At 60.3% G+C, this 115,343-nt stretch carries 98 protein-coding genes and 4 pseudogenes (2 of these 102 running past the window's edge); 47 read left to right on the top strand and 55 right to left on the bottom strand.

Going from position 1 to position 115,343, the window contains the following annotated elements:
* The 14 genes from O3300_RS05755 to O3300_RS05690 form a co-directional block, all read right to left on the bottom strand.
* Positions 1-341: the 5' portion of a prepilin-type N-terminal cleavage/methylation domain-containing protein gene (locus tag O3300_RS05755; RefSeq protein ID WP_289897521.1), read on the bottom strand. The gene continues 232 nt to the left of window position 1, outside the view; the window shows 341 of its 573 coding nt (coding positions 1-341); the start codon lies at positions 339-341; the stop codon falls past the left edge of the window.
* A 77-nt stretch (positions 342-418) separates the two neighbouring features.
* Positions 419-1,141, bottom strand: coding sequence for a hypothetical protein (locus tag O3300_RS05750; RefSeq protein WP_305052363.1), 723 nt, complete (start codon positions 1,139-1,141; stop codon positions 419-421).
* Entirely contained in the window at positions 1,141-1,914 is a 774-nt protein-coding gene (locus O3300_RS05745) for an ABC transporter permease subunit (RefSeq protein ID WP_180278756.1), read from the bottom strand. The genes O3300_RS05750 and O3300_RS05745 overlap by 1 nt, the downstream gene beginning before the upstream one ends.
* A complete protein-coding gene (locus tag O3300_RS05740) occupies positions 1,914-2,630 on the bottom strand; it encodes a type II secretion system protein (protein WP_305052362.1) in 717 nt (238 codons plus the stop codon). The genes O3300_RS05745 and O3300_RS05740 overlap by 1 nt, the downstream gene beginning before the upstream one ends.
* Positions 2,627-3,361: a hypothetical protein gene (locus O3300_RS05735; RefSeq protein WP_305052361.1), complete on the bottom strand. Its 735-nt coding sequence runs from the start codon at positions 3,359-3,361 to the stop codon at positions 2,627-2,629. The genes O3300_RS05740 and O3300_RS05735 overlap by 4 nt, the downstream gene beginning before the upstream one ends.
* Complete coding sequence (locus tag O3300_RS05730) at positions 3,358-3,783, bottom strand: hypothetical protein (protein WP_305052360.1); 426 nt, start codon at positions 3,781-3,783, stop codon at positions 3,358-3,360. Before O3300_RS05730 ends, O3300_RS05735 begins: the two co-directional genes overlap by 4 nt.
* Positions 3,780-4,451, bottom strand: coding sequence for a hypothetical protein (locus tag O3300_RS05725; protein WP_305052359.1), 672 nt, complete (start codon positions 4,449-4,451; stop codon positions 3,780-3,782). The genes O3300_RS05730 and O3300_RS05725 overlap by 4 nt, the downstream gene beginning before the upstream one ends.
* On the bottom strand, positions 4,448-6,004 hold the full coding sequence (locus tag O3300_RS05720) for a hypothetical protein (protein WP_305052358.1): 1,557 nt from the start codon (positions 6,002-6,004) through the stop codon (positions 4,448-4,450). Before O3300_RS05720 ends, O3300_RS05725 begins: the two co-directional genes overlap by 4 nt.
* A gap of 7 nt (positions 6,005-6,011) precedes the next feature.
* Positions 6,012-7,217, bottom strand: coding sequence for a type II secretion system F family protein (locus O3300_RS05715; protein WP_251348303.1), 1,206 nt, complete (start codon positions 7,215-7,217; stop codon positions 6,012-6,014).
* The gene (locus O3300_RS05710) at positions 7,217-8,920 is read right to left on the bottom strand and encodes a GspE/PulE family protein (RefSeq protein ID WP_305052357.1); all 1,704 of its coding nucleotides are present in this window, start codon (positions 8,918-8,920) and stop codon (positions 7,217-7,219) included. The genes O3300_RS05715 and O3300_RS05710 overlap by 1 nt, the downstream gene beginning before the upstream one ends.
* 7 nt (positions 8,921-8,927) lie before the next feature.
* Complete coding sequence (locus tag O3300_RS05705) at positions 8,928-10,343, bottom strand: tetratricopeptide repeat protein (RefSeq protein WP_305052356.1); 1,416 nt, start codon at positions 10,341-10,343, stop codon at positions 8,928-8,930.
* Entirely contained in the window at positions 10,340-12,298 is a 1,959-nt protein-coding gene (gene mshL, locus O3300_RS05700) for a pilus (MSHA type) biogenesis protein MshL (protein ID WP_305052355.1), read from the bottom strand. The genes O3300_RS05705 and mshL (O3300_RS05700) overlap by 4 nt, the downstream gene beginning before the upstream one ends.
* Before the next feature lie 107 nt (positions 12,299-12,405).
* Positions 12,406-13,929, bottom strand: coding sequence for an ExeA family protein (locus O3300_RS05695; RefSeq protein ID WP_305052354.1), 1,524 nt, complete (start codon positions 13,927-13,929; stop codon positions 12,406-12,408).
* Positions 13,926-14,654 carry an ABC transporter ATP-binding protein gene (locus O3300_RS05690; RefSeq protein ID WP_305052353.1) on the bottom strand — a complete coding sequence of 243 codons (729 nt, stop codon included), beginning with the start codon at positions 14,652-14,654 and terminating at the stop codon, positions 13,926-13,928. Before O3300_RS05690 ends, O3300_RS05695 begins: the two co-directional genes overlap by 4 nt.
* 208 nt (positions 14,655-14,862) lie before the next feature.
* Here O3300_RS05690 and O3300_RS05685 point away from each other — a divergent pair, with 208 nt between their 5' ends.
* From O3300_RS05685 to O3300_RS05610, 16 genes are all read left to right on the top strand, one after another.
* Positions 14,863-16,566, top strand: coding sequence for a GspE/PulE family protein (locus O3300_RS05685; protein ID WP_034781098.1), 1,704 nt, complete (start codon positions 14,863-14,865; stop codon positions 16,564-16,566).
* Position 16,567: 1 nt separating this feature from the next.
* The gene (locus O3300_RS05680; RefSeq protein ID WP_305052352.1) at positions 16,568-17,803 is read left to right on the top strand and encodes a type II secretion system F family protein; all 1,236 of its coding nucleotides are present in this window, start codon (positions 16,568-16,570) and stop codon (positions 17,801-17,803) included.
* Positions 17,803-18,309: a type II secretion system protein gene (locus O3300_RS05675; RefSeq protein ID WP_369812262.1), complete on the top strand. Its 507-nt coding sequence runs from the start codon at positions 17,803-17,805 to the stop codon at positions 18,307-18,309. Before O3300_RS05680 ends, O3300_RS05675 begins: the two co-directional genes overlap by 1 nt.
* A complete protein-coding gene (locus tag O3300_RS05670; protein WP_305052350.1) occupies positions 18,279-18,854 on the top strand; it encodes a type II secretion system protein in 576 nt (191 codons plus the stop codon). Before O3300_RS05675 ends, O3300_RS05670 begins: the two co-directional genes overlap by 31 nt.
* A 105-nt stretch (positions 18,855-18,959) precedes the next feature.
* The gene (locus O3300_RS05665) at positions 18,960-19,553 is read left to right on the top strand and encodes a Tfp pilus assembly protein FimT/FimU (protein ID WP_369812285.1); all 594 of its coding nucleotides are present in this window, start codon (positions 18,960-18,962) and stop codon (positions 19,551-19,553) included.
* Complete coding sequence (locus O3300_RS05660; protein WP_305052348.1) at positions 19,543-20,100, top strand: type II secretion system protein; 558 nt, start codon at positions 19,543-19,545, stop codon at positions 20,098-20,100. The genes O3300_RS05665 and O3300_RS05660 overlap by 11 nt, the downstream gene beginning before the upstream one ends.
* 7 nt (positions 20,101-20,107) lie before the next feature.
* Positions 20,108-21,001, top strand: a complete 894-nt coding sequence (locus O3300_RS05655; protein WP_305052347.1) for a prepilin-type N-terminal cleavage/methylation domain-containing protein — start codon at positions 20,108-20,110, stop codon at positions 20,999-21,001.
* Positions 20,998-21,456, top strand: coding sequence for an agglutinin biogenesis protein MshP (locus O3300_RS05650; protein WP_099667525.1), 459 nt, complete (start codon positions 20,998-21,000; stop codon positions 21,454-21,456). Before O3300_RS05655 ends, O3300_RS05650 begins: the two co-directional genes overlap by 4 nt.
* 131 nt (positions 21,457-21,587) lie before the next feature.
* A complete protein-coding gene (locus tag O3300_RS05645) occupies positions 21,588-22,547 on the top strand; it encodes an agglutinin biogenesis protein MshI (protein WP_305052346.1) in 960 nt (319 codons plus the stop codon).
* On the top strand, positions 22,544-23,224 hold the full coding sequence (locus O3300_RS05640; protein ID WP_305052345.1) for an MSHA biogenesis protein MshA: 681 nt from the start codon (positions 22,544-22,546) through the stop codon (positions 23,222-23,224). The genes O3300_RS05645 and O3300_RS05640 overlap by 4 nt, the downstream gene beginning before the upstream one ends.
* Positions 23,224-23,907, top strand: coding sequence for a type II secretion system protein GspM (gspM, locus tag O3300_RS05635; RefSeq protein WP_251348317.1), 684 nt, complete (start codon positions 23,224-23,226; stop codon positions 23,905-23,907). Before O3300_RS05640 ends, gspM begins: the two co-directional genes overlap by 1 nt.
* Positions 23,892-24,293, top strand: a complete 402-nt coding sequence (locus O3300_RS05630) for an MSHA biogenesis protein MshK (protein WP_305052344.1) — start codon at positions 23,892-23,894, stop codon at positions 24,291-24,293. The genes gspM and O3300_RS05630 overlap by 16 nt, the downstream gene beginning before the upstream one ends.
* Before the next feature lie 38 nt (positions 24,294-24,331).
* Entirely contained in the window at positions 24,332-26,119 is a 1,788-nt protein-coding gene (mshL, locus tag O3300_RS05625) for a pilus (MSHA type) biogenesis protein MshL (protein WP_099668476.1), read from the top strand.
* Entirely contained in the window at positions 26,120-27,025 is a 906-nt protein-coding gene (locus O3300_RS05620) for an ExeA family protein (RefSeq protein WP_305052343.1), read from the top strand. It begins immediately after the preceding gene.
* 17 nt (positions 27,026-27,042) lie between these two features.
* Positions 27,043-28,098 carry a tetratricopeptide repeat protein gene (locus O3300_RS05615; RefSeq protein WP_305052342.1) on the top strand — a complete coding sequence of 352 codons (1,056 nt, stop codon included), beginning with the start codon at positions 27,043-27,045 and terminating at the stop codon, positions 28,096-28,098.
* Positions 28,099-28,123: 25 nt separating this feature from the next.
* The gene (locus tag O3300_RS05610; protein ID WP_305052341.1) at positions 28,124-29,026 is read left to right on the top strand and encodes an alpha/beta hydrolase; all 903 of its coding nucleotides are present in this window, start codon (positions 28,124-28,126) and stop codon (positions 29,024-29,026) included.
* A gap of 7 nt (positions 29,027-29,033) precedes the next feature.
* Here O3300_RS05610 and O3300_RS05605 read toward each other — a convergent pair whose 3' ends face one another.
* The gene (locus O3300_RS05605) at positions 29,034-30,068 is read right to left on the bottom strand and encodes a serine hydrolase (RefSeq protein ID WP_289910473.1); all 1,035 of its coding nucleotides are present in this window, start codon (positions 30,066-30,068) and stop codon (positions 29,034-29,036) included.
* A 29-nt stretch (positions 30,069-30,097) separates the two neighbouring features.
* On the bottom strand, positions 30,098-30,949 hold the full coding sequence (locus O3300_RS05600) for a helix-turn-helix transcriptional regulator (RefSeq protein WP_099667531.1): 852 nt from the start codon (positions 30,947-30,949) through the stop codon (positions 30,098-30,100).
* Positions 30,950-31,268: 319 nt separating this feature from the next.
* On the opposite strand from O3300_RS05600, the gene O3300_RS05595 reads away from it, so the two are divergent.
* Positions 31,269-31,931 (top strand): DUF2625 family protein, encoded by a 663-nt coding sequence (locus O3300_RS05595; RefSeq protein WP_305052340.1) that lies wholly within the window; start codon positions 31,269-31,271, stop codon positions 31,929-31,931.
* Between the two features lie 229 nt (positions 31,932-32,160).
* On the top strand, positions 32,161-32,619 hold the full coding sequence (locus O3300_RS05590) for a nuclear transport factor 2 family protein (protein ID WP_305052339.1): 459 nt from the start codon (positions 32,161-32,163) through the stop codon (positions 32,617-32,619).
* Positions 32,620-32,657: 38 nt separating this feature from the next.
* Here the strand turns inward: O3300_RS05590 and O3300_RS05585 are convergent, their stop codons facing one another.
* Both O3300_RS05585 and O3300_RS05580 read right to left on the bottom strand, forming a co-directional pair.
* Positions 32,658-33,761, bottom strand: a complete 1,104-nt coding sequence (locus O3300_RS05585) for an HD-GYP domain-containing protein (RefSeq protein ID WP_099667534.1) — start codon at positions 33,759-33,761, stop codon at positions 32,658-32,660.
* A 46-nt stretch (positions 33,762-33,807) separates the two neighbouring features.
* Positions 33,808-34,248 (bottom strand): annotated as a pseudogene (locus O3300_RS05580) (aminotransferase class I/II-fold pyridoxal phosphate-dependent enzyme); the annotation flags it as partial.
* A 188-nt stretch (positions 34,249-34,436) separates the two neighbouring features.
* Between O3300_RS05580 and O3300_RS05575 the strand changes: the two are divergent.
* Positions 34,437-35,612 (top strand): pyridoxal phosphate-dependent aminotransferase, encoded by a 1,176-nt coding sequence (locus tag O3300_RS05575; protein ID WP_305052337.1) that lies wholly within the window; start codon positions 34,437-34,439, stop codon positions 35,610-35,612.
* 2 nt (positions 35,613-35,614) lie between these two features.
* Here O3300_RS05575 and O3300_RS05570 read toward each other — a convergent pair whose 3' ends face one another.
* From O3300_RS05570 to O3300_RS05555, 5 genes are all read right to left on the bottom strand, one after another.
* Complete coding sequence (locus O3300_RS05570; RefSeq protein ID WP_305052336.1) at positions 35,615-35,902, bottom strand: hypothetical protein; 288 nt, start codon at positions 35,900-35,902, stop codon at positions 35,615-35,617.
* Positions 35,823-36,137: an amidohydrolase family protein gene (locus tag O3300_RS28410; protein WP_369812284.1), complete on the bottom strand. Its 315-nt coding sequence runs from the start codon at positions 36,135-36,137 to the stop codon at positions 35,823-35,825. Before O3300_RS28410 ends, O3300_RS05570 begins: the two co-directional genes overlap by 80 nt.
* A gap of 240 nt (positions 36,138-36,377) precedes the next feature.
* The gene (locus tag O3300_RS05565) at positions 36,378-38,042 is read right to left on the bottom strand and encodes an ATP-dependent helicase (protein WP_305052335.1); all 1,665 of its coding nucleotides are present in this window, start codon (positions 38,040-38,042) and stop codon (positions 36,378-36,380) included.
* Entirely contained in the window at positions 38,039-39,985 is a 1,947-nt protein-coding gene (locus tag O3300_RS05560) for an ATP-dependent endonuclease (RefSeq protein WP_305052334.1), read from the bottom strand. Before O3300_RS05560 ends, O3300_RS05565 begins: the two co-directional genes overlap by 4 nt.
* A 342-nt stretch (positions 39,986-40,327) precedes the next feature.
* Positions 40,328-41,461, bottom strand: a complete 1,134-nt coding sequence (locus O3300_RS05555; RefSeq protein WP_305052333.1) for a hypothetical protein — start codon at positions 41,459-41,461, stop codon at positions 40,328-40,330.
* A gap of 572 nt (positions 41,462-42,033) precedes the next feature.
* Here O3300_RS05555 and O3300_RS05550 point away from each other — a divergent pair.
* The 4 genes from O3300_RS05550 to O3300_RS05535 are packed head-to-tail and all read left to right on the top strand — an operon-like array spanning position 42,034 to position 44,148.
* Positions 42,034-42,660: a divalent metal cation transporter gene (locus tag O3300_RS05550; RefSeq protein WP_305052332.1), complete on the top strand. Its 627-nt coding sequence runs from the start codon at positions 42,034-42,036 to the stop codon at positions 42,658-42,660.
* The gene (locus tag O3300_RS05545) at positions 42,626-43,102 is read left to right on the top strand and encodes a helix-turn-helix transcriptional regulator (protein ID WP_305052331.1); all 477 of its coding nucleotides are present in this window, start codon (positions 42,626-42,628) and stop codon (positions 43,100-43,102) included. Before O3300_RS05550 ends, O3300_RS05545 begins: the two co-directional genes overlap by 35 nt.
* The gene (locus tag O3300_RS05540; RefSeq protein ID WP_305052330.1) at positions 43,084-43,812 is read left to right on the top strand and encodes a nucleotidyl transferase AbiEii/AbiGii toxin family protein; all 729 of its coding nucleotides are present in this window, start codon (positions 43,084-43,086) and stop codon (positions 43,810-43,812) included. Before O3300_RS05545 ends, O3300_RS05540 begins: the two co-directional genes overlap by 19 nt.
* 21 nt (positions 43,813-43,833) lie before the next feature.
* A complete protein-coding gene (locus O3300_RS05535) occupies positions 43,834-44,148 on the top strand; it encodes a hypothetical protein (RefSeq protein ID WP_305052329.1) in 315 nt (104 codons plus the stop codon).
* Between the two features lie 36 nt (positions 44,149-44,184).
* On the opposite strand, the gene O3300_RS05530 is transcribed toward O3300_RS05535, so the two are convergent.
* The 3 genes from O3300_RS05530 to O3300_RS05520 form a co-directional block, all read right to left on the bottom strand.
* Positions 44,185-46,131, bottom strand: a complete 1,947-nt coding sequence (locus tag O3300_RS05530) for a UvrD-helicase domain-containing protein (RefSeq protein WP_305052328.1) — start codon at positions 46,129-46,131, stop codon at positions 44,185-44,187.
* Entirely contained in the window at positions 46,053-48,350 is a 2,298-nt protein-coding gene (locus O3300_RS05525; protein ID WP_305052327.1) for an AAA family ATPase, read from the bottom strand. The genes O3300_RS05530 and O3300_RS05525 overlap by 79 nt, the downstream gene beginning before the upstream one ends.
* A gap of 277 nt (positions 48,351-48,627) precedes the next feature.
* Positions 48,628-49,482 (bottom strand): hypothetical protein, encoded by an 855-nt coding sequence (locus O3300_RS05520; protein WP_305052326.1) that lies wholly within the window; start codon positions 49,480-49,482, stop codon positions 48,628-48,630.
* A 421-nt stretch (positions 49,483-49,903) separates the two neighbouring features.
* Here O3300_RS05520 and O3300_RS05515 point away from each other — a divergent pair.
* A pseudogene (locus O3300_RS05515) lies at positions 49,904-50,181 on the top strand (transposase); the annotation flags it as partial.
* 507 nt (positions 50,182-50,688) lie between these two features.
* On the opposite strand, the gene O3300_RS05510 reads toward O3300_RS05515, so the two are convergent.
* Positions 50,689-50,934 carry a helix-turn-helix domain-containing protein gene (locus tag O3300_RS05510; protein ID WP_305053132.1) on the bottom strand — a complete coding sequence of 82 codons (246 nt, stop codon included), beginning with the start codon at positions 50,932-50,934 and terminating at the stop codon, positions 50,689-50,691.
* A gap of 794 nt (positions 50,935-51,728) precedes the next feature.
* Here O3300_RS05510 and O3300_RS05505 point away from each other — a divergent pair.
* Positions 51,729-52,439, top strand: coding sequence for a hypothetical protein (locus tag O3300_RS05505; protein ID WP_305052325.1), 711 nt, complete (start codon positions 51,729-51,731; stop codon positions 52,437-52,439).
* A 484-nt stretch (positions 52,440-52,923) separates the two neighbouring features.
* On the opposite strand, the gene O3300_RS05500 is transcribed toward O3300_RS05505, so the two are convergent.
* From O3300_RS05500 to O3300_RS05485, 4 genes are read right to left on the bottom strand one after another with little or no spacing between them, the layout of a single operon-like run.
* Positions 52,924-53,412, bottom strand: a complete 489-nt coding sequence (locus tag O3300_RS05500; protein WP_305052324.1) for a hypothetical protein — start codon at positions 53,410-53,412, stop codon at positions 52,924-52,926.
* Positions 53,387-55,441, bottom strand: a complete 2,055-nt coding sequence (locus O3300_RS05495) for a hypothetical protein (RefSeq protein ID WP_305052323.1) — start codon at positions 55,439-55,441, stop codon at positions 53,387-53,389. Before O3300_RS05495 ends, O3300_RS05500 begins: the two co-directional genes overlap by 26 nt.
* A gap of 1 nt (position 55,442) precedes the next feature.
* Positions 55,443-57,164: a site-specific integrase gene (locus O3300_RS05490; protein WP_305052322.1), complete on the bottom strand. Its 1,722-nt coding sequence runs from the start codon at positions 57,162-57,164 to the stop codon at positions 55,443-55,445.
* Positions 57,157-58,452, bottom strand: a complete 1,296-nt coding sequence (locus O3300_RS05485) for a site-specific integrase (RefSeq protein ID WP_305052321.1) — start codon at positions 58,450-58,452, stop codon at positions 57,157-57,159. Before O3300_RS05485 ends, O3300_RS05490 begins: the two co-directional genes overlap by 8 nt.
* A 551-nt stretch (positions 58,453-59,003) precedes the next feature.
* Between O3300_RS05485 and O3300_RS05480 the strand changes: the two genes are divergently transcribed.
* On the top strand, positions 59,004-59,564 hold the full coding sequence (locus O3300_RS05480) for a hypothetical protein (protein WP_305052320.1): 561 nt from the start codon (positions 59,004-59,006) through the stop codon (positions 59,562-59,564).
* A gap of 114 nt (positions 59,565-59,678) precedes the next feature.
* On the top strand, positions 59,679-61,670 hold the full coding sequence (locus O3300_RS05475) for a tetratricopeptide repeat protein (RefSeq protein WP_305052319.1): 1,992 nt from the start codon (positions 59,679-59,681) through the stop codon (positions 61,668-61,670).
* A 312-nt stretch (positions 61,671-61,982) separates the two neighbouring features.
* On the opposite strand, the gene O3300_RS05470 is transcribed toward O3300_RS05475, so the two are convergent.
* The 3 genes from O3300_RS05470 to O3300_RS05460 are packed head-to-tail and all read right to left on the bottom strand — an operon-like array spanning position 61,983 to position 65,574.
* Positions 61,983-63,848 carry a DUF3732 domain-containing protein gene (locus O3300_RS05470; RefSeq protein WP_305052318.1) on the bottom strand — a complete coding sequence of 622 codons (1,866 nt, stop codon included), beginning with the start codon at positions 63,846-63,848 and terminating at the stop codon, positions 61,983-61,985.
* A complete protein-coding gene (locus tag O3300_RS05465) occupies positions 63,845-64,327 on the bottom strand; it encodes a three component ABC system middle component (RefSeq protein ID WP_305052317.1) in 483 nt (160 codons plus the stop codon). The genes O3300_RS05470 and O3300_RS05465 overlap by 4 nt, the downstream gene beginning before the upstream one ends.
* Entirely contained in the window at positions 64,324-65,574 is a 1,251-nt protein-coding gene (locus tag O3300_RS05460; RefSeq protein ID WP_305052316.1) for a hypothetical protein, read from the bottom strand. Before O3300_RS05460 ends, O3300_RS05465 begins: the two co-directional genes overlap by 4 nt.
* A 711-nt stretch (positions 65,575-66,285) precedes the next feature.
* Between O3300_RS05460 and O3300_RS05455 the strand changes: the two genes are divergently transcribed.
* Positions 66,286-66,696, top strand: coding sequence for a GNAT family N-acetyltransferase (locus tag O3300_RS05455; RefSeq protein WP_305052315.1), 411 nt, complete (start codon positions 66,286-66,288; stop codon positions 66,694-66,696).
* 155 nt (positions 66,697-66,851) lie between these two features.
* Positions 66,852-68,090: a Shedu immune nuclease family protein gene (locus O3300_RS05450; RefSeq protein ID WP_305052314.1), complete on the top strand. Its 1,239-nt coding sequence runs from the start codon at positions 66,852-66,854 to the stop codon at positions 68,088-68,090.
* 116 nt (positions 68,091-68,206) lie between these two features.
* On the opposite strand, the pseudogene O3300_RS05445 reads toward O3300_RS05450, so the two are convergent.
* The 3 genes and pseudogenes from O3300_RS05445 to O3300_RS05435 all read right to left on the bottom strand — a co-directional run.
* Positions 68,207-68,616 (bottom strand): annotated as a pseudogene (locus O3300_RS05445) (transposase); the annotation flags it as partial.
* Between the two features lie 664 nt (positions 68,617-69,280).
* A pseudogene (locus O3300_RS05440) lies at positions 69,281-70,027 on the bottom strand (aminotransferase class I/II-fold pyridoxal phosphate-dependent enzyme); the annotation flags it as partial.
* An 82-nt stretch (positions 70,028-70,109) separates the two neighbouring features.
* Positions 70,110-70,544 carry a putative toxin-antitoxin system toxin component, PIN family gene (locus O3300_RS05435; RefSeq protein ID WP_305052313.1) on the bottom strand — a complete coding sequence of 145 codons (435 nt, stop codon included), beginning with the start codon at positions 70,542-70,544 and terminating at the stop codon, positions 70,110-70,112.
* A gap of 30 nt (positions 70,545-70,574) precedes the next feature.
* On the opposite strand from O3300_RS05435, the gene yaaA reads away from it, so the two are divergent.
* Positions 70,575-71,345: a peroxide stress protein YaaA gene (yaaA, locus tag O3300_RS05430; protein ID WP_251348327.1), complete on the top strand. Its 771-nt coding sequence runs from the start codon at positions 70,575-70,577 to the stop codon at positions 71,343-71,345.
* A 35-nt stretch (positions 71,346-71,380) separates the two neighbouring features.
* Here the strand turns inward: yaaA and O3300_RS05425 are convergent, their stop codons facing one another.
* Complete coding sequence (locus O3300_RS05425; RefSeq protein WP_077405789.1) at positions 71,381-72,184, bottom strand: outer membrane protein assembly factor BamD; 804 nt, start codon at positions 72,182-72,184, stop codon at positions 71,381-71,383.
* 89 nt (positions 72,185-72,273) lie between these two features.
* On the opposite strand from O3300_RS05425, the gene O3300_RS05420 reads away from it, so the two are divergent.
* Positions 72,274-73,299, top strand: coding sequence for an RluA family pseudouridine synthase (locus tag O3300_RS05420; protein ID WP_099667537.1), 1,026 nt, complete (start codon positions 72,274-72,276; stop codon positions 73,297-73,299).
* On the top strand, positions 73,299-74,084 hold the full coding sequence (gene pgeF / locus O3300_RS05415; protein ID WP_305052312.1) for a peptidoglycan editing factor PgeF: 786 nt from the start codon (positions 73,299-73,301) through the stop codon (positions 74,082-74,084). The genes O3300_RS05420 and pgeF overlap by 1 nt, the downstream gene beginning before the upstream one ends.
* Before the next feature lie 16 nt (positions 74,085-74,100).
* On the opposite strand, the gene O3300_RS05410 is transcribed toward pgeF, so the two are convergent.
* Positions 74,101-74,325, bottom strand: a complete 225-nt coding sequence (locus O3300_RS05410; protein ID WP_305052311.1) for a hypothetical protein — start codon at positions 74,323-74,325, stop codon at positions 74,101-74,103.
* 91 nt (positions 74,326-74,416) lie between these two features.
* Here O3300_RS05410 and phaC point away from each other — a divergent pair, with 91 nt between their 5' ends.
* Together phaC and phaR are read left to right on the top strand one after the other, a co-directional pair.
* Entirely contained in the window at positions 74,417-76,162 is a 1,746-nt protein-coding gene (gene phaC, locus O3300_RS05405; RefSeq protein ID WP_305052310.1) for a class I poly(R)-hydroxyalkanoic acid synthase, read from the top strand.
* 225 nt (positions 76,163-76,387) lie between these two features.
* Complete coding sequence (gene phaR / locus O3300_RS05400) at positions 76,388-76,951, top strand: polyhydroxyalkanoate synthesis repressor PhaR (protein ID WP_010399000.1); 564 nt, start codon at positions 76,388-76,390, stop codon at positions 76,949-76,951.
* Between the two features lie 91 nt (positions 76,952-77,042).
* On the opposite strand, the gene O3300_RS05395 is transcribed toward phaR, so the two are convergent.
* Entirely contained in the window at positions 77,043-78,638 is a 1,596-nt protein-coding gene (locus O3300_RS05395) for a hypothetical protein (RefSeq protein WP_305052309.1), read from the bottom strand.
* Between the two features lie 307 nt (positions 78,639-78,945).
* Here O3300_RS05395 and rimO point away from each other — a divergent pair, with 307 nt between their 5' ends.
* Together rimO and O3300_RS05385 are read left to right on the top strand one after the other, a co-directional pair.
* Positions 78,946-80,301, top strand: a complete 1,356-nt coding sequence (gene rimO / locus O3300_RS05390) for a 30S ribosomal protein S12 methylthiotransferase RimO (protein ID WP_251349207.1) — start codon at positions 78,946-78,948, stop codon at positions 80,299-80,301.
* Between the two features lie 209 nt (positions 80,302-80,510).
* Positions 80,511-81,677, top strand: coding sequence for a cystathionine beta-lyase (locus tag O3300_RS05385; protein ID WP_305052308.1), 1,167 nt, complete (start codon positions 80,511-80,513; stop codon positions 81,675-81,677).
* Positions 81,678-81,716: 39 nt separating this feature from the next.
* Here the strand turns inward: O3300_RS05385 and O3300_RS05380 are convergent, their stop codons facing one another.
* Positions 81,717-82,079 (bottom strand): hypothetical protein, encoded by a 363-nt coding sequence (locus tag O3300_RS05380; RefSeq protein ID WP_289897546.1) that lies wholly within the window; start codon positions 82,077-82,079, stop codon positions 81,717-81,719.
* Positions 82,080-82,165: 86 nt separating this feature from the next.
* On the opposite strand from O3300_RS05380, the gene O3300_RS05375 reads away from it, so the two are divergent.
* The gene (locus O3300_RS05375; protein ID WP_305052307.1) at positions 82,166-84,055 is read left to right on the top strand and encodes a serine hydrolase; all 1,890 of its coding nucleotides are present in this window, start codon (positions 82,166-82,168) and stop codon (positions 84,053-84,055) included.
* 7 nt (positions 84,056-84,062) lie between these two features.
* Here O3300_RS05375 and O3300_RS05370 read toward each other — a convergent pair whose 3' ends face one another.
* The 7 genes from O3300_RS05370 to O3300_RS05340 all read right to left on the bottom strand — a co-directional run bounded on the left by O3300_RS05370 (position 84,063) and on the right by O3300_RS05340 (position 92,290).
* Positions 84,063-84,329, bottom strand: coding sequence for a hypothetical protein (locus tag O3300_RS05370; RefSeq protein WP_305052306.1), 267 nt, complete (start codon positions 84,327-84,329; stop codon positions 84,063-84,065).
* The gene (locus O3300_RS05365; RefSeq protein WP_305052305.1) at positions 84,326-85,180 is read right to left on the bottom strand and encodes a DUF692 family multinuclear iron-containing protein; all 855 of its coding nucleotides are present in this window, start codon (positions 85,178-85,180) and stop codon (positions 84,326-84,328) included. Before O3300_RS05365 ends, O3300_RS05370 begins: the two co-directional genes overlap by 4 nt.
* Entirely contained in the window at positions 85,170-86,093 is a 924-nt protein-coding gene (locus O3300_RS05360) for a TIGR04222 domain-containing membrane protein (protein ID WP_305052304.1), read from the bottom strand. Before O3300_RS05360 ends, O3300_RS05365 begins: the two co-directional genes overlap by 11 nt.
* On the bottom strand, positions 86,090-86,818 hold the full coding sequence (locus tag O3300_RS05355) for a hypothetical protein (protein ID WP_305052303.1): 729 nt from the start codon (positions 86,816-86,818) through the stop codon (positions 86,090-86,092). Before O3300_RS05355 ends, O3300_RS05360 begins: the two co-directional genes overlap by 4 nt.
* A 98-nt stretch (positions 86,819-86,916) precedes the next feature.
* Positions 86,917-87,759: a phosphoserine phosphatase SerB gene (gene serB, locus O3300_RS05350; protein ID WP_289911456.1), complete on the bottom strand. Its 843-nt coding sequence runs from the start codon at positions 87,757-87,759 to the stop codon at positions 86,917-86,919.
* 55 nt (positions 87,760-87,814) lie between these two features.
* A complete protein-coding gene (mfd, locus tag O3300_RS05345) occupies positions 87,815-91,258 on the bottom strand; it encodes a transcription-repair coupling factor (protein ID WP_305052302.1) in 3,444 nt (1,147 codons plus the stop codon).
* Between the two features lie 87 nt (positions 91,259-91,345).
* Complete coding sequence (locus O3300_RS05340) at positions 91,346-92,290, bottom strand: 5'-nucleotidase (RefSeq protein WP_305052301.1); 945 nt, start codon at positions 92,288-92,290, stop codon at positions 91,346-91,348.
* 339 nt (positions 92,291-92,629) lie between these two features.
* Here O3300_RS05340 and O3300_RS05335 point away from each other — a divergent pair, with 339 nt between their 5' ends.
* The 4 genes from O3300_RS05335 to O3300_RS05320 all read left to right on the top strand — a co-directional run bounded on the left by O3300_RS05335 (position 92,630) and on the right by O3300_RS05320 (position 100,094).
* Positions 92,630-94,405 carry a methyl-accepting chemotaxis protein gene (locus O3300_RS05335; protein WP_305052300.1) on the top strand — a complete coding sequence of 592 codons (1,776 nt, stop codon included), beginning with the start codon at positions 92,630-92,632 and terminating at the stop codon, positions 94,403-94,405.
* A gap of 344 nt (positions 94,406-94,749) precedes the next feature.
* Positions 94,750-96,348, top strand: a complete 1,599-nt coding sequence (locus tag O3300_RS05330) for a methyl-accepting chemotaxis protein (protein WP_305052299.1) — start codon at positions 94,750-94,752, stop codon at positions 96,346-96,348.
* On the top strand, positions 96,348-97,265 hold the full coding sequence (locus tag O3300_RS05325; RefSeq protein WP_289914343.1) for an EAL domain-containing protein: 918 nt from the start codon (positions 96,348-96,350) through the stop codon (positions 97,263-97,265). The genes O3300_RS05330 and O3300_RS05325 overlap by 1 nt, the downstream gene beginning before the upstream one ends.
* Positions 97,266-97,364: 99 nt before the next feature.
* A complete protein-coding gene (locus O3300_RS05320) occupies positions 97,365-100,094 on the top strand; it encodes a winged helix-turn-helix domain-containing protein (protein WP_305052298.1) in 2,730 nt (909 codons plus the stop codon).
* A gap of 3 nt (positions 100,095-100,097) precedes the next feature.
* Here O3300_RS05320 and O3300_RS05315 read toward each other — a convergent pair whose 3' ends face one another.
* Positions 100,098-101,009: a lipase secretion chaperone gene (locus O3300_RS05315; protein WP_305052297.1), complete on the bottom strand. Its 912-nt coding sequence runs from the start codon at positions 101,007-101,009 to the stop codon at positions 100,098-100,100.
* Between the two features lie 10 nt (positions 101,010-101,019).
* Positions 101,020-101,934 (bottom strand): triacylglycerol lipase, encoded by a 915-nt coding sequence (locus O3300_RS05310; RefSeq protein ID WP_305052296.1) that lies wholly within the window; start codon positions 101,932-101,934, stop codon positions 101,020-101,022.
* Positions 101,935-102,309: 375 nt separating this feature from the next.
* Here O3300_RS05310 and O3300_RS05305 point away from each other — a divergent pair, with 375 nt between their 5' ends.
* The gene (locus O3300_RS05305; RefSeq protein WP_052140174.1) at positions 102,310-102,966 is read left to right on the top strand and encodes a TetR/AcrR family transcriptional regulator; all 657 of its coding nucleotides are present in this window, start codon (positions 102,310-102,312) and stop codon (positions 102,964-102,966) included.
* Between the two features lie 45 nt (positions 102,967-103,011).
* Here O3300_RS05305 and O3300_RS05300 read toward each other — a convergent pair whose 3' ends face one another.
* Positions 103,012-105,336, bottom strand: coding sequence for a penicillin-binding protein 1A (locus tag O3300_RS05300; protein WP_305052295.1), 2,325 nt, complete (start codon positions 105,334-105,336; stop codon positions 103,012-103,014).
* 211 nt (positions 105,337-105,547) lie between these two features.
* Here O3300_RS05300 and O3300_RS05295 point away from each other — a divergent pair, with 211 nt between their 5' ends.
* Positions 105,548-107,815 carry an OPT family oligopeptide transporter gene (locus O3300_RS05295; RefSeq protein WP_251348345.1) on the top strand — a complete coding sequence of 756 codons (2,268 nt, stop codon included), beginning with the start codon at positions 105,548-105,550 and terminating at the stop codon, positions 107,813-107,815.
* 50 nt (positions 107,816-107,865) lie between these two features.
* Here the strand turns inward: O3300_RS05295 and O3300_RS05290 are convergent, their stop codons facing one another.
* Together O3300_RS05290 and O3300_RS05285 are read right to left on the bottom strand one after the other, a co-directional pair.
* The gene (locus O3300_RS05290; protein ID WP_305052294.1) at positions 107,866-108,813 is read right to left on the bottom strand and encodes an AAC(3) family N-acetyltransferase; all 948 of its coding nucleotides are present in this window, start codon (positions 108,811-108,813) and stop codon (positions 107,866-107,868) included.
* The gene (locus O3300_RS05285; protein ID WP_305052293.1) at positions 108,806-110,011 is read right to left on the bottom strand and encodes a hypothetical protein; all 1,206 of its coding nucleotides are present in this window, start codon (positions 110,009-110,011) and stop codon (positions 108,806-108,808) included. The genes O3300_RS05290 and O3300_RS05285 overlap by 8 nt, the downstream gene beginning before the upstream one ends.
* 173 nt (positions 110,012-110,184) lie before the next feature.
* Here O3300_RS05285 and O3300_RS05280 point away from each other — a divergent pair, with 173 nt between their 5' ends.
* The 4 genes from O3300_RS05280 (at position 110,185) to O3300_RS05265 (ending at position 114,731) form a co-directional block, all read left to right on the top strand.
* Complete coding sequence (locus O3300_RS05280; RefSeq protein ID WP_077405728.1) at positions 110,185-110,412, top strand: hypothetical protein; 228 nt, start codon at positions 110,185-110,187, stop codon at positions 110,410-110,412.
* A 213-nt stretch (positions 110,413-110,625) separates the two neighbouring features.
* Positions 110,626-111,147 carry a sigma-70 family RNA polymerase sigma factor gene (locus tag O3300_RS05275; protein WP_305052292.1) on the top strand — a complete coding sequence of 174 codons (522 nt, stop codon included), beginning with the start codon at positions 110,626-110,628 and terminating at the stop codon, positions 111,145-111,147.
* Entirely contained in the window at positions 111,140-112,141 is a 1,002-nt protein-coding gene (locus O3300_RS05270) for a FecR domain-containing protein (protein WP_305052291.1), read from the top strand. Before O3300_RS05275 ends, O3300_RS05270 begins: the two co-directional genes overlap by 8 nt.
* A gap of 100 nt (positions 112,142-112,241) precedes the next feature.
* A complete protein-coding gene (locus O3300_RS05265; RefSeq protein WP_305052290.1) occupies positions 112,242-114,731 on the top strand; it encodes a TonB-dependent siderophore receptor in 2,490 nt (829 codons plus the stop codon).
* 9 nt (positions 114,732-114,740) lie between these two features.
* On the opposite strand, the gene O3300_RS05260 is transcribed toward O3300_RS05265, so the two are convergent.
* Together O3300_RS05260 and O3300_RS05255 are read right to left on the bottom strand one after the other, a co-directional pair.
* Complete coding sequence (locus O3300_RS05260) at positions 114,741-115,121, bottom strand: hypothetical protein (protein WP_305052289.1); 381 nt, start codon at positions 115,119-115,121, stop codon at positions 114,741-114,743.
* Between the two features lie 14 nt (positions 115,122-115,135).
* On the bottom strand, positions 115,136-115,343 hold the 3' portion of the coding sequence (locus O3300_RS05255; protein WP_305052288.1) for a hypothetical protein. 1,487 nt of this gene lie beyond the right edge of the window; the window shows 208 of its 1,695 coding nt (coding positions 1,488-1,695); the start codon falls outside the window, past its right edge — the gene reads right to left on this strand; it ends in the stop codon at positions 115,136-115,138.

Raw genomic sequence — 115,343 nt, 5'->3', positions numbered from 1 at the left:
TTGAACGAGCCGGTGATGAAGCCGCCCAGCGCCAGGTGCTGCGGCGCCAGGGTGAATTCGCGCGGCTGGCCGTCGCCGATCTGGCCGTCGCCATTGCCGTTGCCGGCCGAATTGGGCACGTGCAGGGTGCCCTGCAGGTCGTCGCCGGGCAGGGCGCGGAACTTGTCCTGGTAGGCGTTGACGGCGGCCGTCAGCGCATTCGATTGCTGGATGATGTTTTTCACCTTGGCGCTGTCGATCAAGCCTTGTCCCTTGAGCACGCCGCCGAGCAGCAAGCCGATGATGACCAGGACGATGGCGATTTCTACGAGCGTAAAGCCGTGCTGGCGGCGTGGGAGCATGGGATTTCCTTGGAAAAAAAGTGCGACAGCTTGGGTTGGCAGTTTACTGCATTTGGTGCCGGGCGCGCAGGGCAGGGTCATGGCGTGGCCTTTGCTTTCTTCTTGGCAAGTTCGTCGAGCCGGCGCGCGAGGAAGGCCAGTTCGTGGGGATCGCTGATCTGGCCGCTGGCGAGCAGGCCGCCGATAACCAGGCGGGCGCTGTCGAGCTGGTCCATGTCTTCCAGGATGAACGCTTCCATCTCGCGCACCCAGGATGGCACTTGCGGCCCCGTCGCCAGCCGCCGCAGTTCACGCGCATACGACAGGGCCAGCGGCAGGTCGCGCAGCTGGTGCTTCGCCACCAGCGCCGCCTGCGCCATGGCGGGCCAGCGGCGCTGCGGGTCGGCCGCGAAGCTGGCGGCGACAAAGGCCAGCATGCGCCGCACGCGCTGCGGGTCGGCCACGCCCGCGTACACTTCGCTGGCGGCCACCAGCGCATACTGGCTGCGCGGATCGAGCGTTTGCGCCGTCTCCAGCCAGCCGGCCAGGCGCTCATAGTCGAGTTCGCGCCACGGCAGGCTGACGCCGGCCTGGTCTTCGAACGACTGCAGGTACAGCAGCATGGCTTTCGACATGGCCAGCGGCTCGCCCAGGCTGGCCAGGCGCGCCACGCCCGCCGGCGGCGCGGCGGGCAGGGGCCGCGCCTGCGCCGGCGCTTGCTGCTGCGCCAGGCGCCAGCCCAGCTGCAGCAGCAGGCATGCCGCCAGCAGCCAGCACAGGGGACGCGGCACGCTGCTCCAGGGGCGCAGGGCGGCGGCCATCAGATGTTCCTGCGGTAAAAGTCGCACAGCGCGCAACTGGCCAGCAAGGCCACGTAGATGCCGGTTTGCGCCGCCACATTGGCCAGGGCTGGCCAGTCGCCGGTGGCGTACAGCAGCCATTCCGTGCGCGCAAAGGCGTCCAGGCGGGGCAGCAACAGGGCCAGCACGTCGATGGCGCCGGCCGTGGCCCGCTGCGCCAGCGAGTCGCCCGCCTGCGGGCCGTGCGCCAGCAGTTGCAGGCTGCCCAGCATGCGCGCCAGCACGTAGAAACCGCTGGTGGCGGCCAGCGCCGGCAGGGCCTGCTGCAGGCTGGCCGCGCACAGCAGGCTGAAGGCGGCGACGATCCACAATTCCCCCAGCAGCGACAGCGCCCACAGCGCGCTTTGCGCGGGCGCGGCGAACAGGGCCATCAACAGGCCGAACAGCACGGCGGGCACGGCCGCCAGGGCCCCGTAGCCCAGCAGTTTGCCCAGCAGGTAGGCGGCGCGCGGCATGGGCAGCGCCAGCAGCAGTTCCAGGCCCCGGTCGGCCGCTTCGCGCGCCATGCTGGTGATGATGAAGGTGGCCAGCAGGAAGACGCCAGCCAGGCGTAAGGCGGCCGCCAGCAGCGCCGCCTGCACGGCGCCGCTTTCCGTCAGCGCCAGTTGCTGCAGGAAGCCGGCCAGGGCGGCGGCGCCGCAGGCGGCCAGCAGGAACAGCCACGGCAGGCGGCTGCGCAGCGCTTCGAGCAAGGTGTAGCGGGCGATGGTGGCGGCGGGCGAGAGCATGGGCATCAGCGGGGCAGCCTTTGCGCCGCCACCATGCGGTTGAACAGGATGTTCGGCGACAGCCAGGCGACGATATCGTCGAACTCGCCGCCGGGCTGCTGCGGGCCGCTGGCGGCGCGGCTGATGACGGTGGTGGCGTTCGTAGCATTGTTGCGCTCGTCGACATTGTTGCCGAAAGGCACAGCTTGGCGCTGGCCCTGCACGCTCGTGGCGCCGAAACCGTTCTTGCCGTGCGACATGATCATGGCGGGGATGTCGTTCAAGGCCGTCGCCTGCAGCAGCGCGCCGCCATTGCGCGTGACGATGCTGATGTCGCGCGGCGTCGACAGGCTGAAAAGCTGGCCGCTGTCGCTGAAGGCCGGCGTCACGCTGTAGCGGAACAGATTGTTCCAGCTGTCGCCCTGACGCAGCCCCAGAGTGGCCCAGGGCAGGAAACCGGCGCGCTTTTCGCCCGTGCAGCGGGTGCCGCGCCGGTCTTCCAGGCCGCTCATGGCGGAGACGGCGGGACAGGGCAGGTAGCCGTAGCGCAGCGCGTAGCCCGTCAGCGCTTCCTTCGCTTCATTCAGCGCCTGTTGCGTCTCGGCCACCTTGCGCTGTTCCAGCTGCACCGTCAAGGGCGTGACCAGGCCGCCTATCATCAGGCCCACGATGACGAGCACGATGGCGATCTCGATCAGGGAAAAGCCGCCCTGGCGGCGCGATGGATGCGGGCGGGGGCTCATGGCAGGTTGCGCGCGGCGCGCATGCGTTGGTACAGGGTAGGCAAGGTAATCCAGGTGAGCATGTCGTCGAAGGCGCCGCCGGGCAGTGCGGCATTGTCGGTGGCGGGGCGGGCGATGAAACTGCGGCTGGCGCGGTCGTTGGCGGCTTCGTCGACATTGCCGCGTGCCGTATTGATCTGCGTCACGCCGCTGGCGGCCGTGCCGTAGTGGTCCTTGCCTTGCGAGAACAGCACGACGGGCAGGCATTCGACGCTGACGTCGCACAGTGCCTGGCCCGCGACGAAGGCGAATTCGCCGCGCGCGTCGCGCTCGAGCACGACCCGGTTGGCGACGGCGGAAAACGAGACGATGGGTGCGCGCGCCATTTCCGGCGTGACGCTGTAGCGCAGCAGCTTGCCCCAGGCGTCGCTGCCCGCCACGCCCAGCGCCACCCATGGCAGGAAGCCGCTGCAGGCGGCATCGTCGGCGCAGTCGGCGGCACGTTCGCGCCCGTCGAGGGCGGAGGCGGCCGGACGGGGCAGGCGGCCATTGACCGCCGCAAAGCCCAGCAAGGCTTCGCGCGCCTGCGCCAGGGTGTCCAGCGTGCGCTGCTGGCGTTCGGCCTCGCCCGTCGTGCGGCCAAAGGCGCTGATCAGCAGGCTGGCCGCGCCCAGGCCCAGCACGGCCACCAGCAGCAACAGGGCGGCGCCGCGCTGGCGACGAGGCTGCCGATGAGCTTGCCGTGGCGTCATGGCGGCGTCTCCTGCGCCTCGGTGACCGTGCCGCTGGCCGGATCGTAGCGCTGGCCAGGTTTCAGCAGCACCGCCTGGCCATTCGACAGGCGCAGGGTCAGGGTGCCGGGCTTGTCGCGGGCAAGGCGGTTGTGCGGCTCGTTTTGCGCTTCCTGGTTCAGCCAGACGGTGGAGCGGCCGCTGCTGCGCTGCACCATGCCATTCAATTCCACGGGCGGCGCGGGCGGCGGCGGCGGTGGCGGTGGCGTGGGGGCAGCCAGGGCGGGATCGGGTGGCGGCGGCCCGTAGCGCTGCGCGTCGAGCTGGGCGCGCTGATGGGGCGACAGGAACAAACGTCCCAGCGGCTGCGCCTGCGCCGTGAGCGCGGCGCCGGCCAGCAGCGCGCACAGGATGCGGGTGCGCAGGACGAGGGCGGACCTCATGGCCGCCCCGGCACGGGCACGCTGTTGACGGTTAGCCACAGCAGTTCGCATTCGGCGCCCAGGGTCGGCACCGCCTCGCCGCCGGCCGCGCCGTGGCGCTTGAGCGTGCAATCCTGCACGGCGAAATAGCCGGCCTGGCGCAAATCGTCAAACAGGTTCAGCAAGTCCATCTCGTGCAGCAAATCCATCTGCAGGCGCATGCGGCTGCCGCGCAGGTGATATTGCCCCATCACCATGGGCAACGGCACGGGCAGCGCTTGCTGCGGGCTGATGTCATAGCTGATCGGCAGCAGCTTGCGCTGTTCCTGGCTGCGGCGGATGGCGTCGATCCAGGCCAGGCGGTTTTCCTCGCCGATCAGGCCGCGCTGGCGCAGGGCCAAAAATTGCGGTTCGTAGGCGCGGATTTCCTGCTTTTCCGCTTCCGCGTGGTTGAACAGGGTGGCCGCCGCCGTGCGCGTGTGCTGGGCCAGGTACAGCTGTTGCGCTTCGCGCATGCGATAGGCGGCGGTTAGGCTCAGCAGCAGCAGGCTGGCCAGCAAGGTCAGCGCAAAGCACAGCAGGGCGGCGCGTACCAGGTGCAGTTCGCCCAGCCAGGCGGGCAGGGTGCGCGTGGGCGTGCCTGCCCGCTGCATGCCGGGCAGGGGCGGCTGCTTCACGGGGCCGCTCATGGCTGCCACTCCAGCAAGAGGGTAAAGCGGGCCTGGCTGTCCTGCGCCGGTGCGGCGCTCTTGCCGGACAGGGCCGCGCTGGGACGCAGGTCGAGCGGCGTTTCCTCGATCGTCACCTGCATGCGCGGCTGGCGCGCCAGCGTTTGCGCGAAGGCCGTGATGGCGGCCAGCGCGGCGCGGTAGTCATTGTTCGGCATGGCTACGTCCGCTTCCAGGCGCAGCGCCTGCGGCGGCGCGACAGGGATGCCGGCCAGGGCGCTGCGGGGCGGCGCAGTCTGCTGCGGCGGCGGCTGGCCGGCGGCCGTGCGCGCGGGCGCCTGGCCCGCGTGCCAGTGCAGCTGGCCCAGCGCGACCTGCGGCGCCTGGTCCAGCGCGGCGCTCAGCATGCCCAGCAGGCGGCCCGGCTCCGGCGCCTGGCTGGCGATCATCTGGCCCAGGGTGACGGCCACTTTCATGTTCTGCGTCTTGGCCGGCGCCGGCGGCTGCGTCGACATGACGCTGCGGTAGCGTTCCTGGTAGGACGCCGTTTCCTGCGCCAGCCGCTGCGTGCTGGCCCCGTCGGCGATGCCTCCAAGCAAATTGATCACGCACCACAGGGCGGCCGACGCGCCGATCAGGGCGCTGGCGCCGTACAGCGTCTTGCGCGCGCGCTGGAAGTGGTAATAGCGGGCCAGCGCGCCGGGCGGATAGTGGCTGGACGGCGGATGCTTGCCCAGCAAGGTCAGCAGCAATTCGTCGGCCAGCGCCGGCGTCTGGCGCAAGCCCACCCGTTCGCCGGCCAGCTGCAGGTCGATGAAGTGGTAAGCCACTTCGACGCCGTTATCGCACAGCAGCTCGAGCTTGGCGATCTGCGCGGCCGGCGCCAGGATGACGGTATTCAAGACGTCGCCGCGCGCCAGCATGCGCGTGCTGGTGAGAAATTGCCGTGTCTTTTCCGTTTCCAGCGCGATATTCACGGCCACGCCGTCGAGCGCGATGGTCGCCGTCTGGCGCGAAAAGCGCAGCTGGCCCTTTTCATAGTAACTTTGCCGCAAGCCGCCCGATTGCTGCGTCACCAGCAGCAAGTGTTCATGCGCGATCGACAACTTTTTGACCAGCGCGATACTGAGCAGGCTGGTCGAATAGATGCCGGCCACGGGCACGCGCAAGTGTTCGAGCGCCTCCGTCCACGGTTGCAGCAAGGTGGGATTGGTGAGGGCGAAAAACAGTACCTGGTCGTCGTGGCGTCCCGTGCTTTCGCGCCCCAGCAGGGTGCTGCCCCGGTAGGGCGTGTCGCGGTGTAACTGCTGCTTGCGCCGCTCCAGCAGGGCGCGGCCCGCCTTGCCGCGCACGTGGGGCACGAGTTGATGCTGGAAATCTTCCTCGATCAAGTCCGTCAGCAGGTAGGCGGGCACGTCGAGCCTGCGCTCCTGCGGGTCTTCCAGCCACGCGGCGAAGCCGTCCAGCCCGGCCGCGCTGGCGGGGAAGGCCTGGCCGGGGCCCAGCACGCCGTGGTTCCAGTCGTAGGCGCACAGGGCGTCGCTGGTGAGGTAGAGTAATTGTTTGCGGAACACGGCGGCCTCAGGTTTTGATGGTGCTGATGGTGTCGTAGATCGGCCCCAGCACCGACAGCATGATCCAGCCCAGCAGCAAGCCCAGGATGACCGTCATGGCCGGCTCGATCATGGCTTGCACTTTCTCAATCAACTCCTTCACTTCCCGGTTGTAAAAGTAACTGACATTGCGCAAGGCCGTGTCCAGCGAACCCGTGGACTCGCCCACCTTCAGCATGCGGATCACCAGCGGCGGGAAGATGCCCGTGTGCTGGAAGGCGGCGGTGACGCCGTAACCTTCGCTGATCAGCTGGGCGGCGCGGCGCAGGCCGGCCGCCACCACCTGGTTGCCGGCGATGCCCTCGGACAGGCGGATGCATTCGAGGATGGTGATGCCGGAGGCATACATCAGGGCAAAAAACGTGGCGAAGCGGGCCAGGATGATCTTGTGCAGCACGGGACCGACCAGCCATAGCCGCAGTTTCAAGCCATCCCAGGCGTAGCGGGCCGCCCCGCTGCGGCGGATGAGCGCGCGCAAGCCGAAAAACAGCAGTACGGGCAAGGCCAGCAGCAGATACCAGTAATCGATGAAGACATTCGATACGGCAATGAGCACGCGCGTGTGCAGCGGCAGCTCGCCGCCCATGTTGCGGATGAACGCCGTCAGCTGGGGTACCAGGTAGATCATCAGGAAAAACGTCACGGCCGCCACGACGATGGCGACGACGACGGGGTACATGACGATCTTGCGCGTCTGCGAGGCCAGCTCATCCTGCCATTTCAGGCTTTCCGACAGGTTCTTGAAGACGTCGGCGATCCGGCCGCTCTGTTCTCCCGCCAGTATCAGGCTGGTGAACGTGGCGTCGAAGATGTCGCCATGCTGGGCCAGGGCGCCCGAGAGGGGCAGGCCGCCCTCGATGCTTTCGATCAGGTCCGTGACGACTTCGCGCAGGCGCGGGTGGTCCGTGCTTTCGCGCAAGTCGTTCAAGCCTTCCAGGATGGGCACGCCCGCGCCCGTCAACTGTTCCATGTGGAAACAGAAATTGATCAGGTCGCGGCGGTGGATGATGCGCTTGCCCAGCAGTACCAGGTACTGGCCCGTGATCTTGCAGTCGATCAAGTCGAGCTGCATGCGGTGCAGGCGCGCTTCCAGGTCCGGCACGTTGGCCGCCTCCATGCTGCCGGGAATCAGGGCGCCGGCCGCATCCATGGCGCGGTAGACATATTGCGCCATCAGGCCAGCCTTTCCGTCAGGTCGACCACGCGGCCCACTTCTTCCAGGGTGGTGACGCCTTCCAGCACGCGGCGCATGCCGTCCTCGACGATACCCTTGAAGCCGGCCGCGCGCGCCGCGGCCTTGAGCTCGCGCAAACTGGCGCGGCGCGCCGTCAATTCATCGAGTTCGGCCGTCATCTTGAGGATTTCCATGATGGCCAGGCGGCCCTTGTAGCCCTGGTGCGCGCAGCGTTCGCAGCCGGCGGCGCGGCAGATGCTGACGGCGGGCGCTTCGGACGCAAGGCCCAGCAGGCGGCGCTCGATGGTATCGGCGATGACGGTTTCCTTGCAATGCGGACACAAACGCCGCACCAGGCGCTGCGCCACGATGCCGATGATGTTGCCGGCCATGATGTCGGGCAAGATGCCGATGTCGAGCAGGCGCGCCACGGAACCGATGGCCGAGCTCGTATGCAGGGTGGAATACACCTGGTGGCCCGTCATGGCGGCGGCAAACGCCATTTCCGCCGTTTCGCGGTCGCGGATCTCGCCCACGAGGATGATGTCGGGGTCTTGCCGCATCATCGAGCGGATGCCGTCGGCAAAGCCCAGCTTGACGGATTCGTTGACGGAGGTCTGGCGTATCATGTTCATCGGATACTCGACCGGGTCCTCCAGGGTCATGATGTTGACGCTTTCCGTATTGATATGGTTGAGTATCGAATACAGCGTGGTGGTCTTGCCGCTGCCCGTCGGACCCGTCACGAGGATCACGCCGTCGGGGCGCGCGATCATGAGTTTCAACAAGTTCAATTCCGCCTCGGCCAGGCCCAGGGCGTCCAGCGGCACGATGCCTTTTTGCCGGTCCAGCACGCGCAGCACGACGTTTTCGCCATGCGTGGTGGGCTGCGCCGACGCGCGGAAGTCGATTTGCCGCCCGGAAAACTTGATGCTGATGCGCCCATCCTGCGGCGCGCGCGCCTCGGCGATATTCATGTTCGACATCACCTTCAGGCGCACGGCCATGGCCGGCCAGTACGATTTGTGCAGGCTGCGGATTTGCCGCAGGATGCCGTCGATGCGGTAGCGGATGCGCAGGAACGACTGTTCCGGCTCGAAATGGATGTCCGAGGCGCCGTTTTGCACGGCGTCGGCCAGCAGCGCATCGATCAGGCGTACCATGGGCTGGCTGTATTCGTCCGACGGCGAGGCCATGCTCTGATAGCTGACTTCGCCCGTCTCGATTTCGTGCAGGATGCCGTCGATCGACAGTTCGAAGCCATAGTACTGGTCGATGGCGCGCGAAATGTCCGATTCGTTGACGAGCACGGTGGAAATCGTGATGCCCTTGACCAGCATGGCGCTGATTTGATCGAGCGCAACGATGTTGCTCGTGTCGGCCATGGCCAGGATCAGGTTATCCGCCTGCCGCTCGTAGACGATGGGAAAGACGCGGTAGCGCTTGGCCACGTCCTTCGGTATCAGCTTTAATGCGATGGCGTCGACCACCAGGCTGGACAGGTCCGCGCTGACCTGTTTCAGGTTTTCGCTGAGCGCCTCGCGCACGGTGGCTTCCGTGACAAAACCCAAGGTGATCAGCAGCTTGCCCAGCGGTTCGCTGCTGCGCCGCTGTTCGATCAGGGCGATGCGCAGCTGGTCTTCGCTGATCACGCCTTTCTGGATCAGCAGCTTGCCGAGGGGAAGTTTTGCCTGTTCTGCCATGTGATGCTTATTCCTGACGGGGGGGGATGACGGCCGGCTCGGCCGGGGCCGCAGGGGCCGCCAGTTCGTGCAAGCGCGTTTGCACGACGGCCTGGTCGAAGGCGGCGGGCGTCGTCTGCGCCAGGGTCAAGGCGCGCTGGTAATACGTGGCGGCCAGCCGGGGCTGGTTCAGCCGGTCCAGGCCCACGGCCAGGTTGAAGGCATAGTCGGGGTTGCCCGGCGCGGCGCCGTAGGCGCGGAAGAATTGCTGCTGCGCTTCGTTCCAGCGGCGCTGCTTGGCGTACACATTGCCCAGTGCAAACAGCACGGGGGCGCTGTCGGGGTTGCGCGCCAGGATGGCTTTCAATTTTGCCTCGCTCTGCGCCACGTCGCCCTGGCGCAGCCCGATCAGGCCGGCCAGCGCCTCGCCATCGTCGGGATTGATTTCCAGCAAACGCACGTACAGGGCCGCCGCCTGCGCGCCCTGGTTTTCGCGCAGGGCCACGGCCGCCAGGCCCAGCAGCGCGTCGCGGTTGGTGGCATCCTGCCGCAGCACCGTTTCATATTGCTGACGAGCAAGACCCAACTGGCCCCCGTTGAAGGCTTGATAGGCTTGCTGCACGTCGGGGTTGATTTGCGGCGCGGCCACGCTGCGCTGCACTTGGATCTGGCTGTTGTCGGGCGCGGCCACCGGTGGCAGGCTGGGCGCTGCGGGCGGCGCCATGTGCGCCAGCTGCGCCGCTACGGCGGCCTGGGCCGCCGCCTGTATCATCGCCTGCTGGTCCTGTGCTGACTCTGGCTGGCGCGCGTCGCGCGGGGTGTCGGGCGGCAGCGCCGCGGGCGTCATGGCGTCCGGCGGCGCGGCACCCGTCGCCGGCACCACCACGACGGGGCCGGCAACGCCGGCCGTGCCAGGGGCATCCGTCAGCGGCATGGGCACGCCGGGCAAGTTGGCGCCCGCGCCGGGGCTGGTGCTGGCGCGCCAGTACCAGTACGCCATGGAGCCGACCACCAGCAGCAGGATCGCCAGCAGCACGGCCAGGCGCACGGTGACCGGGTCGACGCTGATGGGGCCCGTGGGGCCTTTCGGCGGCGGATTGCTGCGGCTGGCGCGCGGCCGGGCGGGCGGCGGTTCCGGACGGGCGCGCGGCGGCTCGGGGGGCGGGCCTGACTGCGCGCCTTGCTGCGACCCTGGCTGTGGCTCCGGCTGGGCGCCGCTGGATGCGGGCGGCGGCGCGGGCGCGTCCGCCAGCGGCTCCAGACGCAAGGTGCTTGCCGGCTGCACGGGCGCTGGTGCCGGTGCGGGACGGGGCGGCAGGGCGTCGGCCGGCGCCAGCTCCAGCACCTGGTCGTAGGCTTCGGACGGCTTTTCCAGTTCTTCGTCGGAAAGGCTGTTCTGTTTGGCGCGCTCGGCTTTCTTGAGCGCCTGCATCAGCAAGCTCATGGGAAGTCTCCCTGCAAGCGCGCCTGCGGCCGGACGGGCGCTGCTGGCGGGCCATCCGTGTAGGGCTGGGTGTTGAGCGGCGCCTGGCCGGGCAGCAGGTAGCGGTAATCGCGGTAATCGCCCTCGACGCTGGCATCCTTGACGACGACGGGGCGCATGAAGATAACCAGCTCCGTCTTGCTGCTTGCCTCATTGCGGTAGGTAAACAGATTGCCCACCAAGGGCAGGCTGGACAGGCCCGGCACGCCATCCTTGGCATTGTCGATGGAGTCTTGCATCAGGCCGCCCATCACGGCGATCTGGCCATTGCCCACCTTCATGATCGATTCCAGCTCGCGCGCCTGGATCACGGGCACGCGGCTTTGCACGTTGGCCGTGGCCAGGGCCGGATTCGGGTCTTGCACGTAGCCGACGATGCGCGTGATGGTGGGGCGCACGTTGAGGGTCACTTCATCGCTGTCGGAAATCTGCGGCGTGACGCTCATGACGAAGCCGACGGGCACCGTTTCCAGTTTCGATTCATAGGTGGCCGGCGTGGTGATGGTGCCCGTCGAGCTGATCACGGCGGGCGTCACCTTGATGGTAAAGAAGACATTGTTGTCGACCACCTTCAGCATGGCCGTCTGGTTGTTCAGCACGCTGATCTTCGGACTGGACAGCACTTTCACCTTGCCGAACGATTCGAGCAGCTGGATGGTGGTGGAAAAGCTGTCTTTCAAATAATTGAGCAGGAAGATGCCGGGCGTGGCGTTCGGCGTGACGCCGCTGGACAGGCCTGCCGTGCCCACTTGTCCCTGGCGCAATTGCAGGCTGCCCGTCAGGCGCGACCAGTTGATGCCTTGCTGGTATTCATTGCTCAGGCGCACTTCGATGATGGTCGCCTCGATCAGCACTTGCCGCTTGGCACTGTGCAATACCGCGTCGAGGAATTCGGCGATCTTTTCATGCTGGCGCCCCGTGGCGCGCACGGCGATCAGGCCGCCCTCGACGTTGACGACGACGGACGAGGGGCTGCCCTTGTTGGCCAGTTTGAGCAGCGGCATGCCGTTCGCGTCCAGCGGCTGGCCGGGAGCCGCGTTCTGGCCGGGCGCCTGCTGTCCCGGCGCATTCTGGCTCCCGTTCGGGTTGCCATACGGCATCGGCGGCTGGGCGCCGTACTGGCCAGCCGCACCGGCGGCAGGGTAGGCGCCGGCCTGGTTCTGCTGCTGGCCTTGCTGTCCCTGCTGGCCGGGCATGCTCGTCAATTGCTGGTTCAGCTGCGCCAGCGGGTCCACCTGCACGTCGTTGAGCGTGGTCTCGCGCAGCAGGTCGCGGATATTCTTTTCCAGGCTGTACCAGAAATTATTTTCCGAACGATTCACGACGAGGGTGGTCGAATTGTTATTGCCGTTGCCGCCGCTGCCTTGCGTGCTGCCCACGGGGTTGCTGGCGTTGTTCGACCCGCCGCCCGCCGTGGAGATTTGCGTGGCGATATTCACGCTGCTGTTGGTGCTGCGCGCCATGTTGACGTAATCGACCTTGTAAGTGCGCCAGACGGGCGCGTCGGGCAGCACCGTCAGGTTCTTGCCATCGATTTCGTAGCGCATATCGACTTGCTTGCCGATACGCGCCAGCAGTTGCGGCAGGGTCTGGTTCAGCGCATTCAGGGTGACGCTGCCTTCGATCTGCGGGTGGATGTCGATATTCATGCCCGCGTCGCGCGCCAGCGCAAACAGCAGCGATTGCACGGGCACCTTGTGCACGGTGACGCTGTAGGTTTCCACCTTGGGCGCGGGCAGGGGCGCGGCCAGCGCGCTGCTTTGCTGCACCGGTTCGGGAATGACGCCGGCGGCGACGGGCGCGGCATTGAGGTGGGCCGGCGACAGCGGGGTTTGATGCGTGGCGCAGCCGGCCAGCATGGTGCTGCAGGCGAGGGCGACCCAAGAGGTCAGCACAGGAATAGGGTGTTGAGTCATGAAAAGTTCGCCCTTGAAGTCGTGTTGTGCTTTTGTAATTTTACCCAGCATGATCGCTTAAAAGCAATCGGCTGTGCAGGCTTGGGAGGCAATATGCTGAAATAAAGTCAGGGGGCGCCACGCCCCGGTTTTTCCGGTGTCAGGGCTTTTATTTCTGTGCGGATACTGTCTATGTCGCTCAGCAATATTTTCTGCGGCGACGCCGGGGCCAGCCTGGCCCACACGGCTTCGGCGCTGGCCTGGTCGGCAAAGCTGCCATAGACGATGAGCAGGCGCGCGGTGGAGGTCGCGGGCGGCGTATTTGCGGGCGCGGACGCGGTTGCGGGCATGGTGCCAGGCAGGCGAAACACGTGGAGGTCGTGCAGGCCGGTGGCTTGCTGTGCCTGCCGCAGGAAAGTTTCCGCCGCAACTGTCTCGGTGGCGGGCAAGCTGGCGATGTGCAGCACCAGTTGCTTCGGCCCTTGTCGCGCCAGCCAGTCGCGCGATTCGGCCAGTTTGCTGTCGAGCAGCGTTGACGGGGCGGGCTGCGGTGCGCGCACAAGCGCTGCCTTGAGCGTGCCTGGGGCCGCGTCGGCGGGCGCGGCGGAGCGTGCCTGGGATGCGTGGGATGCCTGGCTTGCCGGCGTCGCCATGCTGGCTGTCGCCGCTGTCCGATCCTCGCTGCCTGCCCGCCATTGCCACAGCAGAGCAAAGGCCAGCAACAGCATCAGCGCGCTCAAGACGCCTGCCAGCAACTTGCCCGCATGCCAGGGCGGGCGGTAAAAGGGGCTGTCGGCGATGGCCAGGCGCACGTGGCGCGCGCTGATTTCCTGCGCATCGTCCGCAAACGCGGCCAGCAAGGCCTTGTCGGCCAGGATATTGATCCTGCGCACGATGCCCTGCGCCGCGCGCGCCAGCCGGCGCCGCGCGGCCGGCGTAAAAACGAGCGGCGCCGGGCGGCCGGCGGCGGCCAGGCGGCATGCCAGATAGTCGTCCAGCAAGGCTGGCGGCAGGCGCGGCACGCTGAAACTGTGGGTGATGCGTTCCTTCAACTGGCGGAACTGGGGCAAGTCCAGGGTGTGTTGCAATTCCGGCTGGCCGAACAGGACGATCTGCAGCAGCTTGTGGCTGGCCGTTTCCAGGTTCGTCAACAGGCGCAGCGCTTCCAGGGTGGCGCCCGGCATGGCTTGCGCTTCTTCGGCCAGCAACACTACCTGGCGTCCCGCCGCATGCCTGGCGATCAGCTCGCCGTGCAGGGCGCGCAGGACGGCATCGGCGCGGCAGCCATCCAGTTCCAGGCCCAGTTCGGCGGCGATGGCGTGCAGGACTTCGTCCGGTTCCAGGCGGGGATTGAGCAGGTACAGCACGTCGACTTGGGGCGGCAGGCGTTCGGCCAGCATGCGGCACAGCATGGTCTTGCCGCTGCCCACTTCGCCCGTCAGCTTGATGATGCCTTCGCCTTGCATGACGGCATACAGCAGCGCAGCGAGCAGCTCGCCCCGCGTATTGCCCGTATAAAAGAAGGCCGGGTCCGGCGTGATGCCGAACGGCGCCGTGCGCAAGCCGAAATGGCGCAGATACATGCCGTGCGGCGAGGGCGCATACGGCCGTCCGGGCGGCGTGGAGGGCGGGACGTGCGGGTCGGCGTTCATGCCGCGATGCAATTGAGGAAAGCCTGTTCCAGGCTGGCGTCTTGCGCCCCGCCGTGACGCGCGCGGCATTCGGCGGGCGTGCCCGTAAACACGATGCGGCCCCCATGCAGGATGGCCATGCGGTCGCACAATTCTTCCACGTCGGCCAGCGCATGCGAGGTGAGCAGGGCGCCGCGGCCTTGCGCGCGCGCTTGCCGCAAGACTTGCTTGAATTGCGCGCGCGCCTTCGGGTCGAGTCCGCTCATCGGTTCGTCGAGCAGCAGTTGCGGCTTGCCCGACAGCAAGCATGCGGCCAGCCCCAGTTTCTGCATCATGCCTTTCGAATACTCGCGCGCGGGGCGCAGCAGGGCGTCCGGCGCCAGGTCCAGCGCGTCCAGGGTTTGCTGCAGCGCTTGCGCATCGGGGCGCACCTTGTGCAGGCGCGCCAGGTAGCGCAGGAAGTCGCCGCCCGTCAGGTAATACGGCGCCTGGAAGCGTTCCGGCAGAAACGACAGGGGCTGGCGCGCCGCGCCATGCCGGTGCGGCTGGCCGAAGATGGCGATCTCGCCCCGTTCCGGCGTACAGAAGTCCAGCAGGCATTTCAGCAGGGAAGTCTTGCCCGCGCCATTCACTCCAACCAGGCCGAACAGTTCTCCCGCGTGCACCTGCAGGTCGACGCCGCGCAGCACGGCGCTGCCCGCCAGCTGCAGATGCACGTTGTGGAACTCGATGGCGCAGGCGTTCATAGTGGCAATGGTCGGCAGGCAAGACGGGGTACGACCGCCATTATTGCCATGGGTGCCGGCGGGCGGCAAGTGTTTACTTGCTGAGTGTTGAAATGCGCAAAAATCAAATGATGGAATGTATTTTCTTTAAGAAACAACAGGTTCTGGAATAAAATACCCCCGCGCGCCGCTGGCGTGCATCGTCTGATGAATCTGTCGAGGAGCAAGCATGGCAAGGCCAGAGAAAGTCCGGCTCGGTGAAATTTTGGTGCAGCAGAAATTGCTGACGGAAGAACAGTTGGGCCAGGCCTTGACGGAACAGAAGCGTTCGGGACGCAAGCTGGGCCGCGTTTTTGTCGAGCACGGCTTCGTCACGGAAGAGCAGATTTCGGGCGCCCTGGCGCGCCAGCTCGACATTCCCTATATCAATCTGAAGTTTTTCAACATCAACCCCGAACTGGTGCGGCTGCTGCCGGAAACCCAGGCGCGGCGCTTCCGCGCGCTGGTGCTGGAAGACCGCCGCGAGGGCTTGCTGGTCGGCATGTCCGATCCCACGGACCTGTTTGCGTACGATGAAATCTCGCGCCTGGTCAAGCGCCATATCGAGCTGGCCGTCGTCAATGAGACGGAAGTGCTGGCCGCCATCGACCGCATCTACCGCCGCACGGAAGACATTTCCACCCTGACGCGCGAGCTGGAGCAGGACCTGGGCGACGTTTCCGTCGACTTCGGCGCGCTGGCCGCCAATCCGGGCCTGGAAGAGGCGCCCATCGTCAAGCTGCTGCAATCCGTGTTCGAGGATGCCACCCAGGTGCGCGCCTCGGATATCCACATCGAGCCGCAGGAAGGCCGGCTGCAGATCCGTTTCCGCATCGACGGCGTGCTGCACCTGCAGACGGAAGCGGACAGCAAGATCGCCAGTTCGCTGGCGCTGCGCCTGAAACTGATGTCGGACCTCGATATTTCCGAGAAGCGCCTGCCGCAGGATGGCCGCTTCGCCATCCGCGTGAAAAACCAGCGTATCGACGTGCGTATTTCCACCATGCCGACGCAGTATGGCGAATCGGTGGTGATGCGCTTGCTGAACCAGGGCGGCACGACCTTGCGCCTGGACGCCATCGGCATGCCGCCCGCGCTGGTGGCGCAATTTCGCGCCATCGTCAGCCGCCCGAACGGCCTCGTGCTGGTGACGGGGCCGACCGGCAGCGGCAAGACGACAACTCTGTACTGCGCCTTGTCCGAACTCAATTCCGTGGAAAAAAAGCTCATCACGGTGGAAGACCCCGTCGAGTACCGCTTGCCGGGCATTAACCAGGTGCAAGTCAACGACAAGATCGAGCTGAATTTCGCCAGGGTGCTGCGCTCGGCCCTGCGGCAAGATCCCGACATCGTGCTGGTGGGCGAGATGCGCGACCAGGAAACGGCGCAAATCGGCTTGCGCGCCGCCATGACGGGTCACTTGGTGCTGTCGACCCTGCATACGAACGACGCCATCAGCACGCCGCTGCGCCTGATGGACATGGGCGTGCCCCGCTACATGGTGGGCAGCTCGCTGCAAGCCGTGCTGGCGCAGCGCCTGGTGCGCGTGATCTGCGAAAGCTGCAGCACGCCGTACGCGCCCACGCCGAACGAATACGAATGGCTGCGCCTGGAACTGGGCGAGCTGGTCGAACGCAACCAGTATTTCCACGGCAAGGGCTGTTCGCATTGCAACGGCATGGGTTACCGGGGCCGCACGGGCGTGTACGAATTGCTGGAAATCACGCGTGCCGTGGCCGATGCCGCCAACCATGCCGATCCTTCCCACTTCATGAAGGTGGCGACGGCGCAGATGGCGGGCGAAACCCTGCGCCGCCACGCCGTGCAGCTGGTGGTCCAGGGCCGCACGACGGTGATGGAAGCGATGCGCATCAGCAACCAGAGCGAGGATTGAGGTGCCGTTTTTCTCCTACAAGGCGCGCAGCGCCAGCGGCGAACTGTTGACCGGCGTCATGGAAGGCGCCGACAGCGGCGCCGTGGCCGATCAATTGATGGCGGGCGGCAGCACGCCCGTCGATATCAGCGCCACGAAACAGACGGTGACGAAGGCGGGCGCCAACCAACTGGGCTGGTGGGACAAGCTGACCGAGAAAAAGGTCACGCCCATGGACGTGCAACTGTTCAGCCGCCAGCTGTACACGCTGCTCAAGGCGGGCGTGCCCATCATGCGCGGCCTGGCCGGCTTGCAGGAGTCGGCCATCAGCCCCGCATTCGGGCGCATCATCAAGGATGTGCGCGAATCGCTCGACGCGGGCCGCGAACTGTCGGCCGCCATGGCGCGCCATCCCGCCATCTTCACGCCGTTCTACCTGTCGATGGTCCGCGTGGGCGAAATGACGGGGCGCCTCGATGAAGTGTTTTTGCGCCTGTTCGACCACCTGGAATTCGACCGCGACATGCGCGCGCGCGTGAAAACGGCGACGCGCTACCCGACCTTCGTCGTCTTCGCTATGCTGGCCGCCATGGTGGTGGTGAACATCTTCGTCATTCCCCAGTTCGAGAAGGTGTTTGCCAGTTTCCATGCGGAACTGCCCTTGATGACGCGCATCCTGATCGGCACTTCGCGCTTTACGGTGACGTACTGGCCCATCCTGCTGATGCTGGGCGTGGGCGGCTTTTTCGGCTGGCGCGCCTGGCTGCGCACGAAAGAGGGTTTATATAAGTGGGACCGCGCCAAGCTGCGCCTGCCGATCGCCGGCAAGATCATCCTGAAAGGCACGATGGCCCGCTTCGCGCGCAGTTTTGCCCTGTCGAGCACGAGCGGCGTGCCCATCGTGCAGGCGCTGACGGTGGTGTCGCAAACGGTCGACAACACGTATCTGAGCGCGCGCGTGGAACAGATGCGCGACGGCGTCGAGCGGGGCGAGAGCATCTTGCGCACCTCGGTGGCGGCCGGCGTGTTCACGCCCGTGGTGCTGCAGATGATCGCCGTGGGCGAGGAATCCGGTTCGCTCGACGACCTGATGGACGAGATCGCGGACATGTACGAGCGCGAAGTCGATTACGAGCTGAAAACCCTGTCGGCGCAGATCGAGCCGATCTTGATCGTCTTCCTCGGCGCCATGGTGCTGGTGCTGGCGCTGGGCATCTTTCTGCCGATCTGGGACCTGGGCCGGGCGGCCCTGCACTGATGGCAAAACCGGTCCGCCAGCGCGGTTTCACCCTGTTCGAGCTGGCGGTGGTGGCGGGCGTGTTCGCCATCCTGACGGCCGTGTTCCTGAACCGGGTCAGCTATTACCAGCAGCAGGCGCAGCAGGTGGCTGTGGCGCAGATGCTGGGCGTGCTGCGCACCAGCTTGCGGGTGCAGGTGCTGCATTTATATCTGGCGGACCGGCGCGACCGGTTGCCGGCGCTGGCGCGGCAAAACCCGTTCGACTGGCTGGCCGACAAGCCAGCCAACTATCTGGGCGAGTTCGCGCAGCCGGAGCTTGAAAAATTGCCAGCGGGGAATTGGCTGTACGATAAAAAAGAACAAAAAATCATCTATTTGTTTAGTAATGGCAATATTTTTCCCAGTAAAAGGGTTGATTTAGTGAAATTTAAGGTAACCTTGCCACGTGCGGATGCCGATCTTGACAAGCTCGCCCAGGAACCCGATATCGTGGTGTGGAAATCGCCGGACCCGGCGGCAAACTGACGCGCTTCCTGGTCCGGTGCAGCGACAGTTTCATGGCGTTGGTTTTGAAGTTTTTTTATTTGATTTTGGAGAAAGCAAGAATGAACAAGTCTTTACGTAGTATGAAAAGCGGCGCCCAGGCAGGTTTTACCCTGATCGAATTGATCGTCGTCATCGTGATCCTCGGCATCCTGGCCGCCACGGCGATTCCTAAATTCATCGACATGTCGACCGATGCGCGCGTGGCCAAGATGCACGCGGCCGCTGGCGCCGTCAAGGCGGGCGCTGCCCTGTACCATGCGCAGTGGCTGGTCAATGCTGACGCGACCAAGACCGTAACAATGGAAGGCCAGCCGATTACGGGGGCCAATGGTTACCCTACGGCCGATGCCGCCGGGATTGGACTTGCCGCAGGCATCGCCACACCTGACTATGTGATCTCCGCTACCGGTTTCTCCGTGTCCCCTGATGCATCGCGCTCGGGCTGCTCGGTGACGTATACCGCTGCCACCGCTACCGCCGGCCCAGGCATCAAGGATCTGGCAGACCCGAGTACGTGTAAGTAATCTTTGAGCACACTGCAAGGAAAGTCAGGCAACATCCGGCCTTCCTTGCGCACCACCAGCCCAACCTCAGGCGCCAGCCCGTTGGGCTTTTTTACGGGCCATCCATTGCAGCAGCCACCAACAGTCTTTCCGCATCGCCAAGCAGGGCCGCCAGGCCGCCTGCGGCGTACGGCTGCACGCGGCTTCACCTTGATCGAGCTGGTGGCCGTGCTGGTGCTGGCGGGTTTGCTGGCGACCTTTGCCGTCAACCGGTTTTTCCAGCGCGACACTTTTGACGCGCGCAGTTTTGCCGACCAGGTGACGAATATCGTGCGCTACGGGCAAAAACTTGCGGTGGCGCAAAACCGTGCCGTGTTTGTGCGCATCGATGCCAACAGCGTGGCCCTGTGCTTCGATGCCGTTTGCAGCGCTGACCAGAAAGTGGTGCCGCCCGCGGGCAAGAACAGCGGCAGCAAGGAGACGCTGCAGTATTGCCTGGGAAGCAATTGGCTGTGCGAAGGCCGTCCGTCCGGCGTTACCCTGTCCACCGATGTGAAAGGCGAGCCCAGCTTTTATTTCGACGCGCTGGGCCAGCCGTATGCGCAGAACGATGTGTTCCCGGCGCTATCGGGTTTCCCTGCGCGGCTGAACATCAGCATCCTGGGTGACGGCACGGAGCGCGTCGTCACGGTCGAGGGGGAGACGGGCTATGTCCATTAGCCAGCGGCGCCAGCGTGAACGCGGCGTGACCCTGATCGAACTGGTGCTGTTCATCGTCATCGTCGGCCTGGCCTCGGCCGCCATCCTGGGCGTGATGAGCCTGACGACAAAGCGCAGCGCCGATCCGCAGCTGCGCAAGCAGGCGCTGGCGATTGCCGAAAGCATGCTGGAAGAAATCCAGCTGGCGCGGTTTACCTATTGCGATCCGCAAGACCCGGCCGCGGAAACGGCGACCAGCCCGGCCGGCTGCGCCATCCCGGAAGGGCCGGGGGAAGAGGCGAACGGCGCGGGGCGGCCGTTCGACAACGTCAACGATTACGTGAGTGCGTATGGCACGGCCACGGAGTACAAGACGGATGCCCAGGGTAATGCCTGGGCTGCCAGCCCCACCCAGAATTACACTGCCTTGGTGACGATCACCGAGCAAGCCCTGAACGGCTTGCCTGCGACGGAAAGCCTGCATATCCAGGTGGTCGTGCCGTATGCCGACCAGCAGATCGTGCTCGACGGCTATCGCGTGCGCTATGCGCCGAATAGTATCCCATGAGTACTCCATGAGAAATTTCTATAACGCCAGGCGCCGCCCGCGCGGTTTTACCCTCGTCGAGATGGTCATCGTGATCGTCATCACGGGCATCATCGGCGCCATGGTCGCCGTCTTCATCCGCGTGCCCGTGCAAGGCTATATCGACACCACCGCGCGCGCCGCGCTGGCCGACACGGCCGACACGGCAGCGCGCCGCCTGACGCGCGACGTGCGGCTGGCCCTGCCCAACAGCGTGCGCGTGTCGAACGACGGCCTGTTCCTGGAATTGCTGCTGACCAAGACGGGCGGACGCTACCTGAGCGACAGCGATCCGTCGGGACCGGGCAGTGTGCTGAGCTTTGAGACCACCCCCGCCTCACCAGCTTTTAGCGTCGTCGGCGCCATGCCCGCAGATGCGCTGGGCGCGCGCCAGGCGATCAGCGTGGGTGACCAGATCGTTGTCTACAACCTGGGCGGGGCGGGCGCGCCGAACAATGCGTATGCCTGCAGCGCGGCGAATGGCTGCAACCGCGCGCCAGTCACGGCCGTGTCTGGCACTGTCGTCACCTTGGGCAGCTATCCTTTCACGACGGCGCCCGCGCCGCTGCCGTCGCCGTCGAACCGTTTCCAGGTGGTATCGACGCCCGTCACCTATGCGTGCGATCTGAAGAGCGGCACCTTGACCCGTTACGCGGGCTATGTCATCCAGGCTACCCAGCCGGTTGTGGAAAACACGGTCCCGCTGGAGGCGAAGAAGGGAGCACTGCTGGCGCGCCAGGTGGCGGCTTGCCGTTTCAGCTATGGCATTTTGGCCAACGTGCAGCGGGGTCTGGTGAATATCGACCTGAGCCTGGGGGCGGCGAACAGCAATACGGGCGTGCTGCGCCTGGTGCAACAGGTACAGGCGAGGAATACGCCATGAGGCGCTTGCTGCGCCATCGCGCGGGCCGCATGCGCGGTTTCAGCCTCGTCACGGCCATTTTCCTGCTGGTGGTGCTGGCCGCGCTGGCGGCCGTGATGGTGAATATCTCCACTTTCCAGCAGACGGAATCGGCCATGGACGTGCAGGGCGTGCGCGCCGAACAGGCCGCGCGCGCCGGTCTCGAATGGGGGCTGCAGCGGCAGATCAGCGCCGGCCTGACCGCTGGTGCGGCGTGCATCGGTCCGGCCAGTTTCAGCTTGCCGGCGGGCACGACGCTGTCGTCGTTCAGCGTCAGCGTGCAATGCAGCACGGCCACGGGGCCCGGCACCTTGACCAGCTGGACCATCACGGCCACGGCGTGCAACCAGCCGGGCACTGTCGAGCCGTTCTGTCCGAACGCGGGCAACAACGCGGACTATGTTCAGCGCCGCCTGCAAGCCGTGCTGTCGCAGTAAGATCAACTGCGTGCAAAAAAGATCGCTAATTTATTGTTTTTACACAATAAAGTTGGCTTCATGAATTAAAATTGGCTGGATGCATTAACTGCGCGACAAGATCGGGCAGGCACTTACACTGGATAGGTCGCATGGGTTTATTCGCAAGAGCAAGGAAGTATGAGGGTTGGCTGGCCACGGCGTTTGGCCGGGAAGGCGTCAGCGCTGTCGTTGTCGAACGTCCCGCCGACGGCATGCCGCGCGTGCTGGGCGCCAGTTACCAGGCGGCCGCGCGGCCGGCGCCGGCCGAGGTGCTGGAAAAACTGGGCAAGGACGTGCAGGCGGCAGCGCGCCACTGCACCACCGTGCTGGCCGGCGGCGAGTACCAGTTGCTGTCGCTGGAAGCGCCGTCCGTGCCGCGCGAGGAGCTGAAGACGGCCGTGGGCTGGCGCCTGAAGGACATGCTGGACTTTCCCTTGGCCGAAGCCACCATCGACGTGTTCGACATCCCCGGCGACCCGAACGGCACCCAGCGCGGCAGCAGCGTGTTTGCCGTCGCCGCGCGCAACAGCGCCGTGTCGCGGCGCCAGGCGCTGTACGCCGAATGCAAGATCGGCCTGTCCGTGATCGATATCCCCGAGATGGCGCAGCGTAATATCGCCACCTTGCTGGAAACCCCGGGACGCGGCATCGCCGTGCTGTATTTCGATGGCGACGGCGGCTTGCTGACCATGAGTTTCAATGGCGAGTTGTACCAGGCGCGCCGCATCGACGTGACCCTGACGCAATTGCAGTCTCCCGACGCGAGCCAGTATTACGACCGCGTCACCCTGGAACTGCAGCGCTCGTTCGACCACTTCGACCGCCAGTTTCATTTCATTTCGCTGGCCCGCTTGATGCTGATGACGGGCGCGGCCGACGGCTTGCACGCCTATCTGGCCGACAATCTCTACATGCCCGTCGAGCAGCTGGACCTGGCCACGGTGCTGGACTTGTCGCAGGCCGCCGAATTGCGCGACCCCGCCATGCAGGCGCGCTACTTCCTGGCCATCGGCGCCGGCTTGCGCGAGGTTGGCCTGCACCCGGGCAAGCATGAAGGGAAGGGCGCATGAGCCAGCAGATCAATCTGTTCAATCCCCAGTTTGAACTGCAAAAACACCATATGTCGGCGCGCACGGCCAGCCTGGCCCTGGGCGGCCTGGCGCTGGCCCTGCTGGCCGTGGGCGTGTTGGCCCAGCAAGCCTTGACCGGCCTGGAACGGCGCGAAGCGGGCGTCAAGGCGGCGCTGGCGCAAGGCGAGGCAAAGCGCGACCAGGCTTTGCGCGATTTTCCTCCACGCAAGAAAGATCCGGCCCTGGCGCAGGAACTGGCGGCCGTCGAGGCGCAACGCCAGTTGCTGCAGGATGCGTCGAACGTGCTGGAAAGCGGCAAGCTGGGCAATACCCTCGGCTATGCCGGCTATTTCCGCGCGCTGGCGCAGGCCAGGGTCGAAGGCGTATGGCTGACGGGCGTGGATATCGCCGGCGCCAGCAATGACTTCGGCTTGCAGGGCCGCGCCTTGCACGCGTCGCTGCTGCCCGCGTACATCACGCGCCTGGGCCAGCAGGAGGTGCTGCGAGGCAAGACCTTCGCCAGCCTCGACATTAACCAGTCCGGGCAGCCGGCCGTGGCCGAGGGCAAGGCGCCTGGCCTGCCGTATGTTGCGTTCAGCCTGCAGTCGGCCGACCGCGCCGCCGGCCCGGCCGGGCCTGCCACGCCGCCGAAACCTGTTACGGAAGGAACACGCTGATGCTGCCCTTGCTGAAGAAATGGGCCGCCGCCTTCGACGCCCTCAGCCTGCGCGAGCGGCTGATGGTGTTCGGCGCCGGTGCGGCCGCCGTCCTGTTCGTGTTCTATTTCATGAGCTTCAATCCCCTGCTGGCGAAACGCGCGGCGCTGGAGGCGAGCATTGCGCAAAAACAAAGCCTCCTGAGCGCCACCGACAAGGAAGTCGAGCTGACCATGCTGGCCCATGCCACCGATCCCGACCAGGAAGCGCGCACGCGCCTGGCGGCCTTGCAGGCGGAAACGGCGTCCCTGGCGCAGGCGCTGCGCGAGAAGCAGCATGGCCTGGTGGCGCCGGAGCGCATGGTCACCTTGCTCGAACACTTGCTGCGCCGGCACGCCGGACTGCGCGTGGTGTCGCTGAAAACCCTGCCCGCCAGCGCCGTGGGCGCGCGCCAGGCCGACAGCGCGAACGGCGATGCGGCGGCCAGGGCGCCGGCCCCGGCGCCACTGCTGCACCAGCATGGCGTGGAAGTGGTGCTGCAAGGCAGTTATGCCGACATGGTGCAATACATGCAGGCGCTGCAAGCGATGCCGACGCGCGTCTTCTGGGGCGCCGCCCACCTCGACGCCGCCAGTTACCCGGGCGCCACCCTGACCCTGACCTTACATACCCTCAGCATGGACGATACATGGATCGCACTCTGACCCTGGGTTCCGCGCTGCTGGCGCCCTTCCTGATCCTGAGCCTGGCATCGCCGGGCGCGCAGGCGCAGGCGCTCGACGATCCGACGCGCCCGCCCGCGGCCCTGTGGGCGCCCGCCGACGCCGCGCCCGTCGTCGCGGCCCGGCCGCAGCTGCAATCGGTGCTCGTTTCCACCCAGCCGGGCGGACGCCGCCTGGCCGTCATCGATGGCCAGACGGTCAAGGTGGGCGGCAAGGTGGGCGACGCCGTGGTGGTGGAAATCCGCGACACGGCCGTATTGTTGCGGCGTGGCAAATCACTGGAAACCTTCAAGCTGTATCCCAGCAGCAAGACCAATAACAAGGCCGATCGTAAGACCGATCGCAAGACCGACCGCAAGCAGGAGTAGAAGAAGTGGCCAAGCAACTCAATCAACACAAGGCGAGCATGTTCAAGATCAGTACGATGGCGGCTGTCATCAGCGTCAGCCTGGGCCTGGGCGGCTGCAATGTCGCGCCCGTCAAGCGCGACACCTATAATGCGATCACCGATGCCGTCAAGGGCGCGGCAGCCACCACGGCGCCAGCGGCCCAGCCGGACGCCGTGGAAGCGGCGCTGCTGCCGCCCGTGGCGGCCCTGGCCCAGCAATTGCCGAAGGCCCGCGCCGCGCTCGACGAGCGCTTCAACGTGGCGTTCAACAATGTGCCGGCGCGCCAGTTCTTCACTTCCATCGTGGCCGGCACGCGCTACAACATGCTGGTCCATCCCGACATCGGCGGCACGATTTCCGCCAATCTGAAGGACGTGACCCTGTTCCAGGCGCTCGACGCCGTGCGCGAACTGTATGGCTACGATTACAAGGTCGAGGGCACGCAGATCTACATCAAGCCCCTGACCATGCAGACGCGCTTGTTCCACGTCAATTACCTGACGGGCGCGCGCCGCGGCAGTTCCAACCTGCGCGTGTCGTCGACGTCGGTCGGTTCGGTCGGTTCGACCAATTCCGGCGGCTCGGGCAACAGCGGAAATGGCGGCAATAACAATCAGGGCAACAACAACGAGCAGAACCAGCAAACGAATGGCGGCCAGGGCGGCCGTACCCTGGACAGCAGCAACCTGACCACCTCGTCGACGGCCGATTTCTGGCCGGAACTGAAGGCGGCGCTGGAAGCCATCGTCGGCAGCAGCGACGGCGGCCGGCAAGTGGTGCTCAGTCCGCAGTCGGGCGTGATCGTCATCCGCGCCATGCCGGAAGAGTTGCGCAATGTCGACATGTATTTGAAGGCCACGCAATTGTCCGTCGACCGCCAGGTGATCCTGGAAGCGAAAATCCTCGAAGTCGAACTCAACGACAACACGCAGACGGGCATCAACTGGGCCTCGTTCGCCTCGATCAAGAGCGGCCACACGAACCGCATCTCGACGGGCTTCATCCAGCCGGGCGGCACCCTGGCGCCGCTGCCCTTCAATGGGGGCCAGCCGCCCAACATGACGAATGGCAGCGGCTTGACGGCCAGCAGCGGCTTCGGCCTCAGCTCGGCGGCCAACTCGGCCGGTTCCATGTTCGGCCTGGCCTTCCAGACGGCCAATTTCGCGGCCATGATTTCCTTCCTGGAATCGCAAGGCTCCGTGCATGTGCTGTCGAGCCCGCGCATCGCCACCATGAATAACCAGAAGGCCGTGCTGAAGATCGGCACGGACGAGTTTTACGTGACGGGCGTGTCGACCACGACGAATACGACGGCCAGCGGCGCGACGACCAGCCCCAACGTGACCTTGCAGCCCTTCTTTTCCGGCGTGGTGCTGGACGTGACGCCGCAGATCGATGCGGATGGCAACATCATCCTGCACGTGCACCCGTCCGTCAGCCAGGTGTCGACTATCAGCAAGGAAATCGACCTGGGCAGCGCCGGTTCCCTGAAACTGCCGCTGGCCGCCTCCAGCACGTCGGAGATGGACAGCATGGTGCGCAGCCAGGACGGCCGTATCGTGGCCATCGGTGGCCTGATGCGCCAGGCCACGACGTCGGACCGCTCGCAAGTGCCGGGCGCGGGCGACATTCCCGTGCTGGGCGCGCTGTTCCGCAACACGGGCCAGGTGATCCAGAAGCGCGAGCTGGTGGTGCTGATCAAGCCGACCATCGTCGATGGCGCCAATAGCTGGAACGAGGACTTGCTCGATTCGGGCAAGCGTATCGAGGCGCTCGACCCGCGCCGTCCGTCGGAGCGGCGCTAAATGTACCAAGCCCATTTCGGCTTGCGCGAGGCGCCGTTCGGCCTCACGCCCGATACCAGTTTCTTCTTCAACGGCCCGCAGTCGCAAAAGGCGCTCAACACCTTGCTGGTGGCGGCGCGCAATGGCGAGGGCTTCATCAAGATCACTGGCGAAGTGGGCACAGGCAAGACTTTTCTTTGCCGCAAGTTCATGCAATCCTTGGGGCCGGACTTCGTCACGGCCTACATCCCGAATCCGAACTTGTCGCCCCGTTCGCTGATCCTGGCGCTGGCCGAAGACCTCGATGTCTTGCTGGAAAAGGATATTGAGCAGCATCAGTTGCTGCGCGCACTCAACTTGCGCCTGCTCAACCTGGCGGCGCAAGGCAAGCGCGTGCTGCTGTGCCTGGACGAAGCGCAGGCGATTCCCGTCGACAGCCTGGAAGCGCTGCGCCTGCTGACGAATCTGGAAACGGAAAAGCGCAAGCTGCTGCAGATCGTGCTGTTCGGCCAGCCGGAACTGGACGTCAAGCTGGCCCTGCCGGAAATCCGCCAGCTGGCGCAGCGCATCACCTTTCACTATCACCTGGGGCCCTTGTCGCGCGACGACGTGGATTTTTACGTGGCGCACCGCCTGCGCGTGGCCGGTTTCGATGGCGCGCGCCTGTTCAGCCGTGGCGGCGTGGCCAAGCTGTACCAGGCGTCCGGCGGCATCCCGCGCCTGATCAATATCATGGCGCACAAGGCGCTGATGGTGGCGTACGGCGAAGGGCGGCAGCAGGTCGGCGGCCGCCACGTGGCGCTGGCCGCCAGCGACACCCTGGCCAGCAAGCCGCGCCGCTTTTGGCGCAGGCCGTGGCCATGGCTGGCCGGCGCCGGCGTGCTGGCCGCCGCTTGCGGCGCGAGCTGGACTTTATTGAACCGATGACGAAGATGAGCCTGTAGATGAGCCTGATTAACAAGATGTTGCAAGACCTCGATGCCCGTGGCACCCCCGATGGACGCGGCGACGCGGCCGGTATCCGCTCCGTGCCCGAACGCGAGCGGGGCGTCTCGCGCGCACTGGTCTTCGGCGGCGCAGCGGGCTTGACGGCCGCCGCCATCGCCCTGGGCTGGGTCTACCTGAAGCGCCCGGCCGTGCCGCCCGTGCTGGTCAGCGTGGCCAGTACGCCGGTGTTGGTTCCAGTGCCGGCACCGGCGCCTGTCGTCGTTGCACCCGCGCCCGTACCCGCTGTGGCGGCGGAACCCGAACCCGTATTTCAGACGGAGGAAGCCACCCCCGCGCCCGCCAAGCTGCGTGCCGCCGACATGCGCCGCATCACGCAACAAGCCGTCAAGCCTGCTGGCGCGCCCGTGGTGAAGACGGCCGCGTCCGCTGTGAGTGAACGTATCATTGATGGAAAACAAGTCACGCCGCAGCAGCGCGTGGAGAATGAATACTGGCGCGCGCTGGCCCAGTTGCAGGATGGCCGCGTCTCCGACGCCATGCTGGCCTTGCAGCAAACCTTGCAGCTGGATCCGCGCCACCAGGGCGCGCGCGAAACCCTGGTGCGCCTGCTGCTGGAAGCGCAGCGTCCCGACGAGGCGGCGCGCCAGTTACAGCTGAGTTTGGCGCTGGACCCGAAACAGCCGGCGCAAGCGATGATGCTGGCCCGTTTGCAGCTGGACAAGGCCAATGGCGGCGCGGCGGCCCTCGACACCCTCATGCGCAGCTTGCCGTACGCCAGCGACAGCGGCGAATACCACGCCTTCCTGGCCGGCGTGCTGCAGCGCGAGCAGCGCTACCGCGAAGCGGCCGAACACTACCAATTGGCCCTGCAGGCGGCGCCCGACAACAGCGTCTGGTGGATGGGCCTCGGCATCGCCTTGCAAGCCGACAACCACCCGGCCCAGGCGCGCCAGGCGTTCGAGCGCGCCAAGGGCTTGCAAACCCTGTCGCCCCAGCTGCAGGCGTTTGTCGAGCGCAAGCTGGTGCAGCTGACGGCGGCGGCTGCCAAGTAATTTTTACCTCAATGAAAGAAACAGCTTGAAGCCTCTGCATCTGCTCATCGTTCTTTGCTGCCTGGCCAACAGCGCCCAGGCCGCCCCCGCCAGCGCGCCTGCCAGCTACGTTCTTGAGAATACGGAAGTGCGCGACCTTCGCGCGCAAGCCTTGAAGCGCGATTACCAGCTGTATGTCGCCTTGCCCGATTCCTATCGGCAGGGCAATAAGCGCTATCCGGTGCTGTTCGTCGTCGACGCCAATTATGCATTTCCCGTCGTGCGCAATATCGCACAGCGCCTGAACAAGCATGCGGGGATGGAAGAAGTCATCGTGGTCGGCTTGTCGTACGCCAACGGCGATGGCGGCGTGTACAGCCGCCGCCGCGATTACACGCCCACCACGCCGCGCAAGCACGATTACCGCTCGGACATGCCGGGACGGCAGCCCGCGTTCGGCGAAGCGAAGGCGTATGGCCAGTTCATCTCGGGCGAGGTGTTTCCCTTTATTGCGCAGCACTATCGTGCGAACATGCAGCGCAAGGTGTTTATCGGCCATTCCTACGGCAGCTTGCTGGGCCTGCAATTCCTGCTGACGGAACCGCGCACCTTCGAGCACTACGTCCTCGGCAGCCCGTCGCTGTGGTACGACGCCGGCGTCATGTTCGACCGCGAACAGGCGTATGCGGCCAGCCACAAGGACTTGCCCGCGTCCGTGTTCTTCGGCATCGGCGGCCTGGAAAAGTTGGCGGCGGGCAAGAAGCGTTCGCGTTCGGAAGAGGACGCCGACATGGTGGCCGACTTGCGCGAATTCGATGGAAAGTTGACATCGCGCAAGTTCCCCGGCCTGAAGACGCGCTTGCGCGTCTTCGCGGATGAAGATCACGCGAGTGTGTTTCCTTTCGTGCTCACGCATGGATTGCGGGCGTACTTGACGTCCGCAAAATGAAGGACGGTCACGGGCGCATCAATGTCGGCAGGATCAGCTTGGTCAGCAATTTTTCGCTGATGCCATGGGCGTCGCGCACCTGGAAGTTGGTCGTGGTGATGACGACCACGGCATCGAGTTCCGGCAGGACGAGCACTTTATTGCCGCCGGAACCCGCCATGCCATAGCTTTGCACCGTGCGGCCATTGGCCGTGAACGGTTGCAGCCACCACAGGTAGCCGTAGTCCATGCCTTCGCGCGCGTTGGCGTGGGGCGCGATCGAGCGCTTGACCCACTCGGCCGGCATCACCTGCTTGCCATGCCAGCGCCCGCCGTCGAGGTAGAGCTGGCCAAGCTTCATCAGATCCACGCTGCGCAGCTGCAAGCCGCCGCCCGTCATGGCGCTGCCCTTGGGCTGGAATTGCCATTTCACCTTGTCGATGCCAAGCGGCTTGAACAGATTGGCGGCGGCGAAGTCCGGCACGCCCTGGCCGCTCACCTTTTCAAGCAGCGGTCCCAGCAGGGTTACGCCGGCAGTGCAATAGCTCCAGGCGCGGCCGTACGGCGATTGCTCGGGGCGGGGCTGCCATTCGGGAAACCCGCGGATCGGCAGGTCCGCCACGAAGCGGCTCCAGTCTTCCACCAGATACATGCGCTCTTCATTGCCGCGCGAATGCTGGTTGTCGTCGTCGCACTCAAGCAGCGAGCTCATGGTCAGGAAATCCTCGACCGTGATCTTGTCCTTGCGCGGGTCGGCATGGGCCAGCGGGCGCAGTTCCGGAAAGTAGGGCAGGACGGGGGTGTCGGTGCGCAAGAGCTTGCGCTCGATGGCCAGGCCGACCAGCATGCCGGCCACCGTCTTGCCCACCGAGCGCGTGTTGCGCAGGCTTTCGGCGCCATCCTTGTCGAAGTAGTGTTCGTAGAGCAGCTTGCCATGCTGCGCCACCACGACGCTGGTGACCTGCTTGAAGTCGCCCGCTTCGATGGCGGTGGTGACGCCGTCCAGCTCGCCTGCGTGGACGCTGCTGCCGAAGGCGAGAAGAAGGGGTAGGTATCGCAACATGGTGTACTCCTGAGTTGGAAAAGTGCAGTCTAGTCTTGTAAATTGGGCATTGTCTTGGACGTTTGAAACATTTGGCGGCGATAGTTGCTGGGCGTCATGCCGTAGCGGGCCTGGAAGGCGCGCGTCATGTGGCTCTGGTCGGCAAAGCCCACGCTCAGCGCCACGTCGGCCATGCTCAGTTCCGGGCGGCGCAGCAAGCCGCTGGCCTGGTCGACGCGGCGCCAGCGCAGCAGGTCGCCCGGCGAACAGCCCCAGGCCTGGCGGAACACGCGGGCCAGGTGCACGGGATGCACATCCAGGGCGGCGGCCACGTCGGCGATGCGCAGATGCGTGTCATTGGCCAGGTCCATCACGGCTTCATACGCCTGGTGGGCCCAGCCGGGCAGGGCGGGGCGCGCCTGCCGGGGCGCCTTGTGCAGGCTGGCCAGCATCTCCCACGCGCCCGCTTCGAGCAGGGCGCCGTCGCCGCCGCGGCCCACTTCGCGCGCGAGCCGGAACGCGGCGGCCGCGCTGGCCGTATCGCGCAACACGGTGGCGCACTCCTGGGCCGCATGCAATTCCTCGGCGCCCGACAGCAGGGCAGGGTCGAGCGATACCGTCATGAAACTGCCCTTGCCATCGACGAAGCGGTCGCGGTGCGTCGTGCCGGCAGGATTGAAGACGAGGGTGGGCGAAGGCGCGCGCGGCGGGGCGTGCAGGGCGCTGGAAATATACGTGCCGGACAGAACGAAGACGAAGTGGGCATCGTCATGCCGGTGCGTTTCGACTTCATCCTCGCCACGCGTGGCCTTCAGGCGGCGGATGTCGAAAATGCTGCCGCGCGCGCCGTGATGCACGTCGCCATAGAATTGGCCGGATTTGAACTGGAGTGGAGTGGTCATATCGACATGGTATGTGCGGCCGCCCTGACGGGCGAGCGCGGGACGACGAATGGCGCCAGACGCAGGATGAACGGTCGATTCGGGGGAATGCACGGGATGTGGGACGGCGGCTCAGGCCGGTTTTGCGTGGCCGCTGGCAGGCGTGCAGGGGTGCCGGGGCGGCTATGTGTAAAATTTGCGCAGCGTCCAGATGTCGCCATCGATACTGGATCGCGCCAGGGGCGAGCCGCTGGAATGCCGGGCGCCGCCCGCCAGGCAGTGCCAGCGTCGTCATGAACTCTCCGACCGCCGGAAGCGGTCATCGATAAGGTCAGGTGCAATGCGTACATTGAATGAATTACTGGATAGTGAAGACCCGGCGTTTCCGCTGATCCGGCAATGGGCCAGCGAGGCCGACATCCCGGTGGAATTGCTGCCGCCCTCGGCCGGCAGGGAAGATGTGCTGCTGAGCCTGCAGGTCACCACGCGTTCCCCCCTTGGCGCGATCGCCTATGAAACGGGCGGCATCCTGGTGGATGACGGCTGGCTGCGGATATTGGGCTCGGGACATGGCAAGCTGGAGCGGAACATTGCTACGTGGAACGAAGGAAAGGCCGAGGGCTTTCTGTTGGTGGCCGACGACGTGCTCGGCGGCTTTTTTGCCATCAACGGGGGCGCACTCGGGGCCGACCAGGGCAAGATGTATTACCTGGCGCCCGAGACACTGGCGTGGGAAGCGCTGGAGATCGGCTACACGGCGTTCGTCGAATGGGCTTTTACTCGCCAGTTGCGGCAGTTTTACGGCCGGCAGCCCGGCGATGCGCAGGAGTTTGATGAATTACCCTTGCCCGGCGACCTCTGCCTGAATTTTTATCCGTTTCTGTGGACGCAAGAAGGTTCCCTCAAGACCAGTTCGCGGCGCGCCATTCCCGTGGAAGAGCAGTGGGCGCTTAACCTTGATCTGCAACAAAAGTTGCTGGACGCTCCTGCGGGCGCGAACTGAGGCATGGCTTGCGGGCGTCTTTGACGGCATCGCCCTGCGCATCCCGGGCCGGCGAAATGGCATTTCAACCCCCGATTCGAGCGCTTTGTCGCAATGGCAGGCGCGAGAAAAGGGCAAGGGGATAGCATACGGTGGGCTTTCTCGCGATGCGCCGCCCGCCAGCGAGTGTCCGATACTGCCGCGGCAGGCATCGGACGCTTCTCAATGACCTCGATCAGGATGAATACGCATGAAATTGACCCTTCCACATGTCCTTGCCACTTGTCTGCTGGGCGCCTTGGGCGCGATCGGCAGCGCGCACGCGGCTCCCGCCGATGCCGAACTGGTCGCCTTGGTGCAACGCCATGCGCAGGCGCAGAGCAACTTTGATCAAGTGGCCTTGAACGCCATCACGGCGGAGAATTATGTGGAAATATCGCCGGTCGGTGAGGTGGACGGGCGTGCCAAAATGCTCGCCTTCTATGCGCCGGAGCAGAAGCGGCCGAGTCCCCAGCTGCAGGTCGATGAACCGGTGGTGCGCCTGTTTGGCGATACGGCGCTCATCTCGGCGCGGCTGTCCTACCGTCTCAACCAGGATGGGGTAGCCCGCAATTTCGCCCTGCGCGCCGGCTATGTTGCTCGGCTTGTCGACAAGCAATGGCTGCTGGTCAGCGCACAGTACACGGGCATCCGCCCGCCGAAACCGTGAAGTGAGCCGTAGCTGATGCCCGGCGTTGCCCGGCCAGCCTACAGCCGCGCCTCGTCGCCCCACACGTGCCGCATGCTGAAATGCATGCCGGCATCGTCTTCGTGCAGCGACGAGACGATGGCGAACTGGCTGTCGCCCGTGTCGCGCGGCGTCATCTGCGATAGCTCGGCGGCGGCCAGCGGCGCGCCCAGCGGGTCGCTGAGCGGATGCACGTGGCCGGCGCCCCGTTGCGTCACCACTCCCAGTTCGCCGCTGCGCAGGCGTACCAGGGTGCCGGGTGGATACTTGCCCAGCAGATTGACGAATTGCTCGCCCAGCAGCGGGTCGATGGGCACGCCCTGGTCGAGGAAGATGTGCTGCAGCGCCTGGTCGGGGACGATGGAACGGCGGTAGTTGCGCGCCGAGACGCGGGCGCAATAGCGGTCGGCCAGGCCGATCAGCTTGGCGTTTTGCAGGATTTCATCGGCCGTGCGCCCCTGCGGGTAGCCGCTGCCGTCGTCGTTTTCATGGTGCAGCAGCACGCAGCTCAGCCATTCCTCGTCATCGACGCCGGCGCAGCGCAGCAATTCCGTGCTTTCCTGCGGATGCTGGCGCACGATGCGCATTTCATCGTCGTTCAGGGGGCCGCGCCGGTCCTGGAAGCTGTCGTGGTGGCGCAGCATGCCCACGTTCATCGTCAGCGCGGCCGCGCCGATCAGCAGCAGTTCATCGTGCGACTTGTGCATGCCGCGGCCCACCAGCATGGCCAGCAAGGCTGTTTCGATGCAGTGGCGCACGGCGTAGCTGCCGGCGATCTGGTTGAGCAGGATGCTGGCCAGGGCGATATCGGCATCGTGTTCGAGCGCGCGCAGCAATTCGCGGGCGATGTCGCGCACGTCGCGCTCGGCATTGCTTTCGCTGCGCAAGTCCAGCAGCAGCCGTTCCAGGCGCTGCGCCGCCTCATTGAGCAAGCGCAAGACGGATGGCTGGTCCGGCGCGCCCACGTACAGGCCCAGCTGCAGCAAACGGCCCAGCTGCGTGCCATCCGTGATGATTTGCCCCTTGCGCAGTTGCGGGCCGGCACTATGGTCAGCCAAAAACAGATCCCAGGGCAGGGGTTCGCCGGGAACCAGGTCGGCCGGGCCGATGCGACGCTGTACCATCTGTCATCCTTTGCCCCGCCGCAGCGAAGCCATGTTCAGTGCTCGGTTATATGCTGCGCAGGCGCTCCAGCGCCAGGCGCAAGGTCTCGTCTTTCTTGGCAAAGCAGAAGCGCACGATGCCCGACTCCTTGCCCTGCACGTAAAACGCGGAGACGGGAATGGCCGCCACCTTGATTTCCGTCGTCAGCCATTCGGCGAACTGCGCTTCGGTCTCTTGCGAAATGGCATCGTAGCGCACGCACTGGAAATACGTGCCGTCGGCCGGCAGCAGGGTAAAGCGGCTGCCCGCCAGGCCGTCGCGGAACAGGTCGCGCTTGCGCTGGTAAAACGCGGGCAAGTCCAGGTAGGGCTGCGGGTCTGCCATGTAGCCGGCGATGCCGTGCTGCATCGGCGTGTTGACGGTAAACACGTTGTACTGGTGCACCTTGCGAAATTCCGCCGTCAGGGCTGCTGGCGCCGCCACGAAGCCGACTTTCCAGCCCGTCTTTGCGCAACGGTGAGTAGTTGACCCATGGACGTATGCTAGAAGCCGCATGGATGCAGGCTTTCAGATGTTTGATCAATGTCCATGGAAAGTTCCCGATTTGGCGCTCTTGAAGGGGGATATGTCCATACCGCCAAGTGCATTTAAATATATCATAATATAATTGGCGATGACGAACTAAGAGATTGACTATGAGCATAGTGCCGAGAACGCCCACCTTACAAACCAAATTGCCTGCAGTGGGAACAACTATTTTTACAGTGATGTCTGAACTGGCAGCCAGGCATGGCGCTGTCAATCTTGGGCAGGGCTACCCTGATTTTGATTGTGATAAAAAACTCATCAATGCAGTAACGTCCGCTATGGAGGCCGGGCACAACCAGTACCCGCCAATGCCGGGTATTCGGCCGTTACGCCAAGCTATCGCATTAAAAATTCGGGAGCTTTATGGCCGCGATTATTCAGCCGAAACGGAGATTACCGTTACGGCTGGCGCAACTCAGGCAATTATTACAGCTATCCTGGCGATAGTGCATTCGGGCGACGAGGTAATCGTGTTCGAACCTTGCTATGACAGTTATGTGCCTAACATTGAGCTTGCTGGGGGCGTGGCGGTGCGGGTTTCACTAATGTTTGGGACCTTTCGACCTGATTTTGGCAAACTTGCGGCGGCTATTACACCCAGAACCCGCGCCATCATTGTCAATTCGCCGCATAACCCAAGTGGCACTGTGTGGACGCGAGAAGAGATGCTGCAGCTGCAGGAAATTCTGGCACCCACTGACATTTTTGTTATCAGTGACGAGGTCTACGAGCACATGGTCTACGACGGCGTGCAACATCAGAGCGTCGCACGTTTTCCTGGCCTGGCTGCTAGGTCTTTTCTCATTTCAAGTTTTGGAAAAACGTGTCATGTCACAGGGTGGAAAGTTGGCTATGTAGCCGCCCCTGTATCTCTGATGGCAGAGTTCCGCAAAGTGCATCAGTTTAATGTATTTACAGTTAATACACCGATGCAACATGGGCTTGCTTCGTACATGGCTGAACCAAAAACATACCTAGACCTGCCTGCTTTTTATGAGCACAAGCGTGAACTTTTTTGCACAGGATTACAAAGTACGAAATTTAGATTGCTGCCTTGCGAAGGCACCTATTTTCAATGTGTAGATTTTTCGGATCTGAGTGTGCCTGAGCGCCATCTGGGCGAGGCCGACTTTTGCAAATGGTTAGCTGCAGAGATGGGTGTTGCTGCGATACCGGTGAGTGCGTTCTACGGCCAAGAATTTTCTCAGAATTTGATTCGCTTTTGCTTTGCAAAGAAAGACGATACGCTGACTACTGCGTTGGAAAGATTGACAAAATTGTAGTGTTAGCATGTCTCGATGACATAATTAATTATGAATAGCAGTTTTACAGCGTATTGGAAGTGCTGATGATGCGGATAACCGGCGGCATCGAACAGATGGGCGCAGGACTCGTCGATGGCGGCGTGCAGCCAGAGCTGGTCCACGCTCAGTACAACTCCGCCGCGTTTGCGCCCGCGCCCGCCGATGATGACGGTATCGATATTGCTGTGCTCAGCCGCGTGTACCATGGTACCGATAGCGTTGTTGACAGGGTACAGGTTGAGGCCGCCGGTACGTATCAACCAGGTCAACTTGCTTGCCTGGCGCGAGGCTACCGATGCGCGGCTCCAGTCCCGCGACTGCGGCGCCGTCGATCGTGGCGGCCTCCAACAACCGGAAGGCATTGGTTGGCGTCGCCGCATGGTGATGACCATGGAGGCGTTGGCTATACACCATCACCCGTTGTATGTAGAGCGCCACGCGCATTTCCGTGAACATGTCTCCGCTGTAGGAGGGCTCATTGTCGACACTGAGGCCAGGGCGTATGCCTTGGTGGAGCGCCGCCTACCAGGCATACATACCCACCTCTGCCAGTGATACCTCGGCGACTGAGATAGCAGGTCTGCTCGTGGAGCATGATTGACCGAGGCCAGTATTAATCCCATACATGGGTACGCTCAACCATCCAACACTTTGGCCAAAAGAATAACCCCGTTTTGATCTCTGTGGCAGACTACTTATCCGTAAAGCCTACGAGTAAGTTGTGATGTTTTTTCGGGGTGATACCTAAACTATAACTCCCAATGCATATCCAATGAATTCTTCCTGTTCGGTCCGTTGAGCATCCCAACGCCGGACGCCATCAGGCCGATCACGATGATCGCATGTCGTCAGGAACAGTCGGCGCTTTGCTCTGGAAACCGCGACGAAGTACGCCGACCTTTCAGCTTCAACGCTTCCCCAGAATGTTTGATTTTCGACGCCCAACACAATAACGGTGTCGAATTCCAAGCCCTTACTCTTGTGAATTGACATAATCCGTACAGCTTGGTCGCCCGCAAACGAAGCCAGCGCTGATACAGGGTTACTACCATCTTCCAACAGGTTATGAACTCGATCTACAATCTCCTCAATCAATTGAGCTAATCGCTGGCCATGACCGTACTCGTGGGACATCGCGACGACGGCATCACGTCCAATCGTATCCAGAAGCTCCCGCACAATTGCGGCAACATCAGCACGTTCAGTAAGATCGACAGCCCCTATAGAGACGCTCAGGCGAATATTTGCTACAAAACGATTCCATCGCGCTCGAGCCTGATATTCGCGTTCTTCATCAAAACCCTGGCCGAAAACGACCACGTCAAGCAACCTACGGTACGGTCTAGGTTGCCGCTGCCCAGAAACAATAAGCAAAAAATCGACAACGAGCTGAGCGACTGGCTCGGCGGCGAGATTTTGACTTGCGTCCTCCTCACGGAAAGGTATGCCTTGATTGTTCAAAGCAGCGCAAAGTTTAACGCAGTAGGCACTTTGCTGCTTACTCACCAAGACAGCAATCTCGGAAGGATCGAGTCCATCATTATCGATCCATTGCCGTACTGTGTCCGCAATGTGAGCTGCCTCCGCGTCGTCAATATCGAAGCGCCAGACATCTATCTCACCCTCATCGCCTGGGATATCATTATCATCAATGGCCGCTGGTAAATCCATGACCCTTACCATGGCGTTCTGCATTCGCCGCAATCTCGGCTGCGAGCGGAAGTTTTGATATAGGTTGAGCGGAAGCGCGCCGAAGTCCGCTGCGTACGTCCTGAAAATCCCCTCCAATGCGCCAGCCCATCCCATGATCCGTTGCTTTGTGTCGCCGACTGCCGTGAGTAAGACTCCAGTATTAAAAAAGCAAGCTTTTATCAATCGGTACTGTGTATCTGTGCAATCCTGAAACTCGTCGAGAAATACGTGGCTGTATGTCTGCCGAATTGCATTTCGCGCAATCAGATTCGATTCAATAATTTGAACCGCGAGAGGGACCATATCATCAAATGTAATCACCTTTCTTCGCAACCGGTTGTGTCCAACCGTGAAATCAGCATCTAGTGCATTAGCTCCAGTTAGCGCGGTTCTGTAGCGGGTAATAATCCGCATCGCAAATGCGTGAAATGTGTGACTGTCTAATCGAGATGCAAGATCATCACCACAGCGCTTTTTTACCCTTGCCTTCAAGTTTTTGCTCGCGTCTACTTTGAAAGAAATAGCCAAAATCCTTTTAGGGTAGCGACAAGTCCCAGTCCGCAATAGAAAATCAGCTCGCTGAGCAAGCATCTCAGTTTTCCCCGCACCAGGTCCAGCAGTTAGAGCTAGATTCCTAACCGTCTCACGCGCCGCAGCAAGCGCATTCGGCTCCAGTGACAGACCGTCGGATGGCGACCATCGATCCACGCTGATCATTCCGGGAGATCCTCCAGAACCGCCTCAATGTGATCAAGCAAGCGGCTGAGCACATCTGGTAGTGCATCAAGCAAAGCTTGATCATCTAGATTAGCCATCGCGCGAATATGCCAAGTCGGCTTACTGCCTATTTTGAACTTACTATGGTAGGCGTCGAAGTATGTAAGCTCCTCATCGCTATACTGTCCTTCCACCGTATCATGGCTCTTGCCAAGGACAGCCTTGAGTGCCGCCTCGTCTGGCGCCTCAAGGTCCTCGGCAGCAACCACATAGGCTACCGGGTAAGCTCGCATCATCATAAAGTCGAGATCTAATGGAGTGGAAAAGAAGACGCCGAGTTGTTCTAGCCGTCCAATCCACCCGTCATCATCCAACAGGATGCCTTGCCCACCATCCCAAGCGGGAATTGCATTGATCTGATCTTGACTTAATCCAGTGTCTTCGACATCAGCGTACAACATCAGCTGCTTCGCCGCGTACTTTATTCGCCCCCAACCTCCCTGATGGCGAGCAACGTCAAGATCTAGTATTGTTACGTGAGGAATTCCAAGGTCATTTAAGAGTCGCCAAAAATGATTGACATGGCGACCGCCCAGAGGAACTACAGACACCGAAGCATCGTCCGCCAGAATACCTCGGGCAGCCAATATCCTTGGAAGCACGATTTCCTCGCTGTCGCCTTCCCCAAGCACTACAAAGCGCGAAAAGTAAAGTTCCGGGAATGCTTGAATTCCCTCACGTACAAATTTATACGCGTCTGCGTTTGCAGGCAGGGTGATGGGACGGACAACGGAGGTTCGATCCTGGCTGAGGCGGAGATATCGAATCGATTCCGGTTCAACGCGCCGTAACAACGACGGCGAATGTGTCGCTACTAGCGCCTGCGCATCTGCCCCCCCCGCGAATGTTGAAATTGCCCTTATCACTCGCCCCAAGTAATGTGGTGACAGACTGTTTTCAGGTTCTTCGATCGCAATTAGCGTGAACACCGCAGGTCTCAATTTGTCAATATCAAAAGCTGTATTCAGCTCCCCGCGGAGTACCTTACTACCAATGTCATGCATCGCGAGCACCAACGAAATATAGAGCAAGGACTGTTGTCCATCGCTGAGTCTCGCAAAATCAACGAGCGCTTCAGCGTGGCCTGGGCTAAATCCAACACTTAAATGTTTAAGAAGACTATCTACCTCACCTCGGGCGAAAGATACCGCTGGGTCCCTGTAGTACGCTCCTTTATGCATAGCGCCCCAGATTGCAGCCAGTGACTGGGATATTCCTTCGACAGCCGAGTTCTCAGCTAACGTATCTTCGATCTGGCCGGTCAGCTCCCTTATCTGTTCACGCTCCTCACTCCAATCAGCCGACCGCAGTGCACGCCCCAAAAGCGCATTGGCAGAGTAAGAAATGTGATCAGCAGGATCACGGCGTGCGGGAACGTAATGGACCTGGATTGCGTTTCGGTCCTGCTTAGAGACTCGACTTTCCTCCACGGGAACGCCAGCTATGTCCTCGCTAATGACGCAGGTAAATGCTTCTTCAATATCTCCATCTTGATCGACAGTAGCTTTCAGTCTGAAACGCATCCGGGCTGGACCTTCTTCACTGGCCAACTGCATATGTGCGAAATTACCTGGCACTGCCGGATGATTATCTGAATCATCATCATCCTCTTCAAGCTCTGGAAACTCAAAGTCCGCCTCTAGCCAAAGCTCCCTGTCATCAGGCCTATCTTCAGGCCTTTCGTCGGCAGGCACATGAAAGTCAGTTAGCTTGATTTTCCTCTGACTTGGATCAAGGCTGAACATTCTTGCTAGCGCTTGCAACACGGCTGTCTTGCCTGTCCCATTTGGGCCAAGAAGGAACGTCATGTCAGCCAAATCGATGGGTGTAGGTAGCGCTCCAAAAGAGCGAAAATTGAATAAGACTATCCGAACAAGCTTCACAGCGATTCTCCGAGTTGGTTATTTACTCCTTAGCGAAGCCATAGGAGGTGCTACGTCGATCACGACGCAACTTCATGCGTTGCCACGAGGATAACAGTTTGCTCATTTGCAAAATACACACAATCTCACGCTGTGAAAATTCAAGGGTTTTAGAGGATAGCCTGCGATTGCTTTCGCCCCAACGCGGACAATTAAATACGCTGGGAAATCAAACATTTTGAGTTGATTTGATTCTTGCTAAAGTCCGCAAGAGAATTGGCCATTCGGTCTAAAGACGGGTACCATCTCGACACCGGAACAGTAAACGTCGATGGGATCACAAAGGCGGCAGCAAAGGCGTGATCACTCGACCGCCATAGGCGGCGCACCGAGCTTGGCCCGCAGTTCCTGTTCAATCGCTACTCGTTCCGCTTTAAGATCGACGTATTTCGTTACGTGGATGCCGAATTCTTGTGCCGCTTTCAAGGCTTGCCAGGTACGGAAATCATGGAAAGGGTTAAGCCCCATCACGTTTCCAAGGTCTTGATTCGAAGAACCAGCAGCGTCCACAATTTTTAAAAGGTCCGCACTGGCCAAGTCTTGATTCCAATCGCGTACATACATCAGAAGGGCCGCCAGCGCAAGAACGCTCGAAACAGTGATGCCCTTGTTTGAGGTCGTAGACTTTAGGGGTTTATAATTTTTGGCGATGAATACCGCCAGTTGGCAGGTCTTGCCATACTCATCTTCGAGAGGTGACGGATCAAAAACCGACCGGCCCTGCGAGCGGCGCGCAAGGGTTCCCATGCGATTGTACTCGTGAAAGAAAGGATTTGGCTTCTTGTGAAAGGCATCCGAAAATGCCCAGTATTCGGGATGCTTCAGAAGTTGCTCTCTAGCCACCGCAGCCCGCCACTTGAATTTGGGATTCGCAACTATCTCGGGCGTGAGCTCGACTCCTTCAACAGGTTTTGCGTAAAATTTCTCGCGATGCAGCGAATTCATCCACTTGGGAAAGCGCGGATCGAGGGTGACAACAAACATCGACTGGATCTTCTTGTTAAAGAACCACTCTCTCATGTCGCGAATCGACTTTTGGCTGAATAGCCCCAATTCGATACCGGTACCAACGAGCTCGCGCACAGCCTTCGTGATTGCCGAATTCGAATCCGAAAAAGCAACCAAATTTTCGGGCACGGTGTTGGCCGTTTCCGCACTGCCGAAATCACAATGATCTCGATGCTTGGGGTTGATGAAGCGGAAGCAGGCCTGGCGCACTGGCGTCTTGCTGGCCTTTGAATGTGCCGCCTTGACTAGCTCAGCTCCTGTAATAAAGCAACATGGGCATTGGAGGTCCTGCCGCATAAATGCGCGCCATGTCTCTGGAACACCCTCGGAAGCCGATACGTCTTCCCCGAAAAGAGTTGAGAGGCGCTTCAGCACCTGCTCAACATCTTCTTCTTTCTGTGCCGATATTGAATACGCAGTTAATGGCATGACGTCTCCTATAGCAAGAAAAATGCTAGCTCTACATAAAAAGTCGCGAATGACCGCTTCTGGCTACGGATTCAATCGGTGGTCTCTTCCACTTTTGCTTGTGTCCAACTTTATTCTTCGTTCATAGCTGTATACGGATTTTGATTCGAGGGCTGTGCTACCAAATTTTCCGAGGTTAGGTGTGTGGTAGACCATGCTGCGGCGATCTGGCCGAGATTACACCATATCTTCGAAATAGCTACACCGTTCTTTTGTGATGCTTGCTCGACCGCCATTATGACGATTTGGAGCGGAGCCTCTTCAGGTAAGTGGATAATCGGCGAGATCACCGTGGGCGTTCCGTCTCCAGTTGTCAAGACCTCTAGGAGTTCTTCTGCCGTAATTGCGAGGCGATAACTGACACTGCACGTTTGCGCTGCCATCCAAAGCCATCGACGTGTTGTCAATGGACATAACGTTGGTAAGTCAAGGCCAAGCACATGCAGCGGATCGGTAGGTGGCCGGGCAGCCTCTGCTAGCTGCTGTACCTGCCTCAGTGATAGCCCTAGACTTGTGCAGCGCTTACGCGCACCTTGACTGCCCCCGCCATGCTGTACGTGGCCATCGGTATCATCGGCGCGACCGTCGTGTCGCACAATCTGTATCTGTATCTGTATCTGTATCTGTATCTGTATTCGGCCACTGTGCAAACGCGGCGCGTGGCCGACAACCGGGTTGCGAAGAAGGAGGCCATGACATTCGCCACCATTGACGTGGTGTTTGCCCTGGTCCTGGCCCTGTTCATCAACGCCGCCATCCTGATCACGGCAGCAGCGGTATTCCGTGCGAATAATCTGCATGATGTTGCCAAACGGCAGGACGCGTACAAGTTGATCGGTCCCAGCACTGGTACGGCGCTGGCCAGCATCCTGTTCGGCGCGGCACAATGCGCCTCGATCAATGGGCAAGGGCTGGACAATTGTCGATGCCCTCCGGTGCGCGCCAAGTACCGGCCGTGCGACTGCATCTGTGGCGTCTTGGAGCGTTGGGATACTATTAGTCGTTGTCGGGAGTACAGTAGGGCGGCTACCCACCATCTTTGTGCGGTCACCTCCATAAACGATCTTGGAATTTTGGCTATTGACGCTATAATGTTAAAAATACTTAACATAAAAAAGCAAAGCCATGAACCTTGCCCAGATCGGCGGCGAAATCAGTAGCAAGCGTGTCCAAGCGGGCCTGCTGCAGGAGCACGTGGCCAAGTTCGCCGGGCTTTCCCGCGTGACGATCAATCAGTTGGAGAATGGAACGCTGAAGGACCTTGGCTACACGAAACTTAAGGCAGTAATGGATGTGCTGGGCCTCGACATGGAAACCGTGCAGCCGTCAGGTCTGAAAAGCGCTTTGGCGGTGGCGGCGCGCAGTATCAGCACCAGCTATCGGGACGTCATCACGCCCGAGATGTTGTCGATGATGCTGCGTTCGGGCGTAGCGCCGGAGCAGTTCCAGCCGCACCTGATGGTCTTGCTCGATGAGATGCCGCTGCCGGTTGTCGTCAAAGCGGTTGCCGAGGCGGCCACGCCTGAGGTGCCGGCGAAGAAAATCATGAAGCACCTCAGCATATGGGCCAAGCAATGGAAAGCATGCAGAAAAGTTTGGTGATGGTGGGTGCGGCGGGGATTCCCCGGCTTTGGGAGTCGTTGTTTTCCCACGCGCTAACGGTTATCGGTGAGATAGCCAAGTACGGACGCGACGATCCCTTCTGGACCTTTGGCGGCGGAACTGTACTTATGCTGCGCTACGGTCACCGTTTCAGCAAGGACATTGACATCTTCGTTCCCGATCCTCAGTCTCTCGGTTTTGTCACGCCTCGACTGAGTGACGTCGCTGAGTCGATCACCACGGAGTACGTGGAGGCGGCCGGCTATGTCAAGCTGTACCTGCCGGAAGGTGAGATCGATTTCGTTGCTGCGCCTAACCTCACCACGCCAGGATTTGAGGTCGAGACGATCTTGGGGCATGAGGTACGGGTAGAGACGTCGGTTGAAATCATTGCGAAAAAAATGTGGCACCGTGGAGATCGCATTACGGGGCGCGACATTTTCGATTTCGCCCTGATCGCCGAGCGCGAACCTGAAGTGCTTATGCCGGCGCGTGAATTCATGACCAGGCACGCTGCAGCTGTGTTCCAACAACTTGAAGAGCGGTACGTCCAGCTGAAACAACAATTTGACGCGGTCGATGCCCTCAATTTTCATCCGACCTTCGACGATGCCTGCGACGTACTGAAGAGTGCGCTCATCGCGATGCTCGAATCGCCGGATATTAGATCCCATAATGCCCCACCAACGACGGCGATTCTCCGCCCCTGAAACAGCCGTGCCGGAATCCTAATGCGCTATCCAAAGTCACAAAAAGGCAATCCACACAAGCTAACAATCGACCAGCATATATTTCCCAAGGCTTGCATAGCCCGTTTTATTGGTGAGAATGGAACGGTGCAGGTTCGCCGAAAAAACGGCGAACAAGACCTGTGGCTGGTTCCCGGAAGTTCGTATTTTTGCGCTCGTCGCCTCTGGGATCAAAAGGCAGAAGCCTTTTTCATGAAGGCGATCGAGGACCGTTATCAGGAGGTAGCAAGGAGCATCGTCACCGGCGCCGTTAACACACTCGATGCAGTGATGACTGCGGCAGTCTCGGACCTGTAAGGGACGGAGCCTTTGCGCTACTAGCTTGCTGATTCATTAGAAAATTTCGATTTCTTCTGGGGTAAGCCAACCAGCGTCAATAACTTTCTGCCTAGCTACTTCTGGCTGGGCCGAATAGACTACGATGGCGAGACTCTTCTCGGCGCGACTGCATGTGACATAGAGTAGTCGTCGAGTACGAGCCAGCGCGTCGTCCTTGCCTTCACGCTGATTCTTCTGGTCGCTATCTGATGGCGGCTTTACACCTAGAAGTTTCTCGTAACTGAAGAGAAAACCACCAGCTTCTTCATCGTTGAGAATCACCATAACTCGTGGAAATTCGAGGCCCTTGACACCCTGATGGGTATCAAATGGGGAAAGGCCCTGAGTATAACCAGAGTACGCGGCCATCTCCGAAAAAGGTCGTCCCAGTAGGATCTGATAGGCGTGTATCTCCAGGGCATCACGATCAGGGGTGTCAGGTGGATCATCGCTCGTCACGCCAAGTGCTTGGGCGACTGAAAGCCTCTCGGGTAATTCAAGCAGTGCAGTATCTATCAAGATCTGCACAACATCCGTAATCAGCGGATCATTATTTTCAAAAAGGCTACAAAGTGCGTCGGTTGCTGCGCCGACTCTCTCCAGCAAAGCGAGTTGATCTGGCACTTCCTTCATGTGCTTCGGGTCTAAAAGAGGAGATCGCAAGCGGACTGCTTCCATCAATTGAAAATCATTGATTTTGCTGGCAGCCAGAATGGGCATAATGTTCTCGAAGAAAAGCCTCAGCACCGGCAGCGTCCCATCCAGCAGCCCCGTACGCAGGTGTTCAGCGGCATAGAGAGGAGTAAAGATCCCTTCAAATCCCATGCGCCGGCTAGCCATCTTATGTTCAAGAATTAAGGTTTTACGGCCTTCGGCGCCTGCCGCCCACTGTCCATCCTCAGTTATTTCTAACATGCGGTGCGCGATTTTGGCCTCTAACCTAAAGTCTTGGCCAGCTACTTGTTGGCTGCAAAACATGCGTACCGTTCCTTGGATGGTATCAGGTTTCGGAATTTGCTGATGATCATCGGCGCCTCTTCGAATGGCGTTGATCAGCTCGACGACTCGCCTCGGGCAGCGTCGGTTCATGGTCTTCTCGGGGATAGCCCAGTCTATGGGAATTGCCTCTTCGAGACGTTCTTTCCCATCGTTGTAGATGCGCTGCATGGTGTCACCAAGCAGTCCAAGGCAAAAACGATTGGGTGTCGACGCTTGCGCCATTAAAAAGGCATCCAAGAGGGCGCCGTTGGTGTCCTGGCTCTCGTCGATTAGGATCACTGGGTGAAGATCTACCATGACATCCAGTAAAGGACTCCGCTGAATAAATGCCGCAGCCATCTGTATGACCTCGCTATGGTTCAGCGCCTGACGACCTCGGTTATCCCCTGTCGGGCTATAAGTGAAGCTGGTGATTTCGTCCAATGCAGCGATGCGACGTGTTTTGCTATCGCGGGAAGCCCGGTTTGCGCGAGCTGTTTTGTTCTCTGAGCGAGCCTTGCCGAGCTTGTCGTCTAGGCCGACAATGTCTGCTGCCAGCTTGATACGTAACCATTCGCGAATATCGTCGTTAAAGCCTTGAATCATCCGCCACGAGAAGGCGTGAATAGTCGATACGATTACCAAAGGATCGTGCTGAAGCCGGCGTGCAATCTCTTCGCATGCGGCATTGGTGTAGGTGATTATCGCAATCTGACGCCCCTCAAAGGTAAGCCTTTTCCGCTCTCGAGTTTTGAGATCGCTTACCGCTTTGACCAGCGAATGTGTTTTTCCTGAACCCGCGCCAGCGTAGAGGAAGAAGCTCTTTGGGCGATTCAGACTCAAGCATTCCTGGATGATCTGATCGGCATCAGGCCCGTCTTCAACGGGGGAACCAAGCACAGAGCTCATGGTGTGACCTCGACGATCGCCGATGGAATCACCAAGAACTCCTTGCTCTTCATCTTCAGCTTGGACTGCAGCCATTCCAGCCCTTCATGGATGTACGCTGGTACATTCAACTGCGCAAACTGAGGGTCGCCCAAAATCTGCAAGGCGAACTCAGCCTTGTCGCCATCTCTCAATTTATTGAACAGTGCTGTCCCTAGATCAACTGATGTTTCAGCAGTTTCTAAGGCTTTGCCAAACGCTCGCATCAGGCCACGTCCGGACTTTCCTGCGAAATGATCGACATTGCTCAATACTAGGCTGTCTTCAAAGGTGTTGGGGAGCATCTCGACCTCCGCGCCCGTCTTGGGAAGCCGGATGGTAATGGGGGTTTGATACGCGATTCTTATCGCAAACAAAAAGTCGATCTGTTGCGTTTTTCTCGCAACTGGAAGATCTAGCAATGCATCTACATCGTGTCCTAGTTTATTGACCTTCATCCAGTGGCGTAGTGTGGGATTGTTTGTTGTTTGGCGTGCGGCCCTCTCGACAGGCATGGCCACCTTGAGGATTCCAGCGTCTAGATCTGTGATGACCAAGGTGACAATGCCGAGTGCGTTAATTAACGGTAGAAGTCGATGAGCGTGGCTACCGCCGATGTCGAGGATTGTGATGTAGCATTGATCTAAAAAACGGAAATGCTTGCGTAAAAAATGGGGTAGCATCATACGCTCAGCGGAGCCTTCGACCAGAATCACCGCGTCTGCGAAGAAGAGGTCTGCGTGTTGCGCTCGCAGGTAGCGCGTGACGAATTCTTTGGTCTGGGTAGCGTGGCCAAACACGGTACTGAGGTTTGATACTGTAGACACCGGTATCGGAACCCCGTCCATGCCAGACGGAAGCCGACGAAAATAGCGCAAGTTCTCATAGTCGACTTCGTGTGCGACATGGCTTGAATGTGAACTTACTACCAGTTGGGTTTTGAGATTAGGAAAATCCTTTAGTACCGCAACGTTGCAGAGTACGTGATACGCGTGCTTTACAAATGCCTGTTGCACCTGCACGTGAAGATGAGCCTCAGGCTCTTCGATCAGTACCAAGTGGATGGGCTCTATGCCTGCGGCGCTTTGCTCGTCAGCGGATCGGCCTTTCTTAAGCCAACTATCCCTGAATGCCATTAATTGGAAGATCATGGAGATCAGGTTTTGATAACCGAGTCCATTCGACGTTTCTGGAAGGCGAAGCGGCGGCGCGCCTGGTGCACCTGCGATTGAGTCGAGCTCAAACAAAACGGCGGCTTCGTGATTCATCCCATCCGTGGGCGCGAGGCGGGTTGCTACTCGGATGGCAGGATCGGAATTGTTGGGATAGCCCAGTCCTTCCACTTCTTTGAGCGCGGGTGCAAAGCTGGTTTTCAAGCGAGTATCGAACGCGGTTTGAGCCGCTTCAATGGCCCGGAGGGCCTCCAAATCTGAAACCTCAGGGCTGTCGCCTGGGTCAAGGTGGCGGCTGTAGTAGGTTCGTAACTGTTCGGAAAGCCTTTTGCCCGAGCCGGATTTCCCCTCATCCTGGCTCTCGTCCGCGCTGTCGCCAAATCCTCGCTGAGCATTGATCTCATGAACTTGGATGAGGTTCAGAAGTGGATTGCGCTCAAGAGGATCGGCAGTCGCTGCTAGCGACTGTCTGTTTGCTGTGCGAGTGATCGGATTCGGGGCCTTGAGCTGGTTCGGGTCCAGCCGATACCAGCGAACTTTGAAGGTCTTTCCAAGACGGCGGTTTAAATAGTCATGAAGACTTTGGGGCCAGAGTGGCAGAGTTTGAGGCATTTCGTCTTTGGGCGCCTGTTTTTGGATTTCTTCCTGCAACAGTAGGACCCGTGCCCGCTCCTTACGGTAGTCCGCGAAGAGCTTCGGCATATCGTCTGGCTCAAGGCGGAAACGCATCCCGACATGGCCACCTCGCCACGCGAAGTTAGGGATCAAATCTCGAATATGATGCAGTTCCCCCGTGGAGGCTTTTATCCAAATATCCAGAGTGGGTAGCCATTCAGCCCAGTCGTTGGCCACAGGTATTGCAAATTCAGCATCAGCCGCTTCCCAAGCGTGCCCTATCGCATCAATAATAGCGAGGTGGGATAGCGTCAAGTCTTGAAGTCGGAAAGCGGAAGCTTTGGAAACCAAGAATTTTCGAAGCGCCAACATAGCTGATGATTTGCCGCTGTTGTTTGCACCTACGAGGAGGGTGGTCTCGGGCGCTAGGTCGATTCGGACTGACAAAAGCTTACGAAAATTCGCAATTTCCAAGTGTTGAATATGCATAAACTCTTCCTTTATGTCTGGCCAGCTGCAAGTGCTGTGCAGATGAGTATTGGCCTCTAACCGCGATCAGCACCGTGCCTAAGCCACTCCGGCTTAGGCGCGGTGGGGGAATCCAAAGCCGGGCGCAGTAGTGGCAGAGCCCGATGCCAGAAACTGGCTGACGCAAAAAATCTCGGGGCGATAGCCGCGACCAGTTCTAAAAATCGCGAAGCGCTCTCACTCTCCGGCGCCCCCAAGAGGAGCTAGGCCTATCAATGGGAAGAGGCTTCTGAAGCACTCATCGCCCTTCCTTGATCAGTTTGGATTTGTCGGGCAAAGGTTCGGTGTAGCTTTCGTTTGAAATTCTCAACTGGGGGCGCTGGGGTGGTGTAGGCGCGGGTTGTGTTGGTGCTGGTGTAGGAGATGTAGACTGAGAACTATTTCCAGGTGAGCTGTTTGTCTGAGGAGTATTATTCGTTGCCATATTTGAGAAATCCCTAGTCAGTTGGTCGATAGATTTTTTCATTTTATCACTCGACTGCTCAATGGATGTGCGAAGTCTGGCGTCCTCGATGGGGAAGTTTTTCCGAGGTGACGAAGCATCGAGATCCATAAAAACAAAAAGGCATGCTGCAACAACAAGTGGTAGCGATGCAATGAACAGTGATAGCAGTGATTTCCTATTTGTGGCTTGCCTCTGCTCATTGATTTCAGAATTTCTGTCCACGCAGGCAGCAAGGGAATCCATAACATAGTCATCAAGCATCTTTGTTGAATTCATTTGCACATCGGGCATTCCCTGTCCATCCTCACTTCCATGTGCCTTGGCGAGGGCACTGCAATAGGCCTCTGCCTCCTGCTTGTACTTAACGGACTGGACTGTACTTGGAAAAAGAACATACTGGTACCCCGTAAATGCAATGAGTGTATACCTCATTGACATAAGCAACGGAAGCAATGTCAAGAAAAGCGTAGCATGAAACAGCGTAATGGCCCAGCAAGGGGATGAGTAGTCAACTGTCTTGGTCATATAAACCATGACGGTCACGACGGTCACGTATGCGCCAAAGTTCAATTGCAGGCGAACAAATATTTTTTCACGAATTTCCAGTTCATGCAAATACAGGTCACACAATAAGCCATTCAATAGCATTTTTCACTCAACCTTTTATTGATATTTTGACTAAAAGTAACGGAGACAGTTCTTGAGCCAGCAATTATTTTGTTTTGCATTTTGAATCGTTTTTATATTGATTTCTGTACTCTTCTATCAAGATTTAATCACTGATTGAAGGTGTGCTGTAAATGTCCAATATTTTTCAGAATATTGTACACAGTCGTGGCGCCTCTAGATAGAGAAAAACATGAAGATTTTTTTTGTGCTATATCCCCTCCTACCAAAAGCTTTAGGAACGCAATGATTAATTCAATCTCTAAAATTTCATCTCTTTGAAAATCAAATACTTACATGCGGAATTTTGGCGAAAAGTCGAATTGATCAGTGGCTCCCTAGCTCTGAATCGCCACGGCCATCGTAGACACTCCTGAGCCATAATTTAGGCAAAGGAGAAGTCATGAGTGGTAAGCGTTACACGGAAGAATTTAAGGTCGCTGCGGTCAAGCAGGTGATTGATCGTGGGCACCCAGCGGCCGAGGTCGCTGAACGGCTTGGTGTCAGTATCCACAGCATCTACGTGTGGACAAAACGGTACGGCATGCCCGAAGTCGAGCGCAAAGCGCAGGACGCCCAGTCTGATGAGATGCGGCGACTGCAGGCCGAATTGAAGCGTGTCACCGAGGAGCGCGACACCTTGAAAAAGGCTGCGGTGTACTTTGCCAAGACGTCCGGGTAGCGACAGGTGAAACTCCTGGGATGTGGGAGCACGTGGTTGTTGAAGGCGGTTGAGAGCACATTGCGAGCGACGAACCTCCACATGCATGGAATGTCGAATGACCCGCCATATAGCTTGACCGAAGAAGACGCGGGATGGATTTGCGCCAACTTCCAAAACGGTCAAAACCTACTTGCGGATGACAGTTTTAGCACGGCGGTTCGACAAGGCTTGCCAAGAAGCGCAACACGGTAATGGACTGTAACGGAATCTGCTAAAAAACCACTGATTTATTCTTTGGGCGCAGTTCCCTGCAACGGGCCGACCTGGAACACCAACGCTCCATAGGTGGGGAGGCTGGATGCTTGCACAAGAAGCAGTGGCTTGAGCAGGAATCAGTGACATTTTCGAGAACGGCCGGCTTCATTGATGTAGGGCCTAGTGGCCGTGTTGGCGTAAGAATCGGTAGCCATTCTGATGAGAATACGCACCTATCGCTATGTCCGGAATTACTTGACCACTGGGTTTCACATACCTGCGCGATGCAAGAGCTCCGAAGGTGAACACTGCAATGCACGCGCGATACGTATTACATTAGCAATACTAACATTCCTTTCCCCTCGCTCGATTTTTCCCATGTGGCTTCGGTCTATCGAAGAGCGATGAGCTAATTCTTCCTGTGAAAGTTTAAGTTCCTTGCGCAGCTTGCGAATCGTGCTTCTGATCGCCTTGAGATAGACGTCGAAATTTTCGGTGAAGGGAACAGAATTCATCCCATCATATTCAAATTTTAGGGCAAAATAGGCCACGGTATTTACGACCCATTTCTTCCCTTAGATATCCGAAGAGTCGGCAACCTGAACCTATACCAATACGAGGCAGCCTTATGGACGATTCACGCCCTCCCGTTATGAGGTTAGACGCGTTAAAGAGGGATGTCCTCGACAAAGGGCCATCGGCTGCCCTGCCATGCCACTTGTCCGATCATTGGTTAAATTGCGTGGCTGAAAGCTTAGAACAGGTGTTAGAGCTGCAAACTAGTGACTCTTGGCAATATTTAGCAGGCCCGTTAGCGCTGGTCGCTCACCTATTGTTCGGTCGCGCCTCACAAACTGAATTTGAGGTTAGTGACACTCGCCTATATAAGTATCTCCATGCCTACTACATAGAAGTATCCATTGAAATGCTCAATCGCCGCACAGACATTAGAATCAATTCTGCCACTTTACAGACAATTTTTACTAATCGAAAATTGACTTCGATCTGTGTCCCGTGAATCCATCGGCTAGAGAGGTGCTGATCAATTCGCTTTTCGGCGAGGTCTATCGACCCACACCAGCATCAGGATCAACGCCGGCAATATACGCTGTAACTTTAACGGCGTGGTGCCCTTTCTGCGAGGGGGGGGCAGGTGAGGTATGCACTTTCAAGAACAATCGAAAAATGTACTATTGCTAGACTGCGATGATTTCACTGATTTGTCGGACGCTGGTTCAGAAGTGGACGAAACAGAAAGTGGGTTTTGATTGGACATGGATAGAGAATTTTATAGCGACAGGAAAAAGATGTGATATCTGCCAAAACGAAGTGCAATAAAGAAGCTGTCTATCTGCTAAGCATCGTTGAAGTCGACCGCGAAGACCGTATCCTATGCCAAGTAAGTGGCTGTGGACATTCTGTTTACAAACGCATCCACGTTGTACTGGTAGGCACCGAATTTAAGATACTAGGATCTCAGTGCTATCAGCGCTTATATGGCAATGCAAGCCCATCGAATTCCGTACCACAATATGGATCCGGCGAGGGGCGACACTTAACTGACGAAGAACGTCGCCTTCTCGTCGAGAATACGGCCATGTTTATCGAAAGTTTAGAAGCAAAGCAGATCGAGATGGAGAAGTTCGTCGACTCCGAGGCTATCAGCCGCCAAAGGGAAAGCGATGCGCGCGAAAAAATGCGCCAACAGCTTCAGCGACATCAAAAAGCGCAGGTAGGTCGGCTATCGCGACATACTAATGAAGTCGCCCCAGCGTACGATATTTCTAATATGCTTAACTGGAAATGGATGGTTGGAGTTTCGCGCGAGGCTGTCGCCAACGCATACAAAAGAAATTCCGTGCTAAATTCTAACTTTGATATCATCTTGCAGTGCCTAAAAGAGAAGGCTTGGGCAACTCCCTACACTTTTGCTTTGTATGTGGAAGGAAAATATTTCCTCCCAAAAGGAAATTGCCTGGAAGCGCTTGATAAACTCGGTTTAGTTGAGCAGTATAGATAGAATTATGGAAAGATAACGTGTTCGATAAGTACGAACACGACCGTTGCTCGATAATCTCAGGCGGCGGCTACGCACCGCGCTTGACCAGCTCTCGCGCAAATAGGACACGACGGCGAAGATTCAGTATGCCCTGATCCTGTCCCGCACCGTTGCGCTTCGTCAAGAGAGTTGTTGTAAGACCTCCTCAATGTCAAAACGATTGCTGATTCATTGATTCATTGATGGATTGAGTAATCCACCGTTCTTACAGCTTCAATCTTTCTAGCGAGTTCATGTGTGTGCATACCGGGCCACAGGAAAAACCAAAGAGCCGGCAAGCTCAAGTCCAGTCAAAAAAACTGGCACCGTATCTGTTTAATATAAAATTCTGTAACGTAATTTTTGTGCTAAACGATGTCGGAATCACTGGTTGCGTTTGTCTAGAATAATCTGACTGTTTACTTGGAAAGTTTATTTTATGAGATAGTAATGCTAGTTATTTCTATCATTTCCTACTGACATCGTAGGGGGTAGCCTTAGGGTTCGTCTTTTCCAAAGTGGAAAATGGAAATCGTTCTGCTGATGGTTTGTAATTCTCTAATTTAGCTAAGGCGTCAGTAAGCTTATACGTCAGTTCAATGATCATAACGTTAGCGCACAAAAGTTGACTTGCCAGCGTATCTCTTTGCAGGTCACTGGCAGCTTTTGCTTGTCGAAGGGTTCTATTTTTTCTTCTTTTTTTTAAGATATCTTGCCGTGTGGAAGTGGGTGATTCCTCCTTTTTGCTATTTATAAATTCTTGGATTTCATTAATAAGTTCGGGATAGCGTGATTTACGTAAAGCAGAAGGATCACATTCTGCTTCTTTCGCTACATTGTTTTGACTAACTGAAGCGCCAGGCTTAAGAATGTGAGGTGTTTTATTTTTGAGACGTTGAAAAGCTGCTCTAAATCTTGCTTCAGCGGCATTAACCTTCTCTACGGGTAACGGCATAGTAGTTCTCCAATGATTTTTTTTCTAATAATAAGGCCGTGTGGCGGTGGCTGCCTGGTTTGGTGGATGCCAGTCTACGATCAAGATCGAGCCCATAGAGTTTGTTCTTTTCAGCTTTCGCTTTGTCATAAAGTACTTCAATGCAGGGTGTCCCAGTGTCTCCACCTCCGCAGTGTGCTATGGACTCTACACCTCCATATTCACAGTTTGCTCGCTTCATGCAAAAACCTAGGCGTATTTTCCGGGCAGAGATCTCTCCTTGTCGACCTGCAGTTTCAAGTTTCTTGCTGTCAGCCGTACTGATGAAAGAAACTATTTGTTCTTTCCTAGCTTCTCCGTGTGGAGAGACAAATTGCGAAGAAGTTAAGCGTGCTAATTCCTGGCCTAAAATCTGATACATCGTTGTTAGATAAAATCTACGCGTCTCTGCATCAAGACTTAGGCGGGTATAGTTGTGACCGTAATACATAGTCATAGCGCGGGCTGCATGTTTGAGCTGGTACTGTATTGATGGTTCTGACACCATACCTGACGACAGCATATTGACTGCACCCGTACGCCGTAACTGGTGATAAGCGAATGACCATACTTTTCCAACTGCGAATATGTTTTCGTTGAGACTCGGTTCAATTAAACGCGCCAGTTGTAGGTCTTTTTCATTAATTACCAATACATCACTATTAAAGAGAAATGGAAATTTAGCGATGCAAACGGCATAGGACTGGTAGCTTTGGCGATCCTTTTTTCCCTCGTGACCTCTACCGCCATCCGGTGACCATGGTTCATGTGAGGGGCCCAAGAGGTAAGGGTTGGTGGCGTCCTCTTCCGAAAGCACAAAGAACGGATTGGCCTGCGCGCAGCGAATGCGCAAGTGGGCAATCGCTGCCATAGCATCAACGGCCAATTTCGCACTTGGGCTGGTTGGCCAACGTGCGTCGGAGTCGGGGTCAGTTTTTGTTGTTTCACCTCGAAGTATATAAATATTTCCCAAAATTTCATCCATTTCGACCAATAGGCAATTGCTTCGAAGGTTCCAACCCTCGTCGATTCGCATCAGGGAAAAATTGAGTAAATATTTCAAGCCGACTAGAGAAACCAAGGATAGGTATCTTGAAAATCGTACCACGCCCATTGTTCGTTTTCCGTCATCTTTTCCTAGCCATCGATCAAATAAATCGCCAAGTCCGAATCGATCTTCAGTCAACTTGAAAGGGCCGTGAATTTCAAGACCATTTCGAGTGCCATTAATTCCAGTGACTTTTGGATTTTGAAACGGAAGTTTTTTATCTGAACCTTTGCAAATATATGCCGAAGTTAAGGTGCCGTGATTTTTGGCATATGCATCACAAATGAAATGAAAGCACGCTTCTATTTTTTCGCGGTGCTGAAAAAAATCATCAAGGCACTCTCGAAGGCGAGTTACTTGATAGGCCCAGATGCGAGGTGGAATAAATGGTGTTTGTTTTTTGTCGTGATCAGGCCTAGATTTCGCTAGACGTGCGATCCCATCGCGGTCAAGTAGAGTAAAGCCTAAGGACTCACGCGCATCCCATATTTCGTGTAATACGCTAATTGCATAATCATATTTTGAGGGGGAAAGACACTGCGATATTTTGTCAACCACTACATGGAAACGCATCAAATCACTCGCAAGAATGCCCTCTTGCGAACATAGTGCTACGATAGCGCGTATAGGATCATAGAAATTTTTTATGCTGCCCACCGTTCTAGCACCTCTTGGTCCCCAAATCTTCCATGTGATTAGTAGACGCAATAAGTTTGCATTAGATGGATCGATTCGTGTTGTCCGCACATTACTACCATCACCAAAATTCAGTTGTTTAGTCTTCCCTCCCCAGCCCCTCAATTGCCATATTGAATCCTTATAGAAGCAGACCGGCTTGCCCTCTTTATCCAGGACTGGAGCCCAATCAGGCGGTGGTGGCCAGCTTGGTGGCCTGAAATTTGTGGCCGTTGGCGTGACCAATGGTGAATTAATCTGCAAACCCAATTCATCTAGTTTTAACATGTCATTGAACACCGTAGATTTCAATCAACCCAACCCAGTCAGAGTGGTAGTGGCCTTCTTCAATCCTTATTAAACCTTCCTCGACCCACTGTTCTCGAACTTTGCTCGACTGCTTAAAGAACTGCAATTTGTCGCTGATGCGCACCATTGCAAGTTCTGCAGGGTGGGGAGAAATAGTTTTTTTACCTGGCATCGATGGATGTACCCCGGAAAATTCTAGCGTTTTCAGGTATCGGTAACTACATAGAGACCAAACATGTTCAAAGCTGTCGATGTCTCGATGGTGTTCACACCAAAGGCATCCTGCCGGCGTCATGCAGTCAGGGCGTGTCGCGGTAGATGGAATATCGGGTACTGGGATAGCGGTAAAGCCAACGCAGTGCCCCGGGGCTGGGGGCACAAGAGTTGGGTCATGACTCTGCCAAAACCTTGCTATCTCAGTCATCGTGACTTGTAGACTGGGCTCTTCGTATATATTGAGCAGGGTTTCTTTCGAGTGCTGACTCATCTCCGCGGTCAATTCAACGTCACGTGAACGCCTCAGTAACCAATTTGCGCGAGTTTTTCGTAGGCCGCTTGGTGGTATAAATGGTATTCCCAATTTCACACACGAGCTTTTAATGCGGGTAAATTGGGTAGGGCTACTGAGATGTCGAAACTTCCTGATAAGTGGAAAAAGAGAATCATTTACTTCATGCGGGAATATTGCTTTACGCCAAGTGAGATAGCGCTCAAAAAATTCTCTGTACTCACCAAAAATCTCAAACAATACTGGCCCGTTGCGGCGATGTTTGTAACTTCTGACCTGATAACCATTTATAGTGCTGGTGTAGCTATAGCTTTGTACGCGTAGTAGATGAGCTTGTGCTAAATTCATTCCGGTCTGTCCAATAAATATAAGCAACTCAGCCTCAATACGCAGGTTGATTAATGGTGCGCGATTCATAATTGTTTTGTCGGCCTCGTGAATTGAATGGCGCAATGTTTTACGTTTTTCTTCTTTCGCTCGAACGTAATCTGAAGATTTAAGTGGGTGTGGCCATTTCCGCTTTCCAATCATTGAGTGTTCGACAAGAAAGTCTCCATTTCTTAGGTGAATTTTTAGCGGCAATTTTCCCCAGATTGAATTTAAATCGAGTCCATTACAGATGTCTAATAAAGTTGACCCAAATTTAAATGTGTTTTCTAGATTCTGTTTGTCGGCCTGTATCCCTAGTATATTTTTTCGCCCTATTTTTTTTCTTAGGCGTGTTGTGTTAATAATGGGTTTTTGTCTATCCAGCACGAAGTCCAGGTGGTGACCCAATTTGGCTGCTTGAGAATGAGCCGATTCTTCGGAAATATTTTTTCCCGTCCTTATTCGGTGCAGTAAATGATCTGACCACTCGCGATAAGTGGTATCAATAGTATCTAGGTTTAATGGTATATCAAGTTCATCTGCCCATCGAAAAAATCTTCGAATAACTTCGAATGCGCCAAGTGCAGACCATTTGCTCCCTCCGCATGCCAGCTTGTCAGAAATAGACTGATGCAATCCTCTGACAAGATCAAAACGTTCCAGCAACGGAGCGCCTAATAGTTTTCTAGAAATATGGGTGGAAACTTTATCAACTCTTATTGCGGCGGCACCTTTGTATAAAAGTGGCCCCAAGTCCCAAGGTGTTTCTTTTTCGCCAAATTCAACATCATCGAATGTAAAATTAAAAATAAGGGAATTATTCATTGTTATATCCCAGCTTATTCGCCAAGCCAAAAAACATATGATTGTATGCGTTGGCGGCTTCCATTTTTGCCTTAGTTTGCTCGATGAATTTTACGTAAGTCATAGTGGTCGATATTTCTTTGTGAAACATCGCGGTGCGTACAAATTCAAGAGAGGCCTGTAAATTTCCCAATGGTAAAATAATCCGCATGAGTTGGGTTCCATATGTGGCACGAGTTTGATGGAAATAGAAATTGCTCATGAATTTTAACCCTGCTGAACTGGCAGTTCGTCTCAATATAACCATCTCACTATTGATTGCAGAACTGCGTCTAGCATTCTGCCTTCTCTCATAAGGATTTCCACAGGAAGTGATGAATAGTAGTCCTTTGTTCTCCAAAGGAGCATCTGCTTCGCGTTTCATACGCCTCGTGCTATATGCGTACGTCTTTAGCTCATTGAGTAATAATTCTGGGACGAGGAGGTTTCCAGAAACATTAAATTTTGTTTCCACATGCGGTTGTGATCCAGGGCCAACTGCAATATGCCAGAGTCCAGGAACTTCGTTATCAGGCACCGCCCGCTCAAGGTTTTTAATGTTGAGGCTGCATATCGTTTGAACTCGCGCACCTGTGAAAAAGCCTAGCTTTAGCATTAAAATTAGTTCAGCGCTTGAGTTTAATTTAGAAAATTCAAGAAGCTGTCCCATGTGCTCACTAGTAATCGGTAGAAGACCTCCTTCGACTGTAGCCCCTTTGGAGACTCGGCATTTTATCGATATGTCGGTTGTAATTCGTGAGACCGTTCTTTTAAATCCGACAGTATTGTAATACTTAATGGTAACTGAGATATCTTTCCACGTAGGAGTATCCGATCCAATAAATCCGTTGGTTGAGCAATGTCTATAAAAACTGATGCAGGCATTCATCCTGGCTGTTGCCGTGGTGGGAGCCAAAACGCTATGTTTGTCTCTGCAATCGATCAAAAATTTTCGCCACTTAACTAGAACCCTTTCAGATCGGTTCATTGGAAAATGACGCCAATCCGGAGAATCAGAGATTTCTAACCACTGTGCATATTTATGTAAATGGGACATCTGGTTCTGAACGGTCTTGACGTCTAAATAACCGCATGCCGCTCGCTCGTGAGCCCAGTGGTTCGCTTCGTTCCAAGGCGTTCCATCCTTCCAAAAAATCATAGGTAGTGATTGGATTGTGCCTTGGTTTGGATCGTGCTCCCATTCCACATCACCTCCTTTTGAAAAAATGTGGCGCTGTGGTATGTAGTTAATAAATTCAAGTGTTGCCATGAAAATTACCTCGAATAAATATAGATAATTAAATAATTCTTTATAATTTTTTGGTGGTAATCTTGGAGGATTATTTTCATCATTAAATTTCTATATTGAGAATTTTTTATTTGTGTATTGCACTGTTATAGTGATTGTATTTATAAATATTTTTAATGAGTATAATTTAATATTGTCCACTAAGGGATTGTATGAATTTTTTTTTGTGATAATTTTTATTGAAATTAATGTCAAGAAAACTAACAGGTAACTAACTAACAAACAACTAACAAACAACTAACAAACAACTAACAAATTACAACAAAGAACTAACAAAATACTACATGTTGGATAATGTTTTTTAATCCGAGGTTATTATTTTACTCTATAGTATTGCGACGTAATGAATTTGTAAAATAATCAGGGGAATTTATATATTTCGTAACTATTCGTCTGAGTGCACCTAGTAAATGGAATTTTTAAAAAACTGCTTTACCACTAGCATTCAAGCGCATTGAATTGTCGTGACTGTCCCACACGAAGAAGGATGACTTCATCGTCAAGCCGTTCGCGTGCATGCCTCCGATCGACGCCGTATCGCTGCAACAATGTTGATCATCAAGTCAGGAACGACTGCATCTACGGTGCTGAGTGAATATGAGCGAGTCTTGATGGCGAGGGTCGCCGAGGGGAATTTAGGCATCTGCAGCGTTCGTCTTGCGCTCTGCCCAGCGGTAGTGCTATTGATTCTTAGTGCAGACCAAGGTCGCGACTTGTCCGAGCAAGCTGCGTTAGATTGCTACTTGATCAACGCACCCGGCCAGAAGGCTGCGATCACAGGCTTCGTCTTGTTCTTGAACAAAAAATACTCGAAAAACCTGATGATCCGCCTTGACGAACAACGCGCGCGCGAATCTCGTAAGTCTAGGCTGGAGAAAAACTTGATTGGTCTGTTAAGTGCTTCTACCCTAGACGAGGCCTTCAAGAAAAATTGGTTTTCGATTTCGCTCGCGTCCTTTCATGGATTGCCGCATAGTGTGGTTCGCCAGCTTGAAAGTGAAGGCATTGCCTCCCAGGACAGTGAGGGCTTTTCAATTACTTGGCGTGGGAAAGCCTATTGGATCCCCCACTGAGATTCACATCCGGGCGCTACCTAATCAGCTGGACGATAATCTTCGTAAATCTACCCAGTAGTCACATCCTCTTTAACAGGTATGAGTTAGTGGGTAAAATATTAATATTAATATATGAGCCACTTTGATGAACTACCACGTCGCGACAGAAATCATGAGATCGAAGACAAGGCGATCGCCGCCTTCCAGCTACGGCTTACGGAAAGCGACGCTTTCATTCTGCAGGCGACGGACCGTAAGGACTATGGGACCGACTGTCAGATCGAGGTGATGGCTGATGGGCATGCCACCAACGCCCGGATCCACGTTCAACTTAAGGGAACTGAAGGTACGCTGAACGCCGATGGCTCGCTCAGTGTCGAGGTGCGTCGCACTAACCTCAACTATTTACTTATGCAGCCCTACAGTGTGTACGTCGCATATCACGCACCGACAGGCTCCTTACGCATTCGGATGGCAGAAAATATTGCTCGTCAATATGAGCATGGTGGAAAAAATTGGAGCGACCAACGGTCGCTAACAGCCTCTTTCGTTGAAGAGCTGACGGTCGAATGCCTTGGCCGACTCGCGGATCTGGCTCGTGCCGGCGCAAAGTCGTCACGTGATCAGCGCGTGGACCAAATCCGCGTTGCTTCTGCCGACCTGTCCAGCCACGTTCTGGAGTCTTCGCCGGAAGTTCATGTTCCCGAGGAGCTGCCCCTGGCGCGCAAGCTGCTCGCGCAACTCTACGAGAAAAGCGCAGACCAGGCGATTAGCGCCGGCTTCACTAAGTTCGCGGCCGTTCTTGGTGCTGGCAGTGACGAAATGGGCATTTGCTATATGTCTGAGATCAACCTCGGCATGGACGGAATGAACCGCCACCCAGAGAGGATTGAGGAGGCCATCAGCTTTTTCCGGACGAGGCTAACCGATGCTCGTCAGCAGATTGGCTACCTGCAATACGCGATCGGAAATGCATTCCACGTTCTTCGTGACGAGCAGGCTGCTATGCGCGCGTTCGACGCTGCGCTCGCCGACCCGGTACTCGCTGCTTCTCCCGAAATTGCTTCCCAGGTTCATAAAAATCTTGGCTCCAGTTATGCGCTGCTTGGCGACCATGAACAGGCGGTGGACCACTACCGCGAAGCATTACGATTAAATCCCGACCTTGCGGAGGCCCACAACGCCATGGGAACTCACTATGTCCGATCAGGCAGGTACGAGGACGCCTTGCGCCATCTCGATCAAGTCGTCTTTTCGGAGCAGAAGCGGGGCCGGATCTCTGCGGTTTCCGGCTGGCGTGCCAACGTCCTTTTCAACCTCGGTGACAGCCGAGCAGCATTTCGCGAAATCAATGGTCTATTGGGCCAGGCGGACCGCCTCCTTTGGATTTGGCCCTGGTGTTGCCGTCTGGTCGCTGGGTTCGGGCGCGCGAATGTCGACAACGCCCGCCAAGCTCTATCCTTCTGGCAACGCTATGTGAGGGTGAACCCCGAGGATCCCTTGGCGAGGTGGGAGCTTCTCATGACAACGTTCTATCTACGCGACCAAGGCGAGAATGTCGCGAAGACCTACAGCGAGTTTCGTGAGGAATATGATCGGCATATCGCCTGCATTACCCACATCGACGCTAGCAACGCCGCACTACCTTGGGATCGCCTGGGGCACTGGGCGCAGGATGATGAAGACTGGGCAGAGGCGGAGCGATGCTTTCGTAAGGCGTATGCATTGGCGGGCGGCGATTACGGCTATTGCCTGGCGTTTGTGCTTAATAAGCTGAGGCGGTTCGAAGAGAGCGTGCCGCTGTTGCTGGAGCAGGCTCAGATCGTTCAGCCTGATGCTATGAGCTGGTTTCAGTTGGCTGCGACTTACGCCAGTCTCCGTAGTTGGTCAGAGGCGATCGACGCCTACGAAAGGGCACTGTTGCTCGACCCAGACTATGACGTGGCGATGTTCGACCTTGGCGGCGCTCACTGGAACAGCGGTAACGCAGCAACGGCGGCAAAGGTTTGGACGGCGGCGATAGCGTGTTTCCCCGATCATGAACTCAGCGTCAAGCTTCAGCACGATCTCTCGTGGTTGTTTAATGATCTGGCTGCAGGTCAGGACGACGATGGCGCTCGTTAGACTTTCATTGTTGTAGCGTGACCCATAAAGTGAGATTTTCAGCCTCGCCAGATAAATAAGGCCCTACGGGCAGCGGGAAGCATCTGATGAGATTTTTGGAGGCATTTCGTGAGATTTCTTGCCACACATCCGAGCCCGCATAATGACGGGGCACCTTCTTGCTGAAGTTCTCCCATCACCATCGCCCATCAAAGCGCGATTAGAAGCCTCAGCAATGCACAAACCTACATGAAGCGTATTGAGAAGGTCAGAGCAATGCTGCTGAAGTAAGAAGAAATGGTCCGTGAAAGTGGGCTTTTTCCTCAATGTGTTTCAATTTTTCTTCTTCGGCTCGTACCAAGCGCTCGGAATCAGCGCCTCTCCGTTTCGGAAATCCGGCAGAACGTGTACGTATTCCATGCCATCAAACATATCGCGCGGTACGTGTTCGAAGACAATCATCTGGAACTGTGACGAATAGACCTGATTCGTCTTTCGCACAAAGTGGTTCAGTAAACTGAAAGCGACGTGGACGTCCCGGCTATCGCTGTCGGCCATATCGTCTGGTGCTGACTCCGTGTCGGGATAGTACGGACGACTCGGCTGGTCGATTATCAGGAAGCTTGGCACGAAACGAGACCTCTGGCTCACGGCCACTTCCTGCAATGACAAGGAATGCAGGAGGTGCATGAACATATGATTCGAGCTACTGCCTACGTTTTCCAGAAGCGTCGAGCGCGGCTTGCGCAGCCATAGCCGTTTCTGAGTGTAGTGGAAATGTGCTAGGTAGTCTGCGTAGTTTTCCAAAACATCTCCAGTCTCAGCCTTCAGTTCACTAGCGGCATCGTTAATCATCGAGACGACCGCGTCGCGTGTCTGGGTGACGTCCCGTACCTTTAGCTCGCTCAGTTCCTTTTTCAAGTCGTCCAAATTTTCGGTCGACGCGACAACTACACCCGCACTTACTGGGACTCGGCTATAGGCGCGCAGCCTGCCAATCGTTTCTCCAATGAATAGCAGTTGGTCTCGTTCGTGTAGAGGGACCTTCTCTTCAACGGAGATTTTCGCGAGACGTTCTTTCACGGCCGCACGAGATTTTCGTAGCGGCTTCAAGAGTTCTTCAACCTGGCTCTCGACTGGGTGTTTGTCGATAATGGCCTTTTTGACAGCCGTCAAGTCATCCTGCAGGCACGTGACAAGTTCGTCGAATATCGGCGATTTGATAAGCGCAGGGGCGCGTCGTACCAATTCGTCGAACGGTCGTAAGCTGTCTTCGGAAGCTGTCAGTGTCTTTTTATAGGTGCGGAATTCAGCTGTGAATTGCGTAATGTTGTGAATCTGGCGGTCGAGCGAGAACAGTTCAGATTTCACCTCCTCGATTTCTCCGCTGCCTTCGAACCTAGTTCGTTCTTTGAATTGGGCGAAATAGTCGGCGGTAGTTGCAAGCGTGGCGTCAGCAGGCAGATCGATGGTCAGACCATGACTTGCTGCCTCACGCGCGACCTCGCTCAGCTCCTGCTTGAAGAGGGTGCCACCATCATCAAGATAGTCTTTCTTCTTCTCCAACTTTGCGAGTTTCGCTTCTAGCTGAATCTTCCGTTCCTGAGCCGCAATGTTATCGATGTCGTCAATTCCCAAGGCGATATCGAAGATTCGTGGCAGGGCCTCCCTATAGCGGTTCTCGTTTTGCTTGTCGAAGAACACGTCACGAGTGGTTATGATGTCTTCGGAGATAGTATTGAAGAGTAGAAAGTACCTGAACGAGAACTTGGAGCCGGCACGGATGGCTTTGCCGCCGAACGGGACAACAGTTTTCGCGCTGATGCTGAATTCTGCCTCCAGGATGACCTTCAGGTCAGCCTCACTGATATTTTTCTCGGGGAGGTCAGGAATTTCTCCTATGCTCGAGAAGTAGTAGTTGTCTGAAACGTCGTTATCCTTGGGGCTTTGGCGGCCGACGGTGTAGGTCTTGTCGTTAATGTAGAACGTCATCCCGTACCAGCTGACATTGTCATTGATGATGCTGTGCGGGATCGTGTGCTTGCTGGCCAAAAAGCAGTAGTCGAAAATGGATAGTAGGGCGCTTTTACCAGTACGGCTTTCTCCTGATAGGATATTCACGCGATTGCGTTCAAATTTAAGGCCGCGTCGTTCGCCTTTGTTTGACCATACTGTAATTGCGTCGATTCCGAAGTTCAAAGCCACACCCTCAAGTTTAAATATAGGTCTTCTTCCGAGCTCTCCAGAAGGGCGGCAATGTTCGCCGACGCCTTATCGATTTTTTGAGCACGGCTGCCAAATGGATCAGTGATTTCCAGCGGTAGAACGGCGGCGATACCCTCGTGAAACTGAACGTATCTCATCTCAGCCAACAACTGAATCGTGTTGATGGTGACCACCAAGCTGTTCTCGAACCGATGTCGGAAGTTGGAGAAGAGGTCCGGCCGAATTGCGGTCAATGCTGCGACCTGCCGCTGACGTACGGCACCGTTACCCAAAAAACGGACAGTATCTTCGTGCATAACCAATGGCATAACCAGCATGACCTTCGGTAGCGACAGCCGTTTTGCGTGGTTCAGAACGCTCATTAACGCTGTGGCACAAATCCCGACGTTGTTGTAGCCGTTCCATTCACCCGACTGCTCTTCAGTCGATTCGTTGGGCAATTCGTCGGTCACATACTTCTCCAGTCTTTGTGCCATCCAATTTGGAATATGTCTGACAGGTGATAGAGCTCGCCATGACTCAGCTCTGTAGGCAGCTCCGTTTCATCCAATACGAAACGCTCCCGTTTCAGTAGCTTGAGCAACGCGAGCGCGGCCTCAACGACTTCTGCTTTGGTGTTGCAATTACGGAATGCATCTTGAAATTCATCATTCCATCGGTACCGGACGTCTTCGTGCAGTGCTTCGATATGGTCCGCCACTATTTGGCCTCGGTCTTTCCAGTGGGTCAGGTTGATGGCGAGACGGAGTTTCGAGGTGGTATATGTGATTGCATCATCCAACGCGCCCGGTTGAATCGCGCCAATCTCGAGTAGTCGCTTGATGAATGTTTGGGCGAAGAGGTCGTCAGGGAGTACGGGCTTGTATCTGGTGTACTGAAGCTTCTTTGAACGAGCTTCTTCGAAAAGCTTGCCGTATTTGCGCGAAAAATCGTCAAAATTCATCTGGAGCTTCAGCCCATTTTTAACGTCGCGAAAATTGTCAGCTCGAATATTTGAGTCTAACCGTTCAAATGTGATGTCAACGCGGTCTATGGGGACGAACTTCTCGAGAATCGATTGTTTGACCCGCGCGATGCTGTTGTCGCTGCCAAGGTCAAATCGAATCCTGGCGAAATATTGAGCGAGAACACCTATATCCAAATCCAAGACGGTTTGGATATACGCTTTGATGTTGGTGTCTTTGGTTTTCTGTTCCAGCTTCCCGATTACGCTGCGCAGTTGGTTGACCGTTTGCAGCTCCTGCTGGTATTCGAGGACGGAAGCGATAAATTTGTTGGTCGTCGATTCCGACTTATTGCTGACTAGATGAAATTCTGTTTTCTTGACGTACGCCAGCTGGCTCGCAGTGGCGCTTCGCTGCAGCGTATCGTCACAGATGATTTTTGCCCAATTGTGAAGTGTCTTCCATAAGTCTGAATCGAGCTCAGTCAGGGCGACAAGGTCTCCAGCAGCATTTTTCTGGACCGTATGTTTAAGCTGCACGAGGATGCAGTCACCATCGGCAAGATCGCTATGGACGTCGTCTTTGACTTCAAGACCAACAGCCTGCCCCTTCCGCAAATTTATGAGGCGGTCTAGGTAGTAATAGTATTGATATTCGAATCCAATAGCGGAATCAGCCGCACTTGTTGTGTCGCTAAAGCTGGCTTTGGATTGCTGTTTCCCGTGGCCCGCCACCGAACCTGTGTCTGTTGTCATTTGTCTGTTCTTTGCTTTGTTTTCACCCGCTGCCCCCGGCGAGCAATGCATGAGAACCATCTGATGGGAATCATATCGCACAAGCAACAAAAAGCATAGATGCAGCGTGCAGTATCGTGATGACTGTTTTCAGATTTGAAAATGTCATATGGGCCCGGCGGCACCATGTACGAGCGCAAGCATATCCCGACCGGCGCAGCTACCGCTGGTCGGGATAGCCGCCTTCTAATTGCGCCGACCGTTGGTTGAGATGGCGATAATCGTGTTGTTGCGTCATCCTGCACCGCGTAGATAAGGGGCGACTCGGCTGAGTGCTTGTCGCGTAGCCCGCAAAAGAACAGAGGCCACCTCAACGAGGTGGCCTCTGTTCTTTCCTAGTATCTTGGGCTATCGAAGTGCATCCATTCATAAATGTCTGAATGGATGCCTCCCAAAATCTCAGGTTATGGTTCCTGCTACAATTGTGAAAAATTTGCCTAATCTCGTGGCCCATACTCTTGGTTACCCTGAACCCAACTATTTTAAATTGGAGGAGCTAGGAATTTTTTTGTGACGCAAGCGTAAGCGAACCTAAGTAATTCCAAGATAATATTTTTCGCAAAAATATTGCATATTTTATAGCTCAGAATCAGAATTACGAGGCACTATTTGGAGATCTGTTGATTTTTGATCAATATATCCACGATACCAATTTGCAGTAGAGGAATTTACATGTTCCAGGCAGTTGAAGTTGACGATCCAATCGACTTGGGGTGCAATATTTTGTTTGATCGTTTGGTTCGAGGCAAGAATAACAAGACTAGAGAATTCAAAATTTCACATGATGGATCAGTCGTTGGCCTTCTTATCTATGAAGATGGGGGGGAGTTATACGATTTTATTTATGAAATCTTTGTACTTCCTGAATTTAGACGTGGAGGTGTTGGTACTTGGATTCTTTTGTACGCCGAACAGATGGCGGCTCGGCTCGGGCGATCAGGAGTCCGTTTAACTGCGCGCTCACTCTTTCGAGACGAACTGAACGATGACGAGCTTGCTTTATGGTACGAAAGAAGGGGCTACGTGCGAAGCCCTGCAGATAAGGACATGCTAGAGAAGAGTTTTCCTATGGCACTGAGTTGATGTCTGGTGTGACACAGCGTCGCCTTTCGATCGAGCAAGATATTATCGTCCATAGCGTCGACTGAGACGACTAAAAATAGGCATCTTTCCGCGCGAACGATATTCTTATCCTATGGTTTGCTGAGTGCAGACCATTACTCAACTAACGGACTTATATGGCAAAAGTGTCTGTCGAATTTGAAGTTGTGGGAGATGAGCTCCATTTGATTTATCACCCGAGAGATGATGACTCTTGGGTCCACAGTAAGTTCAATCGTCAAGAAGAGCTTTTCATCAAAGGCACGTATCACTTAACCAGAGCGAATTTCGCTAAAAGTTACCTGGATGAGATCGACGCGAGATCTGAGGTGGAAGGTGGCGAATTATTTTGGATGGATGACTGCGCAATACGATTTACAGTCGCAACTGCAGTCGGTGATTATTTCGTATTTGATCCCGATATCCTGCGCGTCGGGCTACCTATATTGATTGCGCGCGACGCCAAACCGACTTGGAAATGGTTTAGCGCCGAAGCGAAGACCTCGATCCTGAGTGTCGCCGCAAAGCTAATGCCCAGTCGCATCGTAATTGGAGGGGGGGCTCCCGATGCTATTCCCGTCAAGGAGTACGAACGGCTCATCCAGCAATTCCCGACTGGTTACGAACTAAAGCGCTACGTTATCGCTAGAGTTGGCGCGGTGCTTCGGCAGTACACCGATGCATCAGTTGACGGCGAGCTGATGCTTCGGCAATATGTAGCGAAGCGCATAAAGACCAAGTCTGCGAATTATGTTCAACTATTCCGTGACGCGGAAATCGCCAAGTTTGAATTCTTATACTCTCGATTAAATGAGATGCTCAGTTCCGAAGATAGTTATACAGAGCACGTTTGGCAAGATCAAATACTAGACGTGGTACGTTTGTTAAACTCAAAATACATCGCGGCGTTTAAATCGGTACCACTCAAGGACGTGGGAAATACGATCGATAAGCAATTGGATATTTTGCTTGTGGATGCGACGGGTAACGCGGATGTCATTGAGATCAAGCAACCATTCAGAAAATGTGTGATGACTGAGTCGCTTTACAGAGGAAATCATATTCCTCTTCGCGAGCTAACAGGTTCGATAATGCAGATCGAGAAATATATTTTCCATCTTTGTCGGTGGGGAACTGCTGGCGAAACCTATTTGACTAAAAAATACGGTGATAGACTACCGCCTGGATTGCAGATAAAGATTACGAACCCGTGCGGCATCGTCATTATGGGACGAGATCATGAGATGACTGACGTGCAGCGGCGCGATTTTGAAGTTTTTCGTCGACAGAACAAGAATATCGTTGACGTAATAACCTACGATGATTTACTGCGACGATTGCAGGTTGTGATCCAACAATTCAAAGCCGGCCGTTAGGGAGGCGCTGATTAATTCACCTTTTTAGCGTGAAGTTCAGCACTGTAGGGTCGAACAATGCGCTGAACGATGAAATGTTCAGCCGCTTTGACTCGATGCAGCGTGTTGTTCGGCAATCAAGACGGACTGCGGGATTCCGTGACCGTAAAACGCCTGCCGGCCAGCACCAGGTTGGCGAAGGCGAACAGCGTAAACAGCTGTGCTGTGTTTTGGCCAGTCCTCGATAGCGCGTTTTGCGATGACGGAACAGGTTCTCGATGACATGAAACGGGTACTCGATTTTCGCCCGCCCGCTCGCTTTCAGATGCTCCATTTTCTCCGTCAAACGCCCCAGCTTGTTCTTGGGCAGCCCCTTGCGTTTGGGGTGCTTCTTGGTCACATGTCACGTCACCGCTTTACCGATGTTTTCGGGGCGCTTTTCCACACCCCGGTAGCCGGCGCCACCGAGCGCCGCGATTTCGTCGCCGTGCACCAGCGCGTGGGCTTGCGTCACGTCGGCGACATTGCCTGCTGTGCCGACGAGGGTGTCCCAATGCGACAAGTGGAATTCGTCGAGCGACAACCTCATGAGACGCTACTCCAGGCGAAATCAACACATGCGGTTGCGATGCATCCTTTGGTTTCTTATATAAGCCGGCATACCACCAAACGATCAGTGTGTCCTTTCCAGCCCCCAGTGATTCTTTAAACTTAATGACACTGTTGACTCGCTGGATTTTGTGCGTGAATGGAATTGCCATTGTAGTATCGCAACACCCCTCCGAATAGCTTGTTTGCAAAACGAAATGATGACTTAAGTTGCAATAAGCTAATAATCGTAGCTATTTCCAGTATGTCAAATTTATTTCGGAAAGGCACAGCAATAGCGGCCTCGTCGTGATCGGCGCAAGGCATCCTTGCCGGGTGCACCGGGGTGCTCGTTTACGATTACTGAGCACCTTATTGACGACATCAGCTATGCGCTGTGTGACGTACACCTTCTACGCAAATTGCTGTATGCAAAGGAAATTATCGGCCAGCCATAGGGAAGGCGATGACGGAGTGCCTGCTTAGCCCCAACGAGCTTGGGGTAGAGAAAGAGGCAGACCAAGGGGAAGCAAAAGATGGGGAAGAGGAAACATTGCGCCTAGCATGTGTGAGCATGTCCATAGTGCGCAATGTCAGACTTGCTATGTCAATACCTGAAACTCACCCTTAACGTGATACGTCTTGCCGAAGCTCGAGACGATGAAGCTGCGCGCCGCCAGTTCCGGGTTGCGGCTCAGCGAGGCGTGCGGCACGCCGTCGTACACCATGTGCTCGTACACTTCGTCGGACAATATCAATATTTGCGTGCCGCGCACGATGTCGGCCAGCGCGGCAACATCGGCCGGGCGCAAGATCGTGCCCGTCGGATTGTGGGGCGTATTGATGATGATCAAGCGCGTCTTGCTGCTGACGGCGGCGGCCAGCTGGTCCCACGGCACGCTGTAGCCGGACTCGCCCACTTGCATGGACACCAGCACGGGTACGCCGCCGGCCAGGGCGATGGCGGGCAGATAGCTGTCGTAGGCCGGTTCGATGACGATGACTTCGTCGCCCGGGTGCACGCAGCACAGGATGGCGGTGGTGAGCGCCTGCGTGGCGCCGGCCGTGACGGTGATTTCCGTGCCGGCATCATAGCCGTGGCCGTACAAGCTGGCGATTTTCGCGGCGATGGCCTCGCGCAGGGGCGCGGCACCCGTCATCATCGGATACTGGTTGTGGCCGGCGCGCATGGCGTCGCCGACGAGATCGACCAGGGCCGGGTCGCAATCGAAGTCGGGAAAGCCCTGGCCAAGGTTGACGGCGCCATGCTGGGCCGCCAGGCTGGACATGCGGGTAAACACGGTGGTGCCCACGAGAGGCAAGCGGGTGGTCAGGGTGGGAGTCGTGCAGGGCAGGGACGGGCTGTTCATGAGCGGTAGGGGCGCGGTGCGGAAAGTGGAATCGTTTCCCATTCTAGCGCAGCGCGTGGCGTTCCGTGCAGCCCTCGATGGCTCAGCCTGGCAAGGCCCAGCCTTCCGGCACCATGATCTTGAACATGCCGGCCTTGGCCGTCTTGCGGGCCAGTTTCAGCAGGGCCTTGTCCTTGGTGATGAGGATGTCGGCGTTGGCGTCGCGCGCCAGTTCGAGGAATTTCTGGTCATCCTTGTCCGTGCAGACGGGCAGGCGCACGCCGGAGACGGGCGGCGCCACCACGCTGATATGCGCGTCGAAGCGGGCGGCGGCGACGGCGCGGCTGGTTTCGTCGAGCGGCAGATGTTTGTAATGCAACACGACCAGATATTCCGCGCGGCAATCTTCGCGCGTGATGGCGTGCACGGCGCCGCTTTCCATGGCCGCCAGCAGGGGCGCCCAGCGCGGGTCGTTGAAGACGAACAGGTCGAGGCAAACGTTGGTGTCGAGGACGAGTTTTTGTGGAGCAGGTATCATGTCGGCAATTCTATTCTGTAGTGATAATTTATGTTGATCGTGCTTTCGCCCGCCAAGAGTCTCGACCTGGAGACGCCGCCAACAACCTCGTTGCACAGCACCCCCGATTTTCTCGACCATTCCGCCCAGCTCATAGCCCGCATGCGCCAGTTTTCGCCCGCCGAAGTGGGCAGCCTGATGGGCATTTCCGACGCCTTGTCGGCCCTCAACGTGGCCCGCTACGCTTCCTGGACGCCCAAGCTGGCGGAAGCGCGCCAGGCCATCATGGCTTTCAATGGCGACGTGTATGCCGGCTTCGAGGCGCGCAGCCTGCAGCCGGCCCAGCTCGACTATGCTCAGTCGCGCGTGCGCATCCTGTCGGGCCTGTACGGCTTGCTGCGCCCGCTGGACCTGATCCACCCGCACCGCCTGGAAATGGGCACGCGGCTGTCGACCACGCGCGGCAAGGATCTGTACGCATTCTGGGGCGACACCATTACCAACGGCTTGAACCGCACGGCAAAAGAGCAGGGCGCCAAGGTGCTGGTCAATCTTGCTTCCGAAGAATATTTCAAATCCGTCAAGCCGCGCCAGCTGGACGTGCCCGTCATCGCGCCCGTGTTCGAGGACTGGAAGAACGGCAAATATAAAATCATCTCGTTCTACGCCAAGCGCGCGCGCGGCATGCTGGCCCGCTATGCGGCTGTCAATGCCATCCGCGACCCGCAGCAGCTGAAAGAGTTCGACGTCGACGGCTACGGTTTCGTGCCGGAAGCCTCGAACGATACCAGCTGGGTGTTTCGTCGCAAAGTGGGTGTATAAGTAAAAAAACCGGGCTAGCCCGGTTTTTTCTTATCTTACTGCCAGAATTTCCACCACTTGCGTTCCTTGTTCACCCCTTCCGGGCTGAGGAATGCCGTGTTCGGATAGTTCTTGGTCAGCACGCGCAAGGCGTCGTCGCGCAAGTCGGTCAAGCCCAGCTTGTCATACGAGCGGTACATGATGAACAGCGCTTCTTCGATGGCCGGCGAAGCGGCAAAGTCGCTGACCGTCGTTTGCGCGCGGTTGGCGGCGGCCAGGTAGGCGCCGCGGCGGTAGTAATAGCGCGCCACGTGCACTTCGTATTTCGCCATGGCATCGACCAAATAGTTCATGCGGGCCAGCGAATCGGGCGCGTATTTGCTATTTGGAAACTTGTCGACCAGTTGCTTGAAGGCGGCAAACGCTTCGCGCGTGGCTTTCGGGTCGCGCTCGGTCGGATCTTGCTCGTACAGGAAGTTCAGGAAGCTGATCTGGTCGTTAAAGCTGATCAGGCCCCGCAAGTAGTACATATAGTCCACATTGGCGTGGTTCGGATGCAACTTGATGAAGCGTTCGACGGCAGCCAGTGCCTGAGCCTGGTCTCCCGACTTATAATACGCGTAAGCGATCTCCATCTGCGCTTGCAGAGCATAGTTGCCGAAAGGATAGTTAGCCTCCAGCTTCTGGAACAGGCCGATTGCAGCTTCATAGTGCTGCCCGGCCATTTCTTCACGCGCCTCCGAGTATAATTTCGTAACGGACCAGTTTTTGGTCTCATCCACTTTTTCAGGCAACAAGCTGCAAGCGGACATGCCGAGCAGAACGACTGAAGCGACTACCAACGATAATTTTTTTTGCATGACGTTTTGCAAGAAGGTTTTAACCAAGATTTTACAATAGGCTGATTATAGCCGATGGGAATGCTGTGATATTAACTCCGAAGCCTAATTTGGCTGACCCCGCGTTTGACTCCCTTTCTGACCATGTTGCCGAAGAGGCGTTTGACGGCGATTTTGCCGCCGACGACGTCTTCGAGGAAATGGCCCCGATTACATTGGAACTGACGCCGGACGCCTGCGGCCACCGCCTCGATAAAGTCATCGCCCAGCTGGTGCCGCAATACTCGCGCAGCCGCTTGCAATTGTGGCTGGAAGCCGGTTTCGTGACCGTCGATGGAAAAGTTGCCAAACGCAACATGACCGCCTATGGCGACGAGAAGATCGTCATTCTGCCGCAAAGCGCGCCGGAAGACGAGGCTTTTAAGCCGGAAGCGATGGAATTGAACATCGTGCACGAAGATGAGCATATCATCGTCATCAACAAACCGGCCGGACTGGTCGTGCATCCGGGCCCCGGCAACTGGTCGGGCACCCTGCTCAACGGCTTGCTGCACCACTGCCCGCAACTGGCGGGTGTGCCGCGCGCCGGCATCGTGCACCGCCTGGACAAGGATACGAGCGGTTTGATGGTGGTCGGCAAGACCCTCGCTTCGCAAACGGACCTGGTGCGCCAATTGCAGGCGCGGACCGTCAAGCGCGAATATTTCGCGCTCGTGTGGGGCACGCCGAAGGCGGCAGGCACCATCGATGCGTCCATCGCGCGCCACCCGCGCGACCGCGTCAAGATGGCCGTCTCGGAAAACTTCACGGCCAAGCCCGCCATCACGCACTATGAATTGATCGGCAGCGGCGAACTCGACCGCCGTCCCGTGAGCCTGATGCAATGCCGCCTGGAAACAGGCCGCACGCACCAGATCCGCGTGCACATGCAGCATCTGGGTTTTGCGCTGGTCGGTGATTATGTGTACGGCAAGCAGCACCTGGTGTCCGTCTTCTCGCGCCAGGCGCTGCAGGCGCGCCGCCTGGGTCTCGTGCATCCGGGCACCCTGGAAGCGTGCGAGTGGATCGTGCCGCTGGCCGACGACTTCGCCCAACTGATCGCCACGGCCGGCATTCCCGAGCCGGAACAGGTCTGATGACGGCTGCCTTGCCTTATATCACTCCTCATTGGCCCGGCCTGCCCGCGAACGTGGGCGCGCTGGCGACCGTGCGCGCGGGCGGCGTCAGCCAGGGCCCGTATGGTGACGGGCAGGGTGGCGGTGGCTTGAACCTGGGTACGCACGTGGGCGACGAACCCGCGCACGTGGCGGCCAACCGCGCGCGGCTGGCTGCCAGCTTGCCTGCCGAGCCCGCTTGGCTGTCGCAGGTGCACGGCGTGGCCGTCGCCGATGCTGCCAGCCTGGACGGTTGCGTGCCCGATGCCGACGCCAGTGTGGCAACGCAGCCTGGCGCCGTGTGCGTGGTGATGACGGCCGATTGCTTGCCGGTATTGTTTTGTTCGACGGATGGCCTCGTCGTCGGCGCGGCCCACGCGGGCTGGCGCGGCCTGGCCAACGGCGTCTTGCAGCGCACGGTGGACAGCATGCGCGCGCAAGGGGCGACGGATATCCTCGCCTGGCTGGGGCCGGCCATCGGTCCACAGCAATTCGAAGTGGGACACGATGTGCTGCAAGCATTCCGCGACGGCGCGCGCGATGATGCCGAGCGGCAAGTACTGAGTGCTTCCTTCGTCGCCATCGCTGGCAAGCCGGGCAAGTACCTGGCCGACATCTATGCGCTGGCGCGCACCATGCTGCTGCGCGACGGCGTGGTGCAAGTGGCGGGCGGGGAATATTGCACCGTCAGCGATGCGGCGAAGTTTTACTCGTACCGGCGCGATGGCGTCACGGGAAGACAGGCCAGCTTGATCTGGCGCAAATAATCTGCACGGCAGACACTTATGTGTCTGCCGTTTTTGTTTTATCGTCTGCTGAGGCCAGCGCGCGGGCATGCAGTTCCGCGATGCGCGCCGCCTTGCGTTTGCGTCTCCTTGAGCCCGTCAGATAGAATAGGATGGACAGCGGGATGACGCAGTACAGCACGAAGGTCATCACCCCGGCGACGATGGACGGTTCCGTCAGCGCCATGAGGCCGACGACATAGATCCAGGCAACAGCGGTCATGAGCATCATTGGTATTGGCAGTCAGTAAGAGTTTGCATGCAGGTGGCCCGGAAGTAATTATTTATCAATTCTTGAATGGATTTATATAGCTATGAACATGCCCGATCCTCAAATGATGACCAAGGAATGGATGGCGCAGATCAGCAATCCTGAACAGTGGAAGACGTGGTTCAACATGGTACCGCAGCCCGCCGGCAATCCGATTGCCGGCATTTTGCAGGATGCGGGCGCCAGCATCAAGCCGGAAGCGATCGAGCAACTGAAAAATGCCTACGTGGCCAAGCTGACGGGCTTGTGGGCAGACTTTATGGCCGGCAAGGCGCCGGAATTGAAAGACCGCCGGTTCTCCGCGCCCGCCTGGCACGCCAGCCCCCTGTCGGCCTTCAATGCGGCCGCCTACCTGCTGAACGCCGAGTTTCTCAGCGCCATGGCCGATGCCGTGGAAGCGACGCCGCACCAGAAGCAAAAGATTGCGTTTGCCGTGCAGCAAATCGTCGACGCCATGTCGCCCGCCAACTTCCTGGCCACCAATCCCGACGCCCAGCAAACCCTGATCGAGACCAAGGGCGAAAGTTTGGCCAAGGGCTTGAGCAATATGCTGGCCGATATGGGCAAGGGCCGCATCTCGCAGTCCGATGAATCGGCCTTCGAAGTGGGCCGCAACGTGGCCACCACGCCGGGCACGGTGGTGTTTGAAAACGCCTTGTTCCAGCTGATCCAGTACACGCCAAGCACTCCCACGGTACACCAGCGGCCGCTGCTGATGGTGCCGCCGTGCATCAATAAATTCTATATCCTTGACTTGCAGCCGGAAAACTCGCTCGTGCGCTATGCGGTGGAGCAGGGCAATACCGTATTCCTGATGTCCTGGCGCAATCCTGACCTGAGCATGCAGCACCTGACGTGGGACGATTACGTCGAGCAAGGCGTGATCGAAGCCATCAAGGTCACGCAGGAAATCAGCGGCCAGGACAAGCTCAATATGTTCGGCTTTTGCGTGGGCGGCACCATCGTCTCGACGGCGCTGGCCGTGCTCAAGGCGCGGGGCGAGAATCCGGCCGCCAGCCTGACCTTGCTGACCACCTTCCTCGATTTTTGCGACACGGGCGCGCTCGACGTCTTTATCGACGAGCCGCAAGTGGCGCTGCGCGAGCAGACGCTGGCCAAGGGCGGCCTGATGTCGGGCCGCGACCTGGGCAGCACGTTCTCCAGCCTGCGACCGAACGACCTCGTGTGGAACTACGTGCAGTCGAATTACCTGAAGGGCAAGGAGCCGCCCGCGTTCGACTTGCTGTACTGGAATGGCGACGGCACGGGCTTGCCGGGCCCCATGTTCTGCTGGTATCTGCGCAACACCTACCTGGAAAACAGCCTGAAAGTGCCGGGCAAGCTGACGGTGGCCGGCGAAAAGGTCGACTTGAGCAGCATCGACGCGCCCGCCTTCATCTACGGTTCGCGCGAAGACCATATCGTGCCCTGGGGCGCGGCGTACGCCAGCACGGCCGTGCTGAACCCGAAAAAGCCGAAAACCAACCGCTTCATCCTCGGCGCTTCGGGCCATATCGCCGGCGTGATCAATCCTGCCTCGAAGAAAAAGCGCAGTTACTGGAGCAATGACGCGGGCAAAGGCGCACGCACGGCGAAAGCCAAGCCCTTGACGGCCGAACAGTGGATGGAAGGCGCGACCGAGCACGTGGGCAGCTGGTGGCCGGAATGGGCGGCTTTCCTGGCTGAACACGGCGGCGCGCAGGTGAAGGCGCCGGGCAAGCCGGGCAACAAACGCCACGCGGCAATCGAGCCGGCGCCGGGGCGGTATGTTAAAGTCAGGGCGGACTAGTTTACAAAAGCTTCTGGCCCGGCAAGACCGGCGTAATCTCCGGTCTTGTCAGGAATCTACTTTTAGTTGCGTTGCAATAAATGCGGGAATCTACTACCCTGATGTGCAATGGAGCCGTTTTCCACTCTATAATGGAAAACGTAGGCAGGTGCGAAAGCGGACCCACGTTCGCTTTTTTTTCGGATTAACTCAGTATGCGCTGCGGCGCAATAAGTGGAACTTGTGATGAGTAGTGCAAAAAAAAGTATAGACCGCCTGATTAAAAAATATCCCAACCGCCGTCTGTATGACACGCAAACCAGTTCCTACATCACCTTGACGGACGTCAAGCAGTTGGTGTTGGACAATGAGGTGTTTACCGTCGTCGATGCCAAATCCAATGAAGATTTGACGCGCAGCATCTTGCTGCAAATCATTTTGGAAGAGGAAGCGAATGGCGCGCCCATGTTCTCGAGCAGCGTGTTGTCGCAGATCATCCGCTACTATGGCCACGCCATGCAGGGCATGATGGGATCCTACCTGGAAAAGAACGTGCAAGCGTTCACCGATATCCAGCACAAATTCACGGGCACGTCGGCCGGCAGTTTCGAAGGCAAGCCCTTCAGCCCGGAAATGTGGACCCAGTTCATGAACGTCCAGGGCCCGATGATGCAAGGCATGATGAACAACTACATCGACCAGAGCAAGAGCCTGTTCGTGCAGATGCAGGAACAGATGCAGAGCCAGAGCAAGAATCTGTTCGGCACGTTCCCGTTCGTGCCGCCGGTTCCGCCGACGGACAAAAAGTAAGCCGCATCCGATGCGCGCCGCACAACGGCACAGGAACTCCTGTGCCGTTGTGCTTTGCGGATGTCATGCCGGCGGCTGCCGATGCTGACTGCTATTGCTTCAGTTGTTGCAGCGTGGAGAGCAGGTCCTGGTTTGAATGCTCGAGCTTCCATGTTTTGGCATTGTCCATGGAACTGTAAATGCTGACGCGACCCTTGAAGTCTTCCTGGATATTGAGCGCCAGGCCGGAAGGGAAAATCATTGGCGTCTGACGCAATGTATATGCTGCATACGGCCCCCAGGTTTGACCATCGTCGCTGCTGACCAGCAGTGCGCCCTCGTTATACATGCCAGCTTCCATCAGCAATTTGCCGTCATTGAGCGGCGCCACGGGCGACATCAGGACTTTGAACGGCGAAACGATCGTTTTCCAGTTCTGGCCGCGATCCCGTGAAATATAGGCGTCGGGAAATCTTCCTGCCAAGCCAGCCGCTACCAGGACGCTTTCCGTCCCATTGGGTTGATGGGTAAATTGCATCAGGTTTTTCTTGTGCGGACTAAAGCGTTCGGTCAACTTGCCCGTGCTGTAATCGAGTTCGCCGATCAAGCCGCTTTCCAGCGCATAGCCGATGCGGCCCGCGTCTTGCCACGTCCAGAGTAAGCCCGGGCCATGTAGCCAGGATCCGGGCAAGGTGGCGTGGTACACGGATCGCCAGTCACCAGCGTCCAGCTGGTGCGCATGGAAAATATTCAACTCGTCGCCCTTGCGATGCATCACGTACCAGCCAACCTTGGGGTTGCCCCCGATGCGCAGCAGATTGCCGGGCGGCAGGTTGCCTGTATCGACAGGCGACAGCTGCTCACTGTCACGCGCCTTGCGGAGCAGGGAACCGGATTCGCCTACCGCAATCAACTCGGCATTGGGCAGGTCGACAGGAAACACGCAGGACAGCGACTCCACCGATGGCGCATTGAGGATGCTCCATAGCCCTTGCGTCGAGCGCATCAGGACGGCACCCATGCGGCTGGCGGCAGCCACCCGGCCATCGGGCATTTCGGTGGTGCACTCGGCCCCAGCCGGGTGGGCGCGGGCAAATTGCTCGACATCGTCCTGGGCGTGGCGTGGCGTGCTCCAGCCAGGAGCGGCAGCAGCGCCAAACATGGCGTTGTAGCCGGGGGCAAAGCGCTGGATCAATTCCGCATTCGATGTCACCTGGGCGCTACGGCCGTATTGCACGCCGAAATTGCCGCGTGTCACAATCAGCCGGCCCAGATCCGTCGATTTACCCGCTTCGATCTTGACGCTTCCCACGATGGTCGAGTACACATGCAATAGCTTGTTGGCACGGGTATCGATCAATTCGACAAACTCATACTCTCCAGGCGGCAGGGCGCCAATGAACAGGGACGTATCGCCTGCCATCGCGCTCTCGACCTTTTTCATCACCAGGTTTTCGGAGACCAGCTTGAAATCACTGCGCTGCTCCCCCGACACGACACGGCGTAACTTGATCATATTGAAACCGTAAATATCTTTGGTATTCGATGTGATGCTGACCGCCACCGGGGTTTCTCCCGATTGTGCATGCATTTTCAGTGGATCAACCACCGAGGTGTTGACGGCGCAGCCGCTCAGCAGCAATGCGCTCAAACCGCAAGCCGCGACAGCCAGGCGCCGCGCTTTCAGATTGGAAATGGAAAAAGACATGGGACTCATTTAGTTTTTTAAAAAACAATTATATGTCAGTCATTAGTTTCTTTGTGGCATTATTTTTTAATTTCTTGATACCGGTGATGCGTGGCGGAACCTGCTTCAAGCACTGACCCGATGGCAGTGGCCGGAACAAAGTTGCGATTGAAGCGTTGCAGATACGGCGGCAAAAGGACTCAGCGCTGACAGCAAGGGGCGGCTCGGGGTACAATAGCCGATTCGCCTCACCATTTTCTAGCTGCCAACTATGTCTGAAATTCACCGTATTCCCGTTCCTTCCGCCCAGCCCGAGGCCATGCTGGCCATGCCAGGTGCGGCGCCGAAAGTGGGCTTTGTCTCGCTCGGCTGCCCGAAAGCGCTGGTCGACTCCGAACAAATCCTGACCCAACTGCGCGCCGAAGGCTACGAAACGGCGAAATCCTACGCTGGCGCCGATCTGGTGATCGTCAATACCTGCGGTTTTATCGATGCTGCCGTGCAAGAGTCGCTCGACGCCATCGGCGAAGCGCTGGCTGAAAACGGCAAAGTCATCGTGACCGGCTGCCTGGGCGCTAAGAAAGATGCTGCCGGCGACGACATCATCATGAAGGTGCACCCGAAAGTGCTGTCCGTCACGGGCCCGCACGCGCTGGCCGAAGTGATGGATTCCGTCCACTTCCACCTGCCGAAACCGCATGCGCCTTTCCTCGACCTGGTGCCGCCGCAAGGCGTCAAGCTGACGCCGAAGCATTACGCCTACCTGAAAATTTCCGAAGGCTGCAACCACCGCTGCAGCTTCTGCATCATCCCGTCGATGCGCGGCGACCTCGTCTCGCGCCCGATCGGCGAACTGATGATCGAAGCGGAAAACCTGTTCAAGGCCGGCGTCAAGGAATTGCTGGTCATTTCGCAAGACACCTCGGCGTATGGCGTGGACGTGAAATTCCGTTCCGGCTTCTGGAATGGCCGTCCCGTGAAGACCCACATGACGCAACTGACGGAAGCGCTGGGCGAACTGGCCAAGTCCTACGGCGCCTGGGTGCGCTTGCACTATGTGTATCCATACCCGCACGTGGACCAGATCATCCCGATGATGAGCGGCGGCCACATCCTGCCGTATCTCGACATTCCGATGCAGCATGCGCACCCTGACGTACTCAAACGCATGAAGCGTCCGGCCAGCGGCGAGAAAAACCTGGACCGCATCCAGGCCTGGCGCGCCATCAACCCGGACCTGACCATCCGCTCGACCTTCATCGCCGGTTTCCCTGGCGAAACGGAAGCGGAATTCGAATACCTGCTCGACTTCCTCAAGGAAGCGCAGATCGACCGCCTCGGCTGCTTCGCGTATTCGCCTGTCGAAGGTGCAACCGCCAACGCCATCGACAATCCCGTGCCGGAAGAGCTGCGCGAAGAGCGCCGCGGCCGCGTCATGCTGCTGCAGGAAGAAATTTCCAAGAAACGCCTGCAAGCCAAGGTCGGCAAGACCGTGCGCGTGCTGATCGATGAAGTCACCCGCTCCGGCGGCGTGGGCCGCTCGTCCGCCGACGCGCCGGAAATCGACGGCGTCGTGTATGTGAAGCCGCCATTCGAACCGCACCGCAAGCTGGCCGTCGGCCAATTCGTCGATGTGACCATCACCTCGGCCGACGCGCACGACCTGTGGGGCGCCGCCGAGTAAAAAACGTCCATGCCGGCGTTGCGCTGCCTTGCCGTACAGCAAGGTATTGCCTGCGGCAGCGCGCCTTGGCCTGAACGTTTTTACGCGGTGAAGATGATATTTGACAAGGTGTAACACTCTGTCATACGTACGGCGTACAGGGCGTAAAGCCCTTACAATCAAGGCGGACCAGTAATTGCTGGCCCGCCTTTTTATTTGCCGACGACGCCATGACCACACCCAAATCCCCCCAGACGGCGCTGATCCACAGCGATTACCAGGCGCCGCAAGGCTTTGCCGCGTTTCCCAACGCCATCCATCATGCTTCGACCGTGCTGTTCAAGGACGTGGCGGCCATGCGCTCGGGCGACTGGAAAGAAAAGAACGCCTACACTTACGGCTTGCACGGCACGCCCACCACCTTCACCCTGGAAGCGCGCCTGGCCGAGATCGAAGGGGGCAAATACTGCCTGCTGGCGCCGTCGGGCCTGGCGGCCATCGCCATGGCGGACTTTGCCCTGCTGAAAACGGGCGATGACGTTTTATTGCCGGAAAACATCTACAACCCGAACCGCGAACTGGGACGCTGGCTGGCGCAGGATTTCGGCATCACGGCCCGCTATTACGATCCGCTCATCGGCGCCGGCATCGCGGGCTTGATCCAGCACAATACCAAGCTGATCTGGACGGAAGCGCCAGGCTCCGTGACGATGGAAGTGCCGGACTTGCCTGCCATTTGCGCGGCCGCCCATGCGCGCGGCGTGCTCGTCGCCCTGGACAACACCTGGTCGGCGGGCCTGGCCTTGCGCGGCTTTGACCTGGGCGTGGACATCATCATGCAGGCGCTGACGAAATACCAGTCGGGCGGCTCGGACGTGCTGATGGGCGCCCTGATCACGCGCGAGCGGGCCCTGCACGACCGCCTGGCGCAGGCGCACATGCGTCTGGGCATGGGCGTGGGGGCGGACGACGCCTACCTGGTGCTGCGCGGCTTGCCCACGATGAAATTGCGCTTCGACGCCCACGACCAGGGCGCGCGCACGGTGGCCGCCTGGCTCAAGGGGCGCAGCGAGATCTCCACTGTGCTGCATCCGGCCTTTGAAGATTGTCCGGGCCACGCCATCTGGCAGCGCGATTTCATAGGTGCGGGCGGCCTGTTTTCCGTGCTGTTCGATGCCCGCTACACGGAGGCGCAGACGGACCGCTTCGTCGATGCCTTGCAGTTGTTCAAGATTGGCTACAGCTGGGGTGGCGCGAACAGCCTGGTGATGCCGTACCGCATCGCCGCCATGCGCAAGGGCTGGCAATTGCCGGGCCAGCTGGTGCGTCTGAACGTGGGACTGGAAGATCCGCAGGATCTGATCGCCGATATCGAACGGGCGTTCGCGGCGATGTAGCGGCAAGCGGGCAAGCACGATGGCTTGCCCAGAAGTAATTTACAGGGGCACGGGCTTGTTGTTGTTCAAGTCGAGGAAGCCGCGCAGCAAGCGGTAGGCTTTCCACAGCCAGGCCACGCCCCACACGAGGAAGGCCAGCGGGATGCCGATCAGCGTGATCCACAGGATGGCGCCGACGACGATCCAGGCCACGTACCACCAGAAGGAACGGATCATCCAGCTGTGATGGCTGTACACGAAGGTCCCGGCCGCCTCGTCCCGCTTCACATAATTGATGATGAGCGGAATGAAGGAAAACGCGCCCAGCGAAAACACGAAGCTGGCGCCATGTATCAGGTACAACCACCAGGCCAGGTTCTTGGTCTGCTGGAGTTGGGTATCCAAAATAATATCTTGTGACATGAAGGCTCCCGTCGTTGCTCAATTTTTAATTGTAACAAGCAAAGCGGCGCAGGAGCGCAGTCCATGGAAAAAGGCAGAATACATTGTTGAAACGAAATCGCTATCCCACCCTGGCCGCGCGCGCCAGGTCATGGCTGCGCCAGGCTTTGCCGGCCTTGCTGCTGTACGCCTCGGCGGCCCATGCCGCCGGCGCCCCGCTGGAGGCGGAGTTTGCCGCCGGCTTGAAGGACGAGGGCCTGGCGGGCGCCGTCTGGAGCGAAGTCTTGCCTGACGGAACAGTCAAAGTCGGCGCGTCCGGCCTGCGCGATACCGCCAGGCGCCTGCCCATGCAGGCGGACACGCGCATGCAGGTGGGTTCCGTGGGCAAGGTGGCGCTGGCGCTGGGCGTCTTGCGCCTGGTCAGCGAAGACCGGCTCACGCTCGACACGCCCCTGCAGCAGGTGCTGCCGGAACTGGCGCTGAAAAACCCTTGGCAAGCAAGCGACCCCGTGCGCATCCGCCACTTGCTGGCGCATACGTCCGGCCTCGACAATGTGCGCTTCTGGCAGGCGTTCAGCCTGAACCCGGCGGCGCCGACGCCGCTGGCCGACGCTTTTGACGGCGACCGCAACCTGCTGCGCGTGCGCGCCCGGCCCGGCAGCCGCTATGCATATTCGAACATGGGCTATGGCTTGCTGGGCATGGTGATCGAGAAAATCACGGGCCAGCCGTATGAGCGCTATCTCGACGCGCAGCTGCTGCAGCCGCTGGGCATGGCGGACAGCACGTTCGCCTTTGTTACGCAAGTGAGCACGCAAATGAGTACGCAAATGAGTACGCAGGCTGATCCGCGCCTGGCCATGGGCTACTTCGAGCATGGCGTGGCGCAGCCGGCCGTGCCCCAGTATTTGCGTCCGGCCGCGCAATTTACCACCACGGCGGCCGACATGGGCAAGCTGGCGCAATTCCTGATGGGCGACGGCAAGCTGCAGGGCAAGCGCTTCATCGACCTGGCGCTGATGGGCGCCTTGTCCGAGCCGGCCGGCACGGATGCGGCGCAGGCGGGCCTGGCGACGGGCCACGGCCTGGCGCTGGCCGTGCGCGACCGCCACAACGTGGTGGGCGCCTGCCACCCTGGCACGGCCGTGGGTTTCCGCGCCATGCTGTGCCTGTATCCGGAGCAGGACAGCGCCTTTTTTGTTGCCTTCAATACGGATGCGGAGCAGGTCGACTATGAACGCTTCAACCGCCTGCTGCTGCGCGACCTGGAACTGCCGTTGCGCGCCCCGGCACCGCGCGGCACGCCCGCGCCCACGGTGGAAAACTGGCAGGGCGTCTACCTGCCGTCGCCCAGCCCCATGGCCAGCATGGCCTGGGTCGATGCCGTCTTCGGCTTTACGCGTGTGAAATGGGATGGCGAATCGCTGTTCCTGATCCCGTTCCAGGGCGAGCCGAAGGAGCTGGAACCGGTGGGCGGCTTGCTGTTCCGCGCCAGCGACCGCAGCACGCCGTCGCACGTGCTGATGCAGGAGGATGGCAAGCATGTGCTCAGCGACGGCTTGCGCAGCTATGAGCGCGCGTCGATGCTGCGCATGCTGGTGCTGTGGGGCAGCCTGGCCCTGGGCGCGGCGGGGATGCTGTACGTGCTGGTGGTGGGCGTCTGGCGCGCCGCGCTGCGCAGCCTGGGGCGGGGCGACCACCTGTTCGCGCCCTTGCTGTCGCTGCTGGCGCTGCTCTTGCCGCTGCCGTTCTTCTATTTCCAGTCCTACCTGCGCTTGGGCGACGTCACCATCGCCAGCGTGCTGCTGGCGCTGACGACGGGCGCGCTGCCGCTGGCGACGGCGTTCGGCCTGGCGCGCTGCTGGCGCAGCCGCGGCACGGCGGCCGAGGCGGGTTCGTGGGCAAAATGGGATTGGGTGGCCTTGCTGGCGGCCTTGCAACTGCTGCTGGTGCTGGCCTGGTGGGGATTGCTGCCGCTGCGCCTGTGGCACCTGTAGCCGGCGCTCAGCGCCAGGCGTGCAGCAGCCGGCGCCACCAGCGTTGCGCTGGCCTGGGCTGGCTGCCATGGCCGGCGCGCCCGGCCCGCTTGGCGCGATAGCTGGCGGCCGCCATCTGCAGGCCGATGCGGTCCATCGCCGCCATCGCGTCCGCTTCCTGCGGCGACAAGCCATGCTGTAACGCTTGCGCACGGGGTTCGCGCAGGAAGGCGGCACGCAGGGCGTCGTCCGTGTACAGCCTCGCCAGATAGGTTTCCAGTGCGGGGGAACTCATGCGTTTCGCCCCGCGCGCAAGGCCGCGCGCGCCAGCTCCAGCTGGTCCAGCACATGCTCGAACGACGGGTAATTGCCGTCGCGTTCGACGATCACCGTCAAGGGCTGCGGCGCCTGGCGCGCCAGCACGGTCAACAGGGCGAAGACGGCGGGAGGCACGTCGTGCAGATGGTCGTCCAGCAGGCGCTGGCCGCCGCCAGGCGCGTCGATCCAGTGGCCGCCGCTCAGGTGCACGGCGCCGACCCTGTTCAGGGGCAGGCGCAGCAGCAGTTGCTCCGGGTCATGCCCGAAATTGACGGCGTTCGCATACAGATTATGCAGGTCCAGCAGCAGCGGCACTTGCGCGCCGTCAAGGATGTGCGTCAGCCACCCGGCTTCGTCCAGCGTGCTGGCGGGCGGCTGGACCAGGGTGGCGATGTTTTCCATCAGCGGCGCGCTGCCGACGATGCGCGTGGCCAGCGCGATATTGGCGATGGCGCCGGCGGCGCTGTGCGGCGTGCGCGGCGGCGCCGCCAGGTGGCCGATTTCCACGCCGCCGGCGCGCACGAAACTCAGGTGCTCGGACCACGATTCCGCTTGCACTTCCTTCATCAGGCGCGCCATCGCATGCAGGCGGCGCGGGTCGGCGGGAATCGTCGACGCCAAGCCCATGCCCACACCGTGCAGGCTGACGGGCACCTGGCGCGCCAGGCTGCGCAAGGCGGCGATGCCGGCGCGCGCGGCGTGGTAATAGTCGTCGGCGATTACTTCCAGCACGTCGATGTGCGCCAGGTTGGACAGGATGCCGGCTGCCAGTTCGCCGCGCCAGCCCAGGCCGACGCGGTCGCGCGCGCTCCCCTGGCTAGCTGCCACAGCCGCCGCCACCGCCGCAACCGCCACAGCCGCTGCCGCAGGAAGAACCGTCGCCGCCGCCCGACGAGCCGCCGCCGGAGTCGCCCGAGCTGCCGGACGAGGAATCGCCGCCGCCGTTTTGCCGCGGCACCGGGTACAGCTGGGTGACATACGCGTACACCGACGGCGGCAGGGCGCCGAGGCCGAAGATGGCCGCCAGCAGGGCCATGTCGGCGCTGCTGCTGCCCGCCTGCAGGCGCGATGAACGCATGTTCAGCCGGCCAAACAGCATGCGCAGGTCGGTCAGCAGCCGCTGCGCGCTCCAGTTGGTCGCCTGGGTGCGCAAGCCGCGCAGCATGAGCAGGAATATCGCCAGCAGCAGTGCCAGGAACAGCAGGTTGTAGTGCTGGCGGCTGATGGCGATGACGGCCTTGACGGCGGCCACCGTCAGCAGCAGCCAGTGCGCCGTCCAGGTGATGCGCTCGCGCCGGCGCAGCAGCGGCGGGCCGACCAGCAATTGCTGCTGCGTCAAGGTTTCCAGGTAGGCGCGGCACGACGGCAGCATCTCGGCTTGCACGGCCAGTTCCTTGCTGTGGCCCTGGCGGCCCAGGTACAGCTGCAGCACGTCGCGTTCGATGTCATGGCTGGCGAAGCGCAGGCTGTCGGCGCTGGCCGTTTCCAGCAGCGGGCCGTCGGCGCGCAGCAAGCCGCGGTCGACCAGCACGACGGCGGCGACTTTCACGGCTTCGAGGGCGCCGCCGCGCAGGAAGGCGATGCGGTAGGGGTCATCGGCCAGCGACAGCTGGGCGTGCGGATTGCGCAATTCCATGCGTATCAGCAGCTCGCGCGCGAGGTAGTACACGAACGTGCCAAAGACCAGGTAGGCGAGCAGGAACCAGGGCCCGCTCCAGTCGAACGGATTGGCGCCGTTCACCGCATCTGCTCCGCGTGTTCGCGCAAGTGTTCGGTAATCGTCATCAGGCTTGTGAAGGCGGGCAAGGCCTGCCCCGGCGCCAGGCGCGCCGTTTCGCGCGCCGCCGACATGGCTTGCAGGGCCGCGTGCAGGGCAGGCTCGCCCAGCTGGTCGACAAACGCTTCGAGCGCCTGCTTGCCGGACAGCCCGGACTTGCCCTCCAGCTGCGCCAGCGATGCCGCGGCCGAGCGCAGGGGGCCGGCTGCGTCGGCGATGGCGCCGGCCAGCTGTTCTTCATTCAGGCTCACCAGCAGATACCGTTCGCGCATGCGCACCTGCTGGTTCAGCAGCACTTGCCGCAAGCGCCGCAGCACGGCGTCGCGGTTCGTGCGCAGGCTGGCGAAAGGGTCGGCGCCATGCAGCACCTGGTGGCGCGCGATGATGTCGGCGAACTTGACGGCGAAGGCGTCGGCGGCCTGCGTCAATTCGCCCTCGAGCAGGAACATCACCTGCAAATCGATGGCGGCGTGCGCCAGGCGCAAGGGCCCGCGCAGCGCATCGGCCGCCTGCGGCATAAAGCGCTTGAGCAGCAACAGCAGGTTGACGTCGGAGGTGGCGCGCACCTGGCCATCGGCGGCCGAGCCAAACAGCACGGCGGCGGCAAGGTCGTCACCAAAGGTGTTTTGCGCGGCGGCGACAAACACATCCAGGTGGCGTTGTATCTCTTCTGGCAACGGTGGCGGCATGCGGTGTTCTTTCACGATGGGTTGGCAGGATGCGCATAAGTTTGCAATATAGCAAACTTATGCCATCGTGCGCGCACCGTCCGCCAGATGGCGCCGACTCAGGTCAATACGTTGAGCAAGCCATCGAGACCCACGAAGTTCAGCGCCACGTCCGCCTGCGAGCGCACCACGGGCTTGGCGCGGAAGGCCACGGACAGGCCGGCGATGCCCATCATTTTCAAGTCGTTGGCGCCGTCGCCCATGACGATGGCCTCGGACGGGGAAATGCCCAGCTCCGCGCACACGCGTTCCACCGTGCGCTGCTTTTCCTCGGCGTCGACGATGCCGCCTAACACCTTGCCCGTCAGCTTGCCGTCGACGATTTCCAGTTCGTTCGCATGCGTGTAATCGAGGCCCAGGCGCTCTTTCAGGCGTTCGGTGAAGAAGGTGAAGCCGCCCGAGACCAGCAGGGTTTTCAGGCCCGCCTTCTGCACGGCCGCCAGCATGGCTTCCGCGCCCGGCGACAGTTTTAAGCGTTCATCGTAGACGCGCTGCAGGGCCGACGCGTCGAGACCCTCGAGCAGGGCCACGCGCTGTTTCAGGCTGGAGCTGAAATCGAGTTCGCCCCGCATGGCCGCTTCCGTGATGGCCGCCACCTGCGGTTTGAGACCCTGCATGTCGGCGATTTCATCGATGCACTCGATGGTGATCAGGGTCGAATCCATGTCCATCGCCACGAGCTTGAATTCGCCGAGCTCGCGCTGGCCCATCATGTAGGTGGCGTCCAGCTGCGCCGCCTGGGCCGCCACTTCGATGGTGGGACGCAGCGCGGGCGAATAGGCGATCTGTTCGCAGCGCACGGCGTTCGGACCCAGGCGCGTGATGGACGTGGGCGCGGCCAGCGCGGCGATGCGCTCGAGGCGGGCGCTATCGCCGTCCAGGCCCTGCAGGATCAGATTCATGGTGATGGTCTTGGTATTGGTCATGGGTCAGCCCTGCATAAATGATAGGAATAGTCTAAACCGTCAATTGCTTGATGGTGGTCTTGATCTGCGTCACGCGCGCGGCCAGGTCCGGCATGGCGGCCGTGATTTTCAGCTTGTCCTGGCCATGCAGCTTGATATGGCGGTTCTTCTGGATCAAGTCGATGATGCGCATCGGGTCGATGGGCGGCTTGGCCATGAATTGCAGGGTGGCCGCCTCGCCATGCACGTCGATCTTGACGATGCCCACGGTTTTCGCCGCGATGCGCAGGCGGTGCGTCTCGACCAGGGCCTTGACGGCGTCGGGCAGCTTGCCGAAGCGGTCGATCAGCTCTTCCTGGATATCGTCGATCTTGTCCTGCGTGGCGCAGTTGGCCAGGCGCTTGTAAATCGACAGGCGCTCGTGCACGTCGCCGCAGAAGTCGGCCGGCAGCAGGGCCGGCACGTGCAGGTTGATCTCCGTCGTCGACGCCAGCGGCGCGGCCAGATCCGGCTCCTTGCCCGCTTTCAGCGAGCGCACGGCTTCGTTCAGCATGTCCGAATACAGCTGGAAGCCGATTTCCGTCATCTCGCCGGACTGGCTTTCGCCCAGCACTTCGCCGGCGCCGCGGATTTCCAGGTCGTGCATGGCCAGGTAAAAGCCGCTGCCCAGTTCTTCCATCTGCTGGATGGCGTCCAGGCGGCGCTGCGCCAGCTTGGTCAGGCCCTGCACGTCGTGCACCAGCAGGTAGGCGTAGGCCTGGTGGTGCGAACGGCCGACCCGGCCGCGCAGCTGGTGCAGCTGCGCCAGGCCGAACTTGTCGGCGCGGTGCATGATGATGGTGTTCGCCGTCGGCACGTCGATGCCCGTCTCGATGATCGTCGTGCACAGCAGGATGTTGAAACGTTGGGCGACGAAGTCGCGCATGACTTTCTCCAGGTCGCGCTCGTGCATCTGGCCGTGCGCCACGGCGATGCGCGCCTCGGGCAGCAATTCCGTCAGCATGGCCAGGCGGTTCTGGATGGTTTCCACCTCGTTGTGCAGGAAGTAGATCTGGCCGCCCCGTTTGAGTTCGCGCAAACACGCTTCGCGGATGATGGCTTCGCCTTCGCTGCGCACGAACGTCTTGATGGCCAGGCGCTTTTGCGGCGCCGTGGCGATGATGGAAAAGTCGCGCAAGCCTTCCAGCGCCATGCCCAAGGTGCGCGGGATCGGCGTGGCCGTCAGGGTCAGCACGTCCACTTCCGCGCGCAGGGCTTTCAAGGCTTCCTTCTGGCGCACGCCGAACCTGTGTTCTTCGTCAATGATGACCAGGCCCAAACGGGTAAACTTCACGTCGTCGGACAGCAGCTTGTGCGTGCCGATGACGATGTCGATGGTGCCGTCGGCCATGCCCTTGAACGCTTGCGTGATCTCCTTGCCGCTGCGGAAGCGCGACAATTCCGCGATGCGCACGGGCCAGTCGGCGAAGCGGTCGGCGAAGGTTTGCGCGTGCTGCTCCGCCAGCAGGGTGGTGGGCGCCAGGATGGCCACCTGCTTGCCGCCCATGACGGCGATGAAGGCGGCGCGCAGCGCCACTTCCGTCTTGCCGAAGCCGACGTCGCCGCACACGAGGCGGTCCATCGGTTTGCCGGAGGTCATGTCCTTGATGACGTTGTGGATGGCTTCGGCCTGGTCCGGCGTTTCGTCGAAGCCGAAGCTGTCGGCGAAGCGCTGGTAGTCGTGCGACGAGAATTCGAACGAATGGCCCTGGCGCAGCGCGCGGCGCGCATACAGGTTGAGCAGCTCGGCGGCCGTGTCGCGCACCTGTTCGGCCGCGCGTTTTTTCGCCTTTTCCCACTGGCCCGAACCGAGCGAGTGCAAGGGCGCGTCTTCCGGCGAGGCGCCCGAATAGCGGGAAATGACGTGCAGCTGCGACACGGGCACGTACAGCTTGGTGTCCTTCGCGTATTCGAGGTGCAGAAATTCCGTCTCGCCTTCGCCCAGGTCCATGCTGGTCAGGCCCATGTAGCGCCCGATGCCGTGGTTGATGTGCACGACGGGGTCGCCGATCTTCAGCTCCGACAGGTCGCGCACCATCGATTCGACCTGCGTCACGCCTTCCTGTTTCTTGGTGCCGACGCGGCGGCCGGAACCGGCATACAGCTCCGTCTCCGTGATGAAGGATAAATGACCTTCCGGCGTAAACAGTTCGAAGCCCGCATGCAGCGGCGCCACGCCCAGCATCAGCTTGGCGTCGGACTGCAGGAAGCCGTCGCTGCCTTCCACGGGCGTCAGGTGCAGGTCGTATTCGGTGAAGTACTGCTGCAGGGTTTCGCGGCGGCCGTTCGATTCGGCGCAGATCATCACGCGGCGGCCCGCTTGCAGCAAATAGCTGCGCAGGTTCGCCAGCGGGTCGTCGGCGCGGCGGTTGACGGCGATGTTCGGCACGGGGGCCGACAGTTCGGACGCCAGCGCATCGTTCGATTTGGCGATCGCCAGGCGCGGATACGGCTTGGCCAGGCCGAAGAACTGCTCGTCGGACAGGAACAGCGATTCGGGCGGCAGGATCGGCCGTTCGCGGTCGGCTTTTAAGAAGCGGTAGCGCGACTGCGTATCGGTCCAGAAGCGGCCGATGGCAGAGTCGATTTCGCCCACCAGGGCCAGCGAGGCGTCGGGCGGCAGGTAGTCGAACAGGGTGGCCGTCTGTTCGAAGAACAGGGGCAGATAGTATTCGATGCCGGCCGAGGCGATGCCGCTGCTGATGTCCTTGTAGACGACCGAGCGCGATGGGTCGCCCTCGAATTGTTCGCGCCAGCGGTTGCGGAAGGTGGTGCGCGCCGCTTCATCCATGGGGAATTCGCGCCCCGGCAGCAAGCGTACCTCGTGCACGGGGTACAGCGAGCGCTGGGTGTCGGCGTCAAACGTGCGGATGGTTTCGATGGTGTCGCCGAACAGGTCGAGGCGGTAGGGCAGGGCGGAACCCATGGGGAACAGGTCGAGCAGGCCGCCGCGCACCGAGTATTCGCCGGGCGACATCACTTGCGACACATGGCTGTAGCCGGCCAGGGTCAGCTGCGACTTCAATCGCGCTTCGTCGAGCTTTTCGCCCTTCTTGAAGAAGAAGGTGTAGGCGGCCAGGAAGGATGGCGGCGCCAGGCGCACCAGCGCCGTGGTGGCCGGCACGATCAGCACGTCGCACTGGCGCGTCTGGATTTCGTGCAGGGTGGCCAGGCGCTCGGAGACCAGGTCCTGGTGCGGCGAAAAGGCGTCGTAGGGCAGGGTTTCCCAGTCCGGCAGCAGGTGGCAGCGCAGTTCCTTGCCGCCAAACCACGGGATTTCATCGAGCAGGCGCTGGCCGTCGCTGGCCTGCGCCACCACCACGGCCAGCATCTGGCCCCGCGCTTTTAATTCCAGCGCGGCCAGCGCCAGGGCATAGGCGTCGGATGAACCATACAGGGCGGGCAGCGCGTAGCGGTTGCCGGGCTTGGGGAGGGCTTTTGTTAAGTCTAAGGACATGCAGGCGATGACACTAGTGGCAGAGGCAGTTGAGTGGGACAGCTGTGGTGCGCGCAGCGCCGCCAGTGACGGCGCTGACAGGCGAGATTATAGACCATCACCCGCGCGCTTATTCGCGATACCGAAAGGAACATGCACCATCGGGATGGTGCCGCCCGCCGATTTGAGGTGGCTCAATTGATCGTCGAAGAAGATATGCGGCTTGAACACGGCCAGCACGCGCGATTTGTCCATGCCGCCGAGGAAAAACGTCTCGTCGGCCGCCACGCCCCAGCTTTTCAGGGTCGTCACGACGCGCTCGTGCGAGGGCGCGTTGCGCGCCGTGATGATGGCGATGCGCAGGATCTTTTTATAGCCGGGGTCGCGCCGCTGGGCCCTTTCTTCCAGGCGCTGCATGGTGGCCAGCTTCTGGAACAGGCCGGCCAGCGGGCCGGGACGGTGCGGCGTGCCCACGTTCAGGGTTTCATGGGCGTGGAATTCATCGACGTCATTGTTGCGCTTGAAGACGGTTTCCGCCTCGTCGTCAGCGATCACGCCATCGAAATCGAAGGCCACGCGCAATTCCTCGTCGTTTTCGTCGTCTTCCGTGCGCGACGGCAGCACCAGGCCGGCCGGATAGTCGCAGGCCAGGGCGCTGCGCACGTCGCCTTCGTTCGCGCTGAGGAACAGCGAGGCATTGAAGGCGGGCAGGTAGGGATACGGCGACTTGCCCGTCATGAAGGCGGCGCGCGAAATGTCCAGGCCGTAGTGGGCGATCGAATGCATCACGCGCAAGCCCGTTTCCGGCGAATTGCGCGAAAACAGCACCACTTCCACGGGCGACTGGCGCGGGTAGTGCTTGTTGATGTTCAGGAAGCGGCGGATGAAGGGGAAGGCCACGCCGCGCGGCAGGACCGTGTCGATGTGCGTCTCCTGGTACTTGCGGTATTCCTCGGGGCCGTTGTCGAGGTAGATCTGGTGCGATTCGGCCAGGTCGAACAGGGCGCTGGAAGCGACCCCGATCACCAGTTTGTGTTCGATAGGATAAGCCATGCTGTGCCTGTGGTGTGCGTGTTGACCATCTTATACGACTATTAACTGCGTAGCCAATAGCGGCGCGCGGGGATTTTTTGCACCAAAGCAGGGCATCGGATGGCTTTTCGATGCCACTGTGCAAGGCACGCCACAGTCAGGAAATAAATATTGATTTGTATCAAGTATGTAGCAGTCAGCGTCCCCGTTTTCCACTATGCTCCTATTATCAAATCTCGCCAATTGTAACGAAGCGTACGCCCCATCCCCGCCACCTTTATACAAGTGTCAGCTGTTTTACTCGAACATGCCAGCCTCAACCTCGCCAGCAAAAATCGTGATTATATAAAGGGCCTAGCCATGTTTAAGAATTTACTGATCAAATGGAAGTTGGCGACGCTTGTCGCCGTGATGATGGCGGCCTTGCTGGTGGTGGGCATCAGCGGTTACACGGGCATCGCCACCGTCGGTCGCGCCGTCAATGAAATCGGCGTCGTGCGCCTGCCGTCCATCCAGGGCTTGATGATGATCAGCGAAGGCCAGACGGCCGTCGCCGCCGCCACTCTGACGGCCGCCATCTATGAAAACAATTATCAGGCACAGGACAAGTTCGCGGAAGCGCTGCAGCTGCGCACGCGCGCCTGGAACAACATCGAGGCCGGCCGCAAGCTGTACGAACCGCTGCCGCAAACGCCCGAGGAAGCCGTGCTGTGGCAGCGCTTCCAGGGCGAGTGGACGGCCTGGAAGGCGGACGACGACAAGGTGCGCGCCATCCTGCGCCAGCTGGCCGACAACCGCGACGAAGCGCGCCAGAAAGAGCTGTTCGTGGGCTTTTACAAGCAGTACCAGGATTCGCGCGCGCTGTTCGGCAAGGCCGAAGGCACGCTCAACGACATCATTAAGCTCAATAACGGCGTGGCCGACGCCAGCGTCAAGGACGGCAGCGCGGCCGTGATCCGCTCGGAAAGCCTGATGGTCATCCTCGGCTTGCTGGCCTCCGCACTGGGCATCGGCTGCGCCGCCTACATCACGCGCGCCATCACGCAGCCGATCAATTCGGCCGTGAAAGTGGCGCAGACGGTGGCCTCGGGCGACCTGACGAGCCAGATCGAGGTGCACACGACGGAAGAAACGGGCCAGCTGCTGCAGGCGCTGAAAGACATGAATTCCAGCCTGGTCAGCATCGTCGGCCAGGTGCGCAGCGGCACGGAGACCATCGCCACGGCGTCGTCGCAGATTGCCAGCGGCAACCTGGACCTGTCTTCGCGCACGGAAGAGCAAGCCAGTTCGCTGGAAGAGACGGCGTCGTCGATGGAAGAGCTGACGTCCACCGTGCGGCAGAACGCCGACAATGCCCAGCAAGCCAACCAGCTGGCGCTGAGCGCCTCGGGCGTGGCCGTCAAAGGCGGCGAAGTGGTGGGCAAGGTGGTCGAGACCATGGACGCCATCAATGATTCGTCGCGCAAGATCGTCGACATCATTTCCGTCATCGACGGCATCGCCTTCCAGACGAATATCCTAGCGCTGAACGCGGCCGTGGAGGCGGCGCGCGCGGGCGAGCAGGGACGCGGTTTCGCCGTGGTGGCGACGGAAGTGCGTAATCTGGCCCAACGATCGGCTGGCGCAGCGAAAGAAATCAAGACCCTGATCGGCGACTCCGTGGTGGCCGTCGACGCGGGCAGCAAGCTGGTGGCCGAGGCGGGCAGCACGATGGCCGAAATCGTCTCCAGCGTGCAGCGCGTGACGGACATCATGGCGGAAATCAGCCTGGCCACGCAGGAGCAAAGCTCGGGCATCGACCAGATCAACCAGGCCATCGGCCAGATGGACCAGGTGACGCAGCAAAACGCGGCCCTGGTGGAAGAGGCGGCCGCCGCGGCCGAATCGCTGCAGGAGCAATCGGGCCAGCTGGCCGAGGTGGTCAGCGTCTTCAAGCTCGATGGCGCCCAGGCGCCTGCCGCGCGCGCAAACGCGAACGCAAAGCCTGCCGCCCCGCGCGCCGCGGTGGCCAGCGCGGCGCCGAAGCGTCCCGCATCGCGTCCGGCTTCCCGTCCCGCCGCGGGCCGTCCGGCCTTGCACGCCGTGCCGTCCCAGCGCCAGAGCGCGCCGCGCGACGACGAGTGGGAAGTGTTCTGATGGCTTGACGGCGCCAGCATGCGCTAACGGACGGCCGCCTTGCGCGGCCGTTTCTACATGCGCGCACAGGTTCGCACTGCGGTTACTACTTACTAAAAAAACAGCGTTATAAAAATAGCTGTTTTGCCATCTAAGCAAATCTTTTCAAAACTTAACGCGACATTGCTTGTGAGATAACTCACACTGCCTGCCGTACCACCCTTGTTCCCGCCTCGGCCACATCCCGGCTGACCCCTCCGCCTGCTGCGTCCAGCCATTCGTGGCAGGCGGCAGCCATTGCCGTCAGCCTTGCATGCGAGCCCGGCGCAATGACCGATGCACCACACTGAAGGATGCGAATGAAGATGGCAAATATGAAAATCGGCACGCGCCTGCGCTGCTCCTTTGCGTTGTTGACCTTGCTGCTGCTGGCGACCGCCGTGCTGGGCATGCTGCGCCTGTCCAGCCTGGAACTGCGCATGCGCGATGTGATCGACGACAAATATCCGAAAACCGTGCTGGCCAACGACATCATCAAGAATGTCAACATCATCGCGCGCTCCTCGCGCAACCTGCTGCTGATGACGGAGCCGCAGCAGCTGGCGCAGGAACGGGCCACCATCGCCAGGGCGGGCGGCGAAACGGAAAAGGGCCTGGCGCAGCTGGACAAGGTGGTGCTGTCGCCGCAGGGACGCCAGCAGATGGCGGCCGTGACGCAGGCGCGCGCCATCTTCAACGGCGGGCGCGACAAGGTGCTGGCCCTGCTGGAAGAGGGGGCGCGCGAGGAAGCGACCAGTTTGCTGCTCGGCACGGTGCGCGGCGACCAGCTGCGCTACATGGCGGCGCTGGAAAGCCTGATCGCGCTCCAGCATGACCTGATGGAGGAGGCGGGCGCCCAGGTCAGCCACGAATACGCGACGGCGCGCAACATGATGCTGGCGCTGAGCGCGCTGGCCGTGCTGTTTTCGCTCGTCACCGCCTGGCTGGTCACGCGCAGCATCGTCAACCCGCTGCGCCATGCCTTGACGGTGGCGCAGACCGTGGCCGCCGGCGACCTGACGTCGACCTTCGGCCGCCACGCGGGCGATGAAACGGGCAAGCTGCTCGATGCGTTGTGCATCATGAACGGCAACCTGCTCGACATCGTGCAGCAGGTGCGCAGCGGTACCGACACCATCGCCACGGCCTCGTCGCAGATCGCGGCCGGCAATATCGACCTGTCGTCGCGCACCGAGGAGCAGGCCAGCTCGCTCGAACAGACCGCGTCGGCCATGGAGGAACTCAGTTCGACGGTGCAGCAGAACGCGGACAATGCCCGCCATGCCAGCGTGCTGGCCGTCGAGGCGGCGAACATCGCCGGCGCCGGCGGGCAAGCCGTGGGACAGGTGATCCATACGATGGACGCCATCAGCGCGTCGTCGGCGCAGATCGCCGACATCATCGGCGTGATCGACATGCTGGCGTTCCAGACGAATATCCTGGCCCTGAACGCGGCCGTGGAAGCGGCGCGCGCGGGCGAGCAGGGGCGCGGCTTTGCCGTCGTGGCGACGGAAGTGCGCAACCTGGCGCAGCGCAGCGCGGCGGCGGCGCGCGATATCCGCGCCCTGATCGCCAATTCCACGCAGCAGGTGGACGCGGGCGCGGCCCTCGTCGCGCAGGCCGGCGCCACGATGCGGGACGTGGTGGCGGCCGTGGGACGCGTGAGCCAGATGGTGGCCGACATCACGGCCGCCAGCGCCGAGCAAAGCACGGGCATCGGCCAGGTCAGCCAGGCCGTCGTGCAGATGGATGAAGTGACGCAGCAGAACGCCGCCCTGGTGGAGGAGGCGGCGGCCGCCTCGCAATCGCTGGAAGGCGAGGCGGCGAAGCTGCTGCAGGTGGTCAGCGTGTTCCGCCTGCAGCAGGGGCCGGCGCACACCTTGCCGCGCCGCAGCGCGCCGGCCGTGCCGCGCCTGCTGGCCTAGTGGCGCGCCTGGCAAGGTTCTGGCGCGGCTGCGTCGTGCTGTGGCGGGCGCGGCGCCGGGCGCGGGAGGGGCAGGGCGGCAAGCCGAGGGCGTCGGCGCGCAGCCGGGAGTTGCAGGCGCGCCTGGACGGCGCCATCGTCGATGGCGAATTCCGCTTTCACTACCAGGGCAAGTTCGACACGGCGCAGCTGCGCCTGGTCGGCCTGGAAGCGTTGCTGCGCTGGGACCATCCGCGCCACGGTCTGGTCTACCCGAACGAATTCATCGGCCTGGCCGAGCAGACGCAGGCCATCGCCGCGCTGGGCAACTGGGGCATCGATGCGGCTTGCCGCCAGCTGGCGCAGTGGCGCGCGGCGGGCCTGCCCCTGGTGCCGGTCGCGGTGAATGTCTCGGCGCGCCAGCTGTGCCAGCCGCAGTTGCCCGACTTCGTGCTGGATTGCCTGCGGCGCCATGCGATTCCTGCCCGTCTGCTGGAGCTGGAAGTGACGGAAAGCTGCCGCATCGACGACATGGCGCAGGCGGCGCAGGGCTTGCGCCGCCTGCGCGCGCTGGGCCTGGCCCTTTCGCTCGACGATTACGGCACCGGTTATTCGGGCTTGAGCCATGTCCGGATGCTGCCGATTCACACCATCAAGATCGACCGTTCCTTCATCCGCGACGTGGACAACTGCGGCAGCGACGCCGTGATCGTCGCCTCGACCCTTGCGCTGGCGCGCGGCCTGGGCTTGCTGGCGCTGGCCGAGGGCGTGGAAAACGGTGCACAGCTGGCGCAGTTGCGGCGGCTGGGCTGCCCGCAGGTACAGGGCTTCTATCTGCACCGCCCGGCGCCCGCGGCCGAGGTGGCCGCGCTGCTGTCCGCTGGCCTTGTAACGGTGCCGCAACATGGCGCCATGCGGCATGGCGCGGATGCTCAGTAGAATATGGCCACTGCAAGCCGCGTGCTTTAACACCTACACCCCCACGCAAGAATGATAAACAGTCCCGTCCCGGCCTATGTCTTCGGCCCGTTTCGCCTTTTGCCGCTAGAACGCTTGCTGTTCGAGGGCGACCGCGCGCTGCGCCTGGGCAGCAGGGCCATGGACTTGCTGCTGGCACTGCTGGAGCGCGCCGGCGACATCGTCGACAAGCATGAACTGGTGGCCATCGTCTGGCCCAATGCCGTGGTCGACGACGCGACCTTGCGCGTGCACCTGGCGGCGTTGCGCAAGGCGCTCGGCGATGGCCGCGACGGCCAGCGCTACATCACCACGATCCCCGGGCGCGGCTACGGCTTCCTGGCGCCGCTGGCGCACACGGGCCGGCCGGCGTCCGGTGCGGCGGGCGCCGAGCCGCGGCATAACCTGCCCGTCATGCTGACGCGCATGCTGGGCCGCGCCGAGGTGCTGCAAACGATGGCCAACCAGCTGCTGCAATTGCGCCTGCTGTGCATTGCCGGCCCGGGCGGCATCGGCAAGACCACCCTGGCCGTCGGCCTGGCCACGCGCGTGCTGCGCCGCTATGCCGACGGCGTGTGTTTCGTCGACCTGTCGCCGCTGGACGAGGGCCGCCTAGTGCCGCTGGCGCTGGCCACGGCGCTGGGGGTGGCGGTGCCGGCCGGCGACGCCATGCCGGTCCTGCTGGCCTACCTGCGCCCGCGCCACATGCTGCTCGTGCTCGATAACTGCGAGCACGTGATCGGCGCGGCCGCCACGCTGGCCGACGCCTTGCTCAAGGGCGCGCCACTGCTGCACGTGCTGGCCACCAGCCGCGAGCCGCTGCGCCTCACCAGCGAACAGCTGCAGCGCCTGCCCGCGCTGGAATTGCCGCCTGCCGATGCCGTGCCCGATGCGGCGGCGGCCCGGCATTTCTCCGCGGTGCAGCTGTTTTGCGAACGCTGCGCGGCCGTCGACGATGCCTTCGTGCTGGCCGACGCCGACGTGCCCGTGGTGGTGGACATCTGCCGGCGCCTCGACGGCATCCCGCTGGCGCTGGAGCTGGCGGCCGGACGCATCGGCCATTTCGGTCTGCACGAATTGCGCCGCCAGCTCGACGACCGCTTTCGCCTGCTCACGCGCGGCGCGCGCAACATGCCCTTGCGCCACCAGACCCTGCGCGCCACGCTGGACTGGAGCTACGGCTTGCTCGACGCGCGCGAGCGCCAGGCGCTGCAGGCGCTGAGCGTGTTCAGGAGCCGCTTCCGCCTGGAGTCGGCCAGCGCCGTGGCGGGATGCGACGTGTTCGACACGCTGGCCGACCTGGCGGCCAAGTCCCTCGTCAGCATCGAGTTTTGCCGCCAGCACGTGTATTACCGGCTGCTCGACACCACGCGCGCCTATGCTGGCGCGCAGCTGTCGGCGGGCGGTGGCGCGGGCGCCGTGCTGCTGCGCCATGCGCGCCATTGCCTGGGACTGGCCGCATGCATCGCCGCCGACTGGGGCAGCATGCCGCCGGCCCAATGGAGCGCGCGCTACGGCCGCCATGTCGACGACTTGCGGGCCGCCATCGACTGGGCTTTCGGCGAGGAGGGCGACGTGGCGCTGGGCGTGGCGCTGACCCTGGCCGCGCAAACCCTGTTCTATCAGCTGTCGCTGATGGATGAATACCGCGTGCGCGTCGGGCGGGCGCTCGAGCGCATGGCCACGCATGCGGTGGACGACCCCGACAGCGAAATGCAGCTGCATGCCTCGCAGGCGCACCTGCTGCTGCATACGCAGGGCATCACCGGCACCATGCTGCGTTCGTTCCAGCGCAGCTATGCGCTGGCCATGCGCACGGACGATGGCAGCCGCCGGGCCGAAGCGATTTGCGGCATGTGGATCTGCTGCCTGAAGCTGGCCGATTTCCAGCGCGCCGACAGTTACGTCATAGAGCTTGCCGTCCTGTGCGCAACGCGCGACGACACGGCGATGCACCTGGTGCTGGCGCGCATGCGTTCCGTGGGCGAGTATGTGCAGGGACGCTACGCGCAGTCGGCGGCGCTGGCGCGCATGGTGCTCGCGCACCCCGGGGGGGCGGCGCAGCTGGGCTTCAACAATGCCTTGCTGGCCGATCACCAGGTGTGCCTGCGCGGCACGCTGGCGCGCTGCCTGTGGATGCAGGGCCGCCCCGACGACGCCCTGGCGCTGGCGCGCGAGGCGGTGACGGTGGGCTTCGAGCACAATGGCGTCACGCTGTGCGTGGCGCTGGCCATCCATGCCATTCCCGTCGCCCTGTGGTGCGGGCGGCGGGAACTGGCGCAGGCGTGGACTTGCCTGCTGTGCGAGCACGCGGCCCGCTATGGCTTGCTGTACTGGAGCGCCTGGGGCGCCGCCTACCAGCGCCTGCTCGACGGGGGCGAGGCGATGACGCCATTTCCCTGGCCTTCGGTGCGCAGCTGGCCGATACAGGTCGATTTGATGGCCACCCTGCACGACGCGGCCGCCGATAGCCAGGCGCTGCGGCGCGCACGCACGGGCCTGGCGCCGTGGAGCGCGCCGGAAGTGCTGCGCCGCGACGCGCACCACCGCTGGCGGGCGCTGGCGCACGACGATGCGGCCGGCCTGGACGCGGTGCGGGCGCAGCTGGAAGAAGCGCTGCAGCTGGCCAGGGGCCAGCAGGCGCCGGGCTGGGAACTGCGCTGCGCCACCAGCCTGGCGGCCGTGCTGCTGGCGCAAGGCCGCGGCACCGCCGCGCATGCCGTGCTGGCCCCAGTGCATGCGGGTTATAGCCAGGGGCGCGACACGACGGACGTGATGGCGGCGGCAGCGTTGCTGGCGCAGCTGGCCTGAATGCTATTCGTAGGCGCCCAGCCGGCGCTGTTCCTCCGGCGTGAAACTGGCGTCGCGCAACTGCTGCAGGGCCGCCGCATCCTGCGCGCCGCCGGGCAGGCTGTGTTTTTGCGCCTGGTAGGCGATGATGCGCTGCTGCCACTGCGATTCCTCGCGGTCCAGTTCCGCCAGACGGGCCGCCGCCGCCGGCGTGAAGGTGCTGGCGCGCAGGCGGTAGACTTCATTCTCGCCGCCGCCCTGTGCCCGCAGGGCCTTGACCGATTCATCCAGCCTGGCCACCTGCAGCGGCGCATCGCGTGCGGCGCGCTGGGCCGGCGACATCTTCTGGTCCAGCGCCGTCAGCTGCACCTGGCGCTGGGCTTCATCGAGCGTCGTGTTGCCGAGGATATCCATGCGCGCCACGGCGTCGTCGTCATACGCGTCGCTGGCGCCGAACAGGCCGGCGCTTTCCTCCGGCGTAAAGTAATCGCCGCGCAGGGCGCGCAGGGCTTGCAGGCGCGCGCGCGCCGCCACGGCGGGATCGGCTTGCGCCGGCAAGGCCTGTTCCGCGCCGGCCAGCGCCTGCTTGTAGGCCAGATACGCGCCCAGCAGGCGCTTCGCTTCGCGCGCGGGCACGGGCGCCAGGCGCTTGTCCAGCTCCGCCTCGATCTGGCTGCGGATGGCGGCCAGCGGCTTTTCGCCGAGGCCCGCCAGGTAGTAGTCGAACAGGTGGCCCAGTTCCGCGTCGACCACCAGCTTGTCGCCGGCGGCCACCGTCACGTCGCCGTCGGGCCGCGTGCCTTGCATCGAGCGCACGAACGCGAACAGGTCCGGTTCCGCTTTTTCCGGCGGCGGGGCGGGCGGCTCGCCTGGGCGCAGCACCAGGTACAGGGCCAGGGCTGCCAGGCTGCCGCCGATGATCCATTTCGCGTGCATGCGCTTCTCCTTACAGTCCCAGGCCTTGCAGGCGGTTGGCTTGCTGGCGGAAGACGGTGACGGGGTTCGTCTCGAACAGGTTGACGATGCCGACGAACTGGTTGACTTCATCGAGGTGGTTCATGGCGTAATCGTCGCGGATCACCTTGCCCAAGTGGCTGGAGCAGCTGCTCACCAGGCCATCGTTCTTGACGCCGCCGAAGGCCAGGCTGATGGCCGCCAGGGCAGGGTCGCCCACGTCGAGCACGTTCGTGTACGGTTGCGCGCCGCTCCACGAAAAGTAGTACACGCCTTGTACCTGGTAGGCGCCTTCGCCGCAGGCGCTGGTCGGAATACCTTGCGGGTGGCGGCTGTTGAAGGCCAGCGACCCGGCCGTGGACAGGGAGGTGAGCGAGGCGCCCGCGTTTTGCGGCAAGCCCTTGTTGCCCGACAAAATGCCGATCAGGGAGGCGAGCGCGTTGCCCAGCGCGCCGCTGGTGTTGGGAATGGCGCCGCTGAGGATATCGGCCACCTTCGAGCCCTTGTTGACGCCGGCCACGCTGGTGACGGACGCCACCAGGTCGGGGCGCACGGAAGCGACATAGCGGGCCGTCGGACCGCCATGGCTATGGCCGATCAAATTGACCTTGGCGGCGCCTGTGGCGGCGAGGATTTGCCGCACCTGCGACAGCAGCTGCTCGCCGCGCACTTCCGTGCTGTTGGCGGCCGACACGGTGGTCACATACACTTGCGCGCCGCCGCTGCGCAGGGCGGCGGGAACGCCATAAAAATATTCGACGGGACCGAGCTTGTCGAAGCCGAACAGGCCGTGCACGAGCACGATCGGGTACTTGGTTTGCGTGTAGCCGGCGGCGCTGGCGCTGCCGGGCAGGATGGCGAGGGAAAACAGCAGGATGGAAAGCAGTTGCCAGAAGCGTGTCTTCATTTTGTCTCCGTTATGTATTATTAATAGTGGAAATGAGTGGAAATGTCGATGCTGTAGCGATGAACCGTGCACTCCTGTACATTCTCGATGCATTAAAAATAGCGAGCGCTCGGTTTTTTGAATGTAGCACCGCTGGATTTAAATTGCATTTGAATTGCATGATGCAGCGCAATAACTGTGGGAATTTGGCGTTGCTTATGCGCCCATTGCATAGTTGAAAAGTCAAATAGTTGTTTTCCTGAGCTATAATCGGCCCGGCATCAGCCGTCCCGCCATCTTGCAATGCCGCGTACCGGCATGGCATGGATATCGCTCCTACACCGTTACTTGGGAATGCACTTGTCGACCCATTTTAATTTTGAACAGTTTCAGCAGATGACGCCTTTAAATGGCGAAAACATCTGGGAATATATTCTTGACCGCCACGCGGAGCGCATCGGCGTCAAGCGCCGCAAGCCGGCGCTGGAAAATCTTGAACGCATCTTCGTCGCCACCTTCCGCCTGGCCAATGACGTGGGTTTCCGCGCCATGAGCTTGCGCGATTTATGCCGCGAGACCGGCTTGTCGATGGGCGGCCTGTATGGCTACATCACCAGCAAGGATCAACTGGCCGAAATGATCGAGGACGTGGTGCGCCACGCCACGCAAGCTTTGCCCTTGCTGTTTGCCGACGTGAAGTCGCCGCTGGACCGCCTGGAGGCGATGATACGCTCGTCGATCTACCTGTCCGAAGTGCTGCAGCCGTGGTTTTATTTCGTCTTCATGGATTCGCGCGTGCTGCAGGTGGAGCAGCGCAGCATGGCGAAGAATTCGGAACTGTACGTGCAGACCCTGATCGCCGCCACCATCGGGGAAATCGAACCGAAGCCGCAGGGCGATCCCACCTTGCTGGCCGCGCACTGCCTGGCCCTGTTCCAGGACTGGTACGTGAAACGCTGGAAGTACCGCGCCGCGAAGGTCAATGTCGACGATTTTGCCGATAGCGTCGTCAGTACGGTGCGCGGCTACCTGAGCATGGTCAAGGCGCCGTAAGAAGGCCGCCGAAAAAAAAAGCCAGGATCGCTCCTGGCTTTTTCACTAGTTCGTTTCCACCGGCACCGTCTCCGGCACTGCCGCCGGATCCGTCGGCGTCTCCGCCTCCATATCCAGCGTCCTGATCCCGTTCATGTCGATGAATTCGTCGTACAGCCACTCGCCGTCGACCTGGCTCAGGCCCGCCGGCACGGCGCGCGTGACTTGCGGGCGCGTCGACAGGGCAGTGCGCATGTAGTCGATCCAGATCGGCATGGCCAGCGAGGAACCGAATTCGCGTCCGCCCAGGGACTTGGGCTCGTCATAACCCATCCACGCCACGGCCACGATGCCGCCGCCATAACCGGCGAACCAGCCGTCGACGGCGTCGCTGGTGGTGCCCGTCTTGCCGGCGATATCGCTGCGGCCCAGTTTTTTCGTCGCCGCCGCGCCCGTGCCGGTGCGCGTGACTTCGCGCAGCATGCTGTCCATCACGAAGGCGTTGCGCGGGTCCAGCGCCAGGGTCTTCTCGTCGTTCGGCGCGGGCGGCTTGGTCTGCATCAGCACCGCGCCCTTGGCGTCGACGATGCGGTCGATCAAATACGGTTCCACCTGGTGGCCGCCATTGGCGAACAGGGCGTAGGCGCCCGCCATCTGCACGGGCGTGACGGAACCCGTGCCCAGCGCCATCGTCAGGTTGCTGGGCTGGCGGGCCGGGTCGAAGCCGAATTTTTCCATGAAGTCGTGCGTGTACGACACGCCCAGCGCGCGCAGGATGCGCACGGAGGCCACGTTCTTCGATTGCGCCAGCGCATAGCGCATGGTGATCGGGCCGTCGAACTTGAAGTCGTCATTCTGCGGCGCCCATACCTTGCCGCCCGCCTGCATTTCCAGGGGCACGTCGTTGATCAGGGTGGCCGGCGAAAAGCCTTTTTCCAGCGCCGCCGAATACACGAAGGGCTTCATGGCCGAACCGGGCTGGCGCCAGGCTTGCGTCACGTGGTTGAACTTTTGCAGGTTGTAGTCGAAGCCGCCCACCATGGCGTGGTAGGCGCCCGTTTCCGCGTCCAGCGAGACGAAGGCGGCGGCCACCAGCGGCACTTGCGTGATGGCCCAGTTGCCCTTGGCGTCCTGGGTGATGCGGATCACGGCGCCCGGGCGCAGCTTGATGCCGGCGCCTGCCTTGGCGGACAAGGCGGGGGCGGCAAAGCGCAAGCCTTCGCCCGTGATGGCCTTGGCGTCGCCGTCGCCGATGTCGGCCACCACCTTGCCGCTGGCCACCTCCGTGACGACGGCGGCGATCAGGCCGTCGCTGTCCGGGCGTTTTTGCAGTGCAGCATCGATGGCGTCGTCGCGCTGCTCGGGGTCGACCGGCATGTCGATGAAGGTTTCCGGGCCGCGGTAGCCGTGGCGCTGGTCGTAGGCGATGACGTTGCGGCGCGTCGAGGCGTAGGCCGCATCCTGGTCCGCCTTCAAGATCGTCGTGTAGACGCTGATACCCCTGGTATAGCTGTCTTCCTTGTACTGCGCATACACGGCCTGGCGCGCCAGTTCGGCCACGTATTCGGCGTGCGTGTCGAAACCCTGCTTGCCGCGGCTGTTGATATGCAGCGGCTGCGCCAGCGCCTGCTGGTACTGGCCTTCGCTGATGTAATCGAGGTCGCGCATGCGCTTCAACACCAGTTGCTGGCGCGCGTGCGCCTTTTTCGGATTGCTGATCGGGTTGTGGCGCGAGGGGTTTTGCGGCAGGCCCGCCAGCATGGCCATTTCCGCGATCGACAGTTCGGACAAGGGCTTGCCGAAATACGTCTGCGCCGCGCTGCCGAAGCCGAACGAGCGCTGGCCCAGGTACATCTGGTTCATGTACAGCTCGAGAATCTGGTCTTTCGACAGGGCCGACTCGATCTTCAGGGCCAGCATGATTTCATTGAGCTTGCGCGAAGCGACTTTTTCGCGCGTCAGGAAGAAGTTGCGCGCCACCTGCATGGTGATGGTGGAGCCGCCCCCGTGGCCGAAGCCGTGGCGCAGGTTCGACAGCACGGCGCCGCCGGCGCGCACGAAGTCGATGCCGTGGTGTTCGTAGAAGCGGCCATCCTCGATGGCCAGCAGGGCCTTCTTCATCATTTCCGGCACTTGCGCAATCGGCACGAAATCGCGGTGTTCTTCGCCGAATTCGCCGATCAGCACATTGTCGGCCGTGTAGACGCGCAGCGGGATCTTCGGCTGGTAGTCCGTAATGACGTCCAGTTCGGGCAGGCGCGGGCGCACATACAGGAACAAATAGGCGGCCAGCAGCAGGGCGGCGGCCAGCGCGGCGCAGCCGGCGATGATGAAACCGCGCACGGTGGCGCGGCGGGAAGGCCAGGGGAATCCGGTTCGTTTGGCAGTCAAGGCAGTCTCACGTGAGCGTGCAAGGCACGGTGGCAGCGATTATAGACCAATGCGCCGGCGCTTCCTGTGCGGGCAGGGCGGCGGGCTGGCCTCGGGGACCGGGAGCAAAAAACCTTTTCATCGAAACGCGGCTGTGCGATAGTCTCGGCTTCAAGAAAATAGCCCGGGCGTCAATCCGGGCTGTTTATTTTTAAAAATTAAGGAAATATCCATGGCAAAAGATGCAACACCGAGCGTCGTGAGGCCCTACATCCCGGCCGATGCGAAGCTGCCCGAGATGACCTTCCGCGCCCTGTTCATGGGCGTCATCCTGGGGATGGTCTTCGGCGCTTCCTCGCTCTACCTGGTGCTGAAAGTGGGCCTGACCGTCAGCGCCTCGATTCCCGTCGCCGTGATCGCCATCACCCTGTTCGGCCTGGCCAAGAAGGTGGGCGGCAAGGATTCGTCGATCCTGGAAAACAGCATCACGCAAACGGCCGGTTCGGCAGGCGAATCGCTGGCCTTCGGCCTGGGCGTGACCATGCCCGCCATCCTCATCCTCGGCTTCGACCTGGAAATCTCTAGAGTCATGCTGGTCGGCGTCCTCGGCGGCCTGCTGGGCATCCTGATGATGATCCCCATGCGCCGTACCATGATCGTCGACCAGCACAAGGAACTCAAATTCCCCGAAGGCACGGCGTGCGCCGAAGTGCTGAAGGCGGCCGCCACGGAAGAATCGCGCATCGCCGCCGGCGAAAGCATCGAGAAGGATTCGGCTGCCGCGCTGGACGCCAAGCGCCGCGCGAAGATCATCTTCGGCGGTTTTGCCGTCGGCTTGCTGTATAAAGTGTTCAATATCTCGTTCAAGGGCTGGAAGGATACGCCGGGCGTGGAATTCGCCGCGCCGCTCAAGGGCGGCTCCATCGGCGCCGAAATCTCGCCTGAATTGCTGGGCGTGGGCTACATCATCGGCCCGCGCATCGCCGCCACCATGGCGGCCGGCGGCGTGCTGTCGTACCTGCTCCTGATCCCGATGATCAAGTTCTTCGGCGACAGCCTGACCACCGTGCTTTCGCCGGGCACCAAGTTGATCAGCGAAATGGGCGCCGACGACGTGCGCAGCGCCTACGTGCTGTACATCGGCGCGGGCGCCGTGGCCGCCGGCGGCCTGATTTCGCTGGTGCGCGCCATGCCCATGATCTGGCGCAGCCTGTCGGCTGGCCTGAAGGGCATCGGCAAGGGCGTCAAGAGCGATTCCACCCTGCGCACGGACCAGGACATCCCCCTGAAATGGGTCGTCATCGGCTGCCTGTCCATCATCGCCGTGATCACCTTTGCCACGCCGCTGCACATGAATTTCCTCGGCGCGCTGCTGATCCTCGTCTTCGGCTTCCTGTTCGCCACCGTGTCGTCGCGCCTGACGGGCGAAATCGGCTCGTCGTCGAACCCGATTTCCGGCATGGCCGTGGCCACCTTGCTGTTCACTTGCCTGATCTTCCTCATCATGGGCTGGACGGGCGGACGTTACTATGTGACGGCCCTGTCGGTGGGCGCCATCGTCTGCATCGCCGCCAGCAATGCGGGCACCACGTCGCAAGACTTGAAGACGGGCTACCTGGTGGGCGCCACGCCGCGCCTGCAGCAGTATGCGATCCTGGCGGGCGCCTTGTCGTCCGCGCTGATTCTCGGTCCGATTCTGCTGAAACTGAACGAGGCGAGCACCGTCTATGTGCCGGCCGCGCAAGTGGCGCCTGGCCTGACGGTCGATGCGTCGAAGCTGACGGTGACGGGCGAGCTGCATGGCCCGCAAGCCGAGACGGACCACAACACGTATAAAGTCTGGCAAAAGACGGATACCGTGGGCGGCCCGGCCGGCAAGTATTTTGTGAAGGAAGATGGCCAGCTGGCTTACCTGGTCGATCCGGGCATCAATGGCCATTACAGCAAGCGTCCCGACGGTTCGGAAGTCAAAAAATACGATGCGCCGAAGGCCGTGCTGATGTCCTACATCATCAAGGGCATCCTCGACCAGCAGCTGCCGTGGACCCTGGTGCTGTTCGGCGTGATGATCGCCGTGGTGCTGGAAATGGCCGGCATCCCGTCGCTGGCGTTCTCCGTGGGCGTGTATTTGCCCCTGTCGTCCACCTTGCCGATCTTCGTCGGCGGCCTGGTGCGCTGGCTGGCGGACCGCCGCAACAACAAGCTGGAACACAACGCCAAGCTCAATGAAGAAGAGCGCCAGCTGGCGGGCGACCGCAGCTCGGGCGTGCTGCTGGCGTCCGGCTACATCGCCGGCGGTGCGCTGGCCGGCATCATCATCGCGATCACGGCCGGCGTGCTGACGCACTTCGACCAGATGATGGCCGACTGGGCCGAGCACGGCAACCCGTTCTACGCCGGCCTGCATTCGGATGCGTTGTCGCTGCTGCCGTATGCGCTCATCATCGTGCTGCTGTATATCGTGGCGCGCGAGAAGAAAGCGGGCAGTTCGCAGGCTTGATGTCATAGCCACTCCAAGGAAAACCGCCCGGATCGCACCGGGCGGTTTTTTTATGCGCGCGCATGAGGCGATGGCTGCGATACGGGCCGCGCCGCCAGTTGCGCCGCGCTCGCGTAGATCGTTACGTGCTCGGACGCCAGTTGGCGCAGGTGGTCATAAAACGCCTGCGCGGGTATGCACCACGACGCCGCGTCGCCTACTTGCCCGTTGACGCGCAGGCCGGCGGCATCGAATTCCCGCTGAAAGTACGCGCGCAAATCCTCCCGGCCGGGATGGTCGATGCGGCGCTGTGCGATGGCCGGATCGAAAGGGCGCACGGGCACGTCCCAGCGACGGCCCGCGTGGTCCAGGCAAGCCAGCAGCCTTGTCTCGTCTTCCCACACGGGCACGGGAAAGGCCTCGCCCATGGCGTCTTCCAGCGCGTGATAGAACGTCACCGGCCCCATGGAAATGCCCAGGCCCAGCACCTTCGCGTGCTCGCAGCCGATGAAGCGCTGCCAGGGAGAACCCATGCCGAAGATCGAGGGCGCGCGGTGGTGCGCTTCGGTGAGGTCGGCGGCATGGCGGCCCCACGCGCAGACGGAGTGCGTCGGGTGGAGGCTGCGCCGGACACCGGCGCTGGCAAGGAAGGCTTCCGGCAGGCGCCCCATGTGCGTGCCGTGGCGGCGCGGGTCGAATACATAGTCCGGCATGGCGCAGGCGGCGCGCACGGTGCCGCCCGGCAGATAGTAGGCGGGCAGCAGCAGGGCGCCTTGCGGGCCGACGGCGTCCTGCAGGGCGGCTATCACGGCTGGCGCGCCGCCTTCCACGTAGCCCAGGCTTTTCAGCGAGGAATGCACGAACAGCGTATCGCCTGGCGCGATGCCCAGCCGCGCCAGGCCGGCGGCCAGCCCGGTGCGCGTCACGTGGGGGGCATTCTGGCGCACGTGCCGGGCGCCGGCGGCGCGGCGCCACGCTTCCAGCGCGGCCCTGGCGGCGCGTTTCGCCTGTTCAAGCATCGCCTGTTTCCCGCTCTATTTCCACTTCCAGCAGATTGGCATCGATGCAGAACTTGGCGGCCCAGTTCAGGTAAGCCCAGGTGCCGTAGTCGCCATCGACGGGAAACGAGCCCTTGACGCCGCCGCGCGCGTGCGCGGGACCGTCGATGCTGACCGCGCGCCGCACGTAGCGGTTCAGGCGGCGCCCCGCGTCGAGGTAGGGCCGCTCGCCCGTGAGCCGATACAGCAGGAGCAGACAATGCGCGTTTTGCGCGGAACCCGTGAGGCAGGCGTAGTTCGCTCCCGGCTGGAAGTCCGGGCCGAGGCGGCCGGCCAGGTAGCCGTCGGCCGCCACGGCCCTGGCGACGCTCGTTCCCGTGCGCGCGGCGGCGTCGAGCAGGTCGGCGCGCGCCGAAAAGCGGTGCGCTTCGAGCAGGCCGCGCAAGGCGTAGCCGATGGTATGGGTCAGGGGCAGGAGTGGGTTGTCCAGGCAGTTCGACGCGAACCAGCCATTGGGCCGCTGTTTTGTCAACGCCCAGTCGACCTGGCGCAAGCCGGCCGCGCCATAGCCGTGGCCCGGCGCGACGTGGTCCGCTTCGAACAGTCCCCACGCGACATGCGTTTCGTAGGCCTTGTCGCCGGCGCTGGCGAACGGCGTCGGATGGCGGCGCCAGCAGCCGTCCGCATCCTGGCTGTCGCGCAGCCAGCTTGCCGCGCGATGCATGGCGTCTGCGTAGGCCGCGCCGTACGCCGCCACGCCGGCGGCCAGGCCGAGCAGGATCTGGCCCGTATTGAAAGTGACGGGCACGCGCGGCGTCGAATCGATCTTCCCGCCCTGGAATCCGCCTTGCGCGAACTGGATGGCCAGGCACCAGTCGAGCATGCGCCGCGCGCGCCCGTGCAGCGCCTCATCCCCACCCTCGTCGCCCGTGCGCTGCGCCAGGGCGATGAGAGTGGGGATGATGTAGCCGGTGGTCTCCGGGTAGGAACTCGACCACCCTGTGACCAGGCTGTAGTCGCGCGCGACGCCGCCGTCGTTTGAGCTGGAATGGTCCTGCGCCGCGCATAGCCAGGCCGTGCAGGCCTTGACGACGGCTTGCGGGCCGGGGTCGAAGGCGGGCAGGCCGCGGCGGTCCGACAGCCGCTCCATGCGCGCCGCCGCCGGCAGGCTCGCCTGCGGCGACAGCGTGTTCCTGATCTTCGTGAGCAAGGTGCGCATGGCAGTAACGGCAGTAATGGTCGTAATGGCAGCGATGGCGTGCTGGTTGGCACAGGCTACTGTAGCGCCGGCAGGCGGCAGGGTTATTGACTTGCCGCAAGGATTGACCGTCGCATCGCTGCCGCCGGAATTGACGCATAATGGCTACTTCACCGTTGTCGACGAGGCCCGCCATGAACAGCGTCACGCTTGAATACACAGTCGTCACCAATCCCGACGCGTTCGTCGGCTTCAAGTATTACGTGAAGGCGGGGCAGGCATTCGATGCCGATGATTTCGCCTATTCCTACAAGCTGAAACGCTCCGATCTGGACCCGGACAGCGTGCTGGCCACGCGCGAGGCGGCGGCGAATTTGCAGCCGGGCGAGTGGCTGAGCGTGTCGCATTCGATTGCGGCGTAGCGCAAGTTGCGGGCTTCCTCCCGTCGTACTTTGGCGGCCCGGCAAGCGAGAGATATCGGTGCTGCGGACCGCAAGACCGGAACCGGCTGTTACGTCGGAAGCCAGTGTCAGGGCCGGGTATCGTCGGCACGGATCTTGTCGAGATGCCCACTTCTGCCTATAATTGAGAATAATTCTCATTAAGTTTGCGCTGCCCGCCAGACCCGCCGCTCCATGTCCGCCGACCACGTCTCCCTGCATGATTTCGATGACATCGCCATCCTGTATCGCCAGCACCATGGCTGGCTGCGCGGCTGGCTGCAGCGCAAGGTGGGCAACGCCTTCGACGCGGCCGACCTGGCGCAGGCCACCTTCCTGCGTGTGCTTGCGCCGCAGGGCATGCAGAGCGTGCAGGAGCCGCGCGCCTACCTGACGACGATCGCCCGCAACCTGCTGATCAACCATGTGCGCCGGCGCGCCATCGAGCAAGCCTACCTCGACACCCTTGCCCTGATGCCGGAACCGGTGGCGCCGCCGCCCGAAGTGCGCCTGATGTTCCTCGAACGGCTGGTGGAGCTGGACCGGCGCCTGGCCGGGCTGCCGGCGCAGGCGCGGCAAGCCTTCTTGCTGGTGCAGCTCGACGGCCTGGGGCAGCAGGAGGTCGCCGCCGAACTGGGCATTTCCCTGTCCACCGTCAAGCGCCATCTGGCCAGGGCGGCCCTGCGCTGCTTTTTCCCGGAGCAGCACGATGGATGAAGAGGCAAGCCTCGCCCTTGACGGAACGGCTGTCGCCGCAAGCGTGGCGCCCGCCGTGGCGCGGCGGGCCGTGCAGTGGTGGCTGGCGCTGCAGGGCGGCGACGCCACTGCCGCGCAGCTGCAGGCATGGCAGCGCTGGCGCGCCGAGGAAGCCGAACATGAGCGGGCCTGGCAGCGCATCGAGGCCGTCAGCGGCCAGCTGGCCGGCATTCCGTCGCCGCTGGCCAGCGCCGCCCTGGCTGCCCCTGCTGGCGCCCAGCGGCGCCGCGCGGTGCGCCTGCTCGCGGCGCTGGTGGTGGCGGGCGGCAGCGCCGCCATGCTGCGCCAGACACCGGCGTGGCAGTCGTGGAACGCCGATGCCAGCACGGCCACGGGCGAGCGGCGCACGGTGCGCCTGCCGGACGGCGGCACGTTGGTGCTCAATACCGATAGCGCCATCCAGCTGCGCTATGACGCCAGCGAGCGCGCGGTGCAACTGCTGCGCGGCGAGGTGCTGCTGCAGACGGCGCCCGATGCGCAGCAGCGGCCCTTCCGCGTGTACACGGCCGACGGCACGGCGCGCGCGCTGGGCACGCGATTCATCGTGCGCCAGCACGCGGGCTTCGTGCAGGTGGGCGTGCTGGAGGGGGCCGTCGAGCTGCGGCCTGCGGCAGCCGACGGCCAGCCACGCGTGCTGCGGGCGGGCGAGGAGGCCAGTTTTACGCGCGACGGCGTGGGCGCGGCGCATGCGCTCGGTGCCGGCGCCGGTGCCTGGGCGGACGGCATGCTGGTCGCCGCGCACATGCGCCTGGACGATTTCCTGCTGGAGTTGTCGCGCCACCGGCGCGGCCACCTGGGATGCGATCCGGCGCTCGCGCACATGCTGGTGTCGGGCGTCTATCCGCTGGCCGATACCGACAGGGTGCTATTGGCGCTGGTGGAAGCCTTGCCCGTCGAGCTGCACTACCTGACGCGCTACTGGGTCACCGTGCGGCCGCGCGCGGCGAAAAAATAAACTGAAAATACATGGACTGTTTTTGCACGCTGCCTTGTCAAGGGAAGTGAGGGCGCAGGTATTGGCCCGTTCCACCCATCCCATGATACGAAGGCATGCCATGAACAACCGCAGTACATTCCCCCCATCCACGCGCTTGCTGGCCATGCAGCCGCTGGCCTACCTGGTGCACGCCCTGTGCCTGGGCGCACTGGCCGGCCTGGTCGGCGCGCCGGCGCACGCGCAAACGGCCGGACAGCCTGAGTCCTTGCGCCATTACGCCATCCCGGCCGGGCCGCTGGAAGCGACATTGAACTGCCTGGGACGTGAAGCGGGCTTGCTGATCGCCTTTGGCTCGGCCGCGACGGAAGGGCTGCGCAGCGGCGGCGTCACTGGCAGCTACACGGTGGACGACGCGCTGGCGCGGGCGCTGGCCGGCACCGGGCTCGCTGCCGTGCGCACTGACGGCGGCGGCTATGCGCTGCGTGCCGCCACCGCATCTGCTGCCGGCGCGGCGGCGGATGGCGTGCAGACGATGGCGCCCGTGACGGTCAGCGCCCAGGCGGAAGAGGAAAACCCGTGGGGCAAGGCCAGCGGCTATGTGGCGCGGCGGGCCAGCACGGCCACCAAGACCGACGCTTCCCTGCTGGAAGTGCCGCAATCGGTTTCCGTCATCACGCGCGACCGCATGGATGACCAGGGCGTGCGCACCCTGAACGACGCCATCCAGTACACGGCCGGCTTGCGCAGCAACACGGCAGGCGCCAATCCTGCCGACGACAGCCTGTCGGTACGGGGCTTCAGCCAGTTTTCGGGCGCATTCTACCTGGACGGCATGCGCCTGATGCCCATGGGGACGCTGGGCTTTTTCGGCGTGGAGCCGTACGGCGCCGAGCGCGTGGAAGTGCTGAAGGGCCCTTCGTCCGTGTTGTACGGCCAGAATGCGCCGGGCGGCATCGTCAATTTCGTCGCCAAGCGCCCCGCGGCGGACCAGGTGAACCAGGTCGAACTGTCGCTCGGCAGCTATGCGCGCAAGCAGCTGGCCCTCGACGTGGGCGGCAAGCTGGCCGACGACGGCAGCCTGCAATACCGGCTGGTGGGGCTGGCGCGCCAGGCGGACCAACAGATCGACTACATGCAGGACGACCGCTACTATCTGGCGCCCAGCCTGACGTGGGCGCCGAGCGCCCGCACCAGCATCACCTTATTGGGCTTTTTTCAGCAGAATCGCGCCATGCAATCGTCGAACGTGCAGTGGGAAGCCTTGAACGGCAGCAATCCCAACGGCCGCCTGCCGCTGACGCGATTCCTGGGCGAGCCCGGCTTCGACCACGAGGAAACGCGCGTCGCGTCGGCGGGCTACGCGGCGCGCCACACGTTCGACAGCGGGTGGACGCTCCGGCAGAACTTCCGCTTCCTGCACGCGAATAACCATGAACAGTATATGTTTCGTTACGGCAACTTAATCGACCATGCAGTCACCAACCGCGAGATCGATACGCGCGACGGCAAGGGCAGCGTGTACTCGCTCGATACCAGCGTGACGGGTCAGGTGGCGACGGGCGCGCTGCGCCATGAGGTGGTTGCCGGCATCGATTACAGCCGCAGCAGTACTTCGTTCAGCTCGTATATCGCCGACGGTCCGCAGATCGATATCTACCGCCCCGTCTACGGCGGCGCGCTGGACCTGGCGGCGCTGGCGCCCGATGCCCTGCGCCGCGAGCATAACCGGCAGCTGGGCGCCTACCTGCAAGACCGCATGCAGTATCGTCAATGGGTCTTCACCGTGGGCGGGCGCCAGGACTGGACGCGCCAGGAACAGCGCAATCTGCTGGTATCGCCGTCGGCCACGACGGTGCGCAAGCCCACGGCATTCACGGGCCGCGCCGGCATCACTTACCTGGCGGCGAACGGCCTGGCGCCTTACGCCAGCTACAGCGAATCGTTCTCGCCCGTCTCCGGCGCCGACCGCCTTGAGCGTCCGTTCGAGCCGGAAACGGCCCGGCAAGTGGAGGTCGGCGTGAAATACGCGCCTGGTGCGCACCTGTCCGTGACGGCCGCCGCATTCGAACTGCGCCGCCAGAACGTGCTGACGACGGACCCGGACGACCCGAATTTCTCCATCCAGCAGGGGGAGGTGCGCTCGCGCGGCATCGAACTGGAAGTGGCGGCGCAGCCGGGCAGCCAGTTGAAACTGCTGGCGTCCCTCACCTACAATCCCCTGAAGGTGACGAAGGCGAATCCGGACATGTGGGGCACGAACGTGCAGGGCAAGTCGCCGTATGAAGTGCCCCGGCAGATGGCTTCCGCGTGGGCCGACTACGCCTTCGTTGGCGGCTTGCGCGGGCTGTCGGCCGGCGCCGGCGTGCGCCACGTGGGCGCCAGCTGGGGCGACGCGGAGAACACCTTCCAGGTGCCGGCGTTCACCCTGGCCGACCTGTCGCTGCGCTATGACCTGGGGCAGGCGCGCAGCGACTGGCGCGGCCTGAGCGTGAGCATGACGGTCAAGAACCTGTTCGACAAATACCATGTCGCCTCGTGTTTCTCTGCGCGGGCCTGCAATTACGGCGAACAGCGCAATGTCGGCGTGCGCGTGGCCTACCTCTGGTAGCGCGCAGCCTTACGCAGGCGCAAACCAGGCGCGCAATTCATCCTCGGCGCGCTGCGCCGTCTGCTGCGTCAGGGTCAGCACGATGATCTTTTCCTGCGCCGGGCGGTGCCCATCGCTGCCGGCCAGCTCGATGGCTTGCTCGAAGCTCGTGTAGCCGTGGCCGAATTCATGCGGGCATTGCTGCACGATGCGGGCCGCCTTGCCGGCGTGCCGGTCCGCCAGGTTGACGATGGGATTGCCGTCATAGAACGGCTGGCCATTGGCGAACGCGGTGCGCAGATACGGCGCGCATTGGCCGTCGAGGAAGGCCAGGCGCGCCTGCCACCAGGCCTCTGCCGCCGCATACGCGGCATGGTCCTCGAGAAAATCGGTAAACAGGAAGTCGTTCATTTTGCTTTCCTCGGCTAGATGCCGAACACTTTCAATATCGCGTCGGTGAAACCCTCGAACCAGGTGCCCGCCTTGCCCGGCTGCTTGCCGTGGCGCGGAGTTTCTTCGTACAGATAGACGCCGTGCTCGCCGTCGAAGCGGTCGTTGAGCAGCGCTTGCTGGCCGCGCAGATACGGGATGAAGGTTTCGCTGCGCAGGGTCGAGTACAGCACGTCGGTGGTA

This window comes from Janthinobacterium sp. SUN206 (genome assembly GCF_030587305.1).
Lineage (GTDB): Bacteria > Pseudomonadota > Gammaproteobacteria > Burkholderiales > Burkholderiaceae_D > Janthinobacterium > Janthinobacterium kumbetense.
This window is presented reverse-complemented; position numbering and strand designations above follow the sequence as displayed.

What these genes read in the sequence shown, in the direction of transcription:
- O3300_RS05750 (WP_305052363.1), bottom strand. Translation starts at nt 1,141, where the DNA reads ATGGCCGCCGCCCTGCGCCCCTGGAGCAGCGTGCCGCGTCCCCTGTGC.
- O3300_RS05745 (WP_180278756.1), bottom strand. Translation starts at nt 1,914, where the DNA reads ATGCCCATGCTCTCGCCCGCCGCCACCATCGCCCGCTACACCTTGCTC.
- O3300_RS05740 (WP_305052362.1), bottom strand. Translation starts at nt 2,630, where the DNA reads ATGAGCCCCCGCCCGCATCCATCGCGCCGCCAGGGCGGCTTTTCCCTG.
- O3300_RS05735 (WP_305052361.1), bottom strand. Translation starts at nt 3,361, where the DNA reads ATGACGCCACGGCAAGCTCATCGGCAGCCTCGTCGCCAGCGCGGCGCC.
- O3300_RS05730 (WP_305052360.1), bottom strand. Translation starts at nt 3,783, where the DNA reads ATGAGGTCCGCCCTCGTCCTGCGCACCCGCATCCTGTGCGCGCTGCTG.
- O3300_RS05725 (WP_305052359.1), bottom strand. Translation starts at nt 4,451, where the DNA reads ATGAGCGGCCCCGTGAAGCAGCCGCCCCTGCCCGGCATGCAGCGGGCA.
- O3300_RS05715 (WP_251348303.1), bottom strand. Translation starts at nt 7,217, where the DNA reads ATGGCGCAATATGTCTACCGCGCCATGGATGCGGCCGGCGCCCTGATT.
- O3300_RS05710 (WP_305052357.1), bottom strand. Translation starts at nt 8,920, where the DNA reads ATGGCAGAACAGGCAAAACTTCCCCTCGGCAAGCTGCTGATCCAGAAA.
- O3300_RS05705 (WP_305052356.1), bottom strand. Translation starts at nt 10,343, where the DNA reads ATGAGCTTGCTGATGCAGGCGCTCAAGAAAGCCGAGCGCGCCAAACAG.
- mshL (WP_305052355.1), bottom strand. Translation starts at nt 12,298, where the DNA reads ATGACTCAACACCCTATTCCTGTGCTGACCTCTTGGGTCGCCCTCGCC.
- O3300_RS05695 (WP_305052354.1), bottom strand. Translation starts at nt 13,929, where the DNA reads ATGAACGCCGACCCGCACGTCCCGCCCTCCACGCCGCCCGGACGGCCG.
- O3300_RS05690 (WP_305052353.1), bottom strand. Translation starts at nt 14,654, where the DNA reads ATGAACGCCTGCGCCATCGAGTTCCACAACGTGCATCTGCAGCTGGCG.
- O3300_RS05685 (WP_034781098.1), top strand. Translation starts at nt 14,863, where the DNA reads ATGGCAAGGCCAGAGAAAGTCCGGCTCGGTGAAATTTTGGTGCAGCAG.
- O3300_RS05675 (WP_369812262.1), top strand. Translation starts at nt 17,803, where the DNA reads ATGGCAAAACCGGTCCGCCAGCGCGGTTTCACCCTGTTCGAGCTGGCG.
- O3300_RS05660 (WP_305052348.1), top strand. Translation starts at nt 19,543, where the DNA reads ATGTCCATTAGCCAGCGGCGCCAGCGTGAACGCGGCGTGACCCTGATC.
- O3300_RS05655 (WP_305052347.1), top strand. Translation starts at nt 20,108, where the DNA reads ATGAGAAATTTCTATAACGCCAGGCGCCGCCCGCGCGGTTTTACCCTC.
- O3300_RS05650 (WP_099667525.1), top strand. Translation starts at nt 20,998, where the DNA reads ATGAGGCGCTTGCTGCGCCATCGCGCGGGCCGCATGCGCGGTTTCAGC.
- O3300_RS05645 (WP_305052346.1), top strand. Translation starts at nt 21,588, where the DNA reads ATGGGTTTATTCGCAAGAGCAAGGAAGTATGAGGGTTGGCTGGCCACG.
- O3300_RS05640 (WP_305052345.1), top strand. Translation starts at nt 22,544, where the DNA reads ATGAGCCAGCAGATCAATCTGTTCAATCCCCAGTTTGAACTGCAAAAA.
- gspM (WP_251348317.1), top strand. Translation starts at nt 23,224, where the DNA reads ATGCTGCCCTTGCTGAAGAAATGGGCCGCCGCCTTCGACGCCCTCAGC.
- O3300_RS05630 (WP_305052344.1), top strand. Translation starts at nt 23,892, where the DNA reads ATGGATCGCACTCTGACCCTGGGTTCCGCGCTGCTGGCGCCCTTCCTG.
- mshL (WP_099668476.1), top strand. Translation starts at nt 24,332, where the DNA reads ATGTTCAAGATCAGTACGATGGCGGCTGTCATCAGCGTCAGCCTGGGC.
- O3300_RS05620 (WP_305052343.1), top strand. Translation starts at nt 26,120, where the DNA reads ATGTACCAAGCCCATTTCGGCTTGCGCGAGGCGCCGTTCGGCCTCACG.
- O3300_RS05615 (WP_305052342.1), top strand. Translation starts at nt 27,043, where the DNA reads ATGAGCCTGATTAACAAGATGTTGCAAGACCTCGATGCCCGTGGCACC.
- O3300_RS05605 (WP_289910473.1), bottom strand. Translation starts at nt 30,068, where the DNA reads ATGTTGCGATACCTACCCCTTCTTCTCGCCTTCGGCAGCAGCGTCCAC.
- O3300_RS05600 (WP_099667531.1), bottom strand. Translation starts at nt 30,949, where the DNA reads ATGACCACTCCACTCCAGTTCAAATCCGGCCAATTCTATGGCGACGTG.
- O3300_RS05595 (WP_305052340.1), top strand. Translation starts at nt 31,269, where the DNA reads ATGCGTACATTGAATGAATTACTGGATAGTGAAGACCCGGCGTTTCCG.
- O3300_RS05590 (WP_305052339.1), top strand. Translation starts at nt 32,161, where the DNA reads ATGAAATTGACCCTTCCACATGTCCTTGCCACTTGTCTGCTGGGCGCC.
- O3300_RS05585 (WP_099667534.1), bottom strand. Translation starts at nt 33,761, where the DNA reads ATGGTACAGCGTCGCATCGGCCCGGCCGACCTGGTTCCCGGCGAACCC.
- O3300_RS05575 (WP_305052337.1), top strand. Translation starts at nt 34,437, where the DNA reads ATGAGCATAGTGCCGAGAACGCCCACCTTACAAACCAAATTGCCTGCA.
- O3300_RS05565 (WP_305052335.1), bottom strand. Translation starts at nt 38,042, where the DNA reads ATGATCAGCGTGGATCGATGGTCGCCATCCGACGGTCTGTCACTGGAG.
- O3300_RS05555 (WP_305052333.1), bottom strand. Translation starts at nt 41,461, where the DNA reads ATGCCATTAACTGCGTATTCAATATCGGCACAGAAAGAAGAAGATGTT.
- O3300_RS05545 (WP_305052331.1), top strand. Translation starts at nt 42,626, where the DNA reads ATGAACCTTGCCCAGATCGGCGGCGAAATCAGTAGCAAGCGTGTCCAA.
- O3300_RS05540 (WP_305052330.1), top strand. Translation starts at nt 43,084, where the DNA reads ATGCAGAAAAGTTTGGTGATGGTGGGTGCGGCGGGGATTCCCCGGCTT.
- O3300_RS05535 (WP_305052329.1), top strand. Translation starts at nt 43,834, where the DNA reads ATGCGCTATCCAAAGTCACAAAAAGGCAATCCACACAAGCTAACAATC.
- O3300_RS05530 (WP_305052328.1), bottom strand. Translation starts at nt 46,131, where the DNA reads ATGGCTGCAGTCCAAGCTGAAGATGAAGAGCAAGGAGTTCTTGGTGAT.
- O3300_RS05525 (WP_305052327.1), bottom strand. Translation starts at nt 48,350, where the DNA reads ATGCATATTCAACACTTGGAAATTGCGAATTTTCGTAAGCTTTTGTCA.
- O3300_RS05520 (WP_305052326.1), bottom strand. Translation starts at nt 49,482, where the DNA reads ATGCTATTGAATGGCTTATTGTGTGACCTGTATTTGCATGAACTGGAA.
- O3300_RS05510 (WP_305053132.1), bottom strand. Translation starts at nt 50,934, where the DNA reads ATGAATTCTGTTCCCTTCACCGAAAATTTCGACGTCTATCTCAAGGCG.
- O3300_RS05500 (WP_305052324.1), bottom strand. Translation starts at nt 53,412, where the DNA reads ATGCCGTTACCCGTAGAGAAGGTTAATGCCGCTGAAGCAAGATTTAGA.
- O3300_RS05495 (WP_305052323.1), bottom strand. Translation starts at nt 55,441, where the DNA reads ATGTTAAAACTAGATGAATTGGGTTTGCAGATTAATTCACCATTGGTC.
- O3300_RS05490 (WP_305052322.1), bottom strand. Translation starts at nt 57,164, where the DNA reads ATGAATAATTCCCTTATTTTTAATTTTACATTCGATGATGTTGAATTT.
- O3300_RS05485 (WP_305052321.1), bottom strand. Translation starts at nt 58,452, where the DNA reads ATGGCAACACTTGAATTTATTAACTACATACCACAGCGCCACATTTTT.
- O3300_RS05475 (WP_305052319.1), top strand. Translation starts at nt 59,679, where the DNA reads ATGAGCCACTTTGATGAACTACCACGTCGCGACAGAAATCATGAGATC.
- O3300_RS05460 (WP_305052316.1), bottom strand. Translation starts at nt 65,574, where the DNA reads ATGACAACAGACACAGGTTCGGTGGCGGGCCACGGGAAACAGCAATCC.
- O3300_RS05455 (WP_305052315.1), top strand. Translation starts at nt 66,286, where the DNA reads ATGTTCCAGGCAGTTGAAGTTGACGATCCAATCGACTTGGGGTGCAAT.
- O3300_RS05450 (WP_305052314.1), top strand. Translation starts at nt 66,852, where the DNA reads ATGGCAAAAGTGTCTGTCGAATTTGAAGTTGTGGGAGATGAGCTCCAT.
- O3300_RS05435 (WP_305052313.1), bottom strand. Translation starts at nt 70,544, where the DNA reads ATGATACCTGCTCCACAAAAACTCGTCCTCGACACCAACGTTTGCCTC.
- yaaA (WP_251348327.1), top strand. Translation starts at nt 70,575, where the DNA reads ATGTTGATCGTGCTTTCGCCCGCCAAGAGTCTCGACCTGGAGACGCCG.
- O3300_RS05425 (WP_077405789.1), bottom strand. Translation starts at nt 72,184, where the DNA reads ATGCAAAAAAAATTATCGTTGGTAGTCGCTTCAGTCGTTCTGCTCGGC.
- pgeF (WP_305052312.1), top strand. Translation starts at nt 73,299, where the DNA reads ATGACGGCTGCCTTGCCTTATATCACTCCTCATTGGCCCGGCCTGCCC.
- O3300_RS05410 (WP_305052311.1), bottom strand. Translation starts at nt 74,325, where the DNA reads ATGACCGCTGTTGCCTGGATCTATGTCGTCGGCCTCATGGCGCTGACG.
- phaC (WP_305052310.1), top strand. Translation starts at nt 74,417, where the DNA reads ATGAACATGCCCGATCCTCAAATGATGACCAAGGAATGGATGGCGCAG.
- phaR (WP_010399000.1), top strand. Translation starts at nt 76,388, where the DNA reads ATGAGTAGTGCAAAAAAAAGTATAGACCGCCTGATTAAAAAATATCCC.
- O3300_RS05395 (WP_305052309.1), bottom strand. Translation starts at nt 78,638, where the DNA reads ATGTCTTTTTCCATTTCCAATCTGAAAGCGCGGCGCCTGGCTGTCGCG.
- rimO (WP_251349207.1), top strand. Translation starts at nt 78,946, where the DNA reads ATGCCAGGTGCGGCGCCGAAAGTGGGCTTTGTCTCGCTCGGCTGCCCG.
- O3300_RS05385 (WP_305052308.1), top strand. Translation starts at nt 80,511, where the DNA reads ATGACCACACCCAAATCCCCCCAGACGGCGCTGATCCACAGCGATTAC.
- O3300_RS05380 (WP_289897546.1), bottom strand. Translation starts at nt 82,079, where the DNA reads ATGTCACAAGATATTATTTTGGATACCCAACTCCAGCAGACCAAGAAC.
- O3300_RS05370 (WP_305052306.1), bottom strand. Translation starts at nt 84,329, where the DNA reads ATGAGTTCCCCCGCACTGGAAACCTATCTGGCGAGGCTGTACACGGAC.
- O3300_RS05355 (WP_305052303.1), bottom strand. Translation starts at nt 86,818, where the DNA reads ATGCCGCCACCGTTGCCAGAAGAGATACAACGCCACCTGGATGTGTTT.
- serB (WP_289911456.1), bottom strand. Translation starts at nt 87,759, where the DNA reads ATGAATCTGATCCTGCAGGGCCTGGACGGCGATAGCGCCCGCCTCGAG.
- mfd (WP_305052302.1), bottom strand. Translation starts at nt 91,258, where the DNA reads ATGTCCTTAGACTTAACAAAAGCCCTCCCCAAGCCCGGCAACCGCTAC.
- O3300_RS05340 (WP_305052301.1), bottom strand. Translation starts at nt 92,290, where the DNA reads ATGGCTTATCCTATCGAACACAAACTGGTGATCGGGGTCGCTTCCAGC.
- O3300_RS05335 (WP_305052300.1), top strand. Translation starts at nt 92,630, where the DNA reads ATGTTTAAGAATTTACTGATCAAATGGAAGTTGGCGACGCTTGTCGCC.
- O3300_RS05330 (WP_305052299.1), top strand. Translation starts at nt 94,750, where the DNA reads ATGGCAAATATGAAAATCGGCACGCGCCTGCGCTGCTCCTTTGCGTTG.
- O3300_RS05315 (WP_305052297.1), bottom strand. Translation starts at nt 101,009, where the DNA reads ATGCACGCGAAATGGATCATCGGCGGCAGCCTGGCAGCCCTGGCCCTG.
- O3300_RS05310 (WP_305052296.1), bottom strand. Translation starts at nt 101,934, where the DNA reads ATGAAGACACGCTTCTGGCAACTGCTTTCCATCCTGCTGTTTTCCCTC.
- O3300_RS05305 (WP_052140174.1), top strand. Translation starts at nt 102,310, where the DNA reads ATGACGCCTTTAAATGGCGAAAACATCTGGGAATATATTCTTGACCGC.
- O3300_RS05295 (WP_251348345.1), top strand. Translation starts at nt 105,548, where the DNA reads ATGGCAAAAGATGCAACACCGAGCGTCGTGAGGCCCTACATCCCGGCC.
- O3300_RS05290 (WP_305052294.1), bottom strand. Translation starts at nt 108,813, where the DNA reads ATGCTTGAACAGGCGAAACGCGCCGCCAGGGCCGCGCTGGAAGCGTGG.
- O3300_RS05285 (WP_305052293.1), bottom strand. Translation starts at nt 110,011, where the DNA reads ATGCGCACCTTGCTCACGAAGATCAGGAACACGCTGTCGCCGCAGGCG.
- O3300_RS05280 (WP_077405728.1), top strand. Translation starts at nt 110,185, where the DNA reads ATGAACAGCGTCACGCTTGAATACACAGTCGTCACCAATCCCGACGCG.
- O3300_RS05275 (WP_305052292.1), top strand. Translation starts at nt 110,626, where the DNA reads ATGTCCGCCGACCACGTCTCCCTGCATGATTTCGATGACATCGCCATC.
- O3300_RS05270 (WP_305052291.1), top strand. Translation starts at nt 111,140, where the DNA reads ATGGATGAAGAGGCAAGCCTCGCCCTTGACGGAACGGCTGTCGCCGCA.
- O3300_RS05265 (WP_305052290.1), top strand. Translation starts at nt 112,242, where the DNA reads ATGAACAACCGCAGTACATTCCCCCCATCCACGCGCTTGCTGGCCATG.
- O3300_RS05260 (WP_305052289.1), bottom strand. Translation starts at nt 115,121, where the DNA reads ATGAACGACTTCCTGTTTACCGATTTTCTCGAGGACCATGCCGCGTAT.